The sequence below is a fragment of the Microbispora rosea genome, from assembly GCF_900156315.1.
Taxonomy (GTDB): domain Bacteria; phylum Actinomycetota; class Actinomycetes; order Streptosporangiales; family Streptosporangiaceae; genus Microbispora; species Microbispora rosea.
Genome location: NZ_FTNI01000016.1, coordinates 113,586 through 203,456 on the forward strand (window position 1 = coordinate 113,586; position 89,871 = coordinate 203,456).

General features: G+C 73.1%; 79 protein-coding genes (1 of these 79 cut by a window edge). 37 read left to right on the forward strand and 42 right to left on the reverse strand.

Annotated elements, in window-relative coordinates; genetic code table 11:
- Together BXA11_RS22465 and BXA11_RS22470 are read left to right on the forward strand one after the other, a co-directional pair.
- Positions 1–831, forward strand: partial view of a glycosyltransferase family 2 protein gene (locus tag BXA11_RS22465; protein ID WP_036405813.1) — the 3' portion only. Its footprint begins 144 nt before the window's first position; only the last 831 of its 975 coding nucleotides appear in the window; its start codon lies beyond the left edge, outside the window; it ends in the stop codon at positions 829–831.
- Positions 828–1,562 carry a WbqC family protein gene (locus BXA11_RS22470; protein WP_076437660.1) on the forward strand — a complete coding sequence of 245 codons (735 nt, stop codon included), beginning with the start codon at positions 828–830 and terminating at the stop codon, positions 1,560–1,562. The genes BXA11_RS22465 and BXA11_RS22470 overlap by 4 nt, the downstream gene beginning before the upstream one ends.
- Here the strand turns inward: BXA11_RS22470 and BXA11_RS22475 are convergent.
- From BXA11_RS22475 to BXA11_RS44725, 7 genes are all read right to left on the reverse strand, one after another.
- Positions 1,529–3,865 carry a hypothetical protein gene (locus BXA11_RS22475; RefSeq protein WP_076437532.1) on the reverse strand — a complete coding sequence of 779 codons (2,337 nt, stop codon included), beginning with the start codon at positions 3,863–3,865 and terminating at the stop codon, positions 1,529–1,531. The two genes, BXA11_RS22470 and BXA11_RS22475, sit on opposite strands and share 34 nt — an antisense overlap.
- Positions 3,866–4,133: 268 nt before the next feature.
- Positions 4,134–4,832 (reverse strand): class I SAM-dependent methyltransferase, encoded by a 699-nt coding sequence (locus BXA11_RS22480; RefSeq protein ID WP_076437534.1) that lies wholly within the window; start codon positions 4,830–4,832, stop codon positions 4,134–4,136.
- Between the two features lie 19 nt (positions 4,833–4,851).
- Positions 4,852–5,283 carry a GtrA family protein gene (locus BXA11_RS22485; RefSeq protein WP_076437536.1) on the reverse strand — a complete coding sequence of 144 codons (432 nt, stop codon included), beginning with the start codon at positions 5,281–5,283 and terminating at the stop codon, positions 4,852–4,854.
- A 91-nt stretch (positions 5,284–5,374) separates the two neighbouring features.
- A complete protein-coding gene (rffA, locus tag BXA11_RS22490) occupies positions 5,375–6,529 on the reverse strand; it encodes a dTDP-4-amino-4,6-dideoxygalactose transaminase (protein WP_239104991.1) in 1,155 nt (384 codons plus the stop codon).
- Between the two features lie 107 nt (positions 6,530–6,636).
- A complete protein-coding gene (locus tag BXA11_RS22495; protein ID WP_076437538.1) occupies positions 6,637–7,764 on the reverse strand; it encodes an ice-binding family protein in 1,128 nt (375 codons plus the stop codon).
- Between the two features lie 182 nt (positions 7,765–7,946).
- Positions 7,947–10,001: a DUF4082 domain-containing protein gene (locus BXA11_RS22500; RefSeq protein WP_076437541.1), complete on the reverse strand. Its 2,055-nt coding sequence runs from the start codon at positions 9,999–10,001 to the stop codon at positions 7,947–7,949.
- Positions 10,002–10,385: 384 nt separating this feature from the next.
- Positions 10,386–10,703 (reverse strand): hypothetical protein, encoded by a 318-nt coding sequence (locus BXA11_RS44725; protein ID WP_167769269.1) that lies wholly within the window; start codon positions 10,701–10,703, stop codon positions 10,386–10,388.
- A gap of 1,289 nt (positions 10,704–11,992) precedes the next feature.
- Between BXA11_RS44725 and BXA11_RS22510 the strand changes: the two genes are divergently transcribed.
- Positions 11,993–15,442, forward strand: a complete 3,450-nt coding sequence (locus tag BXA11_RS22510) for a DUF4082 domain-containing protein (protein WP_076437546.1) — start codon at positions 11,993–11,995, stop codon at positions 15,440–15,442.
- Positions 15,443–15,460: 18 nt separating this feature from the next.
- Here BXA11_RS22510 and BXA11_RS22515 read toward each other — a convergent pair whose 3' ends face one another.
- The 7 genes from BXA11_RS22515 to BXA11_RS42305 all read right to left on the reverse strand — a co-directional run bounded on the left by BXA11_RS22515 (position 15,461) and on the right by BXA11_RS42305 (position 24,521).
- Positions 15,461–16,588 (reverse strand): glycosyltransferase family 4 protein, encoded by a 1,128-nt coding sequence (locus BXA11_RS22515; RefSeq protein WP_076437548.1) that lies wholly within the window; start codon positions 16,586–16,588, stop codon positions 15,461–15,463.
- Positions 16,585–17,904, reverse strand: coding sequence for a lipopolysaccharide biosynthesis protein (locus BXA11_RS22520; protein WP_143734446.1), 1,320 nt, complete (start codon positions 17,902–17,904; stop codon positions 16,585–16,587). Before BXA11_RS22520 ends, BXA11_RS22515 begins: the two co-directional genes overlap by 4 nt.
- A 5-nt stretch (positions 17,905–17,909) precedes the next feature.
- Positions 17,910–19,052 carry a glycosyltransferase gene (locus BXA11_RS22525; protein WP_076437553.1) on the reverse strand — a complete coding sequence of 381 codons (1,143 nt, stop codon included), beginning with the start codon at positions 19,050–19,052 and terminating at the stop codon, positions 17,910–17,912.
- Positions 19,053–19,062: 10 nt separating this feature from the next.
- Positions 19,063–20,325 (reverse strand): hypothetical protein, encoded by a 1,263-nt coding sequence (locus tag BXA11_RS22530; RefSeq protein WP_076437555.1) that lies wholly within the window; start codon positions 20,323–20,325, stop codon positions 19,063–19,065.
- A 6-nt stretch (positions 20,326–20,331) separates the two neighbouring features.
- Complete coding sequence (locus BXA11_RS22535; RefSeq protein WP_159454827.1) at positions 20,332–21,435, reverse strand: glycosyltransferase; 1,104 nt, start codon at positions 21,433–21,435, stop codon at positions 20,332–20,334.
- A 37-nt stretch (positions 21,436–21,472) separates the two neighbouring features.
- On the reverse strand, positions 21,473–22,204 hold the full coding sequence (locus tag BXA11_RS42300; RefSeq protein ID WP_076437560.1) for a class I SAM-dependent methyltransferase: 732 nt from the start codon (positions 22,202–22,204) through the stop codon (positions 21,473–21,475).
- 133 nt (positions 22,205–22,337) lie between these two features.
- A complete protein-coding gene (locus BXA11_RS42305) occupies positions 22,338–24,521 on the reverse strand; it encodes a hypothetical protein (protein WP_143734447.1) in 2,184 nt (727 codons plus the stop codon).
- 448 nt (positions 24,522–24,969) lie between these two features.
- On the opposite strand from BXA11_RS42305, the gene BXA11_RS22550 reads away from it, so the two are divergent.
- The 5 genes from BXA11_RS22550 to BXA11_RS22570 all read left to right on the forward strand — a co-directional run bounded on the left by BXA11_RS22550 (position 24,970) and on the right by BXA11_RS22570 (position 30,548).
- A complete protein-coding gene (locus tag BXA11_RS22550; protein ID WP_239104989.1) occupies positions 24,970–26,112 on the forward strand; it encodes a glycosyltransferase in 1,143 nt (380 codons plus the stop codon).
- Positions 26,109–27,053 (forward strand): NAD-dependent epimerase/dehydratase family protein, encoded by a 945-nt coding sequence (locus tag BXA11_RS22555; protein WP_076437564.1) that lies wholly within the window; start codon positions 26,109–26,111, stop codon positions 27,051–27,053. The genes BXA11_RS22550 and BXA11_RS22555 overlap by 4 nt, the downstream gene beginning before the upstream one ends.
- Before the next feature lie 65 nt (positions 27,054–27,118).
- Positions 27,119–28,117: an NAD-dependent epimerase/dehydratase family protein gene (locus BXA11_RS22560; protein ID WP_083744488.1), complete on the forward strand. Its 999-nt coding sequence runs from the start codon at positions 27,119–27,121 to the stop codon at positions 28,115–28,117.
- On the forward strand, positions 28,114–29,142 hold the full coding sequence (locus BXA11_RS22565) for a glycosyltransferase family 4 protein (protein WP_076437566.1): 1,029 nt from the start codon (positions 28,114–28,116) through the stop codon (positions 29,140–29,142). The genes BXA11_RS22560 and BXA11_RS22565 overlap by 4 nt, the downstream gene beginning before the upstream one ends.
- A gap of 5 nt (positions 29,143–29,147) precedes the next feature.
- Positions 29,148–30,548 carry a tyrosine-protein kinase domain-containing protein gene (locus BXA11_RS22570; RefSeq protein WP_076437568.1) on the forward strand — a complete coding sequence of 467 codons (1,401 nt, stop codon included), beginning with the start codon at positions 29,148–29,150 and terminating at the stop codon, positions 30,546–30,548.
- A 90-nt stretch (positions 30,549–30,638) separates the two neighbouring features.
- Here the strand turns inward: BXA11_RS22570 and BXA11_RS22575 are convergent, their stop codons facing one another.
- The 3 genes from BXA11_RS22575 to BXA11_RS22585 all read right to left on the reverse strand — a co-directional run bounded on the left by BXA11_RS22575 (position 30,639) and on the right by BXA11_RS22585 (position 34,195).
- Complete coding sequence (locus tag BXA11_RS22575) at positions 30,639–31,175, reverse strand: arsenate reductase/protein-tyrosine-phosphatase family protein (RefSeq protein ID WP_204053652.1); 537 nt, start codon at positions 31,173–31,175, stop codon at positions 30,639–30,641.
- Positions 31,176–31,521: 346 nt separating this feature from the next.
- A complete protein-coding gene (locus tag BXA11_RS22580; RefSeq protein WP_076437570.1) occupies positions 31,522–33,294 on the reverse strand; it encodes a DUF4012 domain-containing protein in 1,773 nt (590 codons plus the stop codon).
- A 19-nt stretch (positions 33,295–33,313) separates the two neighbouring features.
- Positions 33,314–34,195, reverse strand: coding sequence for a hypothetical protein (locus BXA11_RS22585; protein WP_076437572.1), 882 nt, complete (start codon positions 34,193–34,195; stop codon positions 33,314–33,316).
- A 369-nt stretch (positions 34,196–34,564) separates the two neighbouring features.
- Between BXA11_RS22585 and BXA11_RS22590 the strand changes: the two genes are divergently transcribed.
- From BXA11_RS22590 to BXA11_RS22595, 3 genes are all read left to right on the forward strand, one after another.
- Entirely contained in the window at positions 34,565–35,221 is a 657-nt protein-coding gene (locus tag BXA11_RS22590) for a class E sortase (protein ID WP_239104988.1), read from the forward strand.
- Positions 35,222–35,237: 16 nt separating this feature from the next.
- The gene (locus BXA11_RS43700) at positions 35,238–35,378 is read left to right on the forward strand and encodes a hypothetical protein (protein ID WP_167769271.1); all 141 of its coding nucleotides are present in this window, start codon (positions 35,238–35,240) and stop codon (positions 35,376–35,378) included.
- A gap of 144 nt (positions 35,379–35,522) precedes the next feature.
- Positions 35,523–36,143, forward strand: coding sequence for a snapalysin family zinc-dependent metalloprotease (locus BXA11_RS22595; RefSeq protein ID WP_239104987.1), 621 nt, complete (start codon positions 35,523–35,525; stop codon positions 36,141–36,143).
- Positions 36,144–36,254: 111 nt separating this feature from the next.
- On the opposite strand, the gene mshC is transcribed toward BXA11_RS22595, so the two are convergent.
- The 6 genes from mshC to BXA11_RS22625 all read right to left on the reverse strand — a co-directional run bounded on the left by mshC (position 36,255) and on the right by BXA11_RS22625 (position 41,275).
- A complete protein-coding gene (gene mshC, locus BXA11_RS22600) occupies positions 36,255–37,466 on the reverse strand; it encodes a cysteine--1-D-myo-inosityl 2-amino-2-deoxy-alpha-D-glucopyranoside ligase (protein WP_076437574.1) in 1,212 nt (403 codons plus the stop codon).
- 10 nt (positions 37,467–37,476) lie between these two features.
- Positions 37,477–38,241, reverse strand: a complete 765-nt coding sequence (locus BXA11_RS22605) for an NRDE family protein (RefSeq protein ID WP_239104986.1) — start codon at positions 38,239–38,241, stop codon at positions 37,477–37,479.
- Between the two features lie 94 nt (positions 38,242–38,335).
- The gene (locus tag BXA11_RS22610; RefSeq protein ID WP_030507218.1) at positions 38,336–39,097 is read right to left on the reverse strand and encodes an SCO1664 family protein; all 762 of its coding nucleotides are present in this window, start codon (positions 39,095–39,097) and stop codon (positions 38,336–38,338) included.
- Positions 39,098–39,176: 79 nt separating this feature from the next.
- Positions 39,177–39,749, reverse strand: coding sequence for a DUF3090 domain-containing protein (locus BXA11_RS22615; protein WP_030507219.1), 573 nt, complete (start codon positions 39,747–39,749; stop codon positions 39,177–39,179).
- 9 nt (positions 39,750–39,758) lie between these two features.
- A complete protein-coding gene (locus tag BXA11_RS22620; RefSeq protein ID WP_076437578.1) occupies positions 39,759–40,460 on the reverse strand; it encodes a histidine phosphatase family protein in 702 nt (233 codons plus the stop codon).
- The gene (locus tag BXA11_RS22625; protein WP_030507221.1) at positions 40,457–41,275 is read right to left on the reverse strand and encodes an undecaprenyl-diphosphate phosphatase; all 819 of its coding nucleotides are present in this window, start codon (positions 41,273–41,275) and stop codon (positions 40,457–40,459) included. Before BXA11_RS22625 ends, BXA11_RS22620 begins: the two co-directional genes overlap by 4 nt.
- Positions 41,276–41,310: 35 nt before the next feature.
- Between BXA11_RS22625 and BXA11_RS22630 the strand changes: the two genes are divergently transcribed.
- The 3 genes from BXA11_RS22630 (at position 41,311) to BXA11_RS22640 (ending at position 44,270) form a co-directional block, all read left to right on the forward strand.
- On the forward strand, positions 41,311–42,249 hold the full coding sequence (locus BXA11_RS22630) for an aldo/keto reductase (RefSeq protein ID WP_076437581.1): 939 nt from the start codon (positions 41,311–41,313) through the stop codon (positions 42,247–42,249).
- Positions 42,250–42,400: 151 nt separating this feature from the next.
- Positions 42,401–43,450 carry a hypothetical protein gene (locus BXA11_RS22635; protein ID WP_076437583.1) on the forward strand — a complete coding sequence of 350 codons (1,050 nt, stop codon included), beginning with the start codon at positions 42,401–42,403 and terminating at the stop codon, positions 43,448–43,450.
- Positions 43,451–43,604: 154 nt separating this feature from the next.
- Positions 43,605–44,270, forward strand: coding sequence for a DUF2690 domain-containing protein (locus BXA11_RS22640; protein ID WP_076437585.1), 666 nt, complete (start codon positions 43,605–43,607; stop codon positions 44,268–44,270).
- A gap of 126 nt (positions 44,271–44,396) precedes the next feature.
- Here BXA11_RS22640 and BXA11_RS22645 read toward each other — a convergent pair whose 3' ends face one another.
- From BXA11_RS22645 to fabG, 3 genes are all read right to left on the reverse strand, one after another.
- Complete coding sequence (locus BXA11_RS22645; protein ID WP_143734448.1) at positions 44,397–45,317, reverse strand: helix-turn-helix domain-containing protein; 921 nt, start codon at positions 45,315–45,317, stop codon at positions 44,397–44,399.
- Positions 45,318–45,552: 235 nt separating this feature from the next.
- Complete coding sequence (gene fabI, locus BXA11_RS22650; RefSeq protein WP_030507226.1) at positions 45,553–46,317, reverse strand: enoyl-ACP reductase FabI; 765 nt, start codon at positions 46,315–46,317, stop codon at positions 45,553–45,555.
- Positions 46,318–46,346: 29 nt separating this feature from the next.
- Positions 46,347–47,051 (reverse strand): 3-oxoacyl-[acyl-carrier-protein] reductase, encoded by a 705-nt coding sequence (gene fabG / locus BXA11_RS22655; protein WP_030507227.1) that lies wholly within the window; start codon positions 47,049–47,051, stop codon positions 46,347–46,349.
- A 77-nt stretch (positions 47,052–47,128) separates the two neighbouring features.
- On the opposite strand from fabG, the gene BXA11_RS22660 reads away from it, so the two are divergent.
- Entirely contained in the window at positions 47,129–48,625 is a 1,497-nt protein-coding gene (locus BXA11_RS22660; protein WP_076437589.1) for a TldD/PmbA family protein, read from the forward strand.
- Complete coding sequence (locus BXA11_RS22665; RefSeq protein WP_076437591.1) at positions 48,622–50,004, forward strand: metallopeptidase TldD-related protein; 1,383 nt, start codon at positions 48,622–48,624, stop codon at positions 50,002–50,004. The genes BXA11_RS22660 and BXA11_RS22665 overlap by 4 nt, the downstream gene beginning before the upstream one ends.
- 79 nt (positions 50,005–50,083) lie before the next feature.
- On the opposite strand, the gene BXA11_RS22670 is transcribed toward BXA11_RS22665, so the two are convergent.
- Complete coding sequence (locus tag BXA11_RS22670; protein WP_030507230.1) at positions 50,084–50,299, reverse strand: dodecin; 216 nt, start codon at positions 50,297–50,299, stop codon at positions 50,084–50,086.
- Positions 50,300–50,386: 87 nt separating this feature from the next.
- On the opposite strand from BXA11_RS22670, the gene BXA11_RS44730 reads away from it, so the two are divergent.
- A complete protein-coding gene (locus BXA11_RS44730) occupies positions 50,387–50,710 on the forward strand; it encodes a DUF3099 domain-containing protein (RefSeq protein ID WP_036405835.1) in 324 nt (107 codons plus the stop codon).
- A 291-nt stretch (positions 50,711–51,001) separates the two neighbouring features.
- On the opposite strand, the gene BXA11_RS22680 is transcribed toward BXA11_RS44730, so the two are convergent.
- The 3 genes from BXA11_RS22680 to moaA form a co-directional block, all read right to left on the reverse strand.
- Positions 51,002–51,322 carry a DUF6457 domain-containing protein gene (locus tag BXA11_RS22680; RefSeq protein WP_143734449.1) on the reverse strand — a complete coding sequence of 107 codons (321 nt, stop codon included), beginning with the start codon at positions 51,320–51,322 and terminating at the stop codon, positions 51,002–51,004.
- Positions 51,323–51,333: 11 nt separating this feature from the next.
- Entirely contained in the window at positions 51,334–51,954 is a 621-nt protein-coding gene (gene mobA, locus BXA11_RS22685) for a molybdenum cofactor guanylyltransferase (RefSeq protein WP_076437593.1), read from the reverse strand.
- 63 nt (positions 51,955–52,017) lie between these two features.
- Positions 52,018–53,007 (reverse strand): GTP 3',8-cyclase MoaA, encoded by a 990-nt coding sequence (gene moaA / locus BXA11_RS22690; RefSeq protein ID WP_076437596.1) that lies wholly within the window; start codon positions 53,005–53,007, stop codon positions 52,018–52,020.
- A 169-nt stretch (positions 53,008–53,176) separates the two neighbouring features.
- Between moaA and BXA11_RS22695 the strand changes: the two genes are divergently transcribed.
- Positions 53,177–53,509, forward strand: coding sequence for a cupin domain-containing protein (locus tag BXA11_RS22695; RefSeq protein ID WP_076437673.1), 333 nt, complete (start codon positions 53,177–53,179; stop codon positions 53,507–53,509).
- A gap of 32 nt (positions 53,510–53,541) precedes the next feature.
- Here the strand turns inward: BXA11_RS22695 and BXA11_RS22700 are convergent, their stop codons facing one another.
- Both BXA11_RS22700 and BXA11_RS22705 read right to left on the reverse strand, forming a co-directional pair.
- Positions 53,542–53,976, reverse strand: a complete 435-nt coding sequence (locus BXA11_RS22700) for a hypothetical protein (protein WP_076437598.1) — start codon at positions 53,974–53,976, stop codon at positions 53,542–53,544.
- Between the two features lie 171 nt (positions 53,977–54,147).
- Positions 54,148–55,188, reverse strand: a complete 1,041-nt coding sequence (locus BXA11_RS22705) for a phosphotransferase (protein WP_083744503.1) — start codon at positions 55,186–55,188, stop codon at positions 54,148–54,150.
- Positions 55,189–55,306: 118 nt separating this feature from the next.
- Here BXA11_RS22705 and BXA11_RS22710 point away from each other — a divergent pair, with 118 nt between their 5' ends.
- On the forward strand, positions 55,307–56,461 hold the full coding sequence (locus tag BXA11_RS22710) for an RtcB family protein (protein WP_030507238.1): 1,155 nt from the start codon (positions 55,307–55,309) through the stop codon (positions 56,459–56,461).
- Here the strand turns inward: BXA11_RS22710 and BXA11_RS22715 are convergent.
- Together BXA11_RS22715 and BXA11_RS22720 are read right to left on the reverse strand one after the other, a co-directional pair.
- A complete protein-coding gene (locus tag BXA11_RS22715) occupies positions 56,449–57,732 on the reverse strand; it encodes a cytochrome P450 (protein ID WP_076437600.1) in 1,284 nt (427 codons plus the stop codon). The two genes, BXA11_RS22710 and BXA11_RS22715, sit on opposite strands and share 13 nt — an antisense overlap.
- A gap of 79 nt (positions 57,733–57,811) precedes the next feature.
- A complete protein-coding gene (locus tag BXA11_RS22720; protein WP_076437602.1) occupies positions 57,812–58,966 on the reverse strand; it encodes a cellulose binding domain-containing protein in 1,155 nt (384 codons plus the stop codon).
- A 149-nt stretch (positions 58,967–59,115) separates the two neighbouring features.
- Between BXA11_RS22720 and BXA11_RS22725 the strand changes: the two genes are divergently transcribed.
- Entirely contained in the window at positions 59,116–60,135 is a 1,020-nt protein-coding gene (locus BXA11_RS22725) for an NAD-dependent epimerase/dehydratase family protein (protein ID WP_076437604.1), read from the forward strand.
- Position 60,136: 1 nt separating this feature from the next.
- Here the strand turns inward: BXA11_RS22725 and BXA11_RS22730 are convergent, their stop codons facing one another.
- A complete protein-coding gene (locus tag BXA11_RS22730) occupies positions 60,137–61,375 on the reverse strand; it encodes a hypothetical protein (RefSeq protein WP_083744490.1) in 1,239 nt (412 codons plus the stop codon).
- A gap of 292 nt (positions 61,376–61,667) precedes the next feature.
- Here BXA11_RS22730 and BXA11_RS22735 point away from each other — a divergent pair, with 292 nt between their 5' ends.
- From BXA11_RS22735 to BXA11_RS22750, 4 genes are all read left to right on the forward strand, one after another.
- A complete protein-coding gene (locus tag BXA11_RS22735; RefSeq protein ID WP_030507243.1) occupies positions 61,668–62,312 on the forward strand; it encodes a glycosyltransferase family 2 protein in 645 nt (214 codons plus the stop codon).
- Positions 62,309–62,971 carry a TIGR04282 family arsenosugar biosynthesis glycosyltransferase gene (locus tag BXA11_RS22740; RefSeq protein ID WP_076437676.1) on the forward strand — a complete coding sequence of 221 codons (663 nt, stop codon included), beginning with the start codon at positions 62,309–62,311 and terminating at the stop codon, positions 62,969–62,971. Before BXA11_RS22735 ends, BXA11_RS22740 begins: the two co-directional genes overlap by 4 nt.
- A complete protein-coding gene (locus BXA11_RS22745; protein ID WP_076437606.1) occupies positions 62,968–63,579 on the forward strand; it encodes a methyltransferase domain-containing protein in 612 nt (203 codons plus the stop codon). The genes BXA11_RS22740 and BXA11_RS22745 overlap by 4 nt, the downstream gene beginning before the upstream one ends.
- 128 nt (positions 63,580–63,707) lie before the next feature.
- A complete protein-coding gene (locus BXA11_RS22750) occupies positions 63,708–65,297 on the forward strand; it encodes a DUF2079 domain-containing protein (RefSeq protein WP_083744491.1) in 1,590 nt (529 codons plus the stop codon).
- A 9-nt stretch (positions 65,298–65,306) separates the two neighbouring features.
- Here BXA11_RS22750 and BXA11_RS22755 read toward each other — a convergent pair whose 3' ends face one another.
- A complete protein-coding gene (locus BXA11_RS22755; protein ID WP_083744492.1) occupies positions 65,307–66,098 on the reverse strand; it encodes an AraC family transcriptional regulator in 792 nt (263 codons plus the stop codon).
- 75 nt (positions 66,099–66,173) lie between these two features.
- Here BXA11_RS22755 and BXA11_RS22760 point away from each other — a divergent pair, with 75 nt between their 5' ends.
- On the forward strand, positions 66,174–67,331 hold the full coding sequence (locus tag BXA11_RS22760) for an MFS transporter (protein WP_076437610.1): 1,158 nt from the start codon (positions 66,174–66,176) through the stop codon (positions 67,329–67,331).
- 22 nt (positions 67,332–67,353) lie between these two features.
- Here BXA11_RS22760 and BXA11_RS22765 read toward each other — a convergent pair whose 3' ends face one another.
- Positions 67,354–68,343 carry a UbiA family prenyltransferase gene (locus tag BXA11_RS22765; RefSeq protein ID WP_239104985.1) on the reverse strand — a complete coding sequence of 330 codons (990 nt, stop codon included), beginning with the start codon at positions 68,341–68,343 and terminating at the stop codon, positions 67,354–67,356.
- A gap of 119 nt (positions 68,344–68,462) precedes the next feature.
- On the opposite strand from BXA11_RS22765, the gene BXA11_RS22770 reads away from it, so the two are divergent.
- The 9 genes from BXA11_RS22770 (at position 68,463) to BXA11_RS22805 (ending at position 79,292) form a co-directional block, all read left to right on the forward strand.
- Positions 68,463–69,530 carry a type III polyketide synthase gene (locus tag BXA11_RS22770; RefSeq protein ID WP_076437612.1) on the forward strand — a complete coding sequence of 356 codons (1,068 nt, stop codon included), beginning with the start codon at positions 68,463–68,465 and terminating at the stop codon, positions 69,528–69,530.
- A gap of 9 nt (positions 69,531–69,539) precedes the next feature.
- Positions 69,540–70,109: an isoprenylcysteine carboxyl methyltransferase family protein gene (locus BXA11_RS22775; RefSeq protein ID WP_239104984.1), complete on the forward strand. Its 570-nt coding sequence runs from the start codon at positions 69,540–69,542 to the stop codon at positions 70,107–70,109.
- Positions 70,106–71,257, forward strand: a complete 1,152-nt coding sequence (locus tag BXA11_RS41480; RefSeq protein WP_083744495.1) for an NAD(P)/FAD-dependent oxidoreductase — start codon at positions 70,106–70,108, stop codon at positions 71,255–71,257. The genes BXA11_RS22775 and BXA11_RS41480 overlap by 4 nt, the downstream gene beginning before the upstream one ends.
- 276 nt (positions 71,258–71,533) lie before the next feature.
- The gene (locus BXA11_RS22790; protein WP_051761537.1) at positions 71,534–72,247 is read left to right on the forward strand and encodes a sensor histidine kinase; all 714 of its coding nucleotides are present in this window, start codon (positions 71,534–71,536) and stop codon (positions 72,245–72,247) included.
- A gap of 403 nt (positions 72,248–72,650) precedes the next feature.
- A complete protein-coding gene (gene lanKC, locus BXA11_RS22795) occupies positions 72,651–75,278 on the forward strand; it encodes a class III lanthionine synthetase LanKC (protein ID WP_143734450.1) in 2,628 nt (875 codons plus the stop codon).
- Positions 75,279–75,285: 7 nt separating this feature from the next.
- A complete protein-coding gene (locus tag BXA11_RS42310; protein ID WP_143734451.1) occupies positions 75,286–75,417 on the forward strand; it encodes a SapB/AmfS family lanthipeptide in 132 nt (43 codons plus the stop codon).
- Positions 75,418–75,486: 69 nt separating this feature from the next.
- Positions 75,487–75,618, forward strand: coding sequence for a SapB/AmfS family lanthipeptide (locus tag BXA11_RS42315; RefSeq protein WP_143734452.1), 132 nt, complete (start codon positions 75,487–75,489; stop codon positions 75,616–75,618).
- A gap of 123 nt (positions 75,619–75,741) precedes the next feature.
- A complete protein-coding gene (locus BXA11_RS22800; RefSeq protein WP_076437614.1) occupies positions 75,742–77,487 on the forward strand; it encodes an ABC transporter ATP-binding protein in 1,746 nt (581 codons plus the stop codon).
- Positions 77,484–79,292: an ATP-binding cassette domain-containing protein gene (locus BXA11_RS22805; RefSeq protein WP_076437616.1), complete on the forward strand. Its 1,809-nt coding sequence runs from the start codon at positions 77,484–77,486 to the stop codon at positions 79,290–79,292. Before BXA11_RS22800 ends, BXA11_RS22805 begins: the two co-directional genes overlap by 4 nt.
- On the opposite strand, the gene BXA11_RS22810 is transcribed toward BXA11_RS22805, so the two are convergent.
- The 4 genes from BXA11_RS22810 to BXA11_RS22825 form a co-directional block, all read right to left on the reverse strand.
- A complete protein-coding gene (locus BXA11_RS22810; RefSeq protein ID WP_308441048.1) occupies positions 79,194–79,838 on the reverse strand; it encodes a response regulator transcription factor in 645 nt (214 codons plus the stop codon). The genes BXA11_RS22805 and BXA11_RS22810 overlap by 99 nt on opposite strands.
- Before the next feature lie 202 nt (positions 79,839–80,040).
- Positions 80,041–80,997, reverse strand: a complete 957-nt coding sequence (locus BXA11_RS22815) for a hypothetical protein (protein WP_143734453.1) — start codon at positions 80,995–80,997, stop codon at positions 80,041–80,043.
- A gap of 166 nt (positions 80,998–81,163) precedes the next feature.
- On the reverse strand, positions 81,164–82,093 hold the full coding sequence (locus BXA11_RS22820; protein ID WP_076437622.1) for a hypothetical protein: 930 nt from the start codon (positions 82,091–82,093) through the stop codon (positions 81,164–81,166).
- A 170-nt stretch (positions 82,094–82,263) separates the two neighbouring features.
- Positions 82,264–84,105, reverse strand: coding sequence for an AMP-dependent synthetase/ligase (locus BXA11_RS22825; RefSeq protein ID WP_076437624.1), 1,842 nt, complete (start codon positions 84,103–84,105; stop codon positions 82,264–82,266).
- A gap of 180 nt (positions 84,106–84,285) precedes the next feature.
- On the opposite strand from BXA11_RS22825, the gene BXA11_RS22830 reads away from it, so the two are divergent.
- Positions 84,286–85,791 carry a peptide MFS transporter gene (locus BXA11_RS22830; protein WP_076437626.1) on the forward strand — a complete coding sequence of 502 codons (1,506 nt, stop codon included), beginning with the start codon at positions 84,286–84,288 and terminating at the stop codon, positions 85,789–85,791.
- 40 nt (positions 85,792–85,831) lie between these two features.
- On the opposite strand, the gene yczR is transcribed toward BXA11_RS22830, so the two are convergent.
- Positions 85,832–87,310, reverse strand: a complete 1,479-nt coding sequence (gene yczR, locus BXA11_RS22835) for a MocR-like transcription factor YczR (protein WP_083744497.1) — start codon at positions 87,308–87,310, stop codon at positions 85,832–85,834.
- A gap of 64 nt (positions 87,311–87,374) precedes the next feature.
- On the opposite strand from yczR, the gene yczE reads away from it, so the two are divergent.
- Positions 87,375–88,013 (forward strand): membrane protein YczE, encoded by a 639-nt coding sequence (gene yczE, locus BXA11_RS22840; protein WP_076437629.1) that lies wholly within the window; start codon positions 87,375–87,377, stop codon positions 88,011–88,013.
- 128 nt (positions 88,014–88,141) lie between these two features.
- Positions 88,142–89,871: glycoside hydrolase family 15 protein (locus BXA11_RS22845; protein WP_076437631.1), on the forward strand; the 1,730-nt coding region annotated here is incomplete at its 3' end.

Consider the following 89,871-nt stretch of genomic DNA (forward strand, 5'->3'; position numbering starts at 1 on the left):
TGGGAGGTGGCCCAGAGCCTGGTCGAGCGGCACGACAGCGTCCGCGCCGTGCTGCTGGCTCGAAACTACGGGCAGCACAACGCCCTGGTCGCGGGCATTCGATGCGCGCGCTACGAGGTCATGGTGACGATGGACGACGACCTGCAGCATCCTCCGGAGGAGATTCCCCGGCTCCTGGCGGGCCTGCGGCCCGACCTCGACATCGTGTACGGAGTCCCGAGCGGCGGAACGCACGGGCGAATCCGCGATATCGCCTCCAAATCGCTGAAGACTGGTCTTTCCGGGCGGTTCGGCGCGGAAAACGGCGCGGACATCTCCGCGTTCCGCGCCTTCCGGAGTTTCCTGCGGGAGTCGCTGGACGGCGTCGGAGGTCCGCACACGCAGATCGACATCGCCTTCTCCTGGGCGACCACCCGGGTCGGCACCGTGGAGGTGCGGATGCAGAGCCGGCTCGTCGGCCGCTCCAACTACACGCCCGCGATGCTCGTCCGCCACGCCATCGGCGTGTTCGTCGGATACAGCACGCTCCCGCTACGCCTGGTGACCTATTTCGGCCTGCTGACCGGGGCGCTCGGCATCGTCCTGCTGACGGTCTTCCTGTGGACGTACTGGTCGGGCGACAGCACGGTCAAGGGCTTCACCTCGACCGCGTCGATGATCGCGTTGTTCGCGTCCGCCCAGATGATCGCGCTGGGCATCATCGGGGAGTACCTCGGCAGGATCCACGTCGAGAGGATGGGACGACCCACCTACATCGTCCGCACCCGGGTGGAGAGCGGTGCGGCGCAGCCGATGACGGTGACGGGCGGGCCGGAGGGGTGGAGCGCGTGAAGCGGGTCGCCATCGTGCAGTCGAACTACATCCCCTGGAAGGGGTACTTCGACCTGATCGCGCACGTCGACGAGTTCATCCTGTTCGACGACGTGCAGTACACCGACAGGGACTGGCGCAACCGCAACCTGATCAAGACGGCGGCCGGCCCGAAGTGGCTGTCGGTCCCCGTACGGCGGGGCCCGCGTACCCGCCTGATCAACGAGGTGGTCGCGAGCGACATGGAGTGGCCCCGCGCACACTGGCTCCTGCTCGCGCAGACCTACCGCAAGGCCCCCTGCTTCGAGGAGGTCGCGCCGGCGGTCGAACGGCTCTACCTCGACTGCCGCGCCGACCGGCTGTCGGACATCAACCGGCACTTCCTCCAGGGGCTGCTGGACCTGCTCGGCATCCCGGCGGCCCTGAGCCGCGCCGAGGACTACGGCGCGGCGGGCACCAAGACCGAGCGCCTCGTGGACCTGTGCCGCAAGGCGGGCGCCGACGAATACCTCACCGGGCCGGCCGCCCGCGCCTACCTCGACGAGAGCCTCTTCGACCGGGCCGGGATCGGGGTCCGGTGGTTCGACTACTCCGGCTATCCGGAGTATCCGCAGGCGCACCCGCCGTTCGACCACCACGTCAGCGTGCTCGACCTGATCTTCAACACCGGGCCGGCCGCCGCCGGATATCTCAAGAGCGCCCAGCTTCTCAGGAATGCTCAGCGCCGCGCCGGCGGGCCGGCGACCTCGTAGACGGTGAAGTCCCCGGAGCGGAACCGCGGGGCGGCGGCGTCTCCGAGCCTCGCGCCGGGGACCCTCAAACGCTCGTCCACGAACAGCCAGCGCACCCCGTAACGGTCCCGGAGCGACCGGGCCGCCTGCGCCGAAGGCGCGGCGAACACCGCCTCGTTCTCCCGGAGCCGCTCGCGGTCCCAGAACGGCAGATACCAGAGCACCTGGCCCGGACTCCACCGGTCCAGGCTCGCCGTCGCGTACGCCCACCCCTCGACGAGCACCCGCCGCTCGGCCAGCGCCGACACCCAGGCCGCGCGGCTGTCGCAGGGGCCGTCGACGCCGAGACGGCAGTGCAGGTTCGTCGCGACGACGTCGCCGGGGCGGGAATGGTCGCGCAGCCAGCGCGCGGCGGTGACGATGCCCTGCGGCATCGCCTGGGCCCGTGCCGCGCGGTCGGCATCCTCCGCCGCGTTCACCGGGGTCTTGTACGTCACCGGAAGGACCCGGGTGAACCAGGCGGCCGGCGTGGCGAACGCCGAGGTCACCACGAGCGTGAGGGCGAACGAGCGCAGCGCGCCGCGCCGCGCGGCGGCCAGCGCGACAGCCGTCAGCGCCACGAAGACCAGCAGGGCGGCGTACGGCAGGGCGAGCACGCGGAGCGGCTCACCGTCGGGCAGCGGGACCCGCACGTCGCACAGGATCCGGATGCAGTAGGCGGCGACGGCCCCGGCGCCGGCGGCGCACACGATGGGCAGCGGCGACGTCCCCGACCTGCGTACGGCGGTGACGAGTCCGTAGACCGAGACGATCGCCAGATAGGGATAGGGCGCCTGGAGGAAGTAGATCTCCGACAGGCCGGGATGCCCGAAGCAGAGCGCCACGGCCAGCCCGGCCAGGCTCATGCCGAGGGTCAGCACGACGGCGGGTCTGGCGAGCGCCCGGGGCCTGCTGAGCAGGCCGAGCGTCCCGCACCAGGCGACGGCCCCGGACAGGACGCACAGGAGGGTGAGCCCGAGCACCGTCGTCAGCGGCCCCCCGAGCGGCCTTCCGTCGCCGACCACGCCGCCCCACGTCACGCGCATCAGGGACAGCGGGGCGGCCGTCGTCCCGCCGCGCACCCCGCCGTACAGGACGAACTGGGCGTAGAGCAGGCAGGCCGCACTCATGCCCAGTGCGACAAGGGCGGGGCCGTGCGGGCGACGGCGCCGCACCGACCCGGCGACGGCCACCGCCGCGAGGCCCGCCGTGAGCAGGGGCAGGTACGTCGCCTTGGCCCCCATGACGGCCGCCAGGAAGACCCCCAGCAGGAGCCATTCACGCGGGTTCCGCCGCCCGTTCTCCGGCAGCCGCCGGTTCTCCAGCAGATCGCTCAGCAGGAGGAAGACCGGGACGAACAGCAGCGCGCCGAAGGTCTGGGTGGGGCTCGACCAGGATTGGACCGGTTTCCAGACCAGCGCCCCGCCGGCCGGGCCGATGTAGAGGTTCGGCGCCGCGACGAGGAAGACGGCGGCCAGGGCGGTCAGGGCTCCGGCCCGCGACCCGATGACGCGCCGGGCGGCCATGCCCAGCAGGACCACGAGCGCCGCGATCATCGGCAGCATGCCGAGGCGGAACAGCAGCACCAGCGGCTCGACGCCGGTCACCCAGCTCGCCGCCGCGTAGTGGGCGTAGACGAACCAGTGGTACGGCAGGGGCTCCCCGGCGACGATCGGCATCGTCGGGGGCACGTGGTGCCGCAGCTCGCCGATGAACGCCAGGTGCAGGGGCATGTCGGGGTACGACGCCCCGAGCGCCGGCCAGGTGAGGGCCTGTGTACGGAAGAAGTTGACCGCGCTCCAGACCACCAGGTAGGCGACGACGAGGGCCAGCGACCACGACCACCAGATCGGCGACCGGGCCGTTGCGGGGGCGCTTCTCCAGTGCCGCCGCAGGCGGGGCACGAGGAGGAAGGCGGCGTACGTCGCGACCGGCCAGGAGAGGACGAGCAGCGGCGCCCCCACGGCCCGGGCCGCGACGTAGGCGAACACCTCCAGCGCGTATCCGAGGGCCAGCCCGAGCGCGAGTTCCTCGCCCCGGGAGCGGTCACCCCGATAGAGGGCGCGGACCAGCAGCGTTCCCGGGACCGCGAGGCAGGCGACGACGTAGCCGCAGAAACGGGCCATGTCCGAGACGCGGACGCCGTAGCGGCTCAGCGCGGCCGCCGTCAGCGCGAGCACCACGACGGCCGGCGCCCATCTCACCAGCATTCGCCGTGCCGGTGCGCCGTTCGCCGGCGCGCCGTTCGTCGCCGCGCCGATCGTCGATTCCTGCCGGGATTTCACCGGGCTCCGGGTCCGCGCGCTTCCTCCGGTCGCGCTCCTCGCGACCGAATCGAACAGCGCTTTCTCATCCGATCGGGACGGGCCCGTCGCAGGGATTTCCCGAGGCGAGGTGTCAGCCATGCGTGCGATTCTGGCGGCGGCGGCACCGCGAATTCGCCCGCGACCTCGTTCCGGGCGGATTCCTTGACATTCTTTTGCGGGTGTCCCGCTCGCCGGTCGGAAACGCGGAAATCGCGAAATCGCATTTCCGGCGTCCTGCGAACCTCCGTCAGGAAGGACGGTGCGCCCGCACTACCAGGGTGACCCCCGGAAACGACTTGACGGGCAGATATCGCTCGGCCGCGACCACGGCGCCCAGTCCCAGGTTGACCAGCAGCGGCACGTCGGTGACGTCGGAGCCTCTGGTGCGCTTCCTGCGCCAGGCCACGACCGGCCGCATCAGCACGTTCCAGCTCCACATGCGGTCGACGACCAGCCCGGCCCCGCGCAGCAGCGCGGACAGTTCCTCCCGGGCGTACCTGCGGAAGTGGAAGGACGCCACGTCGTGCGCCGACCACAGCGCCATGTCGCACGGGACCGTGATCAGCGCCCGGCCCCCCGGCCGCAGCACCCGCACCAGCTCGCGGGCGGCCGTGCGGTCGTCCTCGATGTGCTCGAGCACGTCGAACGCGAGCACGAGGTCGAAGGACTCGCCGGGCAACGGCAGGTCGCACGCGTCGGCGTGGATCGCCCGCAGCCCTCGCCGGAGGGCCAGCTCGACCGCGGTCTCGGAGTAGTCGGCCGCCAGCGCGTCCCACCCGTGCTCGACCAGCACCCGGGTGTTGCCGCCGCCCGCGGCGCCGATGTCGAGTGCCGTGCCGGGCGGACCGAGCCGCCGCAGCTCCCGGGCGAGCATGGCGCGCCGCTCCCGGTACCACCAGTGCCGGTCCTCCAGCTCGACGGTACGGCGGATGTCAGTGGCCTCCATGGGCAGCCTTTCCTAATGATCAGTTCTTACGTCGGGCCGGAAACGTCCAGAGTCTGTGCACGAGGTAGGTCAGCGGCACGTTCACGACGATGACCAGCGCCTGCGCCACCATGATCGGAATCCCGGCGAGCTCAACCAGGAGCGGAACGCCCGTGACCGACGCCGCCAGGAAGCCCAGCCCGACGGCGTAGAACCGCAGGCTGCCCAGCAGCCAGGACGATCCGGACACGCGGAAGACCATCAGCCGATACCACGGGTAGACGACGACCGAGGCGGCGAACTGGCTGGTCACGAGCAGGATGAGGTAAGGGACCCGATGCCCGAGCGCGGCCAGTTGCACGCCGAGGATCGCGTAGTACACCAGGGCCGAGATGGTGCCGCCGCCCAGGTAGAGCACGCGCCGCCGGTCGAGCGCCGCGGACAGGACCCGCCACGCGAGGCGACGGCGCACCGCGCGCGGGCGGCGATCGTGACCCGGGCCTGGACGTCGAGCGGGTGCCGGTGCCGGCCCCGTCGCCAACCCGGCCGCGTTCCTTCTCACGTCAGCGCACCTCGTAGCCGCGCACCGCGTCGACGACCCGGGCCGCGCCGGCCTCGCCGAGACCCGCGAAGAGCGGCAGCCGTACGAGCCGGTCCGCGACGCTCTCGGTGACCGGGCAGCCGCCGGGGGCGGTCCTGCTGTGCCGCACACCGGCCGGGGAGTTGTGCAGCGGCTGGTAGTGGAACGCCGCCTGCACGCCGTGCGCCGCGAGATGGGCGATGAACGCCTGCCGGTTGCGCAGGTCGGGCAGGAGCAGGTGGTAGAGGTGCGCCGGATGCGCGCGGTCGCTGGCGACCGACGGCTGTGCCACCCCGTTCTCGGCCGCCCAGTCCGCCAGGCCCTCGTGGTAGCCGCGCCAGACCGCCTGGCGCAGCCGCTGGATCGTGTCGAACGACTCCAGCTGGGCGGTCAGCATGGCGGCGAGGACGTCCGAGGGCAGATAGCTCGACCCGACGTCGACCCACTGGTACTTGTCGACCTGTCCCCGGAAGAACCGGCTGCGGTCGGTGCCCTTCTCCCGGATGATCTCGGCCCGTGTGGCGAGGGCGGCGTCGTTGACGAGCAGGGCGCCCCCCTCCCCGCACTGCACGTTCTTCGTCGCGTGGAAGCTCTGCGTCGCCATGAGCCCGAACGACCCGAGGGGCCGGCCCCGGTAGGACCCGCCCAGCCCGTGCGCGTTGTCCTCGATCAGGGCCAGGCCGTGACGGCGCGCCACCGCGCCGATCGCGTCCATCTCGCAGCCCACCCCGGCGTAGTGGACGACCACCACGGCCCTGGTCCGCTCGGTGATCGCGGCCTCGATCAGGCGTTCGTCGATGTTCAGGGTGTCGGGCCTGCAGTCCACGAACACCGGCACGGCTCCGCGCAGGGCGTAGGCGTTGGCGGTCGACACGAACGTGAACGACGGCATGAGGACCTCGTCGCCGGGCCGCAGGTCCAGCAGGATCGCCGACATCTCCAGGGCGTGCGTGCAGGAGGTCGTCAGCAGGGCGCGGCCGGCGCCGGTCAGCTCGCACAGGAGCCGGCCGGCCCGCTCGGTGAACGGCCCGTCCCCGCAGGTGAACCCTTGGCGTACCGCCTCGGAGAGGTAGGCGAGCTCGTTGTCCGCGACGTGGGTCCGGTTGAAGGGGACAGCCTTCAGGCTGGTGGTGCTCACCGCCGTAGTGAACAACGGCCCCGCTCCCCCGCCCCGCCGCCGCCGCGCGCGGTTGGCGAATCATGGCGCAAGCCTTACGGCGGCGGCGGGGAACGGGGCCGGCCGGGCTATCTCGCGGTGACGACCTGCACCACTTCGTTCGAGGTGCTGGGCGCGAAGCGCACCCACGCCTCGGCCTGCGCCGTGAGGCCGCCGAGGTAGACGGCGGTGATGTGGTGCTCCCCCACCGACAGCGCCGAGGTCGTGAACGTGGCGGGCGTGTCGGCGCCGGTCTGCATCCCCGAGCCGATGACGACGCCGTTGTCCTTGAAGAGCACCCTCCCGGCGGGCACCAGCGTGCCGCTGCGGGGACGCACCCGCGCGGTGAACGTGACCGGGAACTTCGCCCGGGAGGGGTTCGGCGAGGAGGTCAGCTCGGTCGTGGTCCCGGGGTCGAACGGCAGCGTGACGCGGGTCGGCGGCGGGACGATCGCGTCGACCGTGTTCGCACGGTCGATCCCGTTGTCCGTCTCGGTGGTGCCCTCGATCGTGACGGTGTTGTCGAGCAGAAGGGTCCGCCCGTTGACGACCGCGCCTTCCGCGACCTTGATCGAGCCGCGGGCCAGGACGGTGCCGCGGAAGGTGGAGTACGTCCCGAGGGCGGCACCCTCGGTGGCCTGCCAGTAGATGTTGTCCGCCTGTGCCCCGCCCACGAGCATGACGTTGCTGACCCTGGCCGTGGTCAGCGTGCTCGCGCGGAAGATGAAGACCGCGTCCGGGTTGCCCCCGGCGTCGACGGTGAGCGTTCCGTCGATGCGGAACGTCCCGTCCGACGAGTCGTAGACGCCGGGAGTCCTGCGGGTTCCACCGAGCTCGCCGGGCACGGTGACGGCGGGGCCCCGATCCGCGATGTCGTCGTAGGCGGCGGTCGCGTCGGCCATCACCTGCGCCGCCTCGGCGTCACCGGCGTGGATCTCCCCCTCGACCACGCCGGGCGGGAAACCGGTGACGGCGGTGCCCGGGCTCACGTCGACGTCCCCGGTGATCAGAGTCGCGTTCGTGCTGATGACCGTGCCCGCCGCCAGCACCGCCGTGTGCTCGGCGGCGCCGAGGTCCACCGGGGGCTGATCCGCGCTCGCACGGCCGTCCATCACGACGAGCACGCCCGCGACCAGGGCCGCGGCCAGTGCCGCGTACACCCACAACGCGGTGGCGCCGCGTGGGAGAAACCGGCGGTGACCGGCGACTGCCGCCATGAGAGGACTCCTCCTTCTCGGGGATCCGGCCTTGCCGCGTGATCGGCCCGGGCGGGTCGATCGGCGGGTCGCGGCGGCCTGCCCGCGCGTAAGCATTGGGTGAGGGAACCGGCAGGGACGCGGCCGGACACCGGGCAGGGGCGTTTCGTTGCCCGTTCTTTGCCCGGCGCCGGCCGTTTCGTTCAGCCCTGCTGGAACACGACGTCGACCCAGTAGTTCGACGATCGGAAGGTGCTGGACGGGAAGGTGTCGGTGGCGCTGTAGGCGTACACCCCGTTGCCGCCCGACGCGCCGTCGGCGGGCGCGGTCAGGGGCCCGTTGCTGCGCGGCGAGGTGAAGTACGGCCTGGTCACCGAGTAGCGCCCAAAGGTGTGGTACGAGACGACGTAGGTGGTGCCCGCGGTGATGGGGACCGGGTCGGGGAAGTCGACCTGCTGCCACCCGCTCGCGGTCTCGTTCGTGAAGGTCGCGGTCGCCAGCTGCGTGCCGCCTGACGTCCACAGGCTGCCGATGTGGGTCCCGGTGTTCTGCGGGCCCTTGTAGAACCGGACGCCGGTGACCAGGCCGCCGGTCGCGGAGGTGAACTTCACGCCGAGCACCGCGTCCTGGTCGTCGGGCTGGTTGACGACAGCGGGGACGTCGGTGTTGTCCCAGAGCGTCTGCGAGGGAGTGAACATCACGTCGACCCAGTAGTTCGACGCCCGGTAGCTGCTGTTCGGGAAGGTGTCGGTGGCGCTGTAGGCGTACACCCCGTTGCCGCCCGACGCGCCGTCGGCGGGCGCGGTCAGGGGCCCGTTGGTGTACTGCGTGGTGAAGTACGGCCGGTCCATCGCGTAGAAGCCGGACGTGGTGTGGTACGACGCGATGTACGTGGTGCCGGAGCTGATGGCCACAGGGTTGGGGAAGTCCATTCGCTGCCAGCCGGTCGCGGTCTCGTTCGTGAAGGTCACGGTGGCGAGCTTCTGGCCGTCGGCCGTCCATAAGCTGCCGGTGTGTGTCCCGGTGTTCTGCGGGCCCTTGTAGAACCGGACGCCCGTGATCACGCCGTCCACCGCCGGCTGGAACTTCACGCCGAGCACCACGGCCTGCGGGTCGTTGCGTGACGCCTGGTCGGGGGTCGCGCTGTCGCTCCACAGGCTGACGCTCGACACGCTCTGCACCAGCTCCGGCGAGGTGCTCGGGGCGAAGTGGATGACCTGCTCTCCGTCGAAGGTGTCGCCGCCGAGGTAGACGGCGGTGATCCGGTGCTGCCCTGCGGCGAGGCTCGACGTGGTGAGCCTGGCGGGATGCCCGTCGTCGTGGTAGTCCGTGCCGATGACCGTCGTCCCGTCCTTGAACGCCACGTAGCCCGCGGGGACGATCGACCCCGACTGCGCCTGGACGTTGGCCGTGAAGGTCACCGCGTCCCCCGTGTCGGACGGGTTGAGCGAGGAGGTCAGGGTCGTGGTCGTGGGCGGGTTGTTCGGCACCGTCACGCGGGTGGCCGGGAGGCTCGTGGTGCCCTGCAGGCCGATCGTGTTGTTCAGCGAGAACAGCCGTCCGTACACCGCGGCGCCCGAGCTCACCGACACCGCGCCGGAGGCGAGCACGTTGCCGCGGAAGGTGCAGAACGTGCCCAGCGACACGGTGCCCGTGAGCTCCCAGTACACGTTGTCCTCTTGGGCGCCGTTGATCAGGGCGATGTTACTCACGCCGCCGGCGGTGAGGGTGGAGCCCCGGAAGACGAAGAGGGCGTCGGGGTCGGCCTGCGCGTCGAGCGTGAGCGTACCGTTGATCGTGAAGGGGCCGCCGCTGGAGTCGTAGACGCCGGGAGTCCTGGTCGTCCCGCCGAGGGCGGTGGGGATCGTGGCGGTCGAGGACATGGCGGCGATGGCGTTGTACGCGCCGACCACGTCGGCCTTCGCGCCCGCGGCGGCGGCGCCGGTCCGGATGGAGCCGCTGACGGTGCCCGGCGGGAAGCCGGTCACCGTGGTCCCCGGGCTCACCCCGAGGTCTCCGGTGATCGAGGTGAGGTTGGTGTTCGTCACCGACGTCCCCGCCAGCACCGCGTACGTGTCGCCGTCGCCGATCGTCAGGGACGGGGCGGCGCTCGCACCGCCGGGGATCGCGACTCCCAGCGCGATGACCGTCAGCAGAGCCGTGAGCGTGGCAGAGAGGCGGCGCCGGACGGTTGCGCCGAAGCCGAGGCGGCGTCCGCCGGCCGCCTTCCGCAGGGCGGGCTCACGCCCGCGTTTCATCTCATTTGCATTCATTTCCTGACCTTTCTCGCATAATCCGGGCAAATGCCACATAAGCGCACGTCGCGATGGGACTTTCTATGCGAACCGGCTGGTGGAGCCGGCAGATGCGATGCGCAAACGATGACGCGAGGAAGGCCACCACGGAATAGGTGATTGCCGCGCCGATAAACAGGATCTATACGCGGACAGAAAAGATCTACGAAGTTACCGCTTGGGTTGGATAGTACTCCAGGGTTCGCGGAGCTTCCATACGATCCGCTCTTTTCGCTGCGTCCGGCTTCCCTTTCATCGCATTTCCAGATAAGCGCACGGCCTCTTTTTCTCCGGACGTTTCCGACCACCGTTCGGGGCCGGGCGGGAGCGCCACCCGGCCCCGAAGGGTCAGGACAGGACGGTGAACGGACGGCAGTTGCCCGGCCAGGCGGGGACACCGCCGGTGCCCGGGGCAGGGAAGACCGTGCACCGGGTCTGCGCCACCTGATCGGCGGTGGCCACGGTCACGTACAGGTCGTTGCCCGTGCCCGCGAGCTCGGCGTCCACCGAGGCGGCCAGCACGCCGGCGGGGTAGCCCGCGACGTGGGACAGGTCGTACCAGGTGTTCGTGCGGGGATCCCTGACCAGCGTCCTGCCGTCACCGGGGACGCGGCCGAGGAACGTCAGGAGCGATCCGGGATTGCCGACGAACGAGCTCGAGTCCACGCTCGTCGTGGGACCGGCGGGCCCCGCCGGGCCGGGAGGCCCTGCCTGCCCCGCCGGTCCGGCCGGGCCCTGAGGTCCCGCCGGGCCCGCGGGCCCGGCTGGTCCTTCCGGTCCGGCCTCTCCCTCGGGTCCTTCCGGTCCTGCGGGCCCTGCGGGTCCGGCCTTTCCTTCCGGACCTTCAGGACCCCTGGGCCCTTCCGGCCCGGGTGGCCCCTGCGGCCCCCGCTCGCCGGTCTCCCCCACGGGTCCGGCCGGGCCCGTGACTCCCCGCTCGCCGGACGAGCCGATCGGGACGAACGGACCGGTGGGGCCACCCGCTCCGGACAGCCAGGGCGGCATGGTCATGAAAGGCCATGCGGCACCGCCCGAGTCGCGGGGCCCGCCGTCGTCGTCCCACACGGGTACGGCTGCCGCGGGTGCCGGCCGGACCGGCGCGGCGGCCCCCACCGCATTCGTCGGCCCGGACGGCGGCGCGGCGGCGGCGCCTTCTCCGGCCTCGTCGTCCCACGGCCAGGGCGGCGCGGCGAACGTGGTGGTGCCCCCTCCCCGTGCGCCCCGGCCGTCCGTCGTGCGGACGCCCCGCGGCGCGCACTGCCGCTTCTTCGCCTTCTTCGCGCCGCGGGTGGCCGAACCGTGCGCACGCCCGGGCCTGGGACCGCATTCCGTATCCGCCTTCGGCCCTCGTGGGCCGTGGCCGAAGAATACGGACGCTTTCCCGCTCGCCGTGACGCCCGCGCCGGCCGGAGCGGACAGCGCCATGACTCCGCCGGCGACCACCCCGGCGACCACCGCGGCGACGGTACGCCGCAGTGCGCCCGCCCCGCCGGGCGACCGCGACGTCGCCCCACTTTCCCGAGGATTCACCCGAACCCGTCCTTCCAGCGAGAAATCCAGCTTCTGATGCCCTATCGCGGGCCGGCCCGAATTCCCGGCGAATTCTTTTCCCGGGGGAAAGCCGCCACATGAGTGTTCCGGCCGCCGGACAGCCGGGACGCGCCGGTTCCACGCGCATCCCTCGTCCTGCTCTTTGACGGCGGTTTACCCGGTCCCGCGCCGGCAGCGCCAACGGGGCGCGCGAAATGCGAAACGATATCCGCCCTGCAGGGAACTCTCCGCTTCCGCGCATGTCGCCGGGCGATATTCGGTCACCGCTATCCTTCGCTAGCCGTCCTCAGCTTAAGGCGTTCCGTCGCGCGAACCAGAGGTTGTACATGCCAGGCGAATGGAAAACAGTGGGCGCTGCCCGGAAAACAGGATTTCCCCGCACCGCGCGTATCTTCGGCACTGTTATGACGGCCGCGGCCGTCCTGCTCGCCACAGCCTGGGCTCCGGTCTCCGCCGGAGACTCCGCCACAGACCTGGGCCAGGGCGACGTGAAGATCGTAGGCACGCCCCCCTCCGGCTCGCCGCAGGGCACGCCCACGCCGAACGCCAAGGTTTCCCCCGGTGCCTCCACAGGCGCCCCCGCGCCCGAAGCCCCCCGAGTCCCGGCGACCCCCACGGCACCCGGCACGCCCGGCGGCCCCGCCGGACCCGCGGCGCCCGAGCCGCCCGGATCCGTGCAGACGGCCGACGCGGTCCAGGCGAGCCCCACGACGGACGCGCAGGCCGCGCGCCTCGGCGGCTGGGGGCACCTCCGGAGGGGACGGGGCCGGGCGTCCCGTCAGACCTGCCCGCCGGGATCGATCATCTGCGTCGAGAACAGCCTGCCGGGAAGTCCGCCCTCCGAGTGGGACGTGCCCGGCGCGGGCAGCCCGACGATCACCGGCTACGCCACCCAGATGAGCGTCAACGCGGGACAGACCCAGCAGTTCAAGGTGAACGCCCCCTCGATCACCTCCTACCGGATCGACATCTACCGGGTCGGTTACTACAGCGGTCTCGGGGCGCGGAAGATCGCCACCGTCAACCCCTCGGTCCCGCTGCCGCAGGCGCAGCCGGCCTGCCTGAGCAACACGACGACGGGCCTGGTCGACTGCGGCAACTGGAGTGTCTCGGCCTCCTGGGCCGTGCCGGCCGACGCGGTCTCCGGCGTCTACCTCGCGAACTTCACCCGCACCGACGGCACCAGCGGAGTCAGCCAGAACATCTTCGTCGTCAGGAACGACGCACGTAATTCCGACATCCTCGTGCAGACCTCCGACGCGACCTGGCAGGCGTACAACACCTACGGCGGCAACAGCCTGTACAAGGGCCTGCCCGTGGGCCGCGCTTTCAAGGTCAGCTACAACCGTCCGGTCATCACCCGCGCCGGATGGCCGGAGACCTATTTCTTCAACGCCGAATACCCCATGATCAGGTGGCTGGAGTCCAACAGCTACGACGTGAGCTACACCAGCAGCGTCGACATGGTGACCAGCGGCTCCCAGCTGCTGAACCACAAGGTGTTCTTCTCCTCCGGGCATGCCGAGTACTGGTCGCAGGAGATGCGCGACAACGTCATCAACGCCAAGAACAAGGGCGTCAACATCGCCTTCTTCACCGGCAACGAGATGTTCTGGAAGACGAGGTGGGAGAGCAGCATCGACCCCTCGGCGACCCCGAACCGGACGATGGTCTGCTACAAGGAGACCGTCGCCAACATGAAGATCGATCCGAGTCAATCCTGGACCGGGACCTGGCGGGATCCGCGTTTCGCCCAGCCGCCCAACGGCGGCTATCCGGAGAACGCCATGACCGGGACGCTCTTCATGATCAACGGCAACGTCAACAACGCGATCACCGTTCCGGCGGAGTACGCCCCGATGCGCCTGTGGCGCAACACCTCGATCGCGAACCTGCAGCCCGGGCAGGTCGCCACCTTCCCGAACGGGACGCTGGGCTACGAATGGGATGCGGCGCCGGACAACGCTTTCGCTCCGGCGGGGCTGGTCCTGTTCTCCAAGACCACCGTGGCCACCACCACCAAGTTCCTGCTCGACTTCGGCGCGACGTACGGCGCCGGAATCGCCACCCACAGCCTCGTCCTCTACCGCGACCCGAGCGGCGCGTACATCTTCGGCGCGGGGACCATCCAGTGGTCGTGGGGGCTGGACGCGGTCCACGACCGGCCGGGCACGCCGACGGACATCCGGATGCAGCAGGCCACCGTCAACCTCCTCGCCGACATGCGGACCCAGCCGGCCACCCTGCAGGCAGGTCTGGTCCCGGCCACGCCGTCGACCGACACCGCTCCCCCGACCTCGACGATCACCACCCCGTCGAGCGGCGCCTCGGTGCCCGGCGGCACCACCGTGACGGTCGCCGGAACCGCCGCCGACACCGGGGGCGGCGTCGTGGCGGGGGTCGAGGTGTCGGTCGACGGCGGCACCACGTGGCAGCGGGCGACCGGCCGGACGGCCTGGACGTACGCCTGGACGACGACGAGCGGCCAGGGCCCGGTCACGATCATGTCCCGGGCCGTCGACGACATCGGCAACATCCAGCGGACCCCGGCCAGCAGGCCCGTCACCGTCAACGCGGGCTGCCCGTGCTCCATCTGGTCGCCCGACACCGTGCCCGCCAACGTCACCAAGGACGACAACAAGGCCATCGAGGTCGGTGTGCGATTCCGGGTCCGCAGCCCCGGCTACATCTCCGGGATCCGGTTCTACAAGGGCCCGCTGAACACCGGGACGCACGTCGGCAGCCTGTGGACCAACACCGGGCAGTTGCTGGCCCAGGCGACGTTCACGAGTGAGACGGCGACCGGCTGGCAGCAGGTGAACTTCTCGACCCCCGTGCCGGTGAACAACGACGTCACTTACGTCGCCTCCTACCACACCAACACCGGGTTCTACTCGGTCAACCGGGACTACTTCGTCACGCAGTACTCCAACGGCCTCATCACCGGACTGGCGGACGGCGCGGACGGCGGCAACGGGCTCTACACCTACAGCAAGACGAGCACGTTCCCGACCAGCACCTACCGGGCCAGCAACGCCTGGGTCGACGTGGTCTACTCGCAGGCGACCACGCTGTGGGACGAGTCGGCGACACCGGACGTCGTCGCCCAGCCCGACAACAAGGCGGTCACGCTGGGGGTCAAGTTCCAGTCCTCCGTGTCGGGCGCCATCCGGGGGATCCGGTTCTACAAGAGCACCCAGAACACGGGTGTCCACGTCGGCAGCCTGTGGACGACCGACGGGCAGTTGCTGGCGAACGTCACGTTCACCAACGAGACGCCGTCCGGCTGGCAGCAGGCGCTCTTCTCCACACCCGTGAACATCACGCCGGGCACCACGTACATCGCGTCGTACTTCACGCCGACCGGGTTCTACGCGCTGGACCGGTTCTACTTCACCACGCAGTACAGCCGCGGCCCGCTCACCGCTCTGGCCGACGCCGCGTCCGGCGGCAACGGCGTCTACACCTACGCCGGGACGAACACGTTCCCGACCGCCACCTATCGCGCCTCCAACTACTGGGTGGACGTGCTGTTCGACCCCGCCCAGGCGCAGGCTGCGCAGGCCGCCCGGCGGGCGTTGCGCTACGGAGCCGACCGGGCGTACGGGAACCCGGTGCCGCACTCGCTTCCGGGGCGACGGCCCGCGGCGCCGTACGCGCCGGCCCCGCTCGTCCGAGGGACCGGCCGGGCGCAGCGCGACGCCGCGAGGGCGCCGATGCTGGAAAGGTTCTCCTACCTGGCACGGCCCCCGCGGTCCGGGGCGTTCCATCCGGGAGGCCGCGGGCACGCGCGGCATCCCGGCGGCGGGCTTGCACGGCATCCCGGCGACGGGCGGCCGGGCTCCCGGTCGTGAGAGGCCGACCGCGCGCGATCAGCCGCGCGCGGTCTCGCGGCAGGGCCGGGAGCGGCGCGCCGGTTCACCGGCGCGGGCCGCCTCGTACCAGTCGTCGATGACGGCGGCCGTGCGCGGCCAGTCGAGATCCGAGACCGCCCGCCGACCGCGCTCCACCATCCGGACGCGGGCGGCGGCGGTGTCGAGCACCAACTTCAGGTGCGCCACCAGGTCCTCGGCCGACCCGCTGCGGAACACCCGGTAGGCGTCCCGATCGGCTATCACCGGGCCGAGGGTGGCGTCGGAGGACACGACGACCGCCGTGCCCAGGGCGAGGGCCTCCAGGGCGGCCGTCGGGATCCCCTCACCGATGGACGTGAGCCTGCGCGAGGCGAGCACGAAGACCTCCGCCCGGCTGACCAGCGCGTGGACGTCGTCGCCGGACAGCTGCCCGGCGAACTCCACGCCCTCCCCGGCGAGCCGTTCGAGCCGGGCCCGCTCCGGTCCCTCCCCCGCGATGACGAGGCGCACCCCCGGGCGTACGGCCCGCAGCCGGTGGAACGCCTCGATCGTCAGGGCGTGGTTCTTCACCGGCACGAGGCTGCCCACGCTGACGATCAGTCCGGGTTCCACGACCGTCCGCGCCCCGATCGCCTCCAGGCGGGGCAGGTCGAGGCCGCTCGACATCGTGCGGATCGCCTCGGCATGGACACCGGCCCTGCACAGATCGGCCGTCGGCCGGGCGCCGATGGCGACGAACCCGGCGACGTGGCGGAAGGCCCACGGCATCACCGCGCGCTGCCCCATCGCGAGCGCGCCGTGAACGGTGAGCAGCAGCGGGACGCGCAGCCGCCGGGCGGCCGGGCCCAGGAAGAGCGCCTCGCGGTGGTCGCCGTGCAGGTTGACGACGTCCACCGTCCCCAGGCCGGGGAGCGCTGCCGCGCACTCCAGGGCGAACGCGACCGGGTCGGACCTGCGGGCGGCGACGCGGCCGAGGCGGGTCGGCGTCAGCGTCACGGCCTCCGCACCCGGCGGGACGTCGCCGCGCCGCCGGGCGACCAGCACCTCGTGCCCGCGCAGCACCTGCTCGCGCGCCAGCCGCGCGATGTAGCGCTCCTTTCCTCCGGGGTCCGGGGGCAGCCGATATCCGATGTGCAGAATCCTCACGTCATCCTCCCCGAGATCGATCTGTCCGCCCCGCGCGAGGCGTGCGGGGCGCTGCGCCCCCGCAACACAGCGGCGGCCGCCCATCGGACGTCGCGGGCGCCGGGCAGCAGGTCACGGGCGCCCAGCCCGGCCACCCGGGCGAACCACCCGACCTCCGCCACGGCCATGGCCCCGTAGCTCACCGTGGAGGCCAGCGCCGCCCCGGCCGGTCCCCACATCGGGATGAGCACGGCGTTCAGCGCGACGTTCGAGGCGAGGGCCCCGGCGGCGACGCCGGTCATCGTCATCGGGCGGCCCAGCCGCACCAGGTACTGCTCGACCGGCCGCAGCAGGGACCACGCGACGGTCCCCGGCGCGAGCGCGAGCAGCGGGAGCACGCTGCCCGTGAAGGCCGCGCCGTACAGTCTCGGGATCAGCAGCGGCGCGGCGCACGCGAGCACGCCGACGGCGGCCGACGCAAGCATCAGGTTGAGCCGGATGGCGCGCGCCGTGACCGCGCGGGCGTCGGACTCGTCCCTGACCGCCTGGCGGGACAGCACGATCTGCGCCAGCGCGTCGGTGGGCACCCTGGACAGCGACAGGAACGACGTCGCCACCGTGTAGAGGCCGACCTCGGCCGGCGCCGCCCAGGCGGTCAGCAGCAGGACGTCCACGGTCAGCAGGAGATGGAACGCCACCGCCCCGAGGTGATACCGGCCCGACAGCGCGAGTTGCCTGCGGGCGAGGGCCGCCTCCCCGCGTACGGGCAGCCCGAGTGGACGGGCGAACAACACGAACGGCATGAGCGTGGAGACGGCCCAGCAGGCGACCACCGCGGTGAGCGTGAGTCCGCCGGCCACGGCGAGCAGCAGGATCGGGACGTACAGCACCACGGCGGACAGCACGACCGACCGGTTGGCCAGCCCGACCCGGGACTCCAGCAGCGCGATCCCCCTGAGGTTGACCGCCGCGACGCCGAACGGAACGGCGAGCAGCGCCACGACCACCAGGTGGGTGGCGGCGGTCAGGGCCAGGGCGCTCACCGCACCCAGCGTCAGCAGGGCGGAGGCGGCGCCGAGGAGCAGCCCGAGGACCGCGGCGTTGCCGACCAGGGGCCGGTGGCGCTCCAGGACCGGCCACAGCGCGATCTGCGACCTTCCGACCGACAGGTGGCCCAGCACGGTCGCGATCCCGGCCGTGGTGGTGATCGTCGCGTAGACTCCGCGCCCCTCCGGCTGCAGGCAGCGGGCGAGGAACACGCCCGCCACCGCGGCCAGGACCAGCGGGATCGCCTGGCTGGCCATGGTCTGCAGGAGAGTCCTGACGCCCGTCCTCATCCGGTCTACCTCCCGCGGCGAGCCGCGAGCAGCCGCTGGTACATGCCGAGGTGCTCCTCGGTGACGGCCTCCATGTCGAGGTTCTTCCACGCCCACGCCCGCGCGGCCGCGCCCATCGACGCGGCGAGCGCTCGGTCGTCGAGCAGCCGGGCGATGCCGTCGGCCAGCGCCTCCGGCGCCGCGGGGGGCACCAGGACGCCACGGTCCTCCAGGAGTTCCGGCGTGCCGCCCACGGCCGTGGCCACGACCGGGCGGCCCGCCGCCATCGCCTCCATGACCGCGTTGCTCAGGCCCTCCTCCGTCGACGGGAGCGCCACCACGTCGGCGCGGGCCAGCAGTCCCGCGTTCTCCTGGCGGAAGCCGAGGAACCGCACGTCGACCCCGGCCTCCTCGGCCTGCCGCTCCAGCCTTCCGCGCTCGGGCCCGTCCCCGACGAGCACGAACGTGCAGGGCCGGCGCCGCCGGGCGAGCAGCGCCGCCGCCTCGACGAGGAACCGCTGCCCCTTGTTGTCGCTCAGCCTGGCCACGCACGCGACCACCGGCAGCGCGCTGCCGACCGGCTCGGGCTCGGCCCGGTCGAAGGCCGACGGCGCGAGCCCGTTGTAGATCACGCTCACCTTGCCGGCGGGCACGCCCTCGACCTCGCGCGTGCCCTGCGCGATGGCCACCGAGTTGGCCACGACGTGGTCGGTCATCAGGTTCACCAGGTGCTCGAACGCCGCCGTCCAGGGCGCCTTCGGCCTCAGGTAGCCCTGCGTGCGCCGGGCGGTGACGACCACCGGGACCCCGGCCAGCCGCGCGGCGGGCGTGCCCAGCAGGTAGCTCTCGTAGAGGAAGCCGTGCACGATCTCGGGCCGCAGGCGGCGCAGCAGCCGCACCAGCCGGGCGAACGCCCGCAGGTTGCGCGCCGGCGACACGACGCCCCGGGAGAAGCCGAGCCGGTGCACCGGGATCCCGGCCGCGCGCAGGTCGTCCTCGTGCGGGCCGCCCCTGGACAGGACGAACACGTGGACCTCGACGCCCCGGTCGCGCAGCCGCTCGGCGAGCAGGCACAGTTGCCGCTGCGCGCCCCCGAGGCCCAGATGCCCGATGAGGAGCACGACGCGCCGCACCTTGCACTCATCCGTGCCTTCGTCCGCGATTGCCATACGAGGGACCTCAGGTTCTGTGTACGAGTGAGTCGGCGGGGTCGGGGTCGGCGGACCTGCCGTCCTGCGGCGTCCTGGTCCACGCGACCGCGGCCAGCAGGCTCGCGATCATCACGATCGGCATGCGCTGCCGGAAGATGAGGCCGATGTTCGACATGGTCGTGGCGTACGCGACGGAGCCGGGGATGACGAACAGCAGGATGATCAGGAGCATCCGCCGGTCGTGCCGCCAGAGCCGGCGCGCCCCGAGCACGGCGCAGCACAGCAGCCAGTACCACAGGAGCGTGTCTACCTTCCCTAGCTGGAGCGCCAGGCTCCCGCTCATCCACGGGAAGGGGGACAGCAGCGTGTAGACGAGCTTCGGTCCCAGGGCGTTCCAGGCGCTGCCCTCGTCGTCGAAGACGACGCCCGAGCCGCCCTCCGCGTTCGCGAGCCGGGTGTGCTCCGACTGCCCGCGGTCGAGTTGTTCCTGCACCGCGCCGAACGGCCCGCTCTGGTCGGCACCCGGGTCGACGCCCCGGTCGACGCCCTGCAGGAGCAGGAGGACAGGGATCAGCAGCACGGCGAAGGCGACCAGCCCGCGGCCGGACAGCGCGCGCCTGATCCGGGCGACGCCGACCAGCAGCGGCAGGGCGCACATGAACACCATGTACGGCCGCACGTTCCACAGCGCCCACAGCAGGGGCAGCAGGGCGATCACCTTGCGCGGGTCGAAGCGTTGCATGTTCGACGCGCCGAGGCCCAGGCAGGCCACCACGAGGAACGCGTTGAAGCCGTCCTTGAAGGTGTCGGAGGTGTGCAGCAGGAAGCCGGGCAGGAACGCCGTGATGACCAGCAGCCGGAACGCCGCACGCTCGTCGGCGCCGACGACCCGGGCGAACCGGTAGAGGACGACGCACACGGCGCAGGCGATCAGTGCCACCACGGCGGTGCAGGCGAGCGGGGCCGGCCCCCCGCACAGGTACATGACGAGGGCGAAGACGTGACACGGCACCGCCACCCCGTAGACGGAGCCGAGCTCGTCGGACGTGACGAAGTGCACTCCACTGTGCCGCCACAGCTCGACGATCCCGAGCGCCCTGGCCTCGTACGAGAGGTTGTCACCGCCGTACCCGAGGCTGTTGGACCGCAGGATGAGGACGTGGACGACCAGCCGGAGCGCGAAGGCGGCCAGCAGCACGGGCAGTGCGCGCCGCGCCACCGGCGGGGCCAGAGTCGTGTGCGCCATCACGACCAGCAGCACCGCGACGACGATGACGACGATGTACTCCACCTGGGATCACCTGGAGTTTCCGGCGCACGCCTCGGCGTACAGCGCTTCGAACCACTCCGCGGCCCGCCCGATGTCCACCAGGTCGGCGCTCTCCCCCGCTCCCGCCCGGAGCCTGGCCAGCGTGCCGGGACGCATCGCCTGCAGGATGCCCTCGGCGAGCGCGTCCGCGCTCCCCGGCGGGGTGAGGATGCCGTTGCGTCCCGTCTCGATCAGGTCGGGCACACCCCCGACCGCCGTGGAGACCACGGGAACCCCGGCTGCCAGCGCCTCCATGACGACGACCGGCAGCCCCTCCCAGGAGGAGCTGAGGACGAGCAGGTCGGCGGCGGCGATCAGCTCTCCCGCGTCGGGCACGTGGCCGGCGATCCGGACGGCGTCGTCGAGTCCGAGCGCGGCGATGCGACGGCCTGTCGGCTCCAGTTCCGGGCCGGACCCGGCGAGCAGGAACACGGCGCGCGGATCGGCCGCCACGACCCTGGCGGCGGCGTCGATCAGCAGCCCGTGGTTCTTCTGCGGCCGGAAGTTCGCGACGTTCACGATGAGGAAGGCGTCGTCGGGGACGCCCCACTCCCGCCGGGTGCCCGCGGCCAGCGTGGCCCGGTGCCGCTGCTCCGCCACGCGCACCCCGTGCACGCAGGTGTCCGGGGCGCGCCCGCGCCTGCCGGTGCGCGCCCGGGCGACCTGGGGCGAGACCGCCACGGTCCGGCTGTCCAGCCACCCGGTCAGCCGGTCGAGCAGCATGGTCACCGGCCGGTAGCGCACGTTGTGCACCGTCGAGACCAGGACCGGCCGGGGCCGCCACAGCCGGGAGACCGGCCGCAGCAGCGCCCCGGGCAGCGGCGAATGCAGGTTGACGACGTCCGGCCGCAGGCGCCTGACCTCGCGGAGCAGGCGCGCGAGCCGCAGCGGCCGCGGGCAGGCGGTGAGGTCGACGACCTCGATCCCCGCCGACCTGAGCCGCCCGGTCAGTTCGCCGGTGGACGCGCTCAGGCACACCACCGTGTAGCGGTTCGCCGGACGCGACGTGGCCAGCAGCCGTTCGACGAGGAGCACCTCGGCCCCGCCGACGTCGAGCGTCTTGATCACTTCACAGACATGGACACCGCGCATCGCGCTCGATCCCCTCGAAAGGCGTTCCATCGGGGTGCTAGCGGCGCTCGACGGCCCGCAGCCCCGAGCCCGTGACGCCGATGTACTTGCCCTCGTAGGCGAAGACGCGGAAGAGCGGCTGCCGCTCCGCGTACTCCCGGAAGACCAGGTTGTCCTGGATGTCGTCCACGACCATGACGTGCCTGCCGGTCAGATGGGGCCGCACCCGCCGGAGGAAGAACTCCCGCCCGTCTCTGGTCTTGTCCGAGTCGTAGTGGACGAGGTCGACCATCGTGTCCGGGGACAGGAATTCCTCGAGATTGCGGCGGTCGCCCTTTATCCGCAGCGACCACCGGCCTTTCAGGTCGTTCGGCACGACATATCCGATATAGCGCTCCGGATTGGCGATCCGGAAGAACGGGAAATCGCTGGACATCAACCGTCCGGTCCCGTTGACCCGCATCGCGGCGAGCATCGCCGCGGTGGACCAACCGGCCGCCACTCCCGTCTCCAGGGCGAGCGCGGGCCTGACGACCCTGGTCAGCAGATAAAGCAGTTCCAGGCCGCCGGCCCCGCCCAGGTCCACCCCCGCGGCGGCGAGCGCCTCCATACGCGGCCGGGCGAGGTCCGCGAGGGACTCGGCGAACTCCTTGCCCTCCCGCCACAGGACCGGGTCGACGGCGTTCCCCCACGTGTCCATGTCCTGCGCGTGTTTCGCCGCCCAGGCACGGGCGGCGTTCCGCTCCCGGTCGTGCCCATGGCTCAGCCGCGACCAGATTTTCCGCGTCATCACGGGGAGATAAGCGGGACGGGCGGCATTCCTGGCGACGACGCGAATATTCATAACCGAAGGATACGAGCGCCGTTCATTCGTCATCGGGAGCGCCATCGGAATATCTCGGAAAACGGAGCGGAAGAAAAATTCACCGGAGCCGGTAGACCGCGTAATCACCGGAGCGGTACGCCGGCGTCGCGCCGGCCGGCGCCCCCGGATCCCCCGGCCGCCGCTCGGACACCAGCCACCGCACGCCGTACCTGTCGCGCAGCAGCCGGCCCGCCGGAGAGGCGGGGTCGCGGACCGCGGCGTCGTTGTCCCGCAGCAGCCGCTGGTCCCGGAACGGGATGTCCTGCACCCGCACACCGGGGCGCCAGCGCGCCATGTTCGCCGAGGTGTACGTCCAGCCCTCGACCAGCACGCGCCGTTCGGCCAGCGCCGCCAGCCAGAAATGCCGGCTGTCGCACGGGCTCTCATGGCCCCATCGGCAGTGGGCGTCGGTCGCGACGAGGTCGTCGGGGCTCGAATGGGCCCGCAGCCACCTGGCCGCCGCCACCGTCCCCTCCGGGACCGTCGCCCCGGACACCCCGGCCTCGGCAGCGTCCTCCCCCGCGCCGCCTGGAACGGCGCCGCCGTTCGGGAGCGCCCTGGTGACCCACGCGGCGGGCAGGCCGAGGGCGCCGACGAGGAACACCGTGCACGCCCACAGGCGCACGCCCCGCCATCCCCTGAGCGCCAGGACGCCGACGACCAGGGCCACGACCAGGGCCAGCACGCCGTAGGGCAGGTAGAGGAGCGCCTCGGGCCGCCCGGGCTCCAGGGGAACCCGGACGCCGCACAGCCACCGCACCAGGACCTCGATCAGCACCCCGGCCGCGACCGCCACACCCGCGGTGCGGTACGGCAGGCGTGCCCGGGCCCGGGCCGCGGACAGCCCGCGTGCCGCGACGACCATCAGGTAGGGATAGGACCCGGCCAGGAAGTAGATCTGGCTCATCTGACAGTGCCCGAGCAGGAGCACCGCGCCGAGGCCGGATCCGCCCATGCCGAGCATGAGGAGCACCCCCGGCGGCGTCCGCGTCCCCGGCCGGCCCGCGAACAGCCCGAGGACGCCGAACCAGATCAGCGCCCAGCACACCGCGTACAGGGCGGCGACCCCGAGCAGCGAGGCGGTCCCCGGACGCGCGTCGCCCCGGCCGGTCAGCTCGCCCCAGGTGACGCGTACCAGCGAGAGGGGATCCAGGACTATTCCGTTGCGCGCGCCGCCGAACAGCACGAACTGCGCGAAGAGCAGGCACACCCCGGTCATCGCCGCCACGACGAGCAGCGCCGGGGAGACCCGGCGGCGCCTCACCGCCCCGACCGCGCCGGCCGTCGCCAGGCCGGCGGCGAGCAGCGGCAACTGGGTGGCCTTGGCGCCCATCACCCCGACGAGGAGGACGCCGAGCATGGTCCATCGGCCCGCACCGCCGCGGCCTTCCAGGAGGTCGGCCACGAGCAGGACGACGGGCGCGAACAGCAGCGCCCCGAACGTCTGGGACGGGCTCGTCCACGACTCGGCCTTCCAGGTGAACACTCCCGTGCTCGGGCCGAGGTACAGGCTCGGCGCCACGACGTAGAACGTGCCCGCGACGGCGGCCAGCGCGCCTGCACGCGAGCCCGCGCCGCGCCTGGCGACCATCCCCAGCAGGACGACGAGCGCGGCCAGCACGGGCAGCATGCCGAGCCGGAACAGCAGCACCAGCGGCTCGACGCCGGTGATCCAGCTCGCCGCCGCGTAGTGCGCGTACACGAACCAGTGGTAGAGCAGCGGCTCCCCCGCGACCATCGGGGTCGCGGGCGGCACGTGATGTTTCAGCTCCCCGATGAGCGCCAGGTGGTACGGCAGGTCGACGTTGACCGAGGCCATCCCCGGCCAGGTCAGGGCGGTGTGCCGGAAGAAGGTCACCGCGCTCCAGGCGACCAGGCTCGCGACGGTCAGCGCCAGCGCCCACGACCACCACACCGGCGCCGGCGTGCGGAGCGCCCTCGATCCGCTTCCGCGCAGCCGGGGGATCACGGCGACGGCCGCGAACGTGGCGACCGGCCACGCCAGCACGAGCAGCGGCGCCCCGGCGGCCCGGGCGGCGGCGTAGACGACGACCTCGACGGCATAGCCCAGCGCCACGCCCAGCGCGATCTCCTCGGCCAGCGTGCGGCGGCCCCGGTAGAGGGCCCGCACCAGAAGCGTCCCCGGCAGCGCCACGCAGACGGCGAGGTATACCGCGAAGAGGCCGAGATCCCTGACGGAGACTCCGTAGAACAACGCCACGCCCGCGGTGAACGCGGTCACCGACACCGCCGGCAGCCATCTCAGGAGAAGAGCCGGGGCGGATCGGCCGGGCCGGCCGTGAGGACTGCGCCCCTCGACCGATCGCTGTGGGGTGAGTGCTGTTTCGGCCATGCGGCAAGCCTCGCGACCGCCGAAGGTCCGCCCGGGGCACGACGCCTGCCCCCGGCGGAGTCATTGCCACTCCTTTGTCCGCGGGGAACGCCCCTCCCCAGGCGGAAAGGCCGTGGAGACCGCGCGATCGGCGGCATTCCGCTTCCCGCCATTGCTTTACCTTTCCGTCCGGCCCGCGCCGATCGGCCTGAATCATGCCTCGGTAGGGAATGCGGAAAGGCTTCGCCGCCGCCGTGACGGTGTCGGCGAAAAGCTCAAATCGCGGGCTAGCTTCTCCGACGTGAACAGGCTCATCACCGAAGAGCCCGTGGTGAGACCAGACGGCCGAATTCGGGTCATGGAAATCATCGCGCGCATGAACATCGGCGGCCCGGCGACCCAGATCCTGGGGCTGTGCGAACGGCTGAACACCGAGGAGTTCGATCACCGCCTCTACACCGGGCAGGTCGAGGAGACCGAGGGCGACCGCCTCAGGGAGGCGGCGGCCCGGGTGCACCGCGTCCCCGGCCTCGGCCGCTCGATCCGGCCGGGCGACGACTGCCGCGCGCTGCTGCGACTGGCCGCCGAGATGCGCGCCTTCCGGCCGCACATCGTGCACACCCGTACGGCCAAGGCGGGCGCGCTCGGCCGGGTGGCCGCCCACCTCGCCCGGGTCGGTTCTGCTCGGGTGCACGTCTTCCACGGCCATCTGCTGGACGGTTACTTCTCGCCGGCCAAGCGCCGCGTCTACGTGTGGGCGGAGCGGCGGCTGGCCGCCATGACCGACCGGCTGGTGACGGTGGGCGCCAACGTGCGCGACGACCTGCTCGCGGCCGGGATCGGCCGTCCCGGGCAGTACGTCGTGATCCCGCCGGGCGTACGGCTGGGCCGGGTGCCCGGCCGTGAGGCCGCCCGCGCGGAGCTGGGCCTTCCCCCGGACGCGCCGGTCGTCGCCTTCGTCGGCCGGCTGACGGGGGTGAAGCGGCCCGACCGGTTCCTCGCGGTGGCGCGGGCCGTGCTCTCCCGCCTGCCCGCCTGCCGGTTCGTCGTGTGCGGCGGCGGTGAGCTCACGGACGAGGTGGAGCGGGCCGCGGCCGCCGCGCCGGGCGCCTTCCACCTGCTGGGGTGGCGGGCGGACGTCGAGGCCGTCTACGCGGCGGCCGACGTCGTGCTGCTCACCTCGGACAACGAGGGCACGCCGCTGACGTTGATCGAGGCCGGCATGGCGGGCACTCCCGTCGTCGCCACCCGCGTGGGCAGCGTCGAGGAGGTCGTCCGGCACGGGGTCACCGGCCTGCTGGCCGCCCCGGATGCGGGTGAGCTGGCCGGGCACGTCTTCCGGCTGCTGACCGACCCGGTGCTCGCCTGCCGCATGGGCGAGTCCGCCCGCCGCTGGACGACGGATTCCTTCGCGGTCGAGCGCCTGGTGGCCGACACCGAGGAGCTCTACCGGTCGCTGTACGCCGCGTCCAGCCCGTCGTTCCCAAGGAGCATCGCATGAGAGTCCTCGTGACCGGAGGCGCCGGGTTCATCGGCGCCAACCTCTGCCGGACGCTGACCACCCGGCCCGAGGTCGAGAGCGTCACCGTTCTGGACGACCTGAGCAGCGGGACCGCGGCCAACCTTTCCGACGTCGGGGCCGACCTCGTGGTCGGCAGCATCCTCGACCGCGACCTGCTGGCCGAGCTCGTGCCCGGCGCGACACACGTGATCCACCTCGCCGCGCGGCCCTCGGTGCCCCGGTCGGTGAAGGACCCGCTCGCCTCACACGCCGTCAACGCGACGGGGACGCTGCACGTCCTGGAGGCGTGCCGGGCCACCCGCCCGCACGTCATCCTGGCATCGTCCTCCTCGGTGTACGGCGACAGCGACGAGACGTGCAAGCACGAGGACCTGCCGACCCGGCCGCTGAGCCCGTACGGCGCGAGCAAGCTGGCCACCGAGGCGTACGCGCTGGCGTACGCCGCCAGCTACGGCCTGCCGGTGCTGCCGTTCCGCTTCTTCAACGTGTACGGCCCGCTACAGCCGGCCGGGCACGCGTACGCCGCGGTGATCCCGGCGTTCGTCAGCGCCGCGCTGGCGGGGCGGCCGGTCCCGATCCACGGCGACGGGCGGCAGGCGCGTGACTTCACCTACGTGGGCTCGGTGGTGGACGTCATCGCCGACGCCGCCGTCCGCGGGGTCACCGGGGACACGCCTCTCAACCTGGCGTTCGGCACCCGCGTGTCCCTGCTCGACCTCAAGGACGCCCTGGCCGCCGTGCTCGGCCGGCCGGTCGAGGCGGAGTTCCTGCCGCCCCGCGCGGGCGACATCCGCGAGTCGCAGGCGTCGGCCCGCCTGCTGCTCGACCGGTTCCCCGGCGTCCGGCCGGTGCCGCTGGAGGAGGGCCTGCGCCTCACCGTGACCTGGTTCGAGAAGACGACCGGCCTCCGGGGCGCCTGACATATCACCTTTGCGCACGAAGTCCTATTGCGATCCTGTCAACCTCCACTTGCTGGGAGAAGGCCTTGACCACGTCAAGCGGGAACACCTATCTGATCACGGGCGGGAGCGGCTTCGTCGGATCCCACCTGACCGATGCCCTGCTCGCTCGCGGCGACTCGGTCGTCGTCCTGGACAACATGTCGACCGGCCGCCCGGCCAATCTCGCGCACCACGCGGGTGACCCGCGGCTGCGCGTGGTCCAGGGCTCGGTCCTGGACGAACTCGTGGTGGACGAGCTCGTGCACGAGTGCGACGTGGTGGTCCACCTTGCCGCCGCCGTGGGGGTGAAGCTGATCGTCGAGCAGCCGTTGCGCTCGCTCACCACCAACATCCGCGGTTCGGAGATCGTCGTCGAGGCGGCGCACCGCTACCGGCGGAAGATCCTGGTGACCAGCACGAGCGAGATCTACGGGAAGAACTCGGCCGGCCCGCTCCCCGAGTGGTCCGACCGGATCCTGGGCAGCCCGGACGTCGTCCGCTGGGCCTACAGCACGGCCAAGGCGGTGGAGGAGATCCTGGCCAACGCCTACCACGGTGAGCGCGGCCTGCCGACGGTCGTCGTCCGGCTGTTCAACACGGTGGGGCCGCGGCAGAGCCCGGCGTACGGCATGGTCATCCCCCGGCTCGTCCGGCAGGCGCTGACGGGCGTGCCGCTCACCGTGCACGGCGACGGCACGCAGACCCGCTGCTTCGCGCACGTGCGCGACGTCGTGCGGGCCCTCCTCCTGCTGCTCGACGACGACCGCGCGGTCGGGGGGACGTTCAACGTCGGATCCAGCGACGAGGTGAGCATCCTGGAGCTGGCCAAGCTGATCGTCGAGCTCACCGCGAGCACGTCCGGTGTCGATCTCGTTCCGTATGCCGAGGCGTACGGAACCGGTTTCGAGGACATGACGCGCCGGGTCCCCGACACCGGCAGGCTGCGCGCGCTGACCGGGTGGACGCCGGCCCTGTCGCTGGACGACATCCTGGTGGAGACCATCGCCGACGCCCGCGCCGAGCTCGCGGCCCCGGGCCGGTGAACGGCGGCACCGCCCTGGTCACCGCGATCAGCGCCTTCACCGGCAGCGCGGCGGTGACCCCCGTGATGCGGCGCCTCGCACTGCGCTGGCGGCTCACGGACCGGCCCGGTGGGCACAAGTCGCACCAGCGGCCCACGCCCTATCTGGGCGGAATCGCCATCATGCTGGGCGCCGTCGTGCCGCTGGTGACACTCGTCGGCGCGGCCGGCCATCGGATCGCCGGCATTCTCGTCGGCGCCGTGGCCATGGCCCTGCTCGGACTGATCGACGACGTCGCCCCGCTCCCCCCGCCGACCCGGCTGGCCGTACAGGCGCTGGCGGCCGGGGTGGCCGTGATGAGCGGGGTCGTGGCGCCGGTGACCGGGGCGTGGCCGGACGTGCCGATCACCGTGCTGTGGATCGTCGTGGTGACCAACTCCTATAACCTGCTCGACAACATGGACGGCGCGCTGGGCGCCGTCACCGTGGTCAGCACCGCGCTCCTGGCCGCCGCCGCCTTCGTGTCCGGACGTCCCGAGATCGGCCTGCTCCTGGCCGCCCTGTCCCCCGCCGCTCTGGGGTTCCTGCTGTACAACTGGGCGCCGGCGCGGATCTTCATGGGGGACGCCGGTTCGCTGTTCATCGGGTTCGTGCTGGCGTCCTCGGCGGCACTGGTGATCACCGGCACCGGGACCGGAACGGCGGTCGCGGGCCTGCTCCTGCCGACCTTCGTCGCGACCGTCGACACCGGGATCGTGCTGGTGTCGAGGCGCAGGGCGCGCCGGCCGCTGCTGCAGGGCGGCTCCGATCATCTCTCCCATCGGTTGCACCGGCTCGGTCTCGGCAAGCGGCTCACCGCCCTCGTGCTCGCCGCGGTGGCGGCCGCCGCCGGCCTGACCGACCTGGCGATGACTCTGGGCTGGATCGCGCCGGCCGCCGCGGCGATCGGCGGCGTCGCCGCCGCCTGCGTCGCCGTCGTGCTGCCGCAGCGCGTTCCGGTCTACGCGCCGACCCGTCCCCAGACCTCTATTCCTGTAAGGGGCTGACACCCATGGAACTGCTCCGTTACGCGCGGCTGATGCGCAGATACTGGCCGCTCCTGCTGCTGTCCGTGCTGGCGGGAGTGGGAACCGCCCACGTCGTGACCGTCAACACGGCGCCCAGGTACCTCGCGTCTATCACGATGCTGGTGTCCGCCGACGCCGGGGACGGTGGTCTTTCGACCGCGCTCCAGGCGGGCGCGCTGTCCCAGCAGCGGGTGCAGTCGTACGCCGCCCTGCTGACCAGCCGCCAGGTGGTCGGCCGGATCGCCGGCGGGGAGGACGTCGCCGACGTGCAGGCCAGGATCACGGCGAATGCCATCCCCGAGACCACCCTGCTGCGGGCCACGGTCGCCGACAGCGTCCCGACGCGGGCGGCCGCACGGGCGAACGCGCTGGGCGCCGCGTTCGCCCGGCTGATCGACCAGATCGAGAGGCCCACGCCGAAGAGCCCGCCCACGATCCGGGTCACGGTGGTCGACGACGCCGAGGTTCCCGAGGATCCGGTCGCCCCGCAGCCCCTGACGAACATGGCGCTCGGCGTGCTCATCGCGCTGTTCGCCGCGGTCACGGGCCTGGTGCTGCGCGACCGTCTCGACACCACGATCAAGACGGCGGAGACGCTGCGGCAGGTAGCGAAGAGCTCGGTCCTCGGGCTCATCGGTTATGAGCGGGACGCTCGGCGGCATCCGCTGGTCCTGCGGGACCAGGGCCGGTCGGTGCGGGCGGAGGCGTTCCGGTCGCTGCGGACGAACCTCCAGTTCATCGGAGTGGACAGGCAGCCCAAGTCGCTCGTCGTGACCAGTTGCCTGCCGGGCGAGGGCAAGTCGTCCACGTCCGTCAACCTGGCGATCACCATGGCTCAGGCGGGCTGGCGGGTGGTCCTGGTCGACGCCGACCTGCGGCGTCCCAGCGTCCCCCGCTACCTCGGCATCGAGGGCGGCACCGGGCTCACCGACGTGCTCATCGAACGGGCGCGGCTGCACGAGGTCATCCAGACGTGGGGACAGCCGGGCCTTTCCGTGCTGCCCAGCGGCCGGATCCCGCCGAACCCCAGCGAGCTGCTCGGCTCGCGGGTCATGCGCTCGGTGCTCGCCCAGCTCACCGAGGAGTACGACATGGTGATCGTCGATGCGCCTCCGTTGCTGCCCGTCACCGACGCCGCCGCTCTCGGCGCGATCTGCGACGGCGCGCTGCTCGTCGTGCGGCACGGCAAGACCAGGAACGAGCAGGTGCTCCGGGCCGGTGAGCTGCTGTCGTCGATCAACGCCCGCCTCGTCGGCACCGTGCTGAACTTCGTGCCGGCAAAGCACGGCTCCTACTACGGCTACGGGTACGGATACGAGGCGGACCCGGTGGAGCAGGAGACCTCGTCGCGGACGCCGCAGCCGCAGACGCCCATGCCGGTCTAGCGGAAGAACCACATGCGTGGGGCCGCGTCACACGACGCGGCCCCACGCATTCGTGCGCCCGCGACGGGCGGCGTCGGGCGGGCCCGCGCGTCATGTGCGTGTCAGCAGGCGGAGCGGGACGGCGAGCGCGTCCGCGATGCGGCGGGCCGCCTCCCGGTAGGCCCTGCGCGGGCCTCCGTAGGGGTCGTCGATGTCGGGCCGCTCCACCCGGACGAGCCCGCGCAGCGCGGCGGCCTCCTCCCGCAGGGCCCGCGCCCGACGCACGGAGTCCTCGTGGCCCAGCACCCGCCCGGCGGGGACGGCGCGGGCCAGCGCGCCGAACTCGACGATGGTGAACGCGCGCGGGGCGGCGACGGGATGCAGGGCCACCGCCTCGGCGCGGTGCTCGGCGGAGGCCGCCAGCACGAGATCGGCGCGGGCCACCTCCTCTGCGGTCAGAGGCCGTGAGGCGAAGCCCCCGGGATCTCCGCCGAGCCGCAGCAGCACTCCGCTCGCCCGCTCGGCCATCGGAAGTCCCGGCCGCGCCCGGGTCCCCGCGCTGCCCACGTGAATGGGCGATCCCGGCCCGAGCGCGGCCAGGGTGAGCCGCTCGGCCATGGCCGACCTGCAGATGTTCCCCGTGCACACGAACAGGATGCGAAAGCCGGCCCCGGAACCGGAGCCGGCAGGGTCATGAGCGGCAGAACGGTCCCGGGCGCGGTCCGGGGCAGGGTCCGGGGCAGGGTCCGGGGCAGGGTCCGGGGCAGGGTCCGGGGCAGGGTCCGGGGCAGGGTCCGGGGCACGGTCACAGTCACGCGTACGCTCCATGAAGCGGGACGCTAGGACGCGACGGGCAGGCGTCCGCGGACGGCACGCCGCTCTTTACGATCTCCGGCCCCGGCGTCGCTCTCCGCGGCGGTCTCTGTGCCGGTCATCGGTCTCCCGCCCCGTCACCGGTCCGCGGCGGAAGGCGCGGGCCGCCGCCCGCGCCTCGTCACCCCGTAGGGCAGCCTTCGTCGTTCCGCCGGATCACGGTGTCCTGCGCGCGGACGAGCGGCTGCACCGGGACCACCGGCGGCGCCGCGGAGTAGGGCTCCAGCAGGTCGAGCTCCACCGTCCTCGTCTGCCGGGGGGCGAACTCCAGCACCGACGAGAAGATCGGATGCGACCGCTCGTACTCGGTGTAGAACCCGGAGGGGCGGCCGTCCACCCGCATGCCGGTCGCCTCCGCACCGACGGCGCCGTACAGCGACACCCACAGCAGGTTCGACCCGGGGACGTGGGACCGTCGCGGGGAGTCGAGCCGGTCGGTGACGTAGCCGGGCAGGTGCCCGCGCGGCACGTCGTTTGCGAGCCCGATCCGCACGGTCGTCTGGCGCATCCCGTCGGGGCGGCAGGGCCCCAGCTCATAGGTGAGCGACCGGCCCAGGTAGTAGTCGAGCTTGGTCCCGGCCGAGTTGTTGACGACGAGCGCCGCGTACGGCCCCGGCCGCTCGGGCAGCACACCGCCGAGCGGGGTCGCCGCGAGCCGCCGCTCCTCGTCCTCCCTGCGGGTCCAGATCTGGACCCTGCGGTCGGCCGCCAGCCCGGACAGGACCGGCAGCAGCCGGGCCGGCTGTGGATTCGATCCGACCAGCGCATCACTCACGGCGGCGGCGATCCTGATCAGGTACTTCTTGCGCTCAACCGGGTCGGGATAGCGCTCGTACGCCACCCGCTCGGTGAGGTCGACGACGTTGCCGGCGGTGACGGTCTCGCCTCCCGGCAGCCGGACCGGCCCGATGATCTCCAGCATGCGGGCAAGACCGATCGGATCGGTGGCGATGGCGCCGTCCACCGGCCGGCCCGTCTGCCGCTGCCACAGTCCCGCCCAGGTGCTCGCGGCGTACGGGAAGTGCGGCGACAGGTTGGACACCGACAGCACGCTGGTCGCGCCCGGCCCGTAGCGCGCCAGGAAGCGCGGCCCGTAGTCGGCCACGGGCTTCGCACTGTTCGCGAGACCGTTGTTGGCCGACAACCGCGCGATCGCGAGCCTGCCGCGGTCGGCGGTGAGGATGCCGTACGCGCCGACCAGGCCGCCCGTCCCGCGTGCCTCGGCGTTGGTCTGGAACGCCAGGAAGTACCGCCGTGGGCCGTCGCGGCCCAGCATGGGCGGCGCGAGCGCCGCGATGTTCGCCGCCGCGCCCGTCCAGCCCTGGATCCTTCCGGTCTCCCGCACCATCGTGTCGCGCGCCCGGTCCACGGCATCCAGGCCGGTCCGGGCGGGAGTGCGCACCACCTGTGACCGCGCCGCCGCGATGCGCACGGCGGCGCGGTCGAGGACCGGCGCCAACGCGTCGAGAGCCTCGAGCATCCGGTTCTGGTCGCCCCCGGCGAGAGCGCCGCCCCCCGTCATGAGCGGGGCGGCCACCCGCTGGACCCCGGCCAGCACGTCGGTGAACTCCGCGGCCGCTCCCGACAGGCCGCGGACCGTCGTCGCCGCGTCCCCCAGCAGCGGCAGGTGCGTGAGCAGGGCCCAGTCGGGGCCGCTTGTCAGCCGTCGCGCCTCCGCCGCGTGCCACCGGGCGTCCGCGAGCGTCCTGCCCAGCGAATCGCCCGGCGACCCGAGGCGGGCGGTGCGCAGCCTGAGCAGAGCGTCCCGCGCCGCCTCCAGGTGGTCACGCACGCTCAGCCCGAGATGCGCGGACCAGCCCCCGGCCAGCACGAGGCCGAGGGCCAGCGACGGCAGGCCGACGACGACCAGCCTGCGCTTCCTCTTCGTCGGCACGGGTCCGCTCGACACCTGTCTACTTGGCGTCGGTGGACCGACGGCGCCGTGCGGACAGCAGGGTGCAGCCGAGCGCGACGGCCAGAAGGCCCGCGCCCGCGGCGGCGACTCCCATCGGCGCGCCCGTGAACGGCAGCTGGGGGCCTGCGCCGGCCGCAACCGGCGCGGGGCCGCCGCCGCCCATGTCCCCGGATTCCATGCCCATGGGCATGTCCTCGTCGTAGGACTCGTCCTCCGTGCTCTCCTCGGGCTCCTCCTCCGGCTCCTCCTCGGAGAGGTCCTCGGCGGGGGCCTCGGCGACGTCCTCCGGCGACCTGTTGGCGCTCTGCACGGCGTTCTGGACCGGGAGGACCCCGTCGTTGCCGCCCGCACTGCCCGGACCGATCACGGGCTGGGCCCCGCCGTTGTCGTTCTGCGTGTCGTTGCGGGTCCAGGCGCCGGGCCCGGTGTTGGTCCACCCCGGTTGGTTGCCCCACCACATCGGCCCGTTGTTGTTGCAGTTGCCGTTGGGGCAGTTGTTGGTGCTCACCGTCTCCGGCTCCGCGACCTGCACCTGTTCGACCGGGGCCACGTCGGCCACGACCGGCTCGACGACCTTGTCGACGCCGTCCGCGCCGCGGTCACCCTTGCCGTCCGCATCCTGACCGTTCGTGCCGCGACCGTCCGTGCCCCTGCCGTCCGCGTCCCGAAGGCCGCCACCGACCAGCTTGCCCTCCCTGGCGAGACCGGCCAGGGCAGCGAAGGGGTCATCGGAGACCGAGTTCAGGAACACCAACGCGTACGGCTCGAAGGGCCTGGGCGGGTACGGCTTCGGGTACATGGCGACCTTAGGTGCCGCCGCATAGGTCTGTGCGGCGGCCACCCCGGCACCGCCGAGCGTCAGGCCGCCCGCGACCGTCACGGCCAGAAGAATAGGTACTGTATTTTTTCGCGCCACTTTGGACTCCCGATAACGGCCGCTCAATTCCTTGAGCGTTTGCCCGGATTGCCAGCGATATTTCGCTGCTCGACTGTTATATGCGCCTGGCCAAGAGCCGCCCCATAGCGGCACACGGTGCTTACCGAAGGATCGTCCAGGTTTTCGCTTCGTTGACCGCTGCCACGTCGCCGCAGGTGATCGGGCTTATGAGCCAACCGTACGGGCCTGCGCCCGCGATTGCGGGGCGGGACACGCACCACGCTCACGCCCCGGAGTCCGGTGAGCCAAAGAATTCACCAACGCCCTCGGTGCGGTCGCCGCTTGGAGATGTCACGAGGCGATACTCGATCCGTGCGCGGAGCAGAGGACGGAGCCGTAAGAGCGGTCACGCGGGTCATCGGCGAGCTGTGCCTGCCGGTCGGGCTGGTCCTGCTGCTCTTCTACGCGTACCTGCTGTGGGGCACCGGCGCGGAGACCGAGCGGGAGCAGGAGGTCCTGCAGCGACGGCTCGGCGAGGTCTTCGCCAGGCACGACGGGCACCCGGGCTCAGCCACGGGTCCGGTACGGCTCGGCGACGCGCTGGCGCTGCTGCACATCCCGCGGCTGGGCGCGCACTACCGGTTCGCCGTCGTCGAGGGCGTCGGCCCGGCGGAGCTGCGCAAGGGCCCCGGCCACTACCCGGGGACGGCGCTGCCCGGCCAGCTGGGCAACTTCGTGCTCTCGGGCCACCGCACCACCTACGCCGCGCCGTTCAACCGGATCGACCAGCTGCGGCGCGGCGACGACATCGTGGTGGACGCGCGGGACGCCCGCTACACCTACGAGGTGACGCGCAAGGAGGTCGTCGACCCCGGCGAGGTCGACGTCGTCGATCCCGTCCCCGGTCATCCCGGTCGGCGGCCCACGACCGCGGTCATGACGATGACTACCTGCCACCCCAAGTTCTCCGCGGCGCAGCGCCTGATCGTCCAGAGCGTGCTCGTGCGCCGCGAGGAACGCCAGGACTGACCGAGGGAGATCCGGCGTGTACAGATTCCTCTGGCGGCGGCTGCCCGGCGGCACCGCGCTCCGGCTGGCCGTCGTGCTGCTGCTGACCGGCGGCGCCGTGGCCGCGCTGTGGTACGTCGTGTTCCCCTGGCTGGCGCCACGGGTGCCGATCGGATAGCGACGCCTGCTATATCACGGAAGTAGGGGAAAACTGGCCTGTCCCCCGCCGCACCCGCCCGGCGTACGTTGGCGGGTGCCTCACCCGAGTCCCCCCGATCACCGGTGCGCCTCGCGGTGGTCGTCCCCGACCGAGGAGACCCCGATGCGAATGTCCCCCATGCGAGTGTCCCCGATGCACACGGCACGGTTCCTCCGGGCCGTCTCGGCCCTGCTCCTGGGACTGGCCGTGCTGTTCACCGCGTCGCCGGCCGGGGCGGCCGCACCGGCCGGCGGATCGGCGGCGAGCGCCGTGCGCGTGCTGCGGTACGACGCGAGCCGCGCCGCCGAGTTCCGGGCGGTGATGGACCAGGCCGCACAGGTCTGGAACGCCGATGTCGCCAACGTCCGGCTGGTCGCGGGCACGCCCGCCGACTTCGTGGTGCTCGCCGACAACGGCTGGCCCCGCACGAGCGTCACCCGGCTGGGCCGGGGCACCATCTGGATGGGCAGGGAGGCGACCGCCGAGGGTTACTACCCGTTGCGTATCGCCACCCATGAGATCGGCCACATCCTCGGCCTGCCCGACCGGCGCACCGGCCTGTGCACCGACCTGATGTCCGGTCACAGCGCCCCGGTGAGCTGCACAAACGCCAACCCGAGCGCCGCGGAGCGCCGCGCGGTCGACGCGAACTTCGCCGGCTCCGCCCTCGCCGCCGGCGAGCGCACCGGCCGGCTCTTCGTCGACCGAGCGGACGCCGCCGGCGATCTGGTCCCCGCACCGTAAGGACCTCCGGGGATCCCGGATCCGAGGACGCCGTTGGCAGGGCGCCGTTCGGTTGGGTGAAACGCGGTTCGGTGAAACGCGGTGAAGTGAGCGCGGCTCAGAGGGCGCGGCTCAGAGGGCGACACCGAGGAGCGCGTCGGCGACGTCGCGCACCAGCGCCGGAGCGGAGGCGTCGTCGCCCTCCTCCGCCGCCCAGGCGTCGATCGCCGCGAGCGCGCCCGGGGCGTCGAGATCGTCGGCGAGGCGCTCGCGCACCGCCGCCAGCACCTCGGCGCCCGCGGGGCCCGCCGTGCGGGCCACCGCGGCCCGCCACCGCGCCAGCCGCTCCTCGGCCGCGGCGAGCTGGTCCGATGTCCACTCCCAGTCCGCGCGGTAGTGGTGCGCCAGCAGGGCCAGCCGGATGGCCATGGGGTCGGCGGTCTGCCGCAGCCTGGAGACGAACACGAGGTTGCCCCTGGACTTCGACATCTTCTCGCCGTCCAGGCCGACCATGCCCGCGTGGACGTACGCCCGCGCGAACGGCCACTCGCCGGTGGCCACGTGGCCCTCGCAGGCGCCCATCTCGTGGTGGGGGAAGATCAGGTCCGAGCCTCCGCCGGCGACGTCGAAGCCGCTGCCCAGGTTGCGCAGGGCGATGGCGGTGCACTCGATGTGCCAGCCGGGCCTGCCTCGGCCGAACGGCGACTCCCAGGACGGCTCTCCAGGCCGTTCCGCCCGCCACAGCAGCCAGTCGAGCGGATGGCGCTTGCCCTCCCTGCCGGGGTCGCCCCCGCGCTCGCCGAACAGCTCCAGCATGGTCTCCTCGGAGTAGCCCGAGACCGCGCCGAACTTGGGCGCGGACGCGACCGAGAAGTAGACGTCCCCGTCGATCTCGTACGTGGCGCCGCGCTCGGCCAGCCCGGTGATCAGTTCGGCGATCTCCCCGACGGTCTCGGTGACTCCGACGTACTCCCGGGGCGGCAGGATGCGCAGCGCCTCCATGTCGGAGCGGAACAGCTCGATCTCGCGCTCGCCCAGGGAGCGCCAGTCGGTCCCGGTCGCCTCGGCCCGCTCCAGCAGGGGGTCGTCCACGTCGGTGGCGTTCTGGGTGTAGTGCACGTCGTGGCCGGCGTCCCGCCACACCCGGTTGACCAGGTCGAAGGCGAGGTAGGTGTTGGCGTGGCCGAGATGGGTGGCGTCGTACGGCGTGATGCCGCAGACGTAGAGCCGGGCCTCGCCGGAGGGGGCCGTCTCCCGCACCTCGCGGGCGGCGGTGTCGTACAGACGGAGCATGAGGCCCGAACCGGGCAGCCTGGGGACATTCGGAGCAGACCACGATCGCATGGTGTGAAGCCTATCCGCGCCGCCGGCGGACCCGGTCAGCCGGTGCGCCCCACGAGGTGTCGATCTCGTGCCAGGTGGCGGGGTCGTCCGGCTGGGGGCAGAAGTCGTAGCGCAGCCCCTGCTCCGCGACGGCGACCAGCGTGACCGAGAGGCTGGCGAAGACCCGCCCGTCCGGCAGCCGCCGCCGCATGATCAGCGCGCGGGGGTCGTCCCAGGGCACCCCGGCGCCCGAGGCGGGATCGAGCCACTCCCCCCAGAACCGCTCGGGCGAGCCCCCCGTGGTCCACCCGGGCCGGGCGGCCCTGGCGAAGCGGGGCCGGAACCAGGCGGTGCGCGGCTGACTCTCGTCGCGGTCCCAGCCCGTGTTCACGATCACGTGCACGCCCTCGGGCAGCTTCTCCTCGGTCAGGGACCTGCCGTCCCAGCTCCACAGCCGTACGCCGTCGAGCCCGCCGAGGACGAGATGAAAAGGGTCATACCACGACAAATCGAGCGCCGGAAACTCTCCCGCCGCGGCGGCGAGGAGCGGCAGCTCGCCGCGCGAGTGGCGCCTGGCCGCCGGGGCCGCGACGCCGTCGCCGTTGAGCAGCGCGGCCACGCGCCGCCCGGCGGGGTCGGCGGCCAGCCAGGTGCCGCCCGCCTCGAGATCGCGGCCTCCGATCAGCTCGGAGTACGCGGGCCAGTGCCGGTCCGGCGACATCCACGGCCGCGTGACGAACTCGTCACGCACTCCCGCCAGGAGCACAGGCGTGCCGGCCTCCGGCTCGACGCTCACGATGACCGTACACAATGCGTGTTCCCTCCAAAAACGGTAGAGACCCCTGCAGAGTGCACAATTCGCACGTTTTGCGCAAGCCTGTCTCGGTAGATCAAATCGGGGGCCACGGAATCGCCGGCCAGTCCTCGGACGGGTGCGGGTGGACCCCCGTGGCCAGCAGCCTCTTGACCCGCTCCCACGTGGCCTCCACCTCGGCCTGGGTCAACAGCTCGCGCAGGCGCCGGCCGAGGCGCCCCCGCTCGATCTCGCGCTCCAGCCGCACCAGCACGTTGACCGCCTCACGCGGGAGCGTCTTGCCGCGCCACTGCCACAGCACGGTGCGCAGCTTGTCCTCCACCGCGAAGCAGACCCCGTGGTCGACCCCGTACACGTGCCCGTCGGGCAGCGGTAGCAGATGGCCGCCCTTGCGGTCGGCGTTGTTCACCACGGCGTCGAACACGGCCATGCGGCGCAGGGCGGGGTTGCGGCTGCGCATCAGGGCCATCAAGTCGGTCTCGGGATCGGCGTCGATCCACAGCTGCACCATCCCGGGGCCGAAGGGACCGTCCCGATAGACGGTCGGCGGGACGATGCGCCATCCGGTGGCGGCCGCCACCTCGTAGGCGGCCACCTCACGGGCCGCCAGCGTGCCGTCGGGGAAGTCCCACAGGGGACGCTCCCCGCGCACCGGCTTGTACACGCACGCCGCCGCGTGCTCGCCGTTCCTGATGGAGCAGTAGAGCGTCATGTTCGTGGCCTCGACGAGTCGTCCCGCCACTTCTAAGGTGCCCTCCCGCAGCAGGCTCATGGCCGCCGCGTCGTCCAGCCCCGGCCCGTCCACGTCGTTGATGCTCGCCTCGCCCTCGGCCGTCATCCGGTTCCTCGCCCGCGCGGCGCGAGGACGCCCCGCCACCCGTTCACACCGCGCCACACTCCGCGCCACATGCCGCGCCTCATGCCGACAGTCCTCCGGGGTGGTGGCCGTTGAGGCGGACGCAGATGTGGCCCTCGGGGTCGAGGGGCCGGCCGCACAGCGGGCACGGCGGGCGGCCCGCGGCGACCACCTCCAGCGCCCGGCGGCTGAACGCGCGGGCGGCGGCGGCGCTGATCCGCACCCTGAGGACGGCGGGCTCGGGCCGGTCGTCCAGCGGCGGCTCCTCGTCCTCCTCGTCGTCGCCCTCGGTGGCCTCCTGCGCCTCGATGATCACCTGCGCGGTCTCGGGATCCCAGGCCAGCGCCATCGTGCCCACGCGGAAGTCCTCGTCGATCGGCAGGTCGAGCGGGCCCTGGTCGGCCAGCTCCGTGGGGGCCATGGCCGGGACCGGCGCGCGCCCGCCGCTGCGCCGCAGCACCTCGTCGAGGAGCTCGTCGAGGCGGTCGGCCAGCACGGCGACCTGGAACTTCTCAAGCGCCACCGTGGTGATCCTGCCCTGACCTCGGGCCTGCAGGAAGAAGGCTCGCGCGCCCGGTTGCCCCACGGCACCGGCCACGAACCTGTCAGGCGGATCGTAGTCGAAGACCGGCATAGCCCGACCTTATGTGGTCCCGGGTCCGCCGCCGACGGCGGCATCGCTTCCGGTGATGGTTTCTCCCCCGTCTTCGTCCTCCGACACCTCCGGCGGGGGCACCAGGTTGGCCACTCCCCCGCCCACGTCGTTGGCCCTGAGCAGGAAGGGACGCAGGGGGGTGTAGCGGATCACCGTGACGGACGCGGGGTCGGCCGTGATCCGCTGGAACTGGTCCAGGTGGAGGCCCATCGCGTCGGCCACGATCGCCTTGATCACGTCCCCGTGGCTGCAGACCAGATAGGTGGCCTTCTCGCCGAGCCGCTCGTTCCAGTCGCGTACGGCCCGCACGGCCCGGTTCTGCACCTCCGCCAGGGCCTCGCCGCCGGGGAAGACCGCCGCGCTGGGATGGGCCTGCACCACCCGCCACAGCGGCTCCTCGGCGAGCTCCTTCAGCGGCCTGCCCGTCCAGTCGCCGTAGCCGCACTCGCCGAACCTGTCGTCGGTCTGCACCGAGACGGGGCGGCCCTGCGCGATGGCGGCGGCGGTCTCCAGGCACCGGTCCAGCGGGCTGGACACGATGGCGTCCAGCTCCAGGGGCGCGAGCCGTTCCGCCACGGCGCGCGCCTGCTCCCGGCCGCGCTCGTCGAGGTGGACCCCGGGGGTCCAGCCGGCCAGCACGGGGCCGGTCATCGCGGTGAGGCCGTGCCGTACGAGGAGGACGGTCGTCATGACTGCACCACTCCGAGGGCCAGCAGGGTGAGGAGGAACGTTCCGGCGAAGACGCGGTAGACGACGAAGACGATGGTCGAGTGGCGCGCCACGTAGCGCAGCAGCCAGGCGATCGAGGCGTACCCGACGACGAACGACACGACGGTCGCGATCAGGGTCGGCACGACCGGGGGGCCGCCGCCGTCGCCGACGTGCCGCAGCTCGAACAGCCCCGAGAGGATCACCGCCGGGATCGACAGCAGGAAGGAGTAGCGGGCGGCCGCCTCGCGCGTGTAGCCGAGGAACATCGCGCCGGTCATCGTCGAGCCCGAGCGGGAGGCGCCGGGGATCAGCGGCAGCATCTGCCAGGCGCCGACGATCAGGCCGTCGCGCATGTTGAGGTCGGCGACCTCCTTCTTCTTGCGGCCCATCTGATCGGCCACGAGCAGCAGCAGGCCGAAGACGATGAGCATGACCGCGTTCAACCACAGGTTGCGGGCCGGGCCCTCGATCGCGTCCTTGAACAGCAGGCCGGCGACGCCGATCGGGATCGTGCCCAGGCCGATGTACCACCCCATGCGCGCGTCGAGGTCGCCGCGCAGCTCCGGCGTCCAGAGGCTGCGCAGCCAGGCCCAGGTGATCCGGACGATGTCGCGCCAGAAGTAGATGAGCACCGCGAGCATGGTGCCGAGCTGGATCACCGCGGTGAACGGCGCACCGGGGTCGCCCCATCCGGCCAGCTTGGGCACGATCAGCAGGTGGGCCGAGCTGGAGATGGGCAGGAACTCGGTGAGGCCCTGCACGAGCCCGAGCACGATCGCCTGTAGTACGTCCATGGTGCGGACAGCCTATCGGCTAGTCTGTCCGCACCATGGACCAGCGACTAGTCGGGCGCAGCGGTCTGTCGGTGTCCAGGATCGGGCTCGGCACGATGACCTGGGCCCGCGACACCTCCGCCGAGGAGGCGACGGCGCAACTCACCGCCTTCGCCGAGGCCGGCGGCACGCTGATCGACACCGCCGACGTGTACGGCGGCGGCGACGCCGAGCGCCTGATCGGCCGGCTCATCCGCGACGTGGTGCCGCGCTCTGAGCTGGTCATCGCCACCAAGGCCGTGCTCACCCACGGCGGCGAGCGCGACGCCTCCCGCCGTCACCTCATCCGCGCGCTCGACGCCTCCCTCGCCCGGCTCGGCCTGGAGGAGGTCGACCTGTGGCAGCTCCACGCGTTCGACCCCCGAGTGCCGCTGGAGGAGACGCTCGCAGCCGTCGACTACGCCGTCTCCACCGGGCGTACGGCCTACGCGGGCGTGTGCAACTACACCGGCTGGCAGCTCGCGGCCGCCGCCACCTGGCAGCGGTGCGGCGCCTCCCGGGCCCCGATCGTCGCGGCGCAGGTGGAGTACTCCCTGCTGGCCAGGGACGCCGAGGAGGAACTGCTGCCGGCCGCCGGGCACGTGGGCGCCGGGGTCCTCGCCTGGTCGCCGCTGGGACGCGGCGTGCTGACCGGGAAGTACCGCACCGGCATCCCCGCCGACTCCCGCGCCGCCACTCCGCACTTCGCCGAGTTCGTCCGGCCGTACCTCGACGAACGGTGCCGCAGCATCGTGGAGTCGGTGACCACGGCGGCCGAGGGGCTCGGCGCGTCACCGCTCGCCGTGGCGCTCGCCTGGGTGCGCGACCGCCCGGGCGTGTCGTCGGCGATCGTCGGCGCACGCACCCACGCGCAGTTGCTCGGCGTGTTGCAGGCCGAGAAGCTCACCCTGCCCTGGGAGATCCGCGAGGCCCTGGACGACGTCTCCGACCCCTGACCGCCGCGCCGAGCGTGCGAGGCGAACGAGAATCGTCCTCACGTATCACACATCGATACCGAACTGCAACTTTCTACTGCATAACCCCGCGCTCGGGCGAAGAGTGGCGGGTATGTCGGGGGATGGACCAGAGCACTGCGGAAGGGGACACATGGGGATCGTAGGCAAGGCCTCCGCGATCTCCGCCGGGGCTCTCGCGATCACCCTGGCCGGAGGCCTCCCTCTCGCCGCATCCCCGGCACAGGCGTTCGACTGCACAGGAGACGGCGGCTTGGTCTCGGGCATCACCGGCGGCGTCTGCTCCCTGGTGAACGGCGTGGGCGGACTGGCCGACGGCGTCACCGACGTCGCGGACAAGGCCACCGGTGGCCTGACGGCGCCGGTCACGAAGACCGTGGACGACACCCTGAAGACGACCACCGAAGCCGCGGGCACGGCGGTGAACGACGTCGGAAAGGCGGTCGACACGGCCGGCCGGACGCTCACCGGTGCGACGGACACCTCGTCCGGAGCGGCGGGATCGGCGGACACCGCGGGCGGAGCGACGGGCGCGGTGAGCGGCGTGAAGGAAGCGGTGAGCGGCGCGGCGGAAGCAGTGGACGGAGCGGCGGGAGCGCTGACGGGCGGCGGATCCGGAGCCACGCACAGCCCTGCCCCGAGCATCCAGAAGCTCACCGACGGGCTGACCCGCGCGGTCGAGGACACCTGCCTGCCCCTGGTCGCGGGCGAGGGCTGCGCGTCCCACGAGAGCGACGAGGGCGCGAGGAGCGCCGGGCAGACGGGGACGGCCGGCAAGAAGACGACACGGCCCAAGGCCTCCATGACGCCCGAGGGAACCCTTTCTCCCGAGCCCTACCGGCCGCGTCTGGTCGCGGCGCGCGACGACGCGCTGGAGACGGGCCGCGCGGCGAAGGTGGACCCGGACGAGGACGGCGTGATCCCCCTCCTCTGGCCCGGGCAGAAGATGCCCGAGCTGCCGGAGCTGCACGGCGACCCCACGGGCGCGCGCACGCGGGCCCATAGGTCGTATGACGCGGCGGGAACGGCGCTCACCGCGGTCCTGCTGCTCTCGGCGCTGCTCGCCACCCGCGTGGTCTCGGCTCGGCGGGCCCGCGCGGGGCAGCAGGAGCCGAACGAGTCGATCCCCTTCGAGGGCGGCCTGCGGCTGCCGGGGAAGGCCGGGCGCCACCGGCTCGCCTGAGGGCGACGTTGGGGCACCGGCCCGATCTGCGCCGTGCCGATTTGATGGGTTGATGCGAACCCTGGCCGGACGATCGCGCATCAACTTCGGGCCGGGTTATCCATGCCGTGGTGGCACCGACAGGTGCCCGGGGCCACGGAAGGAGCAGCTCGGGATGAGATGGAGCATCGCCCTCAGGGCGCTTGCCGCCCTGGCGGCGGCGGCCGTCGTGCTGACGACGACGGCGACCGGCGCGGCCGCTGGATCGGGAGACGGGCCGGGGCTGGGGTCGGGGTCGGCGTCCGGATCGGGGTCGGCGTCCGGATCGGGGTCGGTGTCCGGATCGGCGTCCAGGTCGGCGTCGGGCCGGACCGGCGCGGTGCGGCCCGACGACATTCCGCGCGGCGGGACCGCCAAGCTCCCGCCCCGCGTCTCCGACACGCTGTGCGACCGGGGGAGGAAGAGCGCGCAGACGTGTGACGGGACCGACCCGATCGGGAGCCGCTGCGCCGACGGGGCGTACACCGTGGTGAGTTCGCCGCTCTGGTATCACGACAGCCGCGGACGGGCCACGCGGCCCGCCGGCGCCACCGTCGAGTTGCGGTACTCCCCTCGGTGCGGGACCAACTGGTCGCGGGTCACGCTCGACAAGGGGCGCAGCGCGCCCGTGCGGGTTCTCGTGTGCCGGGGCGAGGGCTCCGGCGACTGCACCGAGACCTACGCGACGCGCGGTGGCACCGCGTACTCCGACCAGCTCTACGCGAAGGACGTGGAGGCGACGGCGTACGCGCTGTGCTGCGGCACCTCGCCGGACATCGCCTCCGCCTGGGCCCGAGGCTGAGCCCGCCGCGGGCCGGCGGTCCCGCGGCCGCGCCCCGCCCGGTGCGGGGGGGGAGCGGGCGCGGGGACGGTGGACGGGAGGCCGCGGGACCAGCGCGCGGCGACCTGGTGAGCGGAACGTGCGGGGTCAGCGGGCGCAGCGGGTTCTCGCGTGGGGTCCTTCCCTCTGCCCTGCGACCACCCAGCCCTCCACCCAGACGCATCCGCGCGCGAGGGAGAGCATGTCCCCGTAGGCGCCCGGCGGCGTGTTGTTCTGCCATTGGGAACGCACCTGGGCGTTGTCCGCCGGACGATGCGCGGCGAGCCACACCGTGTAGAGGCGGGGATTGTCGAAGTACGCCGAGGCCCAGGCCGTGTCGCAGTCGGGACTGCGCCGCAGCCGCAGCGTCCCGAAGCGGGTGCCGTCGGGCAGGTTCAGCGGGACGGCGTCGAGCGTGTCGATCATCTCGAGGTCGCGCCCGCACCCCCGGGCCCGGGGATCGTCGCCGTCCATGTCCTCGGCCCGGCTCCCATCCCCCGCCCGGTCGATGACGTGCTGGTTACGCGAGGTCCAGCCGGGCGCGAGCCCCACGCCGCGCGCGGCGGCGCCCAGCGCCACTCCGCCGGCGACCACGACGACGACCACGGCCACGAGCAGGCGCCCGCGCCGCCGCACCCAGCCCGCGAGGCTGCCGCGCCCAGCCCCCGCCCCCGCCTCAGGCCCGGCGTCCGGCCCTGCATCAGGGCCGCCAGCGCGCCCGCCGCCGTCTTCGGCGGGTACCGGCGGTTCCTCCGCTCGCCCCGAGATCTCCTCGCTGACCCGATGCCAGCGCCGCGCCCACGCGTCCTCGTCGCCTCCGCAGGCCCGTACGAAGGCGAGGGTGACCTCCAGGCTCGGGAAGACGCGGCCGCCCGCGGCCCGCGACAGCACCGTGGCCGAGTAGTGCGCCCTCTCCGAGAGGGCCCGGTAGGTGGGCGACCCGGCATCCTCGCGCAGCCGCCGCAGCGCGACGGCGAACGCCTGCACAGGCCCTTCCTCCGGGCTGAGGTCGCGCTCTGGTCGTCCCATGGTCCCCACACGAGTTCGACGGCCACGTCGCCGCGGGCGACGCCGTCCAAGGCGCACGGGGACGGGGAAGCCCGGGCATCACGCTCGTGCCTGACGGCTCATGCCGACTGCGGAGAACCGCGAGCGGCAGACACGCCCAGATGCTAAGCGCAGCGACGGGCCGCGGCAAGATTCGCCGGCCGCGGCCCGTGAGCCCGCCTGATGCGGGAGGCGGGATGTCGTGAGCAGGGTGTCGTCAGGCGCCCATCGCGTGCACGCCGCCGTCGACGTGGACGATCTCACCGGTGGTGGCGGGGAACCAGTCGGACAGCAGCGCGACGCACGCCTTCGCGGCGGGGCCGGTGTCGGCCAGATCCCAGCCGAGCGGCGCGCGCTCCGGCCAGGAGTCCTCGAACTCCTTGAACCCGGGGATGCTCTTGGCCGCCATCGTGCGCAGCGGGCCGGCGGCGACGAGGTTGACCCGGATGCCGTGCGCGCCCAGGTCGCGGGCGAGGTAGCGCGAGCACGACTCCAGCCCGGCCTTGGCCACGCCCATCCAGTCGTAGACCGGCCACGCCTTGGTCGCGTCGAAGTCCAGGCCGACGATCGAGCCGCCTTCCTTCATCAGCGGCAGGCACGCGACGGCGAGCGACTTGAACGAGTACGTCGAGACGTGGACCGCCGTGGCGACGTCCTCCCAGGAGGTGTTGAGGAAGTTGCCGCCCAGGCAGGACTGCGGGGCGAACCCGATCGAGTGGACGATCCCGTCCAGCCCGTCGATGTGCGCGCCGACGCGGTCGGCGAGCGTGTCGAGGTGCTCGTTGTTCTGGACGTCCAGCTCGATCACCGGCGGCGGCTCGGGCAGCCGCTTGGCGATGCGCTCGACCAGGCTGAGGCGGCCGAAGCCGGTCAGCACGACCTGGGCGCCCTCCTCCTGGGCCAGCTTCGCCACGTTGAAGGCGATCGACGCGTCGGTGAGGACGCCGGTGACCAGCAGTCGCTTCCCGTCCAGCAAACCCATGTCCAGCTCCAGTCAGTCGGGTGTCCGGCTCAGTGGCCCATGCCGAGGCCGCCGTCGACGGGGATGACCGCCCCGGTGATGTAAGAGGCGTCGTCGCTCGCCAGGAACCTGACGACCCGGGCGATCTCCTCGGTCTGCGCCTGCCGCCCGAGCGGGATGCTCTTGCGGATCTGCTCCTGCTGCGCCTCGTCGAGCACCGCGGTCATGTCGGTCTCCACGAACCCCGGCGCGACCACGTTGACCGTGATGCCGCGCGAGCCGAGCTCGCGGGCCAGCGACCGGCCGAAGCCGACCAGGCCGGCCTTGGAGGCGGCGTAGTTGGTCTGACCGGCCGAACCGGACAGGCCGACGACGGAGGAGATCAGGATGATCCTCCCGCGCCGCAGGCGCAGCATGGGCCGCACGGCCCGCTTGGCGACGCGGTAGGCGCCGGTCAGGTTCGTGTCGATGACGTCGGTGAAGGTCTCCTCCTTCATCATCGGCAGCAGCGTGTCCTTGGTGATCCCCGCGTTGGCGACGACGACCTCGACCGGGCCGTGCTCGGCCTCGGCCTTCTCGAAGGCGGCGTCGACGTCGGCGGAGCTCGTCACGTCGCAGCGAACTCCGAACAGCCCCTCCGGGGGCTCGCCGGAACGGTAGGTGACGGCGACGGCGTCTCCCGCGGCGGCGAGCTCGCGGGCGATCGCGAGGCCGATGCCGCGATTTCCGCCGGTGACGAGAACAGAGCGAACCATGCGACCGACCGTATCGGCTACTTGGGGGTAGTCCACTTGTCCGCAGGGCACAAGATCACAGGGTTAGGATCGTGGACATGCGCCAGATCGACCCCGACTTCCTCGCCCTGCCGCTGCGGCGGCTGGCGGACGCGGCCCTGCAGCGCGCCCGTGACCTGGGAGCCGAGCACGCCTCGTTCCGGCTCGAACGTGTGCGCGCCGAGACGCTGCGCCTGTTCGACGCCCGGCTCGAGGGGTCCTCGGACGCCGACGACCTCGGCTTCGCCGTACGGGTGATCAAGGACGGCACCTGGGGCTTCGCGTCCGGGATCGAGCTGACCCCGGAGGCGGCGGTCCTGGCGGCCGAGGAGGCCGTGCGGGTGGCGGCGGTCAGCGCGCCCATCAACCGCGAGCCGGTGGAGCTCGCCCCCGAGCCGGTGTACGACGACGTGACCTGGGTGTCGGCCTACGAGGTCGACCCGTTCGACGTGCCGCTGCCGGACAAGGCGGCGCTGCTCGCGGAGTGGTCGTCCGGCCTGCTCGGCAGGGTCGACCACGTCTCTGCCTCGCTCATGCAGGTCAAGGAGCAGAAGTTCTACGCCGACACGGCGGGCACGGTCACCACGCAGCAGCGTGTGCGGCTGCACCCCGTTCTGACCGCGATGCGGGCCGACGGCGACCGGTTCGACGACATGCGCACGCTGGCCCCGCCGGTCGGCCGGGGGTACGAGTACCTGACGGGCACCGGCTGGGACTTCCCCGCCGAGCTGGCCGAGATCCCCGACCTGCTCGACGAGAAGCTCAAGGCGCCCTCGGTCGAGGCCGGGCCGTACGACCTGGTGGTCGACCCGTCGAACCTGTGGCTGACGATCCACGAGTCGATCGGCCACGCGACCGAGCTGGACCGGGCGCTCGGCTACGAGGCGGCCTACGCCGGCACCTCCTTCGCCACCTTCGACCAGCTCGGCAGCCTGCACTACGGCTCGCCCGTGATGAACGTGACCGGCGACCGCACGGTCGAGCACGGCCTGGCCACCGTCGGCTGGGACGACGAGGGCGTGGCCGGCCAGTCGTTCGACATCGTCCGCGAGGGCACGCTGGCCGGCTACCAGCTCGACCGGCGGATGGCGCTGCTGAAGGGCCTCGGGCGGTCGAACGGCTGCGCGTTCGCCGACTCCCCCGGCCACGTGCCGATCCAGCGGATGGCCAACGTGTCGCTCCAGCCCGCCGCCGGCGGCCCCTCCACCGACGAGCTGATCTCCCGGGTCGGGCGCGGGATCTACGTCGTCGGCGACAAGAGCTGGTCGATCGACATGCAGCGATACAACTTCCAGTTCACGGCGCAGAGGTTTTACAAGATCGAGAACGGCCGCCTGGCCGGGCAGCTGCGCGACGTGGCCTACCAGGCGACCACGACGGACTTCTGGCGCTCCATGGAGGCCGTCGGCGGCCCGGAGACCTACGTGCTCGGCGGCGCCTTCAACTGCGGCAAGGGCCAGCCGGGCCAGGTCGCGCCGGTCAGTCACGGCGCTCCGGCGGCCCTGTTCCGCGGCGTACGGATCCTCAACACCGTCCAGGAGGGTGGCAGCAAGTGAGCGACCGGGTGACCACACCGCAGGAGACGGTGGAGCGGGCGCTCGCGCTGAGCGAGGCCGACGGCTGCGTCGTCATCGTGGACGAGGGCTCGACCGCCAATCTGCGCTTCGCCGGCAACACGCTGACGACCAACGGGGTCGCGCGCTCCTCCCGGCTCACGGTGATCTCCGTCGTGGGCGCCGGGGTGGGGGTCGTCTCGCGCTCCGCCGTACGGGCCGGCCAGCTGGCCGACGTGGTGGCCGCGGCGGACCGCGCCGCGCGGGAGGCCCGGCCGTCGGAGGACGCCCGGCCCCTGGTGGAGGGCGCCGCCGGGGAGGGCTGGGAACGCCCGGTGGAGCCGACCTCCATCGACGTGTTCGGGGGGTTCGCGCCCGCGCTCGGCGAGGCGTTCGCCGCCGCCGACGCCTCGGGACGCAGGCTGTACGGCTTCGCCGAGCACAGCATGACCTCGACGTTCGTCGGCTCGTCCACCGGCCTGCGGCTGCGTCACGACCAGCCGACCGGTCGGCTCGAACTCAACGCCAAGTCCACGGACATGACGCGCTCGGCGTGGACGGGCGTGGCCACCCGTGACTTCACCGACGTGGACGTGGCCGCCCTGGACGATACGCTCACCCGGCGGCTCGACTGGGCCAAGCGGCGGATCAGCCTGGAGCCGGGCCGCTACGAGACGCTCCTGCCGCCGACGGCGGTCTCCGACCTGATGATCTACCTGTACTGGTCGGCCGGCGCGCGGGACGCCGCCGACGGCCGCACGGTGTTCTCCCGGCCCGGCGGCGGCACCCGTGTGGGCGAGCGGCTCTCGACGCTGCCGATCTCCCTCCGCAGCGAACCGGCGCGGGCCGGCGTCGAGTGCACGCCGTTCGTCGTCGCGCACGCCTCCAGCCGGGAGCAGTCGGTCTTCGACAACGGCCTGCCGCTGGACCACACCGAGTGGATCAGCGACGGCACGCTGGCCAACCTCGTGCAGACCAGGCACTCCGCCGAGCTGACCGGGCTCGCCACCACCCCGCAGATCGACAACCTGATCATGACAGGACCGGAGGGCGGCCGCTCGCTGGAGGAGATGATCGCCTCGACCGAGCGTGGTCTGCTGCTGACCTGCCTGTGGTACATCCGCGAGGTCGACCCGCAGTCGCTGCTCCTGACCGGCCTGACCAGGGACGGCGTCTACCTGGTCGAGAACGGCGAGGTCGTGGGCGAGGTCAACAACTTCCGGTTCAACGAGTCGCCGGTCGACCTGCTCGGCCGCCTCAGCGAGGTGGGCCCGAGCGAGCAGACGCTCCCGCGCGAGTGGAACGACTGGTTCACCCGCGCCGTCATGCCGCCGGTCCGGGTGCCCGACTTCAACATGTCGACGGTCAGCCAGGCCAGCTAGGAAACGGTCACCACGCGCGGGTTCCAGCCGCGGTCCGGCACCGGCCGTCGCGGGCGCCGAGCACTCGCGAACACCGGTCCTATTCGGCGTCCTCGAGGCGGAAGCCGACTTTCATGCCGACCTGGAAGTGGGCCACCTCGCCGTCCTCGATGTGCCCGCGCACCTCGGTCACCTCGAACCAGTCGAGATGCCGCAGCGTCTGGGCGGCCCGCCTGACGCCGTTGCGGATCGCCTGGTCGACGCTCTCCGCCGAGGTGCCCACTATCTCGGTCACCCGATAGGTCCGGTCCGACATCACGTCCTCCTGCCTGCGCGTCTCTCGCGTGATCGTATCGCCGTGCGGGCGTCACCCCCGCCTCCCTCGGGGTCTACCGTGGAAATCGTGAATCCATGGCGCAGGTTGCGAAAAGACCGCCCGGTCGTTCACCAGGTGACGGACGCTCAGCCGTCGCTGACCGACGACGTGCGCAAGCGGGAGATCAGCTACCTCATCAAGATGGGCATCCGGCTCGTGTGCCTCATTCTGGCGGTGGCGGTGCCGGCCCCGTGGCCCGTCAAGGCCCTGTTCGTCGGTGGGGCCGTTCTTTTGCCATACCTTGCCGTTATCGGGGCCAATCAGAGAGGTCACGAGCCTCCTCCGCCCCCTGACTTGACCTCGTCTAACCAAAACGAGATACCACGCCATCGACGCGAGATCGGGTCGTGACAAAGTCTTGACGCAACCCATGGGTTGGAGGTGTACAGTTTAGCCAAGCGCTCTGGTCCCCCGTCGGAGCGCTGGTGCCGGCGTTCCGGGCCCCCGTCGGAACGCCGATGAAGCGGCGCCGGGTGGTTTGCCCCCGTAACCACCCGGCGTCGCCCTTTTTCCACAGAGTTCACACGGGCCTCACGGACCGGCCGTCGAGGTCGTCCCCGGTGGGGACGGCCCTTCCGCCGAACGGCCCCCGGCGCCCGCCCTTCCCCTCCATGCGGCGCGCCGGGGCCGTGGAAGCCGGTGTCAGGACTCGGACGTGTCAGCAGCCGCCCGCGTCTCCGCGTTCGCCCCCGCGTTCGCCCCCGCGTTCGCCCCCGTGTCCGCCTCCGTGTCCGCCCCCGCCCAGTCCTTCGCCATCCGGGACAGCCGCTCCACCACATCCGGCGGCGCGGTGCCGGCCCCCTGCGCCAGCCCCATCAGGTAGGCGGTCAGCGGGGCGGCGGGCCGCGCCACTCCGTGCGCCACATCCCTGGTCAGGTCGAGCACCGCGGTCCTGTCCACCCGGGCGGGATCGATGCCCAGCTCGCGGCAGACCAGGGCCGTCCATTCCTCCAGCACGTTCACGCGCTCTCCCTTCACCCGCGCCCTCCGGCCCGCTCGCGGGCCGCGCGGAGATCGTCGACGGTGTCGCAATCGAACCACGGTGGGGTCTCCCCGGGCGCCACCGGCGGGCGTACGGGCACCGGCCCCAGCGGGCCGAGCAGCCCGCGCAGCGACCGCCCCTCGTACGCGCCGAGCGCGTCCTTCAGAGCGGCCGTACGCCACGCACCGGTGAGCCACTGCTCACGGCCCTCGTCGTCCACGAGCACCGCCCCCGCGCCGTCCTCGGGCACGGCCGCCAGGAGCGCCCTGACGTGACCGGCGACGACGAACGGCAGGTCGGCCGCGAGCAGGACGACCAGCGGGGACGTCACCTCGGCGAGCCCGGCGCGCAGCGCCGGCACCGGCCCGCCGCCCGGCGGGTCCTCACGGGTGAACAGCACGCCCGGCATGTCCCTGGGCGGGCCCACCACGACCACCGCGCGGGCGTCGCCGACCGCCGCCGCCACCCGCTCGACGAGGGGCAGCCCGCCGACGAGCGCACCCGGCTTGTCCGCCCCGCCGAGCCGCTCGGCCCGGCCGCCCGCCAGGATCACGGCGTCGTACGGCGGCGGGCAGGCCGCCTCACCGGCGCCGGCTTCGGAACGGGGACGCACGGGTGCTCCCTGGACTCCCTCTCGCGGCTCTCTCGGACTCTCTCGGGCTCTCCGGTGGCTCCGTCAGCCGCCGATGGCCGACATCGGGCGGGCCGGCTGGAGGAATGCGGGGTCGTCGATGCCGTGCCCGGCCTTCTTCCCCCGCACCGCCGCGAGCCATCGCGCCGCCAGCTCCTCGTCCGTGGCGCCCGAGCGCAGCGCCGTACGCAGGTCGGACTCCTCTGTGGCGAACAGGCAGTTGCGGACCTGGCCGTCGGCGGTGATCCGGACGCGGTCGCAGGCGCCGCAGAACGGCCGGGTGACCGAGCCGATCACGCCCACCCGGTGCGGGCCGCCGTCCACCAGGAAGAGCTCGGCGGGTGCGCTGCCCCGCTCGCGCGGGTCGTCCTCGGTCAGGTCGAAGGAGTCCTTCAGCAGGCCGAGGATCTCGTCGGCCGTGATCATGTCGTCGCGGCGCCAGCCGTGCTGGGCGTCGAGCGGCATCTGCTCGATGAAGCGCAGCTCGTATCCCTGGTCGAGGCAGTAACGCAGCAGCGGCGCGGCCTCGTGCTCGTTGACGCCGCGCATCAGCACCGCGTTGACCTTGACCGGCGTGAGGCCCGCCGCGCTGGCCGCGGCGAGCCCGTCCAGCACGTCGCGGAGCCGGTCGCGGTGCGCCAGCCGGACGAACACGTCGCGGTCCAGCGTGTCCAGCGAGACGTTGACCCGGTCGAGACCGGCCCGCGCGAGCGGCTCCGCGAGGCGGGTCAGGCCGATGCCGTTGGTCGTCAGCGACACCTGGGGACGCGGGCGCAGCGCGGCGGTCGCGGCCACGATCTCGGGGAGCTCCCGCCGCAGCAGCGGCTCGCCACCGGTGAAGCGGACCTCCCTGATGCCGAGCCGCTCCACGCCGATCGTCACCAGGCGGACGATCTCCTCGCCGGTGAGCAGCTCGGGCTTGGGCAGCCAGTCGAGGCCCTCGGGCGGCATGCAGTACGCGCACCGCAGGTTGCACCGGTCGGTCAGCGACACCCTCAAATCGGTCGCGACCCGGCCGAACGAGTCAACCAGCACGAGAGGACCTCCAACCCCAGAGAGCCTCAAGCCTAAGCCCTGCCGTCACGATGACCACAACCTCGGTCGTCCCTGCGTGATTCCCCCACTCCGGACGGAACGCATCCGTCTCCGGCGCGGCCATCGCCCTTCCCGGACGACGGGCGCGGCGCGGGGCAGACTGATGGGCATGGAGCCGATCTCTCTCGACACGCGTGCCAGGGAACTACTCGAACGCGCCGCCACCGCCTCCAGCGGGCGCGCGGCCGACACCGTGCACGGCGGCCACGCGCAGGCGCTGCGCCAGACGCTGCTCGCCCTCATGGCCGGGACCGACCTCGCCGAGCACGAGAGCCCGGGTGAGGCGACCCTTCTGGTGCTGCACGGTCATGTACGGCTGAGCAGCGGCGACGCCTCCTGGGAAGGGCGCTCCGGCGACCTGCTGACCATCCCGGACGAACGGCACGCGCTCGACGCCGTGGAGGACAGCGCGGTCCTGCTCACCGTCGTCAAACGCCCCTGAGCGCGGGCCGCGGCCGCGGGCGGAAGAAGCCGCTAAGCGGCCTGGAGGACGCAGCCCAGGGCGAGCAGCGACAGGACCTTCACGATCTCCAGCGCGACGTAGTAGAGGTGCGCCCTCGACCTGTGCCGTGCCGGGTCCTCACCGGACAGGACGCGGTCCGACCTGCGGTTGAGCGGCGGGCGTACGACCGCGATCTGGATCACCAGGACGACCGCGGCGACCGCCGTGAGCGCGACCGCGGCGGTGCCGGGCGATCCGGTGGCGACCACCACGATCACGACGACCGCCAGCACGGCCTCGACGGCGTTGAGCGCCCGGAAGACGAGCCGGCCGATGCCGAGCCCGATTGGAATCGTCACCCCCGGTGCACGGAACTTCAGCGGCGCCTCAAGGAAGGAGATCGCCAGCACCATCCCGAGCCAGACGAAGGTGGCCGCACCGCCCACAGCGGCCGAGGCGGAGTTCATTCCCGCTCTCCTCTCGCACGCGCGAAACCGGCGGAGCGGGGGCCGGGCTCCGGTGAGCCGCCTCACTTGTCATGACTTCCGCCGCCCTCGCCCAGGGTTCCACGCGTGCTCGCCGGTTCCCCATCCAGGGTCACGTGCCGGCGAGGTCCGCTCACGGCACGGCCGCGGGGGTCATCTCCAGCCGGTCCGTCGCCGCAGCCAGGCCAGCGCCGCCCGGCCCTGCGCGAGCTGGAACGCGCGGAGCGTGGGCAGGCCCGGCGGCGCGGGAAGGCTTCCCCGCTGCAGGAAGAAGCCGGTCACCGCGGCCAGGACCGCGGTGACCGCATCGGGGTCCGCCTTCGCCGCGACGGGATGGCGGTCGAAGACCTCGGCGGGCCGCGGCCCGCCCTGCATGACCACGCTCGGGAGCATCCCGAGCAGGTCGAACCACGGAGCCGCCAGGCACGCCCAGGGCCAGTCCACCACGTAGACGCGACCGTCCGCGGTGAGCAGCAGGTTGTCGGCCCGGAGGTCGGCGTGGGCCAGCGTGTCGCCCTCCACCGCCCGGTCCCAGGCCGCCTCCAGCTCCGCCAGCCGGTCCAGGTGCCGCCGTGCCCACGCGGCATCGGGCCCGTCCCCGCCGAGGCCGCCCAAGCCGAGGCCGTCCGGGCCGGCGGCCAGGCGCCGCCATCCCTGGAATTCCTCCGCGAACCGCTCACCGGCCGGCGGCACCGCCACGGGAGCGGGGGTGAGCGACTCGGCCAGCTCGGTCATCGCGCCGAGCACGAGGTCGAGTTCCGCCGCCGTCCAGGGCTGGGCCGGCGTGCGGCCCTCGACGTCCTCGAACAGCAGGACCACCCAGCCGTCCTCGTCGAAGGACGCGAGCAGCCGGGGCGCGGGCGCCGTGGCCGGCAGCGCGGCGGCCACCTGGGCCTCCGCCCGGTGGATGCCGGGGCTGATCGGGTTCGGCTCGGGCCCGACCGCCTTGACGAAGGCCCTGCCCCCGCCCGCGAGCCGCAGGCGGGCCGCCACGCCCGGGGAGAATCCGCCGGGCTGGGTGACGGCCTCGGTCACGCGGTCCCCGAGGTGCCGTTCGACGGCCAGCCGCAGGTGCGCGGGCACCGCGGTCCACGGCAGTCGTACGCCGCCGGCGGGCGGGGGCGGGCCGTCGTCACCGAGGCGACGACGCTCCCCCTCGTCCGGACCACCGAGGTCCTGGGATTCGTCGCTCATCCCGGCATGATGGGCGACGGGCGGGTAGGGCGGCAAACGACTTTCCGCCGCGATATTCGGTTGGGATTCCAGCCTGGCGCCCGGCACAGTGGATCTCGACGAAGGAGGAGTTTCCACCATGCCGAAGCACATCGCCCCGAAGCTGCTGTCCTGGGCGAGCGAGATCGACGACGGGACGATCGACCAGGCCGCCCGGGCGGCGCGCCTGCCGTTCGTGCCAGGTCACGTCGCGCTCATGCCGGACGCGCACGTCGGCATCGGCGCGACGGTCGGCTCCGTCATCCCGACGGAGGGCGCGATCATCCCGTCCGCCGTCGGCGTGGACATCGGCTGCGGCATGGTCGCGACCGAGACCACGCTCACGGCCGCCGACCTGCCCGACTCGCTCGACCCGCTGATGCGGCTGGTGGAGCGGCGCATCCCGGCGGGCGTGGGCAAGGGGCACGACGACCGCGCGGTGGACCGCGCGCTCGGCGACCTGGGCCGGCCGCACACCGGCCTGACGCCCAAGCAGGAGAACACCGTCGCCTGCCAGTTCGGGACCCTCGGCTCGGGCAACCACTTCGTGGAGGTCTGCCTCGACGAGCGCGACCGGGTGTGGACCGTGCTGCACTCCGGCTCGCGCGGGATCGGCAACCAGCTCGCCACCGCGCACATCAACGGCGCGAAGCGGCTCATGCGGAGCCTGGGAATCGGGATGGAGGACTACGACCTCGCCTACTTCACCCAGGGCACCGCGGAGTTCACGGCGTACATCGAGGACATGCTGTGGGCGCAGCGCTACGCGATGGCCTCGCGGGCGCGGATGGACAAGGTGCTGGGCGACGCGCTGTTCCGCGTGGCCGGCGCCGGCGCCCGGGTCCGGACGATCAACTGCCACCACAACTTCACGCAGTTGGAGACCCATCAGGGCAAGGAGCTGTGGATCACCCGCAAGGGCGCGATCAAGGCGGACACCGGGGACGAGGGCGTGATCCCGGGCTCGATGGGCACCCGCTCCTACATCGTCCGCGGGCGGGGCAACCCGCTGTCGTACAACTCCTGCTCGCACGGCGCGGGGCGCAGGATGTCGAGGAGCCGGGCGAAGCGCGAGCTGTCGCCGGCCTCGCTCAGGGAGGCGATGCGCGGCCGGACCTGGAACTCCGACCGGGCCGCCGCCCTGGTCGACGAGCACCCCGAGGCGTACAAGCCGATCGACCAGGTGATGGCGGACCAGAAGGACCTCGTGGAGGTCCGGCACACGCTGCGCCAGGTCTTCAACTACAAGGGGTGAACCGCCGGGCGCGGTCGTTTCGCCCCCGCCGTCTCGGGGGGCGCGGCCGCCCCGGCCGGCAGCAGGACGAAGCCGCTCGCCACCCGGGCCGGGATCCGGTAGGGCGAGATGGTGAGGTCCTGCTCCGGCACGGTGTAGTCCAGCCGGGCCAGCCGCGGCGCGAGGGCCTCCAGCAGGCCCACGGCGACCGGCTCGCCCGGGCACCGGTGACCGGTCGCCGGGTCGCCCCCGCCCTGCGGGATCAGGTCGTACGGGCCGATCTCGCGTCCGATGAAGCGGCGTGGGTCGAACGCGCAGGGGTTCGGCCAGAGCGCCGGGTCGTGGTTCTGGCCCCAGACGTCGAGCAGCACGAGCCAGTCGGCCAGGATCTGCTCGCCCTTCCAGGTGAGGTCCTTGACGGCCTTGCCCGCCACGAACGGCGCGAAGGGGTAGAAGCGCCGCACCTCATGCGCGAACGCCTCGGCGTACGCGCCGTCGGCGTCCTCGGCCAGGCGGACGCGGGTGACCGGCCAGCAGTGCAGCGCGTGCGCGGCAAACGTGACGAACCAGCTCACGGCGACGGTGGGACGCACGAGGTTGAGCAGTTCGACCGCGGCGATCCGGGGGGCGAGCGGTTCCCCGTCGGGTTCCCGGTGGCGGGCGGCCACGGCGAGCGCCGAGGAGTCCGGCGCCCGCAGGGCCCCGCGCCGCACGTCCTCGACCAGTCCCGCCAGCCACGCCTCGCGGCGCCTGCGGGCGGCGCGGGCCCGCCAGTGCCGCGGGCCCGGCGACCCGAAGCCGTCGACCATCGCGACGAGGTCGGCGGCGAGGGGCCCGGTCTCCTCCTCGGTGAGCGGGATGCCCGCCCACCGGCACGCCCCCCGGGTGATGACGCGTGCGGCCTCGTCGAAGAGCACGACGTGGCCCCTGTCCGGCCACGTCGCCACCGCCGCGTCCCAGGCCGCGGTGGTCTCACCGACCAGGGCGGCGACGCTTTCCGGTGTCATCAGGGACATGAACATGCCCTTGCGCGCCCGGTGCGCGGCCTGGTCGAGCGTGTGCACCGCGCCGTGGCCGAACAGCGTGCTCTTGATCGGCTCGGGCAGCGCGGGAGCCCGCTGGACGTGGTCGTCGTCGTAGAAGAAGCGGACGGCGTCCGGCCCGCGCAGCACGACGGCGTGCTGGCCCATCAGCCGGGTGTGGACCATCTCCCCCTGGGTCTCCCGCCAGCGGGCCGGCAGCCAGGCATAGCCCTCGAGCAGCAGGAGCAGCGTGGTGTCGAGCAGCGGCATATGTCCTGACTGCCCGCGTCCGTCCGCCGGAAACGGCGGACGGACGCCCGTCCGGCCGGGGCCGGACGGGCGTCGGAGGTCAGCCCCTGATGCAGGTGCCGCCGTTCAGCGTGAAGCCGGTGGGATCGGGATTGGCGCCCGTGAGTGTGCCGTTGAAGCCGATCTGCACCGACGCGCCGCCCTGGATCACCGAGTTCCACGGCATGGCCGCGGCGGTGACGTCCTTGCCGGACTGCGACCAAGTGGCCGACCAGCCGCTGGCGACCTTCTGTCCCGCGTCGGGGAGGACGAAGCGCAGCGTCCAGTTGTTCATCGGCGTCTGACCCAAATTGATGATCTTCACGTTGGCGGAGAAGCCGCCGCTCCACGACCACGCGGTGTACTCGATCTTGCAGCTGACCGGGGGCGGCGTGTAGGTGGGGTAGCCGCCCGACGCCGTGGCCGTCACCAGGTCGGACGGCAGGCTGAGGTTGCCCGCGGCGTCCTGCGCCACCATGAAGTAGACGTACGACTGGCCGGTGACGAGGTTGCCCTCGGTGAAGTACGTGCCGATGGGTGTGCCCACCGGGATCCAGGCCGTGTCGGTGCGCCGGTAGACGTCGTAGCCCGTCACCCCGACGTCGTCGGTCGACGGGGTCCAGCAGAACGACGTCCCCTTGAAGTCGGGCAGGCAGTTGGCCTGCATCCCGGTCGGCCTGGTCGGCGGCGTCGTGTCGCCCGTGCCGGGGCTCGGCGACACGGACATGCCGGTGACCGCCGAGGTGCTGAACGGCGCGGTGGGCCTGCTGGTGTTGCCCGCGGCGTCCTTGGCCACGATGTAGAACGTGTAGGTCCGGCCGATGGTCAGGCCGGAGACGACGGTCATCGTGCTCGTGGGGGCGGCCGCCCTGACGAAGCCGTCCGCGGTGAGGCGGTAGACCTCGTAGCCGGTGACGCCGACGTCGTCTGCGGACGCCGTCCAGCACAGGCCGACCACACCCTGGGGCGTGCCTCCCGTGGGCAGCGGCGGCGGGCAGGCCCGCACCTCACCGGGGGTCGTGGGCGGTGTGGTGTCCGTCCCCGCCGGGCCGCTCGCCGTCGGCTGCGGCGTGGGTTCGCCCGAGGCCGCGGAAGCGGCGTACGCCGTCGTCACACTCGTCGCGAGGACGGGTGGCGCGGCGATGTTGGCCGCCAGCAGCGCGGCGGCCACGGCGCCCGCCGCGGTCCACGCGGCCGGCCACGACAGTCTGGACACGAGCCACCTCTCCGGGACGATCCGCCGACGACATCGCCCGGATCATCGATCGCCGGGGCGGGCCCGTCAAAGCCCGCTCGCATCCGTGCCGGTCGACCCGTAAGGAACTTGAAACTTTCAGCGTGGCGGGCCGTCGCTAGCGTGGCGGGATGAAGATCGTGGTCACCGGCGCGGCCGGTTTCATCGGGAGCGGCGTCGCCTCCCTGCTGCGCGACGCCGGGCACGAGGTGCGGGGCTTCGACCTGCGCGGCGGCGAGGACGTCACGCAGGGTGACGTGCGGGACGAGGACGCCGTCGCCCGCGCGCTCGACGGCGCCGACGCCGTCGTGCACCAGGCGGCCAAGGTCGGCCTCGGCGTCGACGTGTCCGACCTGCCGGAGTACGTGTCGGTCAACGGGCTCGGGACCGCGGTGCTGCTCGCCGCGATGGCGCGGCACGGGGTCTCCCGGCTGGTCCTGGCGTCGTCCATGGTGATCTACGGCGAGGGCGTCTACGACTGCGCGGAACACGGCCGCCGGCGCCCCGGCCCCAGGGCCGAGGAGGACCTGGCCGCCGGGCGGTTCGAGCCGGTGTGCCCGCGCTGCGGGCGCCCGTTGGCGCCGGGGACCGTGGACGAGGACGTCCCGCCCGATCCGCGCAACGCGTACGCCACGAGCAAGCTCGCCCAGGAGCACCTGGCCGCCAACTGGGCCCGCGAAACCGGCGGCGTTGCGGTCGCCCTGAGGTACCACAACGTGTACGGGCCGGGGATGCCGCGCGACACCCCCTATTCGGGGGTGGCCGCGATCTTCCGGTCCGCGCTGGAGGCCGGGCGGGCGCCGCTGGTGTTCGAGGACGGCGGCCAGCGCAGGGACTTCGTCCACGTCGGCGACGTCGCGGCGGCCAACCTCGCGGCGCTCGGCGCGCTGGAGTCCGCCCCGCCCGGCCGGCTCCGCGCGTACAACGTGGCCAGCGGCGAGCCCCACTCGATCGGCGACCTGGCGGACGCGCTCAGCGCGGCGCGGGGCGGACCGGCCCCCGAGGTCACCGGCCGCTACCGGCTGGGCGACGTCCGGCACATCGTGGCCTCCCCGGACCGCGCCGCGGCCGACCTGGGTTTCCGGGCGCGGATCCGCTTCGCCGACGGCATGCGGGAGTTCGCCCACGCCCCGCTGGCGACGGCCGGCTGAATCACCAGGGAGATCTCACGAACCCCTGCAGCAGCAGGCCGAGCACCGCCTGCGCGGCGAGCAGGCGGCGGTCTCCCTCACGCCCGGCTCCCGTACCCCCGGCCCCCGCACGCCCGGCCGCCGCCGCGACCCACAGGGCGAACGGCAGCCAGATCCGCTCCACCTCGCCCCTGGTGACGCCGCTGACGTCGAGGGCGAGCACCGCGACCCCGGCCGCCAGCGGCAGTATCCGGTCGCGGGCCCGTCCCGGCGCCACGAGCCCGGCGGCGGCGGCCGGGCCCGTCACCAGGGCGAGCACGGCCAGGTTGGCGACCAGGAAGTACAGGTACGGCCGGGCCGCGCCGGGGTCGGCCGCCCACTCGGCGTGGGTGGCGAGCACACCGGCCGGCCACCAGAACCCTCCGGCGGCGAACAGGGCGCTCACCGCGGCCATCCCGGTCAGGCAGGCGGCCACGGTCGCCCGCGGCACTCCCACGGCGACCGCCGCGACGAGCGGGACGAGCAGGTAGGGCACCAGGCCGTAGCTGAGGTAGGGCAGCGCGCCCAGTGCCACACCCGCGCCGAGGCCGAGCGTCACCCGGCCCGCCCGGCTCCGCGCGCCGAGCACCAGCAGCGCCGTCCCCCACGCCCCCACGCCCGCGAAGAACGCGTCCATGGTCGTAGCGATCCACACCGCCGCCGGGCACAGGGCGAGGTAGGGCAGCACGCGCCGGGCCGCGTCCTCCCCCGCGACGCGCCACACGGTCAGGCCGATCGCGGCCGTGGCCGAGCACCCCGTCACGACCACGAGGACGGCGGCCCAGAACGGCCCGGGCAGCCCGGCGGCCGCCAGCGCCCACAGCACCAGCACCGGCAGCGGCGGATGGCCGCGCACGTGCGTGGGATAGGCCGGCAGGTCCCGGGTGAACCCGGCGAGCCAGCCGAGGGGGTCGTCGCCCACGGCCCCGAGCCCGGCCAGGTATTCCTGCGGGTGGGTGAACGGCCACGCCAGCCCCTCCCCCGACATCGCCAGCAGGACCGTCCACGCGAGCGACGCGGCGAAGGCCGCCGCCAGCGCCGCGCGCATCGGCAGATGCGCCGTCAGCCGGGGCAGCACGGGGACCGCGACCGCGGCGAAGGCCACGGCCGGAAGCAGCGCGGGCGTGGGCAGGCGCGCCAGCGCGTGCAGCGGCGGGAGGTGGTCGATGCGCAGCACCCCGCGGGCGTGCAGCAGGCCGCCCACCGCGAACGCGCCCGCCACCAGGACAGCCCATCCGGCCAGCGCCCGCTGCCGTGCCGTGAGTGCCCGTCGCCGCGCCGCAGGCGCTCCCCGCTCTGCCGCCGACGCCCCCTGCCGTGCCGCAGGTGCCCCCTGACTTGCCGCCGACGCCCCCTGCCGTGCCGCAGGCGCTCCCTGACTTGCCGCCGACGCCCCCTGCCGTGCTCTCACGACCGCCACCGTAGGCGGGCCGGTGAAGCCGTCCACGCCCTCCGGGCGCCCCGTAGTCACTTCGTAAGAACTCGGCGGCCCCCGCGGCTCTAACTTCTGCGACATGCAGATCGATGTGGTGCTTCCCTGCCTCGACGAGGCGGCGGCGCTGCCCTGGGTGCTCGGCCGCATGCCGGACGGCTGCCGCGCCATCGTGGTGGACAACGGATCCACCGACGGGTCGGCCGAGGTCGCCGCCCGGCACGGCGCGCTCGTGGTGAGCGAGCCCAGGCCGGGCTTCGGCGCCGCGTGCCACGCGGGCCTGGAGGCCGCGACCGCCCCCGTCGTGTGTTTCATGGACGCCGACGCGTCCCTGGACCCGCGGCAGATCCCGTACGTCGCGGAGGGGGTGGTGAGCGGCGCCGCCGACCTGGTCCTGGGCCGGCGCAGGCCCGTCACCGCGTCAGCGTGGCCCGCGCACGCCCGGCTGGGCAACCGGGTGCTCGCCTGGCGGCTGCGCCGCCGCACCGGCGCGCCGCTGCACGACCTCGGCCCGATGCGCGCGGCCCGCCGTACGGCCCTGCTGGCCCTGGGCCTGCGGGACCGGCGGTTCGGCTACCCGCTGGAGATGGTGCTGCGGGCGAGCGAGGCGGGCTGGCGCATCGGCGAGGTCGACGTCGACTACCTGCCGCGGGTGGGCCACTCGAAGGTGACGGGGACCGTCCGCGGCACCGTGCGTACGGTGCGCGACATGTGGCGGGCGGCGTGACGCCGGCCACGAGCGGGACCGCGGCGCAGCTCGTCGTCATCGCCAAGGCGCCCGTGCCGGGAACCGTGAAGACCCGGCTCACGCCGGCCTTCACCGCGCGGGAGGCCGCCGCGCTCGCGGAGTCGGCGCTGCGCGACACGCTGTCGGCCGTCGCCGCCGCCCCGGCCGCGCGGCGGGTGCTGGCCCTGCTCGGCGAGCCGGGGCCCTGGCTGCCCGCGGGGTACGACGTGGTCGCCCAGCGGGGGGACGACCTGGCCGCACGGCTGGCCGCCGCCTTCGCCGACGCGTGGACGGCCCTTCCGGTCCCGGTCGTGCTGATCGGCATGGACACCCCTCAGGTCACCCCCGCACTGCTGGCCGAGGCGGGACGGCTGCTGGACGGGCACGAGGTCGTGGTCGGCCCGGCCGCCGACGGCGGGTTCTGGCTGCTCGGGCAGCGCACGCCCGACCCCGCCCTGCTGGCCGGGCTGCCGATGTCCCGGCCTGACACGGGGGCGCTGCTGATGGAGCGGATCCGTGCCGCGGGCGTGCGGGCCGCCCTGCTGCCCGAGCTGACCGACGTGGACACCGCCGCGGACGCGCGCGCGGTGGCCGCGCGAATCCCCTCCTCGCGGTTCGCGGCGACGCTGGCGGCCCTCGGCGCGGACGTCCCGGCGTGATCGGGCCCCTCTACGCCGAGTCGCTGGACGGCGCGCGGGTCGAGGTCGAGTCGGCCGACGGCGGCACGTGGCCGCTGGAGGCGTGGCGCTGGCTCCACGACGCCGAGGGGGACGAGGCCATGCTCGCCCGCTGCGCCGACCCCACACTCGACGTGGGCTCGGGACCGGGGCGGCTGACCGTGGCGCTGACCAGGCGCGGGGTGCGAGCGCTCGGCATCGACGTCACCCCCCGGGCCGTCCGCCTCACCCGCCTGGCCGGGGGGCGCGCCCTCTGCCGTGACGTGTTCGGGCACGTGCCCGGCGCCGGCCGCTGGGGCACGGTGCTGCTCGCCGACGGCAACATCGGCATCGGCGGCGACCCCGACGCACTGCTGCGCCGGGTCCGCGAGCTGCTGCGTCCCGGCGGCGAGGTCGTCGCCGAGCTCGATCCGCCCGGCGCCGCGACCCGTGCGGAACGGGTGCGGCTGCGCAGGGAGGGCAGGGTCACCGGCTGGTTCGCCTGGGCGCGGGTCAGCGTGTCCGACATCGGGCCGCTCGCCGCGCGCACCGGCTTCCGCCCTGCGGAGGTGTGGACTGAGGCCGGCCGCTGGTTCTCGGTCCTGGGCTGAACCAGGGCAAGGCTCGCCGTGCCGGCCGTCCCGGGACGGCACGTCCGCCGGTCACACGCCGGTTCCCGGCCGCGCCGTACCTGCACGGATAGGCTGCCGCAGGGAGCAGGCGGAAGCGAACGGGACGGATGGCGGGGATCGCGCGCGCGGCCGCACGGACGGTCGCACGACGGTGGCGGGCGCGGCGCGGCGACCCCGTCGACGGGAACGGCCTCACCGCGAACCTCGTCACACCGAACCTCGTCACCCCGAACCTCGTCACCGGGAGCCTCGTCACCGGGAGGCTGCCTCGCAGGGACCTCGTCCGCGTCGCAACCCTCACCGTCGTGGCGGCGGCGCTCTACGCGTTCTACTCGTGCGTGACGCTGGCGCGGTTCCGGGCGGGCGCGTACGACCTGGTGATCTTCGACCAGGCGATCCGGTCGTACGCGCGTCTCCAGGCACCGGTCTCGATGCTGAAGGGCGTGCACAACGGCTTCGGGCCGGGGTTCTGCGTGCTCGGCGACCATTGGTCTCCTGCGCTCGCGCTGCTGGCGCCGCTCTACTGGATCCACGACGGGCCGGCGACCCTGCTCGTCGCGCAGGCCGTGCTGCTTGCGCTGTCGATCCCGCTGGTGTGGACGTACGCCTTCCGCGCCTCCTCGGCGGTTACGGTTTCGGCGGGGCGGCGCGTCGCCTATCCGGTCGCGGTCGCCTACGCCATGTCGTGGCCGATCACCGAGGCCGTGGCCTTCGACTTCCACGAGGTGGCGTTCGCGCCGCTGCTCACGGCGGCCATGCTGGAGCGTCACCAGGCCGGGTGCAGGGGGGCCGCGGTCCTCGCGGGGCTGGCACTCCTGCTGGTGAAGGAGGACATGGGCCTGCTGCTCGCGGGGTTCGGGCTGTTCCTCCTGTCCCGCCCCCGCGACCGGTGGCTGGGCGCGCTGCTCGTCGCCGTCGGCCTCGCCGCGACGCTGGTGGCGACGCGGGTCCTCATCCCGCACTTCGGCGGCAGGGCCGGCTACTACTGGGCGTACTGGACACTCGGCCCGGATCTGCGCCGTGCCGCGGTGCACGCGGTCACGCGGCCCGGCGACGTCGTCGCGCTGCTCGCCGATCCGCCGCTGAAGCTGCGCACGCTCGTGCTGACGCTCGCTCCCGTGCTGTTCACCGCCGTGCTGTCCCCGCTGGGCCTGGCCCTGCTGCCGCCGCTGCTGGAACGGCTGCTCGCCAGCACCTACCCCAACTGGTGGACGCCGCGATACCACTACACGGCCTTCGTCGTCGCAATCGTCTTCGCCGCCGGGATCGACGGGGCGCTGCGGGTGGCCGCCCGTTTCCCGGAACGGGCCGGAAGGCTCGTGCGGGCATGGGCGGTGCTCGTGCTCGCCACCTCGGTCGCGCTCGTGCCGTTCTTCTCGTTCGGCGCGCTGTTCACCCCCTCCTTCTACGCCGAGACCGCCCGGACCCGCGCGGCCGGACGCGCCGTCGCGGCCGTGCCCGACGGCGTGCTGGTCGAGGCGGCCGGGTCCCTCGCCCCGGCCCTGTCGCCGCGTACGCGGACCCTGCTGTGGGACCGCACGCCGCGCGGGGCGCCGTGGGTCGCCGCCGACGTGGGGGCCAGGACGTTCCCCTTCGGCTCGCTCCGCGCGCAGGTCGCACGGGTCGAGGCCCTGCGGGCGCGGGGCTACCGGGTGGTGTTCCGGGAGGCCGGCTACGTGGTGCTCACCCGGCCGTAGCCGGCCGCCTCACCCGCGCACGTACGCGTGCGGGGTCGTGCCGAAGGCGTGCTTGAACGACTGGATGAACGCGCTGGGGCCGCTGTAGCCGCAGGCGGCGGCCGTCGAGGTCACCGACCGGCCGCCGGCCAGCAGGATGAGCGCGCGGTGCAGCCGCAGCTGGGTGCGCCACTGCGGGAAGCTCATGCCGGTCTCCGCGCGGAACAGCCTGCTGAGCGTGCGCTCGGAGGCGCCCACCACTGCGCCCAGCTCGGCGAGCGTCCGGCCGTCCGCCGGATCCGCCTCGAGGATCGCGGCCACGTCGCGCAGCCGGGGGTCGGACGGCGTCGGCAGGCACAGCGGCAGCGCCTCGACCTCGCGGAGCTGGTCGAGCAGCACGCGTTCCAGGTTGGCCCGCCGGCTCGCGGTCGGCTCGTCGTCGCCGGTCAGGGCGACCACCACCTCCCGCAGCAGCGGCGTGATCGCCAGGACCGTGGGCCGGTCCAGCCGCAGCGGGTTGACCCACGGGTCGAAGACCAGCGCCCGCATCTCGGTCGGCCCGTACGCCTCGTGCGCGTGCGCGACCCCTGCCGGTATCCACACGCCCCGGTGCGGCGGCACCACCCAGTCGCCGATCGGGGTCGAGATCCGCAGCACCCCGCGGTGCGGGTGGATGAGCTGGTGCGAGGCGTGGTCGTGCCAGTCGATGCGCTCGCGGTGGGCCAGCGGCACGCGGGACGCGCCGCCGCCGGCGGGATGGCGCGCGGGTTGGCGGGCGGGTTGGGGGGCGGGTTGGCGCACGGGTTGGCGGGTTGCCGACATGACTCGGCAGAGTATCGCTAGTTCGCCGACGGGGTCGTCCTGGATGCTCGACGGAGCCTCTCAAGGAGACGATCAGTGACACAGACATCCGTTCAGGCTCCGGCGGCGCGGGCGACGTCCGCGTGGCGGCGCATGTGGCTGTGGGCGGCCGCGCACGCCGTCGACGACCTCTACCAGGGACTGGTGCCGGCCTGCGTGCCCTATTTCGTGCTCGACCGGCACTACGGCTACGTGGCGGCCTCCGGGCTGACGCTGGCCGCGGCCCTGGGCAGTTCGATTCCGCAGCCGTTCATCGGCCTGGCGGTCGACCGTTTCCGCCTGGGCTGGATGGCCGCCGCCGGTGTCGCGCTGGCCGGGCTCGGCCTCGGCCTGTCCGGGCTGGTGGAGCCGTACCCCGCGGTCTGGGCCCTCGTCCTGTTGTCCGGGCTCGGCGTGGCCATGTTCCATCCGGCGGCGGGCAAGGGGGCCAGGGAGACGGCGGGAGACAGCGCCACGGCCATGAGCGTCTTCGCGGCGGGCGGGAGCGTCGGCTTCTTCCTCGCGCCGGTGCTGGCCACGCCCGCCCTCATCGCGATGGGCGTCGGCGCCACGGTCCTGTTCATCCCGCCGGCCCTGCTCGTCGCGTTCGCGCTGCTCAGGAACCGGCCCTCGGCCGGGGCCGCCGTGGCGGGCACGCGCGCGGGCACCGACAGGTGGGCGCCGTTCATGGTCCTGACCGGCATCGAGGTCGTCAGGTCGGTGACGTTCTTCGGCGTGCTCACCTTCATCGAGCTGTTCTGGATCAGGCATCTGGAGGCCGGGCGCGGCCTCGCGGGCGCGGCCCTGGCCTGCTTCCTTGTCGGCGGGGTCGCGGGCACCCTGATCGGAGGGCGCCTCGCCGACCGGATCGGACTCGTGCGGACCGTGCAGATCGGCGGTCTGCTCGCCATACCCGCGCTCGCCGGGCTGCGCCTGCTCCCGGGGCCCTCCCTGCCGCTGCTGTTCGCCGTGCTCGCGGGCATCGCGATCAACATCCCGTTCGCCGTGCTGGTGAAGCTGGGCCAGGACTACCTGCCGAACCGGCCGGGCACCGCGGCCGGCGTCACGCTCGGGCTCGCCGTGAGCGTCGGCGGGCTCGCCGCGCCGGTGTTCGGCGTCACGGCCGAGGCGTACGGCCCGCAGGGCGTCTTCACCGTCCTCTGCGTGGTGCCGATCGCGGCCGTGGCGCTGGGACTGTTCCTCCCCCGCAGGTGATCCCCGCGGGCGCCCGCCGGCCTCAGCCTCCGGTGACGACGCCCGGCGTGGCGGCCAGCAGCAAGACGTCGATCCCCGCGGCGCCGATCGCGGCGGCGAAGGGCGCCACGGGCACGCGCCGGGCGAGCAGCAGGCCGGCCGCGGCGCACGCGGCCACTCCGGCGAGCGCGAACCATCGGACCGGACCCGCCGGTCCCGGAGGCGCGACCACCAGCAGCGCCGACGCGGCCAGCACCGGCAGCGGCAGGAGAACCCGCACCCGGGCGGGGCCGAGACGCTGCGGCCAGCCCCGCACTCCCGTCGCGACGTCGGTCTCGATGTCGGGCAGCACGTTCGCGAGGTGCGCCGCGCAGCCGAGCAGCGCCGCGGCGAGCACGGCCCACCAGGCCGGCGGTGAGACCGGGAGGCCGTGGCGCGGCGTTCCGGCCGCCACGAACACCGGCACCGCGCCGAACCCGGCCGCGTACGGCGCCCACGAGGCCGCCGTGCCCTTGAGCCACAGGTTGTAGACCCAGGCCGCGGCGACGGCGACCACGTGCGTCGCCCCCGCCACCACGCCGCAGGCCAGCGAGAGCGGCACGCAGGCCGCCAGCGCGGCGAACGCCGCGACGCGCACCGTACGCGCGGACACCAGGCCCGCCACGATCGGCTTGGACGTCCGGCCGGCGGCGGCGTCCCTGGCGGCGTCCACGGCGTCGTTGCACCAGCCCACGGACAGCTGGCCGGTCAGCACGGCGAGAGCCGTCAGCGCCGTCCCCGCCGGGCCCCACCCGGCGACCGCCACGAGCACCGTGACCAGGGTCGTCACCGCCGCCGCCGGGCCCGGGTGACATGCCCGGGCCAGCCCGGCCGCCGTACGCGCCGCCCCGGCCACCCCGGCCGCCGCCTCGCTTGAGATGCCCGCGACGTCCGCCGGGGCGGAGCCCGCGCGACGCGCGCCCCGAACCGGCACGGCGGCACCCGCGCCGCCGTCGGCCGCCGCGTCGTCGGGCAGTTCCGGTGAACCCGTCACGATTGCGAGCGTAACCCGGCATCTCTGAAACAGATCACGATCCACCCCTGAAGGCATGCAGCGGCCCGTTAACGGGCAGGAGGGATTTATCAGGGTTTTCGCCTGCACAAGGATGTGAGATGACGCGGATCGCGGCCGTCCATGGTGTCGTTCCCCCGCATCGCCACTCGCAGGCGGAGATCGCGGACGCGCTGGCGCGGGTCTGCCTCCCGCCGGGCGCCGATCGCCGGCTTCTCGACCGGCTGCACGCCGGCGCCCGGGTGGAGCACCGCAACCTGGTGCTGCCGCTCGACCAGTACGGCAAACTCGACGGCTTCGGCGCGGCCAACGACCTGTTCATCGAGGCCGCGCTCGACCTGGGCGCGCAGGCCGTCACGGGGGCTTTGGACGCGGCCGGCCTCACCCCTGCGGACGTCGACATGATCATGTGCACCTCGGTGACCGGGGTCGCCGCGCCGTCGCTGGACGCCCGATTAGCCAACCGGATCGGGTTCCGCCCGGACGTGAAGCGGGTGCCGGTGTTCGGCCTCGGGTGCGTGGCGGGAGCGGCGGGGATCGCCCGGCTGCACGACTACCTGCGCGGCTGGCCCGGCCACGTCGCGGTGCTGCTCTCGGTCGAGCTGTGCTCCCTCACGTTGCAGCGCGACGACACCTCCACGGCCAACCTCGTGGCGGGCGCCCTGTTCGGGGACGGCGCCGCCGCCGTGGTCGCGTACGGGGACGAACGGGAGCCGCCACGGGCGAACGCGGCGGGGCCCGCGGTGGTGGGGACGCGCAGCCGCCTGTACCCCGGATCCGAACGCGTGATGGGCTGGGACGTCCGCGACAGCGGCTTCCGGATCGTGCTGGACGCCGGGGTGCCCGAGATGGTCCGCGCCTATCTGGGCGACGACGTGCAGGGGTTCCTCGGCGACCACGGCCTGGCCGCGGACGACGTCACCGCCTGGGTCTGCCACTCCGGCGGCCCCAAGGTCCTGGAGGCCGTCGCGGAGACGCTCGCGCTCCCTGACGGCGCGCTCGACCTCACCTGGCGTTCCCTCGCCGCCAACGGAAACCTGTCGTCGGCCTCCGTGCTGCACGTGCTGCGCGACACCCTCGCCCTGCGGCCCCCGCCGCCGGGCACGCCGGGCCTGCTGCTGGCGATGGGCCCGGGGTTCTGCTCCGAACTCGTCCTGCTGCGCTGGTAGGGAGGAGCCGTGTCGCCCGTGTCGCCCTGGTATGTGCTGCTCATCGCGCTCGTCGCGGCGGAGCGCCTCGCCGAGCTGGTCGTCGCGCGCCGCAACGCCCGCTGGAGCCTCGGCAGGGGCGGCGTGATGTACGGCAGGGGCCACTATCCCTGGATGGTCGCCCTGCACACCGGCCTGCTGGCCGGATGCCTGCTGGAGGTGTGGCTGGCGGACCGGCCGTTCGTCCCCGGCCTGGGCTGGCCGATGCTCGGGCTGGTCCTGGCCGCGCAGGGACTGCGGTGGTGGTGCGTCACCACGCTCGGCCCCCAGTGGAACACCCAGGTCATCGTCGTGCCCGGTCTCCCGCTCGTGCGGCGCGGGCCGTACCGGTTCGGGTGGCTGCGCCACCCCAACTACGTCGCGGTGGCGGTGGAGGGCGCGGCGCTGCCGCTCGTGCACTCCGCCTGGCTGACCGCGCTGGTCTTCACCCTCCTCAACGTGCCGCTCATGGCCGTACGCCTGCGCTGTGAGAACGCCGCCCTCGCCACCGCGGCCACCGGCTCGGCCGCGCCCGGCGCGGGGGCGGAGACCGCGGCGTGATCGACCTGCTGGTCGCCGGCGGCGGGCCCGCCGGGCTGGCGACGGCCATCAACGCGGCGCTGGCCGGAATGGAGACGGTCGTGGTCGAGCCGCGGACCGGCCCGGTCGACAAGGCGTGCGGGGAGGGCCTGATGCCCACCGGCGCAGCCGCGCTGGCGGATCTCGGGGTGGCGGTGCCGGACGGCAGGCCGTTCCGCGGCATCCGCTATGTCGACGGGCCGCACCGGGTGCAGGCGGAGTTCCGGGACGGTCCCGGGCTGGGCGTGCGCCGCACGGCCCTGCACACCGCGCTCGCCCACCGCGCCCGGGACCTCGGCGTCCGCGTGGTGCCTGGCCGGGTGGACGCGGTGCACACCACCGGTGAGGGCGTGCGCGCCCGCGTGACGGGCGGCCCGGAGCTGTGCGACCCGGAGCTGAGTGACCCGGAACTGAGTGATCCGGAGCTGCGCGGGCCGGGGACGCGCGGCCGGAAAGGGCGTGGCCCGGAGTCCCGGGGCCTGGAACGGAGTGGCCGCGAACTGGGCGCGCGGTGGCTGGTCGCGGCCGACGGGCTGCACTCGCCGATCAGGGCGCGGCTCGGGCTCGACCTGCCTTCCTGCGGCCCCCGCAGGTACGGCCAGCGCCGCCACTACCGGGTCGAGCCGTGGACGGACTTCGTGGAGGTGCACTGGGCGGCCGGCGGCGAGGCGTACGTCACGCCGGTGGGCGACGACCTGATCGGCGTGGCCGTGCTGAGCAGCGAGCGGCGGACCTACGACGAGCACCTGGCGCGGTTCCCCGACCTGCTCGCCCGGCTGGACGGCCCTCCCGCCACCCCCGTGCGCGGGGCCGGGCCGCTGCGCCAGCGGGTGCGGCGGCGAGTGGCCGGACGGGTGCTGCTCGTCGGCGACGCCGCCGGCTATGTCGACGCGCTCACCGGCGAGGGGATCTCGCTCGCGCTGCTGTCGGCCCGCGCCCTGGTCGCGTGCCTGCGGGCGGGCCGCCCCGAGGAGTACGAGACCGCCTGGCGGCGCCTGTCGTGGCGGTCCCGCCTGCTGACGGCCGCGCTGGTGGGGGCCAGGCGGCATCCTCCCGCCGCCCGGATGATCGTGCCCGCCGCGCGGCGCCTGCCCGCGGTGTTCGGGGCGGCGGTGCGGTCGCTCGCCTGAGCGCGGCGCCTCCTGCGACCCCGTGACTTCCGCGATCCCGCGCCTTCCGTGCGAAACCGGTACAGCACCCCTGAATTGTTACAGCCGGATTCACAATTCATGAATGCCCGTTTTTAGGACGCCTCGGAGACTCCTATACGCGGCAGTAATAGAACCTACTTCGAGAATGACAAAGTAGCCATATTTCGTGACCGGTATGCAAAGATCTGGTGTGTGTACCGAATGGCGAGGCCGATGTTACGGCAAGGATGACTGGAGGGTCGTCACTTGCCCCACGTGCCGCACATCGTCCTGCTCACCCTGCTAGCCCTGCTCGGTACGCTCCCGATCGCCGCGCTGGCCGTCCTCGCGACGCGCCTGCGCCGGCTGCGCGCCATGCAGGCCGAGGCCGCGCGGCAGGCGGCGGCCGAAGCGCGCGAGCAGTTCGGCCGCGACGTGCACGACCTCGTGAGCAGCCGCCTGTGGCTGGCCACCCTGCGCAGCGAGCTCGCCTACCGGCTCGCGGACGACGACAGCCCCCTGCGACCGGCCCTGGCCGACGTGGTGCAGTCGATCCGCCAGGCGTCCGCCGACATCCGCAACGTGACCCGCTCCTTCCGTGACGTCTCGCTCACCTCGGAACTGGCCAACGCGCGCGCCGTGCTCCGGGCGTACGGCACCGACTGCAAGGTCGATGTCACCGAGGCGGAGCCGGGCGACGAGGTGAGCGCCGTGTTCGCGATCATGGTGCGGGAGGCGGTGACCAACGTCCTGCGGCACAGCAGGGCGACCCTGTGCACGATCGAGATCGTCGTGCGGGGCGGCATGGCGACGCTCACCGTCGCCAACGACGGCGTCGACCCCTCCACACCGCCCGGCGACGGCAGCGGACTGGACAACCTCCGCACCAGGGCGGCGGCGCTCGACGGCGTCGTGGGAACGGTCCTCGACCCGGACGGCTGGTTCCGCCTCATCGCCGAGATCCCCCGCAGGAGCGGGGACCGCCGCTAAACGCCGTCCCCGCTCACCGGCCCCGTTCACCGGCCCCGTTCACCGGCTGGGCGGCCCGGCTTCCAGGACGCCATCCACGGGTCTCAGCCAGCGGCCTCACATCGCGGGCCTCATACCTCTGTGCGCGCCCGCAGGCCGCGCGCATGCGCGTCGGGCACTGCCCGGACCCCGGCCCCCTCACCCGTACGCGGCCCGCCGCGGCGGCGTCGCGCGTTTGACCAGCCCCTTGACCGAATAGTCCGTTCGTCCTCCCGATGACCGCCGTGAAAAGCATCATCGCCGACCCATGACTGCGTCACGGTTCGTTACGTGCAGATTTCACATAGCGCAGTTGACGGGCGTAACTTGGCCCTTCTCTTTATTTCCGGAATTCTTTGATGTGACCGGCCTGAGGGGACATCTGGTGATTAGTAAGTACGAGATTTACTGCCTCGCAGATCCCTTGTTCTACGACACGCTCGACACCAAGCGCGCGGAGCACCCCGACTTCGCCATCGCCGCCCGGCCCACTCCCGACGGGTGGGCGCACGCCGAGAGCGAGACCTGGCTGCACTACGCGCCGGCCGGCGCGGCCCTGCCCACGCAGGGCTGGAAGATCCACATCTCCTCCTCCGTGCCGGAGGCGGAGCGGGTGATCGCGGCGGCCTGGGACTACTGCGTGCACCGCGGGCTGGCCTTCAAGTTCCTGCGCGGCCGGCGTGTGATGACGATGCAGAACTCCAAGTACGCCTTCCGCGGGTCGAGCGGCAAGCTGGTCACCATCTATCCCGTCGACGAGGCCCAGCTTGAGCTGACGCTCAAGGAGCTCGCCGAGATCCTCGACGGCGTCGACGGGCCGTACATCCTCAGCGACCTGCGTTACGGCGAAGGCCCCCTGTTCGTCCGCTACGGCGGATTCGCCGAGCGCCACTGCCTCGACGACAACGGCGAGCGGGTGCTGGCGATCGAGAACGCCGCCGGCGAGCTCGTCCCCGACGTGCGCGGTCCCGCGTTCGCCCTGCCCTCCTGGGTGACCCTGCCGGCGTTCCTCGAACCCCACTTGGCCGCGCGCAACGCGGTGACGCTCGAAGGCGTGCCGTACGCGGTGGAGGGCGTCCTGCACTTCTCCAACGGCGGCGGCGTCTACCTGGGGCGCGACAGTCGCACCGGCGAGAAGGTGGTGCTCAAGGAGGCCCGCCCGCACGCCGGGCTCGACGTCGAGGGACGCGACGCCGTCACCCGCCTGCGGCACGAGGCCGCGATCATGGAGCGTCTGGCCGGTCTCGACGTCGTGCCGACGCTGCGCGACTACTTCACGGTCGGCGAGCACCACTTCCTGGTGCAGGAGTACGTCGACGGCACCTCGCTCAGCCAGCTCATCGCCCAGAAGCACCCCCTCACTCGGGCCGACCGCACCCCCGAGCTGGACGCGGACTACGCCGAGTGGGCCATCGGGATGCTCACCAAGGTGCGGGCCGCGGTCTCGGCGCTGCACGAGCGCGGCGTGGTGTTCGGCGACCTGCACCCCTTCAACATCCTGGTGGAAGGCGGCGTGGACGGCGACCGAGTGGTCCTGATCGACTTCGAGGTCTCCTCCCCGGTCGAGGAGCGCAGGCGGCCCACGCTCGCCAATCCCGGCTTCGTGCCGCCGCGCGAGCTGGCCGGCGTCGAGGCCGACGAGTACGCGCTGGCCTGCCTGCACCTGGGCGTGTTCGCCCCGATGACCACCATGCTGCTGCAGCTCCACCGGCCCAAGGCCGCCCAGCTCGGCCGGCTGATCATCGAGACGTTCCCGGTGCCGCCGGCGCTGATCCAGGGAGCCGTACGGACGATCCTGGGGCAGGACCCGCCCGCGCCGGAGCCGAGCCGGCTCCCCCGGCCGGGCCGGCTCACCCAGGGCTGGCCCGCCCTCCGGGAGGCGCTGGCGAAGGCGATCCTCGCCTCGGCGACGCCGGACCGCGAGGACAGGCTGTTCCCCGGCGACATCGTCCAGTTCGAGCCCGGCGGCGGGGTGAACCTCGCCAACGGCGCGGCGGGCGTCCTGTACGCGCTGGCGGTGACCGGGGCGGGGCGCGTCCCCGAGCACGAGGAGTGGCTGATCAGGCAGGCCGCCAGACCCGGCATCGGGCCCGGTTTCTACAACGGGCTGCACGGGGTGGCCTACGCGCTGGATGCGCTCGGCCGCCGCGAGGAGGCGCTCGACGTGGCGCGGCGCTGCGGCCGGGAGCTCCCGGAGGGGCTGGACCTGAGCCTCTACCGCGGCCTGCCCGGCATCGCCCTCGCAATGATGCACCTGCACGACGTGACCGGCGAGCCGGAGTTCCGCGAGCGGGCCGCGCGCGTCGTGGCGCTGGTGGCCGACCGGCTCGGCGGCCCGGACGACGTGCCCGAGATCAGCGGCGGGAGGCATCCGCACGCGGGGCTGATGTACGGCTCCTCGGGACCCGCCCTGATGTTCCTGCACGCCTACGAGCGCACCGGCGACCCCGGCCTGCTCGACCTCGCGGCCATCGCGCTGCGGCAGGACCTGCGCCGGTGCGTCGGCCGCGAGGACGGCCAGCTCCAGGTGCAGCAGGGCTGGCGGACCAACCCCTACCTCGACGAGGGGTCGGCCGGCATCGGCCTGGTGCTGGACCGCTACCTGACCCACCGGCACGACGAGACCTTCGCCGAGTCGCTGGCCGCCATCCGGCCGGTCACGACGCTGCACTACTACGTCCAGTCGGGGCTGTTCGCGGGCCGGGCCGGCATGATCGCCTGCCTGTCGTCCGGCTCGCACCCCGACCCCGAGGCCGCCGCGGCGCAGATCGCCCGGCTGGCCTGGCACGAGCTTCCCCATCAGGGCGGGCTGGCCTTCCCCGGAGCCCAGTTGCTCCGGCTGTCCATGGATCTCGCCACAGGGAGCGCCGGCGTGCTGCTCGCGCTCGGCGCCGCGCTGCACGACGAGCCGGTCAGTCTCCCGTTCCTCGAGCCCCCCGGACGGTCCGAGGCGCAGGGGCCCCTGCGCACCGCCGCCGGGTCGAACGTCCCGACCAGCCCCGGAAGGAGGTGAACGCACAATGGCGCTCCTCGACCTGCAGACCCTCGAGGCCCCCGGCGGCCACGGCGGTGGCGGTGGCGGCGGCAGCAACCTGAGCCTGCTCGGGTGCACCCCGCACGAGAACAGCAGCCTCAGCATCATCTGCGGCTGAGACCCTCCCGTGAACATGATCTTCAGCCTCATCCCCGGCTGATGGAACCCATACAAGGAGATGATCCAGATGGCGCTTCTCGACCTGCAGAACCTCGAGGTTCCCGGCGGCCACGGCGGCGGCGGTGGCGGCGGCAGCAACCTGAGCCTCCTGGCCTGCACCCCGCACGAGAACAGCAGCCTCAGCCTGATCTGCGGCTGATAGCACGCTGAGGGAGTCCTGGGCGGTCGTCGCGGCCGCCCAGGCTTCCGCGTTTCCGGCCCTGGCCGGCCGCGGGAGCCGTCCCCGTCTGTCCTGTCCGGCCTTTCACCTCTGGAGGATCCGGTGAGCTCACGACCGGCGGACCTGCTGATCGCGCGGGCCGTACGGCGCGGCGGCCCGTGGCTCGCGGTGCTCGCGGCGACGGCGCTGCTGGGCGCCGCGGCCGACCTGCTGCTCCCGGCGGCGCTCGGCCGCGCCGTCGACGCCGTGGTGCGGATCCGGGCGCGGGATGGAGCGGGGGCCGAGGCCGGGTTCGGGCTCACCGGCCCGCTCGCGACCGCCGCCCTGCTGGTCGCGCTGGTCGTCGCGTGCGACGCGCTGGGCGTGCTCGCGTCCGGGGTGAGCGGGGCGCGGGCGGCCCAGTGGCTGCGCTCCCGGGTGGTGGCCCACACCCTGTCCGTCGGGGCCGGCATGACCCGTCACTTCACGCCGGGTGAGATCGTCACCCGCGCCGGGGTGAACGTGGAGGAGGCCGGGCGGACCCCCGAGGCCGTCGTCACCGCCGCCACGCTGGTCGTTCCGGCGGCCGGCAGCGTCGTCGCCCTCGCGTTGATCGACCCGTGGCTCGCGGTCACGCTGGTGGCCGGTCTGCTCCTGATCGTGGCCGTGCTGCGCGCGTTCATGCGCAGGACCACGGCGGCCTCCGGCGGCTACCAGCAGGCCCAGGGGGAGATCGCGGGCATGCTGGTGGGCGCGCTCGCCGGCGCCCGCACCATCACCGCGGCGGGAACCGAGGACCGGGAGGCGGCGCGCGTGCTCGCCCCGCTCCCCCGCCTGCGCGCCCACGGCCTGGCGCTGTGGCGCCTGCAGGCGCGGGCCGGCGTCCAGGCCGCCGTCGTCGTCCCGCTTCTGGAGATCGCCGTGCTCGCCGTCGGCGGGCTGCGTCTGTCGGCCGGCGGCCTCACCGTCGGGGAACTGCTCGCCGCCGCGCGCTACGTCGTGCTCGGGGCGGGACTGGGGTCGGCGCTCGGGTACGCGGCGCGCATCGCCCGCGCCCGGTCGGCCGCCCAGCGGCTGGAGCAGCTGTTCGCCGTGCCGCCCCCGGCGTACGGGGACCGGCCGCTGCCGCCGGGCCCGGGCACCCTGGAACTGCGTGACGTGACCGTGCGGGCCGACGGCGTGCGGCTGCTGAGCGGCGTCACCCTGGTGGTGCCCGGCGGCACGTGCACGGCCGTGGTGGGCCGCTCGGGCTCGGGCAAGTCGTCGCTGGCCGCCGTCGCCGGACGGCTCGTCGATCCCGAACGCGGCGCTGTCCTGCTGGACGGCGTGCCCCTGCGTGAGATCGGGCGGGAGCCGCTGCGCCGCGCCGTCGGATACGCGTTCGAGCGGCCCGCGCTGTTCGGCGAGACGCTGGGCGAGGCCGTCGCCTTCGGCCTCGGCCCGGCGGACGACGCCGGGGAGCGTAACGAGAACGCGGCGCGGGCGGCCGCGGGCGCCGCCCGCGCCGACGCCTTCATCCGGCGGCTGCCGCTCGGGTACGACACCCCGGTCGGCGAGGCGCCGATGTCCGGGGGCGAGACCCAGCGGATCGGCCTGGCCCGCGCGTTCGCCCAGGCCGGTCGGCTGCTGATCCTGGACGACGCCATGTCGAGCCTGGACACGGTGACCGAGCGGCAGGTCGGGCGGGCGCTCACCGGAAGCCTGTCCGACCGCACCCGGCTGGTGGTGGCCCATCGCGTGACGACGGCGGCGCAGGCCGACCAGGTCGTGTGGCTGGAGAACGGGCGGGTCCGCGCGGCCGGCACGCACGAGCGGCTGTGGCACGACCCCGGCTACCGCGCGGTGTTCCGCGCCGAGGAGGCCTCGTGAAGCGCCGCGCACCCGAGGGAGGGCGACCGGGAGCGACCGTCGGGCGGCTGGTCGTGGGGGCGCTGCGGCGCGAACCCTCCCGGCTGCTGTGGCTGGCCTGCTGGTCGGTGGCGGAGGCCCTGCCCGCGCTGACCGGCGGGTACGCGATCGCGCGGGCCGTGGACGACGGCTTCGCCGCGGGGCGGCCCGGCGCCGGCCTGATGTGGCTGGGCGTGCTGGCCGCCGCGTGGGGGGTGGCCGCGGTGGCCGCCCGGCAGGTGCTGCTGCTCATCGCGGGGATCGTCGAGCCGTTCCGCGACGACCTGCTCGAGCGTGTGGTGACCGGGGCGCTGCGCGCCGGGCGGGGCGGCGACAGCGCGGCGGTCGCCCGGATGAACCATCAGGTCGAGCTGGCCAGGGACGCCTTCGGCGCGATCATCACGGTGGTCAGGACCTTCGTGTTCACGGTGGCCGGCGTGGCGGTGGGGCTGACGACCCTGGCCCCGGAGGTCGTCCCGCTCGTGCTGGCGCCGGTGGCCCTGGGGCTCGGTCTGTTCCTCGTCTCCCTGCCCGCCCTGGCCCGGCGTCAGCGCGAGTTCATCGTCGCCGACGAGCGCACGGCGACCGCGGTGGCCGCGATGGCGGGCGGCCTGCGGGACGTGACCGCGTGCGGCGGTGAGGCCCGGGTCGCGGCGAGCGTCGGGCGGGAGGTCTCCCGGCAGGCGAGGGCGGCGCGGGCGCTGGCCCGGGTGACGGCGTCGCGCACGCTGTCGCTGGCGGTGGGAGCGTGGCTGCCGGTGGTGCTCCTGCTGGCCGGCGCGCCCTGGCTGGTGCGCCAGGGGGTCACCGGCGGGGTGATCCTCGGCTCGCTGACCTACGTGATGCAGTCGCTCTCCCCCGCGCTCGGCGGCCTGGTCCAGGGCCTCGGCGTCAGCGGCGTCCGGCTGGCCGTCACGCTGGAGCGCATCCTGCACGCGCCCGGCCCGCCCGTGCCGCACGGCGACAGGGAGCCCGGCGGGGTCCGGCTGGAGCTGCGCGGAGTGCGCTTCGCCTACGGCGCCGCAGGGCACAAGGCCCCTGAGCCGGTGATCGACGGCCTGGACCTCGACGTGCCCGAGGGCGACCACCTGGCGGTCGTCGGCCCGAGCGGGATCGGCAAGTCCACGCTGGCCGCGCTCGTCGCCGGCCTGCTGACCCCGGATGACGGCGAGGTCCTCGTCGGCGGCGTCCCGGCCGCGCGGGTCCGCCCGGCCGCCCGCGCGCTGATCCCCCAGGAGGCGTACGTCTTCCCCGGCACCCTGGCGGAGAACCTGACGTACCTCGCGCCGGGGACGCCTCCCGAGCGGGTGGACGAGGCCGTGGCGGCGTTCGGGCTGACGGAGCTCGCGCGGCGCACCGCGGGCGGCCCGCTCGATTCGGCCGAGCTGTCCGCGGGTGAGCGGCAGCTCGTCGCGCTGGCCAGGACCTACCTGTCCCCCGCCCGGCTGATCGTGCTGGACGAGGCGACCTGCCATCTCGACCCCGCGGCGGAGGCACGGGCGGAGGCGGCCTTCGCGGCGCGCGGGGGCACGATGATCGTCGTGGCGCACCGGATCTCCTCGGCCCTGCGGGCCCGGCGGGTGCTGGTCATGGACGGCACTCGCGTCCTGCTCGGCACGCACGAGGAGATGGTGGCCTCCTCACCGCTGTACGCCGACCTGGTGGGCCACTGGGAGGGCCCGGGGAGGCTACCGGCGGGGGCGGTAGCGCAGGATGCCGAGGTCGCGGCCGGCCGCGGGCCACAGCCAGCCGCACTCGGAGGCGATCTGGATCGCCTCGACGCGTGAGCGGGCGCCGACTTTGGTGAGGATGCGGGACAGATAGTTGCGGACCGTTCCCCTCGACAGCGACAGGCGGTCGGCGATCTCGCCGACGGTGGCGCCGCCGGCCGCGGTCTCCAGGACGTCGAGCTCGCGGGCGGTCAGCGGGTTGCTGTCGGCGTCGAGCGCGGCCACCGCGAGCTCGGGGTCGATGACCCGTTCCCCCTTCGACACGCGGCGGATGCAGTCCACGAGGTGGCCAGGCGAGGCGTCCTTCACGACGAAGCCGCGCACGTTGGCGTCCAGCGCCTTGCGCAGCGCCATGGGCGTCCCGAGCCCGGTGAGGACGACGGTCCTGCAGGAGGGCAGCCGGCGGTGCAGCTCGGCCGCCGCGGTGATGCCGTCGACGCCGGGCATCCCGATGTCGAGCACGGCGACGTCGGGGCGCCTCAGGCAGCCGAGCCGGACGATGTCCTCGCCTTTGTCCGCCTCGGCCACCACCTCGAGGTCGTCCTCGCTCGACAGGAGGGCGACCAGCGCCTTGCGGATGAGGTGCATGTCCTCGGCGAGCATCAGTCGGATCAAATTAGACCCCCCTACACGCGGTGCGAGCGGGTGCTCGCCGTTGGTGACCGCGGCGTTTCACTCACTATGAGGGTTCCGCGCGCATGCCGGGACCTCTCTACCCCAACTGTCACCTTTAATCAGGAAGCGCGTCACAGAAAAGCCGACGCCCGGCCCCCTTCACGGGAGCCGGGCGTCGCGGTCGGGTCTTCTAGTGCCAGACCTTCACGTAGTCGGTCGCCTGGGAACCCTTGAGCCCGCGGTTGCCGTCGAACCGCACCGCCCAGGTGCCGGAGCGGAAGGCCCGGACCTTGGTGGCGAAGTCGCCGTCGCCGGCGGTCTTGACGGTGCTGACGTACTGCCACTTGTGGGAGCCCGAGGACTGGAAGTAGACCTTCACGTTCTGCGAGCCCAGCCAGTGCCAGTTGTTCCAGTAGTTGTGGCTGTCGGAGCAGAAGCGGTCGCCGCCGTGACGACCGGAGAAGTCGTTCCACCCGTCGTAGTACCAGTCACCCCAGCACTGCGCGACCTGCAGCGAGCCCTTGAGGGTCAGCGAGCGGCCCTTGCGGACCGGCTCGGGCGTGGCGTCGAAGCCGGCGATGCGGGTCGCCTTGGGACCCGTCGGGCGCGGCGCGTGCCACTCGTTGCGCTTCACCGTGAAGCTGCGGTCGGTGGTGTACTTCTTGCCGTCGAGCCCGATGGCCTCGACGTGCACCTTGTAGGTGCCGGCGCGGTCGCTCCAGTCGAAGCTCCACGAGCGCGAGGCGCTGTCGAACTTCGGACCGTCGTTGTGACCGCTCTTCTGCTTGCCGAACCAGTGGTCGCCGCCGTGGTCGCCGTGACCCTGCGGACCCCACAGGTCGATGTCCACGCTCTGGACGTCCTTGGTCGTCACCCGGGCGGTGACCCGGGCGGACCGGCCCTTGCTCACCACGACGACGTTGGGATCGACGTCGACCGAGATGATGCGGGGGTCGGCCTTGTACGGCTTGTGGAAGTCAGGCTTGTGGAAGTCAGGCTTGTGCGGCTTGCGGAAGGTGTCCCCAGCGGTGGGGCTCGGCGTGGGCGACGGCGTAGGCGCGACAGTGTCCGCGTACGCGGGCGCAGTCGCGAGCGCCGTGGCGCCCATGGCGACCGCTACCAGGGTGGTAGCAGCTCGTTTCACCATGAGGGTTATTCCTCTCCCCGTTCAGGAACGCACCCCCGGTTTGGGGTACGCCAACGTCATAGACGTCACAAGCAGGAGAAAAGTTGCCTCACAGGTTCAGGAAAGACATAACAAAAGAGTAACGCCCTATTTGTCCGTTTATCCCTTTTGTGGTAATAGGGGCTGTTCACGCCTCGCGTTGCGGACTGGCATCGGCGGCGTACCGGGAGGTGCCCGCGTACTCGGCACGCCAGGCGCCCTCGCCGTCCGCACGGACCCGGGCGGTGAACCAGCCGTCCCTGCGGGTGACCGCCTCCCCGACGGTCTTCCAGCGGGACGACCCCTCGGGGCGGAAACGGATCCTGACCCGCTGCCCGGCGAAGGGCCGGTAGTCGACCTTCCCGACCGGGTCGACCCGCATCAGCGTCCCGGTGACGCGCACGCCGTTACCCTCGCGGGCCACCTTGAGCCCCTCGATCTCGGTCTCCCGGCGCAGGTTGAAGCCCGCGTGGGCGACAACCCGCTCGCCCCGCCCGGTCACCGCGGTCGCGACGACCGTCCAGGGGCCGCTCGGATACCACCGCGACAGCGCCTTGTCCGGAAGGAACCGCCAGGTCTCCCACTCCCCGGACGAGATCCGCCGGGCCGGCCTGCCGTCGCGTGACGCGCCCGTCACGCCGGGCACCACGGCGGACGCCAGCCCGCCCAGGCCCGGCAGGGGCACGGCGGCAGGCACGGCGGCAGGGACGGTGCCGGGCACGGTGGCCGGCACGGTGGCGCCCGGGGGGACCGCCGGGTCCGGGGAGACGGACGGCACCGGAACGGCGTCGCCGGACGGCGGCGAGGGGGTGACGTCCGGCCCGGGCTCCTCGCCGGGCTCGTCGTCTTCCGCGGGGGCGCGGCCGGGTTCCAGGACGACGGAGACGCGGTCCGCGCCGCGTGCCACCACGTCGACGACCAGCCGCACCGACCCGCTCGGGCCGACCACGGGCTCGGACGGGCGCACCACGACCGAGCGGATGGCCAGGTCTCCGGAGGCGGGGGCCGGCGCGGCCGCCGCCGTTGTCGCGGTCGTCGCCGTCGCGAGGACCAGCGTCGCGAGCAGAGGTCTCATCATGCCCCGTGACCGTACGCACGCCCGCGGGCCGTCCCGCCCCCGACACACTCCCGGGCCGGTAAAAATTCGGCCCGGCGAGGCTTCGCCGCGGGGGGATTCGCCGCGGGGGGATTCGGCGCGGGGGGGATTCGGCGCGGGGGAATCCGGCGCTGCGAGCACTCGCCTCGTGATCAGCCGGTCGTGTACAGCTCCTCGATGACCTCGGCGTACCGGGCGTGGACGACCCGGCGCTTGAGCTTCAGGCTGGGGGTGAGCTCCGCGGTCTCGGCCGTCCACTCGACGGGCAGCAGCCGCCACCGCTTGACCTGCTGCACCCGGGCGAGCTTGCGGTTGGCGGCCTCGACCGCCGCCTCGACCTCCTTCAGCACGTCGGGGTGCGCGGCCAGGTCGGACAGGGAGCCGAAGGCGATGCCGCGCGCCCTCGCCCACTCGGGGGCCACCTCGCCGTCCAGGGTGAGGATCGCCACCGGATAGGGCCGGCGGTCCCCGTACGCGAGAGCCTGGCCGATGAGCGGGTGCTCCTTCAGGTGGCCCTCGATGGCGGCCGGGGAGACGTTCTCCCCGCCGGAGGTGATGAACAGCTCCTTCTTGCGGTCGACGATGCGGACGAAGCCGTCCTCGTCGATCGACCCCACGTCGCCGGTGTGCAGCCAGCCGTCGTCGTCGAGGAGCTCGGCGGTCGCCTCGGGCAGGCCGAGGTAGCCCCGGGTGTTGAGCGGGCTGCGGGTGAGGATCTCGCCGTCCTCGGCGATCCGCACCTCGACGCCCGGCTCGGCCCGGCCCACCGTGCCGAGCCTGAAGACCTCCGGCGAGTTGACGGTGAAGGCGCCGGTCGTCTCGGTCATGCCGTACACGTCGATGACCTTCAGGCCGAGGCCGGCGAAGAACCGCTGCACCTCGACCGGCATCGGCGCGGCGGCGGTCGCGCACCAGCGGGCCTGGTCGAGCCCGATCAGGGAGCGGACGACCGACAGCAGCGCGGCGTCGGCCCGCTCGTACGCCTCCCGCACCTCGGGCGTGACCGTGTGCCCGTGCTGCTGCCCCTCGACGTACGCGAGCCCGGCGGCCATCGCCGCCCGCACGTTCTCCTGCTGCTCGGGCGGCTGGGTGGCCAGCAGGGCCTGCAGCCTGGCCATCATCTTCTCCCAGACGCGGGGGACGCCGAAGAAGAGCACGGGACGCACCTGGCCGAGCGTGGCGCCGAGGTTCGCCATGTCCGTGCAGAAGTAGACGTGGTTGACCTTGACCAGCGGCAGGTAGAGACTCAGCACCCGCTCGGCGATGTGGGCGTAGGTGAGGTAGGAGATCTGCGTGCCGTGCGTGGGCAGTTCGATCATCCGCTGGGTCGTGACGATCTCGAACAGCACGTTGGCGTGCGTCAGCGGGACGCCCTTGGGGTTGCCCGTCGTCCCCGAGGTGTAGAGGACGGCCAGCGTGTCCTCCGGGGTCACCGCGCGCCAGCGCGCGTCCACCGCGGCCGGGTCGGCGGCCAGTGCGTCGGCGCCGAGCTTCAGGAACGCCTCCCAGCTCAGGAAGCGCTCGTCGCCCTCGGGCGCGCCCTCCAGCATGACGATCCTCGTGAGCGCGGGCAGCTCGCCGAGGACCGGCTCCCAGCGGGCCAGGTCGGCCGGGCCGCCGAGCACCGCGATCCGCGCCCCGACGTCGCGGGCGACGTACGCCACCTGCTCGGGGGCGAAGGTCGCGTAGATCGAGCAGGGGACGCCGCCAGCGTGGACGGCCCCGAGGTCGGCCAGCACGTGCTCGCTGCGGTTGACCAGCATCAGCGCGACGGCGTCGCCCGGCCGCAGGCCCAGCGCGGCGTAGCCCGCGGCGATCTGCAGCACCCTCCCGCGCGCCTCGGCGTAGGTCAGGGTCGTCCAGCCGTCGCCGGCGGGATCGGAGTAGGCAGGCGAGTCCGGATGCTCCTGCGCGGCCCACCTGAGCTGCTCGCACACCGTCCGGCCCGCGATCTCCTGTTCGATCGCGGCCCGCTCCTCGATCACGCCGGTCATCGCGCCTCCCAAGGGGTATTCCGCACGCGTGGCATGCATCGCACCACACAGGATCATCGGGGACAAGACCCCGGCGACGAGAAGCACGGCGCCCTGTGCTATAGGCGGCCCTCATAATCGGACAAACAAGACATAAAGGCAGGTAAGGTACACGGGACGATGCGTGATCGGGGGGATCGCATGGCATCCGGAAGATCGGGTCCGCCGACGGCCGAGCGGACGTTCTTCGGCCATCCGCGGGGGCTGGCCACGCTGTTCGGCACGGAGATGTGGGAGCGCTTCAGCTACTACGGCATGCGCGCCATCCTCGTCCTGTTCCTGACCGCGCCCGTCACGCGCGGCGGCATGGGCCTGCCGGAGACGACCGCGGTCGGCATCTACGGCGTCTACATCGCCTCGGTCTACCTGCTCGCCATCGCGGGCGGCTGGCTCGCCGACCGGCTGCTCGGGGCGCGCAGGACCGTGCTGTGCGGCGCCCTGGTCATCATGGGCGGCCACGTCAGCATGGCGATGCCCGTGGGCGGCGGGTTCGTCTGGCTCGGCCTCGTGCTGATCGCGCTGGGCAGCGGGCTGCTCAAGCCGAACATGTCGGCACTGGTGGGCGAGCTGTACCGGAACGAGGACGACGCCCGGCGCGACTCCGGCTACACGATCTTCTACATGGGCATCAACCTGGGCGCCTTCCTCGGCATCATGGTCGTGCCCTGGCTGCAGACGGGCGGCCGCTGGCACCTCGCCTTCGGCGCGGCGGCGCTCGGCATGGCCTTCGGCCTGGCGCAGTACGTGCGGGGCCGGGCCACGCTCCACGGCGCCGGCGAGGAGCCGGACCACCGCTTGACACCGGACGAACAGCGGCGCTTCAAGGCCGTCGCGGGCGTCTCGCTCGCCGCCGGCGCGGGCGCGCTCGCCCTGTGGGCGCTCAGCGGCACGCTCACCGTGGACCGGTTCGCCCTCGTGCTCACGGTCGTGACGGCCTCCGTGCCGGTCGCGTACTTCGCCTTCCTGTTCTCCTCGCGCGAGGTCACCGCGGAGGAGCGCAAGGGCCTGTACGCGTACGTGTGGCTGTTCCTGGCCGCCGCGATCTTCTGGCTCGTCTACGACCAGGCCGGCAGTGCCCTGCTGCTGTTCGCGAAGAACGACACGAATCTGGACGTGCTCGGCTTCACGATCCCGCCGGGCTGGGTGGGCAACGTCAACTCGCTCGCGATCATCCTCGTCGCGCCCCTCTTCGCGGAGATGTTCCTCAAGGCGGGCACCAGGATCAGCACCCCGCTCAAGTTCGCGGTCGGCCTGGTGCTCGTCGGGCTGAGCTTCGTCGTCATGTCGGTCGCGGCCGGCATCGCCTCCGGCGGGGTGAAGGTCTCGGTCATGTGGCTGCTGTCGGTCTACCTCATCCAGACCGTCGGCGAGCTGTTCCTCAGCCCGGCCGGGCTGTCGGTTACCAACAAGCTCGCCCCCCGGGCGTTCGAGAACCAGCTCATGGGCCTGTGGTTTCTCTCCATGGCCCTCGGCGACTCCGTCGGCGGCCAGGCCTACCGGCTGACCACGGTCGTGCCGATGCCCGTGTACTACCTCGCGCTCGCGCTCGCCGCGATCGCGGCGGGCCTGCTCATGCTGCTGTTCGTCCGCAGGCTCCGCATGATGATGGCCGAGCACCACGTGCCGTCCGTGCCCGCGGCCGGCTGAGCACAGCGGGGCCGGGCAGAGGCAGGGCCGGAAACGCCGCTCACAGGGTCGGCGTGAGCGGCTCGCGCGGGCGATAACCGGCGGGGTCGCGGGCGATGCGGCGCACCGCCTCCTCCATCACCGCCGGCGGCTGGGTGAACGGCAGCCGCAGGTAGCGCTCCAGCGTGCCGTCCACGCCGAACCACGGGCCCGGCGCCAGCCGCACGCCGCGGGCGGCGGCGGCCTCGGCGACCGAGCTCGCCACCGGCCCGTCGAGCCGCACCCACAGCGAGCCGCCGCCGCGCGGCGGCGTGAACGCCCAGCCGGGCAGCTCCTCCCGCAGCACCGCGGCGAGCGCCGCACACGACGCGCCGAGCGCACGGCGGCGCTCGGCGCGCGCCTCCTCGACCCGCTCGAACAGGCACGCGACGACCAGCTGCTCGAAGACCGCGCCCGCGATGTCCACGGCGGCCCGCAGCACGGCCAGGCGGCGGACGGTCGCGGCGCTCGCCCGGATCCAGCCGACCCGCAGGCCGCCCCACCACAGCTTCGAGGCCGAGCCCACGCTGATCACCCGGCCGTCGGTGTCGAACGCGGCCAGCGGCGCCGCACACGCCGTCTCGTCCAGCACGATCTCCGCCCAGCTCTCGTCGGCGATCAGCGTGACGCCGTACCGGCGGGCCGCCTCCACCAGTGCGGCGCGGCCGGCGTCGGCCATCAGGTGTCCCGTCGGGTTCTGGAAGTCGGGGATGACGTAGGCCAGGCGGGCCGCCGACTGGCGCATCGCGCAGCTCACCAGGTCGAGGTGCCAGCCGTCCTCCTGCACGCCGACCGGCACCAGGCGGGCCCCCCGCATCCGGGCCGCGTCGATCGCGTGCGGGTAGGTCGGCGACTCGACCAGCACCGGGTCGCCCCGCCCGGCGAACGCCGACATCAGCAGGTGGACGGCCTGCTGGGCCCCGGCCGTGACGAGGATCTGCTCGGGCCGGGTGGGCAGCCCCCGCTCGCCGTACCTGCGGGCGATCGCCTCGCGCAGCGGCGCGAGCCCGGCCGGGTGGTAGCCCATGCCCAGCGCGTACCGGTGGTAGGCCCGGCCCGCCTCCTCGATGGCCTCGCCGAGCAGGGCGGTCGCCGGGGGCGCCGCCGCGTGCAGCGGCAGCAGCCCGTCGTCGTCGGACGCCAGCCACGGGTTGTCGGTCCCGAGCGCGCCCGCGTCGGGCAGGGCCGCGCGGCTGCCCGATCCCTGCCTGCTCTCCAGGTAGCCCTGCTCACGCAGCCGGTCGTACGCGGCGGTCACGGTGGTGCGGCTCACGCCGAGGGCCTCGGCCAGGTGCCGCTCGGCCGGCAGGCGCACCCCCACGGCGAGCCTCCCGTCGAGGACCAGGCCGCGTACGGCTTCCGCGAGCGCCCGGTAGTAGGGCCGGGCCTCCGCCCTGTCCCCCGCGCCCTTCGCCGTGCCCTTCGCCGTGCCGTCAGCCACGTCTTCTCCTCCGCCCCGGACGAGCCGGGCGAGCTGGGCAGCACTGAGATGCCGATCCATGCAGGCCAATTTCTCTGATTGGCTCTTTTCTCGCAACCCCTCCGGCTTGCACGATGGGCCGACTATGACCGAACTGTCCCTCCCCCGCCCTCGTTCGCTCCCGCTGCGGCTCATCCGCCTCTACACCGGCCTGGCGCTGTACGGCGCCGGGATCGCCCTGCTCGTCAGGTCCGGGCTGGGCCTCGACCCCTGGGAGGTCTTCCACCAGGGCATGTCGGTGCGCACCGGGTGGTCGATCGGCCTGTGCATCAACCTGGTGGGCGCGCTGGTGCTGCTGCTGTGGATTCCCCTGCGGCAACGCCCCGGCCTCGGCACGATCAGCAACGTCCTGGTGGTCGGCACCAGCGCCGACGGGGTGATGGCACTGGTGCCCGCGCCCTCGGCCTGGCCGGTCCAGTGGGCCTTCCTGCTGGGCGGCATCGTCGCCATCGCCGCCGCCTCGGGGCTCTACATCCACGCGGGCTTCGGCCCGGGGCCGCGCGACGGCCTGATGACAGGTCTCAACCGGCTCGGCCTGTCGATCCGGCTGGCCCGCACGGTCGTCGAGATCGGCGTGCTCGCCGCGGGCTGGCTGCTCGGCGGCACCGTCGGGATCGGCACGGTGGTGTTCGCGGTGACGATCGGCCCGGTGACGCAGGTCTTCATGAAGCTGTGGGCTCCCGCCGGGGACACCGCCCGGCCACCGGGTACGAAGCCGTCGTGATTACACGGCCGGGGCCCGGACCGCGGCAGGCGCGGATGCGCCCGACCAAGCAGGCCGGCGTGGGACCGCTGCCGAGGGGAGGCCCACGCCCGGCGCTGAGGGGGACCCGAGCGCGGGGAGGCGAGCGCATGCGGATCGAGGACTACGCCATGATCGGGGACACGCATTCGGCCGCCCTCGTCGGCATGGACGGGTCGGTCGACTGGCTGTGCCTGCCGAGGTTCGACTCTCCCTCCTGCTTCGCCCGGCTGCTCGGCGACGAGCACAACGGCTTCTGGCGGCTCGCCGCCGCGGGGCACGACCGGGCCGCCCGGCGGGCCTACGTCGAGGACACGCTCGTGCTCGCGACCGACTGGGAGACCTCCACCGGGACGGCCAGGGTCGTCGACTTCATGCCGCCCCGCTCCGGCAATCCCGACCTCGTGCGGATCGTGGAGGGCCTGTCCGGCACGGTGGAGATGACGACCGAGATCCGCATCCGCTTCGACTACGGCCGCATCGTGCCGTGGGCCCGCCGGATCGGCGGTCACCTGCACGCCATCGGCGGCCCGGACTCGGTCTGGGTGCACTCCCCGATCTGCCTGCGGGGCGGCGACTACCGGCACGAGGCGACGTTCACGGTCGCCGCCGGCGAGCGGGTGCCGTTCGTCTTCACCTGGCACCCCTCCCACCGGCCCCAGCCGGAGCGCATCGACCCCCTGCGCGAGCTCGGCCTCACCGTCGCCGTGTGGCGGGACTGGGTCTCCCGTTGCGGCTACCGGGGTCCCTGGCGCGACGCCGTGGTCCGCTCGCTCATCACCCTCAAGGCGCTCACCTACAGCCCGACCGGCGGCATCGTGGCCGCCCCGACCACGTCGCTGCCCGAGCACCTGGGCGGGGTGCGCAACTGGGACTACCGCTACTGCTGGCTGCGCGACGCGGCGATGGCACTCGACGCGCTCCTACGATGTGGATACATCGAGGAGGCGGACGCCTGGCGCGTGTGGCTGCTGCGCGCCATCGCCGGCCGCCCCGAGGACCACCAGATCATGTACGGCGTGGCCGGTGAACGCCGCCTGCCGGAGATGACGCTCGACTGGCTGCCGGGCTACGAGGGCTCACGGCCGGTGCGCATCGGCAACGGGGCCGCCGGCCAGTTCCAGCTCGACGTCTACGGCCAGGTGGTCAACGCCCTCTACCGGGCACGCAAGCAGGGCATGGCGCCCGACGACTACACCTGGTCGCTGCTGCTGAAAGGGGCGGTCTTCCTGGAGCACAACTGGGACCGGCCGGACGAGGGACTGTGGGAGGTGCGCGGCCCCCGCCGCCACTTCGTCCATTCCAAGGTCATGGCGTGGCTCGCCTTCGACCGTATGACCCGCGCGGCCGAGCTGGGCCGCACCGGCCCGTTCGACCGGTGGGCCGCCCTGCGCGACCGCATCCACGCCGAAGTCTGCGACAAGGGCTACGACCCCGTACGCAACACCTTCACCCAGTCCTACGGCTCCCGCGAACTGGACGCCGCACTCCTCCAGATCCCCATCGTCGGCTTCCTCCCCCCCGACGACCCCCGCGTCATCGGCACCGTCGAAGCCATCGAACGCGAACTCATGACCGACGGCTTCGTCCTGCGCTACCCCCTCGCCGAAGACAACCCCGTCGACGGCCTCCCCGGCCGCGAAGGCGCCTTCCTCGCCTGCAGCTTCTGGCTCGCCGAAGCCCGCGCAATGATCGGCCGCCACAACGACGCCGTCGAACTCTTCCAACACCTCATCGCCCTCACCAACGACGTCGGCCTCCTCGCCGAGGAATACGACCCCACAACAGACCGCCAACTCGGCAACTTCCCCCAAGCCTTCAGCCACATCCACCTGATCCG

What these genes read in the sequence shown, in the direction of transcription:
- BXA11_RS22480 (WP_076437534.1), bottom strand. Translation starts at nt 4,832, where the DNA reads ATGGAGGCCACTGACATCCGCCGTACCGTCGAGCTGGAGGACCGGCAC.
- BXA11_RS22495 (WP_076437538.1), bottom strand. Translation starts at nt 7,764, where the DNA reads ATGGCGGCAGTCGCCGGTCACCGCCGGTTTCTCCCACGCGGCGCCACC.
- BXA11_RS22500 (WP_076437541.1), bottom strand. Translation starts at nt 10,001, where the DNA reads ATGAAACGCGGGCGTGAGCCCGCCCTGCGGAAGGCGGCCGGCGGACGC.
- BXA11_RS22510 (WP_076437546.1), top strand. Translation starts at nt 11,993, where the DNA reads ATGACGGCCGCGGCCGTCCTGCTCGCCACAGCCTGGGCTCCGGTCTCC.
- BXA11_RS22520 (WP_143734446.1), bottom strand. Translation starts at nt 17,904, where the DNA reads ATGAGGACGGGCGTCAGGACTCTCCTGCAGACCATGGCCAGCCAGGCG.
- BXA11_RS22525 (WP_076437553.1), bottom strand. Translation starts at nt 19,052, where the DNA reads ATGGCAATCGCGGACGAAGGCACGGATGAGTGCAAGGTGCGGCGCGTC.
- BXA11_RS22535 (WP_159454827.1), bottom strand. Translation starts at nt 21,435, where the DNA reads ATGCGCGGTGTCCATGTCTGTGAAGTGATCAAGACGCTCGACGTCGGC.
- BXA11_RS42300 (WP_076437560.1), bottom strand. Translation starts at nt 22,204, where the DNA reads ATGACGCGGAAAATCTGGTCGCGGCTGAGCCATGGGCACGACCGGGAG.
- BXA11_RS22550 (WP_239104989.1), top strand. Translation starts at nt 24,970, where the DNA reads ATGGAAATCATCGCGCGCATGAACATCGGCGGCCCGGCGACCCAGATC.
- BXA11_RS22555 (WP_076437564.1), top strand. Translation starts at nt 26,109, where the DNA reads ATGAGAGTCCTCGTGACCGGAGGCGCCGGGTTCATCGGCGCCAACCTC.
- BXA11_RS22570 (WP_076437568.1), top strand. Translation starts at nt 29,148, where the DNA reads ATGGAACTGCTCCGTTACGCGCGGCTGATGCGCAGATACTGGCCGCTC.
- BXA11_RS22595 (WP_239104987.1), top strand. Translation starts at nt 35,523, where the DNA reads ATGCGAATGTCCCCCATGCGAGTGTCCCCGATGCACACGGCACGGTTC.
- mshC (WP_076437574.1), bottom strand. Translation starts at nt 37,466, where the DNA reads ATGCGATCGTGGTCTGCTCCGAATGTCCCCAGGCTGCCCGGTTCGGGC.
- BXA11_RS22610 (WP_030507218.1), bottom strand. Translation starts at nt 39,097, where the DNA reads ATGACGGCCGAGGGCGAGGCGAGCATCAACGACGTGGACGGGCCGGGG.
- BXA11_RS22615 (WP_030507219.1), bottom strand. Translation starts at nt 39,749, where the DNA reads ATGCCGGTCTTCGACTACGATCCGCCTGACAGGTTCGTGGCCGGTGCC.
- BXA11_RS22620 (WP_076437578.1), bottom strand. Translation starts at nt 40,460, where the DNA reads ATGACGACCGTCCTCCTCGTACGGCACGGCCTCACCGCGATGACCGGC.
- BXA11_RS22625 (WP_030507221.1), bottom strand. Translation starts at nt 41,275, where the DNA reads ATGGACGTACTACAGGCGATCGTGCTCGGGCTCGTGCAGGGCCTCACC.
- BXA11_RS22630 (WP_076437581.1), top strand. Translation starts at nt 41,311, where the DNA reads ATGGACCAGCGACTAGTCGGGCGCAGCGGTCTGTCGGTGTCCAGGATC.
- BXA11_RS22635 (WP_076437583.1), top strand. Translation starts at nt 42,401, where the DNA reads ATGGGGATCGTAGGCAAGGCCTCCGCGATCTCCGCCGGGGCTCTCGCG.
- BXA11_RS22640 (WP_076437585.1), top strand. Translation starts at nt 43,605, where the DNA reads ATGAGATGGAGCATCGCCCTCAGGGCGCTTGCCGCCCTGGCGGCGGCG.
- BXA11_RS22645 (WP_143734448.1), bottom strand. Translation starts at nt 45,317, where the DNA reads ATGGGACGACCAGAGCGCGACCTCAGCCCGGAGGAAGGGCCTGTGCAG.
- fabI (WP_030507226.1), bottom strand. Translation starts at nt 46,317, where the DNA reads ATGGGTTTGCTGGACGGGAAGCGACTGCTGGTCACCGGCGTCCTCACC.
- fabG (WP_030507227.1), bottom strand. Translation starts at nt 47,051, where the DNA reads ATGGTTCGCTCTGTTCTCGTCACCGGCGGAAATCGCGGCATCGGCCTC.
- BXA11_RS22660 (WP_076437589.1), top strand. Translation starts at nt 47,129, where the DNA reads ATGCGCCAGATCGACCCCGACTTCCTCGCCCTGCCGCTGCGGCGGCTG.
- BXA11_RS22670 (WP_030507230.1), bottom strand. Translation starts at nt 50,299, where the DNA reads ATGTCGGACCGGACCTATCGGGTGACCGAGATAGTGGGCACCTCGGCG.
- BXA11_RS22695 (WP_076437673.1), top strand. Translation starts at nt 53,177, where the DNA reads ATGGAGCCGATCTCTCTCGACACGCGTGCCAGGGAACTACTCGAACGC.
- BXA11_RS22700 (WP_076437598.1), bottom strand. Translation starts at nt 53,976, where the DNA reads ATGAACTCCGCCTCGGCCGCTGTGGGCGGTGCGGCCACCTTCGTCTGG.
- BXA11_RS22705 (WP_083744503.1), bottom strand. Translation starts at nt 55,188, where the DNA reads ATGAGCGACGAATCCCAGGACCTCGGTGGTCCGGACGAGGGGGAGCGT.
- BXA11_RS22710 (WP_030507238.1), top strand. Translation starts at nt 55,307, where the DNA reads ATGCCGAAGCACATCGCCCCGAAGCTGCTGTCCTGGGCGAGCGAGATC.
- BXA11_RS22715 (WP_076437600.1), bottom strand. Translation starts at nt 57,732, where the DNA reads ATGCCGCTGCTCGACACCACGCTGCTCCTGCTGCTCGAGGGCTATGCC.
- BXA11_RS22725 (WP_076437604.1), top strand. Translation starts at nt 59,116, where the DNA reads ATGAAGATCGTGGTCACCGGCGCGGCCGGTTTCATCGGGAGCGGCGTC.
- BXA11_RS22735 (WP_030507243.1), top strand. Translation starts at nt 61,668, where the DNA reads ATGCAGATCGATGTGGTGCTTCCCTGCCTCGACGAGGCGGCGGCGCTG.
- BXA11_RS22750 (WP_083744491.1), top strand. Translation starts at nt 63,708, where the DNA reads ATGGCGGGGATCGCGCGCGCGGCCGCACGGACGGTCGCACGACGGTGG.
- BXA11_RS22755 (WP_083744492.1), bottom strand. Translation starts at nt 66,098, where the DNA reads ATGTCGGCAACCCGCCAACCCGTGCGCCAACCCGCCCCCCAACCCGCC.
- BXA11_RS22770 (WP_076437612.1), top strand. Translation starts at nt 68,463, where the DNA reads ATGACGCGGATCGCGGCCGTCCATGGTGTCGTTCCCCCGCATCGCCAC.
- BXA11_RS42310 (WP_143734451.1), top strand. Translation starts at nt 75,286, where the DNA reads ATGGCGCTCCTCGACCTGCAGACCCTCGAGGCCCCCGGCGGCCACGGC.
- BXA11_RS42315 (WP_143734452.1), top strand. Translation starts at nt 75,487, where the DNA reads ATGGCGCTTCTCGACCTGCAGAACCTCGAGGTTCCCGGCGGCCACGGC.
- BXA11_RS22810 (WP_308441048.1), bottom strand. Translation starts at nt 79,838, where the DNA reads ATGCTCGCCGAGGACATGCACCTCATCCGCAAGGCGCTGGTCGCCCTC.
- BXA11_RS22815 (WP_143734453.1), bottom strand. Translation starts at nt 80,997, where the DNA reads ATGGTGAAACGAGCTGCTACCACCCTGGTAGCGGTCGCCATGGGCGCC.
- BXA11_RS22820 (WP_076437622.1), bottom strand. Translation starts at nt 82,093, where the DNA reads ATGATGAGACCTCTGCTCGCGACGCTGGTCCTCGCGACGGCGACGACC.
- BXA11_RS22825 (WP_076437624.1), bottom strand. Translation starts at nt 84,105, where the DNA reads ATGACCGGCGTGATCGAGGAGCGGGCCGCGATCGAACAGGAGATCGCG.
- BXA11_RS22830 (WP_076437626.1), top strand. Translation starts at nt 84,286, where the DNA reads ATGGCATCCGGAAGATCGGGTCCGCCGACGGCCGAGCGGACGTTCTTC.
- yczR (WP_083744497.1), bottom strand. Translation starts at nt 87,310, where the DNA reads ATGGATCGGCATCTCAGTGCTGCCCAGCTCGCCCGGCTCGTCCGGGGC.
- yczE (WP_076437629.1), top strand. Translation starts at nt 87,375, where the DNA reads ATGACCGAACTGTCCCTCCCCCGCCCTCGTTCGCTCCCGCTGCGGCTC.